Source organism: Chryseobacterium ginsenosidimutans (assembly GCF_039536845.1).
GTDB classification, from domain to species: Bacteria; Bacteroidota; Bacteroidia; order Flavobacteriales; family Weeksellaceae; genus Chryseobacterium; species Chryseobacterium ginsenosidimutans_B.
The window spans coordinates 965114-1076438 of the sequence record NZ_BAAAZJ010000003.1 but is presented as its reverse complement, the minus strand read 5'-3'; the positions used below and the strand labels follow the sequence as shown (position 1 = coordinate 1076438).

110 protein-coding genes (1 of these 110 only partly in view) are annotated in these 111325 nt (G+C 33.5%); 54 read left to right on the top strand and 56 right to left on the bottom strand.

Annotated features, from left to right (window positions below; genetic code table 11):
* Positions 1 to 465: 465 nt before the first annotated feature.
* The 5 genes from ABD745_RS05010 (at position 466) to ABD745_RS04990 (ending at position 6739) form a co-directional block, all read left to right on the top strand.
* Positions 466 to 1467, top strand: coding sequence for an EamA family transporter (locus tag ABD745_RS05010; RefSeq protein WP_344826163.1), 1002 nt, complete (start codon positions 466 to 468; stop codon positions 1465 to 1467).
* Positions 1468 to 1479: 12 nt separating this feature from the next.
* Complete coding sequence (locus ABD745_RS05005; protein WP_344826160.1) at positions 1480 to 2508, top strand: methionine ABC transporter ATP-binding protein; 1029 nt, start codon at positions 1480 to 1482, stop codon at positions 2506 to 2508.
* Positions 2501 to 3157 carry a methionine ABC transporter permease MetI gene (gene metI, locus ABD745_RS05000; RefSeq protein WP_344826158.1) on the top strand — a complete coding sequence of 219 codons (657 nt, stop codon included), beginning with the start codon at positions 2501 to 2503 and terminating at the stop codon, positions 3155 to 3157. Before ABD745_RS05005 ends, metI begins: the two co-directional genes overlap by 8 nt.
* Positions 3158 to 3381: 224 nt before the next feature.
* Positions 3382 to 4194, top strand: coding sequence for a methionine ABC transporter substrate-binding lipoprotein MetQ (metQ, locus tag ABD745_RS04995; RefSeq protein WP_344826155.1), 813 nt, complete (start codon positions 3382 to 3384; stop codon positions 4192 to 4194).
* 283 nt (positions 4195 to 4477) lie between these two features.
* Positions 4478 to 6739, top strand: a complete 2262-nt coding sequence (locus tag ABD745_RS04990) for a glycoside hydrolase family 3 C-terminal domain-containing protein (protein WP_344826152.1) — start codon at positions 4478 to 4480, stop codon at positions 6737 to 6739.
* Between the two features lie 63 nt (positions 6740 to 6802).
* Here the strand turns inward: ABD745_RS04990 and ABD745_RS04985 are convergent, their stop codons facing one another.
* The 4 genes from ABD745_RS04985 to ABD745_RS04970 form a co-directional block, all read right to left on the bottom strand.
* Positions 6803 to 7762, bottom strand: coding sequence for a Fic family protein (locus ABD745_RS04985; protein WP_344826149.1), 960 nt, complete (start codon positions 7760 to 7762; stop codon positions 6803 to 6805).
* A gap of 88 nt (positions 7763 to 7850) precedes the next feature.
* Positions 7851 to 8411 carry a DUF2652 domain-containing protein gene (locus ABD745_RS04980; RefSeq protein ID WP_344826146.1) on the bottom strand — a complete coding sequence of 187 codons (561 nt, stop codon included), beginning with the start codon at positions 8409 to 8411 and terminating at the stop codon, positions 7851 to 7853.
* Positions 8412 to 8489: 78 nt separating this feature from the next.
* Positions 8490 to 9236 carry a metallophosphoesterase gene (locus tag ABD745_RS04975; protein WP_344826144.1) on the bottom strand — a complete coding sequence of 249 codons (747 nt, stop codon included), beginning with the start codon at positions 9234 to 9236 and terminating at the stop codon, positions 8490 to 8492.
* A gap of 73 nt (positions 9237 to 9309) precedes the next feature.
* Positions 9310 to 10692 carry an MFS transporter gene (locus ABD745_RS04970; protein ID WP_344826141.1) on the bottom strand — a complete coding sequence of 461 codons (1383 nt, stop codon included), beginning with the start codon at positions 10690 to 10692 and terminating at the stop codon, positions 9310 to 9312.
* A gap of 143 nt (positions 10693 to 10835) precedes the next feature.
* Between ABD745_RS04970 and ABD745_RS04965 the strand changes: the two genes are divergently transcribed.
* Together ABD745_RS04965 and ABD745_RS04960 are read left to right on the top strand one after the other, a co-directional pair.
* Positions 10836 to 11306 carry an Lrp/AsnC family transcriptional regulator gene (locus ABD745_RS04965; protein WP_344826138.1) on the top strand — a complete coding sequence of 157 codons (471 nt, stop codon included), beginning with the start codon at positions 10836 to 10838 and terminating at the stop codon, positions 11304 to 11306.
* A 318-nt stretch (positions 11307 to 11624) separates the two neighbouring features.
* Complete coding sequence (locus tag ABD745_RS04960; RefSeq protein ID WP_344826135.1) at positions 11625 to 12392, top strand: methyltransferase domain-containing protein; 768 nt, start codon at positions 11625 to 11627, stop codon at positions 12390 to 12392.
* A 29-nt stretch (positions 12393 to 12421) separates the two neighbouring features.
* Here the strand turns inward: ABD745_RS04960 and ABD745_RS04955 are convergent, their stop codons facing one another.
* From ABD745_RS04955 to ABD745_RS04820, 28 genes are all read right to left on the bottom strand, one after another.
* Positions 12422 to 12787 (bottom strand): hypothetical protein, encoded by a 366-nt coding sequence (locus ABD745_RS04955; protein WP_344826132.1) that lies wholly within the window; start codon positions 12785 to 12787, stop codon positions 12422 to 12424.
* A 262-nt stretch (positions 12788 to 13049) separates the two neighbouring features.
* Positions 13050 to 13226, bottom strand: coding sequence for a hypothetical protein (locus tag ABD745_RS04950; protein ID WP_344826129.1), 177 nt, complete (start codon positions 13224 to 13226; stop codon positions 13050 to 13052).
* A 47-nt stretch (positions 13227 to 13273) separates the two neighbouring features.
* Complete coding sequence (locus ABD745_RS04945) at positions 13274 to 13699, bottom strand: hypothetical protein (protein ID WP_344826126.1); 426 nt, start codon at positions 13697 to 13699, stop codon at positions 13274 to 13276.
* A gap of 1 nt (position 13700) precedes the next feature.
* A complete protein-coding gene (locus ABD745_RS04940; protein ID WP_344826123.1) occupies positions 13701 to 15023 on the bottom strand; it encodes a hypothetical protein in 1323 nt (440 codons plus the stop codon).
* Positions 15023 to 15538 carry a hypothetical protein gene (locus ABD745_RS04935; RefSeq protein ID WP_425549781.1) on the bottom strand — a complete coding sequence of 172 codons (516 nt, stop codon included), beginning with the start codon at positions 15536 to 15538 and terminating at the stop codon, positions 15023 to 15025. Before ABD745_RS04935 ends, ABD745_RS04940 begins: the two co-directional genes overlap by 1 nt.
* 161 nt (positions 15539 to 15699) lie before the next feature.
* Positions 15700 to 16122, bottom strand: coding sequence for a toxin-antitoxin system YwqK family antitoxin (locus tag ABD745_RS04930; RefSeq protein ID WP_344826120.1), 423 nt, complete (start codon positions 16120 to 16122; stop codon positions 15700 to 15702).
* A 399-nt stretch (positions 16123 to 16521) separates the two neighbouring features.
* Positions 16522 to 17640, bottom strand: coding sequence for a polysaccharide deacetylase family protein (locus ABD745_RS04925; protein ID WP_344826118.1), 1119 nt, complete (start codon positions 17638 to 17640; stop codon positions 16522 to 16524).
* Positions 17641 to 17643: 3 nt separating this feature from the next.
* Entirely contained in the window at positions 17644 to 19536 is a 1893-nt protein-coding gene (locus tag ABD745_RS04920; protein ID WP_344826115.1) for a type VI secretion system Vgr family protein, read from the bottom strand.
* 78 nt (positions 19537 to 19614) lie between these two features.
* Positions 19615 to 20004, bottom strand: a complete 390-nt coding sequence (tssD, locus tag ABD745_RS04915; RefSeq protein ID WP_047400402.1) for a type VI secretion system tube protein TssD — start codon at positions 20002 to 20004, stop codon at positions 19615 to 19617.
* A 114-nt stretch (positions 20005 to 20118) separates the two neighbouring features.
* Entirely contained in the window at positions 20119 to 20505 is a 387-nt protein-coding gene (gene tssD, locus ABD745_RS04910) for a type VI secretion system tube protein TssD (protein ID WP_047400403.1), read from the bottom strand.
* A gap of 183 nt (positions 20506 to 20688) precedes the next feature.
* Positions 20689 to 21075 (bottom strand): type VI secretion system tube protein TssD, encoded by a 387-nt coding sequence (gene tssD / locus ABD745_RS04905; protein WP_344826110.1) that lies wholly within the window; start codon positions 21073 to 21075, stop codon positions 20689 to 20691.
* Positions 21076 to 21329: 254 nt separating this feature from the next.
* Entirely contained in the window at positions 21330 to 22724 is a 1395-nt protein-coding gene (locus ABD745_RS04900; protein ID WP_344826107.1) for a DUF5458 family protein, read from the bottom strand.
* A gap of 19 nt (positions 22725 to 22743) precedes the next feature.
* Positions 22744 to 23193, bottom strand: coding sequence for a hypothetical protein (locus ABD745_RS04895; RefSeq protein WP_344826104.1), 450 nt, complete (start codon positions 23191 to 23193; stop codon positions 22744 to 22746).
* Positions 23194 to 23349: 156 nt separating this feature from the next.
* The gene (locus ABD745_RS04890; protein ID WP_344826101.1) at positions 23350 to 25173 is read right to left on the bottom strand and encodes a type VI secretion system baseplate subunit TssF; all 1824 of its coding nucleotides are present in this window, start codon (positions 25171 to 25173) and stop codon (positions 23350 to 23352) included.
* Positions 25174 to 25180: 7 nt separating this feature from the next.
* Positions 25181 to 26248 (bottom strand): hypothetical protein, encoded by a 1068-nt coding sequence (locus ABD745_RS04885; protein ID WP_344826098.1) that lies wholly within the window; start codon positions 26246 to 26248, stop codon positions 25181 to 25183.
* A gap of 22 nt (positions 26249 to 26270) precedes the next feature.
* Positions 26271 to 27590 carry an SH3 domain-containing protein gene (locus tag ABD745_RS04880; RefSeq protein ID WP_344826095.1) on the bottom strand — a complete coding sequence of 440 codons (1320 nt, stop codon included), beginning with the start codon at positions 27588 to 27590 and terminating at the stop codon, positions 26271 to 26273.
* 71 nt (positions 27591 to 27661) lie between these two features.
* Positions 27662 to 30352 carry a glycoside hydrolase family 19 protein gene (locus tag ABD745_RS04875; RefSeq protein ID WP_344826092.1) on the bottom strand — a complete coding sequence of 897 codons (2691 nt, stop codon included), beginning with the start codon at positions 30350 to 30352 and terminating at the stop codon, positions 27662 to 27664.
* A gap of 18 nt (positions 30353 to 30370) precedes the next feature.
* Positions 30371 to 30850 (bottom strand): DUF4280 domain-containing protein, encoded by a 480-nt coding sequence (locus ABD745_RS04870; protein ID WP_344826090.1) that lies wholly within the window; start codon positions 30848 to 30850, stop codon positions 30371 to 30373.
* Between the two features lie 21 nt (positions 30851 to 30871).
* Positions 30872 to 31927 carry a LysM peptidoglycan-binding domain-containing protein gene (locus tag ABD745_RS04865; RefSeq protein ID WP_344826086.1) on the bottom strand — a complete coding sequence of 352 codons (1056 nt, stop codon included), beginning with the start codon at positions 31925 to 31927 and terminating at the stop codon, positions 30872 to 30874.
* Between the two features lie 18 nt (positions 31928 to 31945).
* Positions 31946 to 32371: a GPW/gp25 family protein gene (locus ABD745_RS04860; protein WP_344826083.1), complete on the bottom strand. Its 426-nt coding sequence runs from the start codon at positions 32369 to 32371 to the stop codon at positions 31946 to 31948.
* 54 nt (positions 32372 to 32425) lie between these two features.
* Positions 32426 to 33124, bottom strand: coding sequence for a hypothetical protein (locus tag ABD745_RS04855; RefSeq protein WP_344826080.1), 699 nt, complete (start codon positions 33122 to 33124; stop codon positions 32426 to 32428).
* Positions 33125 to 33136: 12 nt separating this feature from the next.
* The gene (locus ABD745_RS04850) at positions 33137 to 33721 is read right to left on the bottom strand and encodes a hypothetical protein (RefSeq protein ID WP_344826077.1); all 585 of its coding nucleotides are present in this window, start codon (positions 33719 to 33721) and stop codon (positions 33137 to 33139) included.
* 26 nt (positions 33722 to 33747) lie between these two features.
* The gene (gene tssO, locus ABD745_RS04845) at positions 33748 to 34260 is read right to left on the bottom strand and encodes a type VI secretion system TssO (protein WP_047400414.1); all 513 of its coding nucleotides are present in this window, start codon (positions 34258 to 34260) and stop codon (positions 33748 to 33750) included.
* Between the two features lie 77 nt (positions 34261 to 34337).
* The gene (locus ABD745_RS04840) at positions 34338 to 35498 is read right to left on the bottom strand and encodes a hypothetical protein (protein WP_344826073.1); all 1161 of its coding nucleotides are present in this window, start codon (positions 35496 to 35498) and stop codon (positions 34338 to 34340) included.
* Positions 35499 to 35510: 12 nt separating this feature from the next.
* Entirely contained in the window at positions 35511 to 36479 is a 969-nt protein-coding gene (locus tag ABD745_RS04835) for a TssN family type VI secretion system protein (RefSeq protein ID WP_344826070.1), read from the bottom strand.
* On the bottom strand, positions 36476 to 37414 hold the full coding sequence (locus ABD745_RS04830; RefSeq protein ID WP_344826067.1) for a hypothetical protein: 939 nt from the start codon (positions 37412 to 37414) through the stop codon (positions 36476 to 36478). The genes ABD745_RS04835 and ABD745_RS04830 overlap by 4 nt, the downstream gene beginning before the upstream one ends.
* Before the next feature lie 3 nt (positions 37415 to 37417).
* On the bottom strand, positions 37418 to 38065 hold the full coding sequence (locus ABD745_RS04825; protein ID WP_344826064.1) for a C40 family peptidase: 648 nt from the start codon (positions 38063 to 38065) through the stop codon (positions 37418 to 37420).
* Between the two features lie 241 nt (positions 38066 to 38306).
* Positions 38307 to 39371 carry a PKD domain-containing protein gene (locus tag ABD745_RS04820; RefSeq protein ID WP_344826061.1) on the bottom strand — a complete coding sequence of 355 codons (1065 nt, stop codon included), beginning with the start codon at positions 39369 to 39371 and terminating at the stop codon, positions 38307 to 38309.
* Between the two features lie 336 nt (positions 39372 to 39707).
* On the opposite strand from ABD745_RS04820, the gene ABD745_RS04815 reads away from it, so the two are divergent.
* From ABD745_RS04815 to ABD745_RS04785, 7 genes are all read left to right on the top strand, one after another.
* A complete protein-coding gene (locus ABD745_RS04815) occupies positions 39708 to 40406 on the top strand; it encodes a DUF1826 domain-containing protein (protein ID WP_344826058.1) in 699 nt (232 codons plus the stop codon).
* Between the two features lie 146 nt (positions 40407 to 40552).
* Positions 40553 to 40942: a hypothetical protein gene (locus ABD745_RS04810; RefSeq protein ID WP_344826054.1), complete on the top strand. Its 390-nt coding sequence runs from the start codon at positions 40553 to 40555 to the stop codon at positions 40940 to 40942.
* A 119-nt stretch (positions 40943 to 41061) separates the two neighbouring features.
* Positions 41062 to 41505, top strand: coding sequence for a thioredoxin family protein (locus tag ABD745_RS04805; protein WP_344826051.1), 444 nt, complete (start codon positions 41062 to 41064; stop codon positions 41503 to 41505).
* 10 nt (positions 41506 to 41515) lie between these two features.
* A complete protein-coding gene (locus tag ABD745_RS04800) occupies positions 41516 to 42442 on the top strand; it encodes an FAD:protein FMN transferase (RefSeq protein WP_344826048.1) in 927 nt (308 codons plus the stop codon).
* A 43-nt stretch (positions 42443 to 42485) separates the two neighbouring features.
* A complete protein-coding gene (locus ABD745_RS04795; protein WP_047443853.1) occupies positions 42486 to 42713 on the top strand; it encodes a DUF4266 domain-containing protein in 228 nt (75 codons plus the stop codon).
* A gap of 35 nt (positions 42714 to 42748) precedes the next feature.
* Entirely contained in the window at positions 42749 to 43918 is a 1170-nt protein-coding gene (locus ABD745_RS04790) for a DUF3570 domain-containing protein (RefSeq protein WP_344826039.1), read from the top strand.
* A 67-nt stretch (positions 43919 to 43985) separates the two neighbouring features.
* A complete protein-coding gene (locus ABD745_RS04785; protein ID WP_344826036.1) occupies positions 43986 to 44681 on the top strand; it encodes a VIT1/CCC1 transporter family protein in 696 nt (231 codons plus the stop codon).
* 94 nt (positions 44682 to 44775) lie between these two features.
* On the opposite strand, the gene ABD745_RS04780 is transcribed toward ABD745_RS04785, so the two are convergent.
* From ABD745_RS04780 to ABD745_RS04745, 8 genes are all read right to left on the bottom strand, one after another.
* Positions 44776 to 45462 carry a lycopene cyclase domain-containing protein gene (locus ABD745_RS04780; protein WP_344826033.1) on the bottom strand — a complete coding sequence of 229 codons (687 nt, stop codon included), beginning with the start codon at positions 45460 to 45462 and terminating at the stop codon, positions 44776 to 44778.
* A gap of 2 nt (positions 45463 to 45464) precedes the next feature.
* Positions 45465 to 45923, bottom strand: a complete 459-nt coding sequence (locus ABD745_RS04775) for a sterol desaturase family protein (RefSeq protein WP_344826030.1) — start codon at positions 45921 to 45923, stop codon at positions 45465 to 45467.
* Entirely contained in the window at positions 45920 to 46390 is a 471-nt protein-coding gene (locus ABD745_RS04770) for an SRPBCC family protein (RefSeq protein WP_344826027.1), read from the bottom strand. Before ABD745_RS04770 ends, ABD745_RS04775 begins: the two co-directional genes overlap by 4 nt.
* A 29-nt stretch (positions 46391 to 46419) precedes the next feature.
* Complete coding sequence (locus tag ABD745_RS04765) at positions 46420 to 47256, bottom strand: phytoene/squalene synthase family protein (protein WP_344826024.1); 837 nt, start codon at positions 47254 to 47256, stop codon at positions 46420 to 46422.
* 2 nt (positions 47257 to 47258) lie between these two features.
* Positions 47259 to 48731 (bottom strand): phytoene desaturase family protein, encoded by a 1473-nt coding sequence (locus ABD745_RS04760; protein WP_344826021.1) that lies wholly within the window; start codon positions 48729 to 48731, stop codon positions 47259 to 47261.
* A gap of 2 nt (positions 48732 to 48733) precedes the next feature.
* A complete protein-coding gene (locus tag ABD745_RS04755; RefSeq protein ID WP_344826018.1) occupies positions 48734 to 49408 on the bottom strand; it encodes a MarR family winged helix-turn-helix transcriptional regulator in 675 nt (224 codons plus the stop codon).
* Between the two features lie 419 nt (positions 49409 to 49827).
* Positions 49828 to 50589: a lipopolysaccharide kinase InaA family protein gene (locus tag ABD745_RS04750; protein WP_344826015.1), complete on the bottom strand. Its 762-nt coding sequence runs from the start codon at positions 50587 to 50589 to the stop codon at positions 49828 to 49830.
* Between the two features lie 18 nt (positions 50590 to 50607).
* Complete coding sequence (locus ABD745_RS04745; protein WP_344826012.1) at positions 50608 to 51612, bottom strand: glycosyltransferase family 9 protein; 1005 nt, start codon at positions 51610 to 51612, stop codon at positions 50608 to 50610.
* A gap of 531 nt (positions 51613 to 52143) precedes the next feature.
* On the opposite strand from ABD745_RS04745, the gene ABD745_RS04740 reads away from it, so the two are divergent.
* From ABD745_RS04740 to ABD745_RS04700, 9 genes are all read left to right on the top strand, one after another.
* Positions 52144 to 54540, top strand: coding sequence for a hypothetical protein (locus ABD745_RS04740; RefSeq protein WP_344826008.1), 2397 nt, complete (start codon positions 52144 to 52146; stop codon positions 54538 to 54540).
* A gap of 238 nt (positions 54541 to 54778) precedes the next feature.
* A complete protein-coding gene (locus tag ABD745_RS04735) occupies positions 54779 to 55537 on the top strand; it encodes an SDR family NAD(P)-dependent oxidoreductase (RefSeq protein ID WP_344826005.1) in 759 nt (252 codons plus the stop codon).
* A 65-nt stretch (positions 55538 to 55602) separates the two neighbouring features.
* The gene (locus ABD745_RS04730; protein WP_344826002.1) at positions 55603 to 56214 is read left to right on the top strand and encodes a TetR/AcrR family transcriptional regulator; all 612 of its coding nucleotides are present in this window, start codon (positions 55603 to 55605) and stop codon (positions 56212 to 56214) included.
* A 199-nt stretch (positions 56215 to 56413) separates the two neighbouring features.
* Positions 56414 to 57625, top strand: coding sequence for a TolC family protein (locus tag ABD745_RS04725; RefSeq protein ID WP_486303570.1), 1212 nt, complete (start codon positions 56414 to 56416; stop codon positions 57623 to 57625).
* Between the two features lie 6 nt (positions 57626 to 57631).
* Positions 57632 to 58678 carry an efflux RND transporter periplasmic adaptor subunit gene (locus tag ABD745_RS04720; RefSeq protein ID WP_344825996.1) on the top strand — a complete coding sequence of 349 codons (1047 nt, stop codon included), beginning with the start codon at positions 57632 to 57634 and terminating at the stop codon, positions 58676 to 58678.
* A gap of 2 nt (positions 58679 to 58680) precedes the next feature.
* Positions 58681 to 61731: an efflux RND transporter permease subunit gene (locus ABD745_RS04715; RefSeq protein WP_344825993.1), complete on the top strand. Its 3051-nt coding sequence runs from the start codon at positions 58681 to 58683 to the stop codon at positions 61729 to 61731.
* A 146-nt stretch (positions 61732 to 61877) separates the two neighbouring features.
* Positions 61878 to 62456, top strand: coding sequence for a Crp/Fnr family transcriptional regulator (locus tag ABD745_RS04710; RefSeq protein WP_344825989.1), 579 nt, complete (start codon positions 61878 to 61880; stop codon positions 62454 to 62456).
* Positions 62457 to 62531: 75 nt separating this feature from the next.
* The gene (locus ABD745_RS04705; RefSeq protein WP_344825986.1) at positions 62532 to 62876 is read left to right on the top strand and encodes a hypothetical protein; all 345 of its coding nucleotides are present in this window, start codon (positions 62532 to 62534) and stop codon (positions 62874 to 62876) included.
* A 75-nt stretch (positions 62877 to 62951) separates the two neighbouring features.
* A complete protein-coding gene (locus tag ABD745_RS04700; protein WP_344825983.1) occupies positions 62952 to 63182 on the top strand; it encodes a hypothetical protein in 231 nt (76 codons plus the stop codon).
* Positions 63183 to 63415: 233 nt separating this feature from the next.
* On the opposite strand, the gene ABD745_RS04695 is transcribed toward ABD745_RS04700, so the two are convergent.
* Positions 63416 to 63811 (bottom strand): winged helix-turn-helix transcriptional regulator, encoded by a 396-nt coding sequence (locus ABD745_RS04695; protein ID WP_344825980.1) that lies wholly within the window; start codon positions 63809 to 63811, stop codon positions 63416 to 63418.
* A 124-nt stretch (positions 63812 to 63935) separates the two neighbouring features.
* Between ABD745_RS04695 and ABD745_RS04690 the strand changes: the two genes are divergently transcribed.
* The 5 genes from ABD745_RS04690 (at position 63936) to ABD745_RS04670 (ending at position 68501) form a co-directional block, all read left to right on the top strand.
* A complete protein-coding gene (locus ABD745_RS04690; RefSeq protein ID WP_047400455.1) occupies positions 63936 to 64373 on the top strand; it encodes a nuclear transport factor 2 family protein in 438 nt (145 codons plus the stop codon).
* A 151-nt stretch (positions 64374 to 64524) separates the two neighbouring features.
* Positions 64525 to 65403 carry a helix-turn-helix domain-containing protein gene (locus ABD745_RS04685; RefSeq protein ID WP_344825975.1) on the top strand — a complete coding sequence of 293 codons (879 nt, stop codon included), beginning with the start codon at positions 64525 to 64527 and terminating at the stop codon, positions 65401 to 65403.
* Between the two features lie 85 nt (positions 65404 to 65488).
* Positions 65489 to 66097 carry a DapH/DapD/GlmU-related protein gene (locus tag ABD745_RS04680; RefSeq protein WP_344825973.1) on the top strand — a complete coding sequence of 203 codons (609 nt, stop codon included), beginning with the start codon at positions 65489 to 65491 and terminating at the stop codon, positions 66095 to 66097.
* A gap of 80 nt (positions 66098 to 66177) precedes the next feature.
* Complete coding sequence (locus tag ABD745_RS04675; RefSeq protein WP_344825970.1) at positions 66178 to 67245, top strand: alpha/beta hydrolase; 1068 nt, start codon at positions 66178 to 66180, stop codon at positions 67243 to 67245.
* 185 nt (positions 67246 to 67430) lie between these two features.
* Positions 67431 to 68501, top strand: coding sequence for a serine hydrolase domain-containing protein (locus tag ABD745_RS04670; RefSeq protein ID WP_344825967.1), 1071 nt, complete (start codon positions 67431 to 67433; stop codon positions 68499 to 68501).
* Positions 68502 to 68650: 149 nt separating this feature from the next.
* Here ABD745_RS04670 and ABD745_RS04665 read toward each other — a convergent pair whose 3' ends face one another.
* Entirely contained in the window at positions 68651 to 69373 is a 723-nt protein-coding gene (locus ABD745_RS04665) for a helix-turn-helix domain-containing protein (protein ID WP_344825964.1), read from the bottom strand.
* 13 nt (positions 69374 to 69386) lie between these two features.
* On the opposite strand from ABD745_RS04665, the gene ABD745_RS04660 reads away from it, so the two are divergent.
* Positions 69387 to 69791, top strand: a complete 405-nt coding sequence (locus tag ABD745_RS04660; RefSeq protein WP_344825961.1) for a putative quinol monooxygenase — start codon at positions 69387 to 69389, stop codon at positions 69789 to 69791.
* Between the two features lie 195 nt (positions 69792 to 69986).
* Here ABD745_RS04660 and mnmE read toward each other — a convergent pair whose 3' ends face one another.
* Positions 69987 to 71372 (bottom strand): tRNA uridine-5-carboxymethylaminomethyl(34) synthesis GTPase MnmE, encoded by a 1386-nt coding sequence (gene mnmE / locus ABD745_RS04655; protein WP_344825958.1) that lies wholly within the window; start codon positions 71370 to 71372, stop codon positions 69987 to 69989.
* A gap of 330 nt (positions 71373 to 71702) precedes the next feature.
* On the opposite strand from mnmE, the gene ABD745_RS04650 reads away from it, so the two are divergent.
* From ABD745_RS04650 to ABD745_RS04640, 3 genes are all read left to right on the top strand, one after another.
* Positions 71703 to 72239 (top strand): nucleotide exchange factor GrpE, encoded by a 537-nt coding sequence (locus tag ABD745_RS04650; protein ID WP_344825955.1) that lies wholly within the window; start codon positions 71703 to 71705, stop codon positions 72237 to 72239.
* Between the two features lie 78 nt (positions 72240 to 72317).
* On the top strand, positions 72318 to 73436 hold the full coding sequence (gene dnaJ, locus ABD745_RS04645; protein WP_344825952.1) for a molecular chaperone DnaJ: 1119 nt from the start codon (positions 72318 to 72320) through the stop codon (positions 73434 to 73436).
* Positions 73437 to 73542: 106 nt separating this feature from the next.
* Positions 73543 to 73893, top strand: coding sequence for a prevent-host-death protein (locus tag ABD745_RS04640; protein ID WP_344825949.1), 351 nt, complete (start codon positions 73543 to 73545; stop codon positions 73891 to 73893).
* 219 nt (positions 73894 to 74112) lie between these two features.
* Here the strand turns inward: ABD745_RS04640 and ABD745_RS04635 are convergent, their stop codons facing one another.
* Positions 74113 to 75012, bottom strand: a complete 900-nt coding sequence (locus tag ABD745_RS04635) for a DUF808 domain-containing protein (protein WP_344825947.1) — start codon at positions 75010 to 75012, stop codon at positions 74113 to 74115.
* A 186-nt stretch (positions 75013 to 75198) separates the two neighbouring features.
* On the opposite strand from ABD745_RS04635, the gene ABD745_RS04630 reads away from it, so the two are divergent.
* Positions 75199 to 76071 carry an alpha/beta fold hydrolase gene (locus ABD745_RS04630; RefSeq protein ID WP_344825945.1) on the top strand — a complete coding sequence of 291 codons (873 nt, stop codon included), beginning with the start codon at positions 75199 to 75201 and terminating at the stop codon, positions 76069 to 76071.
* 261 nt (positions 76072 to 76332) lie between these two features.
* Here the strand turns inward: ABD745_RS04630 and ABD745_RS04625 are convergent, their stop codons facing one another.
* The 4 genes from ABD745_RS04625 to ABD745_RS04610 all read right to left on the bottom strand — a co-directional run bounded on the left by ABD745_RS04625 (position 76333) and on the right by ABD745_RS04610 (position 80924).
* Positions 76333 to 77040, bottom strand: a complete 708-nt coding sequence (locus ABD745_RS04625; RefSeq protein WP_344825942.1) for a DedA family protein — start codon at positions 77038 to 77040, stop codon at positions 76333 to 76335.
* An 84-nt stretch (positions 77041 to 77124) separates the two neighbouring features.
* Positions 77125 to 78237, bottom strand: coding sequence for a peptide chain release factor 2 (prfB, locus tag ABD745_RS04620; RefSeq protein WP_344825939.1), 1113 nt, complete (start codon positions 78235 to 78237; stop codon positions 77125 to 77127).
* A 157-nt stretch (positions 78238 to 78394) separates the two neighbouring features.
* The gene (locus tag ABD745_RS04615; RefSeq protein WP_344825936.1) at positions 78395 to 79507 is read right to left on the bottom strand and encodes an NAD(P)/FAD-dependent oxidoreductase; all 1113 of its coding nucleotides are present in this window, start codon (positions 79505 to 79507) and stop codon (positions 78395 to 78397) included.
* 55 nt (positions 79508 to 79562) lie between these two features.
* The gene (locus ABD745_RS04610; RefSeq protein WP_344825933.1) at positions 79563 to 80924 is read right to left on the bottom strand and encodes an ATP-binding protein; all 1362 of its coding nucleotides are present in this window, start codon (positions 80922 to 80924) and stop codon (positions 79563 to 79565) included.
* A gap of 117 nt (positions 80925 to 81041) precedes the next feature.
* Here ABD745_RS04610 and ABD745_RS04605 point away from each other — a divergent pair, with 117 nt between their 5' ends.
* The 3 genes from ABD745_RS04605 (at position 81042) to ABD745_RS04595 (ending at position 83563) form a co-directional block, all read left to right on the top strand.
* Positions 81042 to 81944, top strand: a complete 903-nt coding sequence (locus ABD745_RS04605) for an ABC transporter ATP-binding protein (protein WP_344825929.1) — start codon at positions 81042 to 81044, stop codon at positions 81942 to 81944.
* Positions 81945 to 81946: 2 nt separating this feature from the next.
* Positions 81947 to 82792, top strand: coding sequence for an ABC transporter permease (locus tag ABD745_RS04600; protein ID WP_344825926.1), 846 nt, complete (start codon positions 81947 to 81949; stop codon positions 82790 to 82792).
* Between the two features lie 132 nt (positions 82793 to 82924).
* Complete coding sequence (locus ABD745_RS04595; RefSeq protein ID WP_344825923.1) at positions 82925 to 83563, top strand: hypothetical protein; 639 nt, start codon at positions 82925 to 82927, stop codon at positions 83561 to 83563.
* Between the two features lie 58 nt (positions 83564 to 83621).
* Here the strand turns inward: ABD745_RS04595 and msrB are convergent, their stop codons facing one another.
* From msrB to ABD745_RS04580, 3 genes are all read right to left on the bottom strand, one after another.
* Entirely contained in the window at positions 83622 to 84722 is a 1101-nt protein-coding gene (gene msrB, locus ABD745_RS04590; protein WP_344825920.1) for a peptide-methionine (R)-S-oxide reductase MsrB, read from the bottom strand.
* 392 nt (positions 84723 to 85114) lie between these two features.
* Positions 85115 to 85387, bottom strand: a complete 273-nt coding sequence (locus ABD745_RS04585) for a hypothetical protein (protein WP_344825917.1) — start codon at positions 85385 to 85387, stop codon at positions 85115 to 85117.
* A 12-nt stretch (positions 85388 to 85399) separates the two neighbouring features.
* Positions 85400 to 85951 carry a sigma-70 family RNA polymerase sigma factor gene (locus ABD745_RS04580; RefSeq protein WP_344825914.1) on the bottom strand — a complete coding sequence of 184 codons (552 nt, stop codon included), beginning with the start codon at positions 85949 to 85951 and terminating at the stop codon, positions 85400 to 85402.
* A gap of 501 nt (positions 85952 to 86452) precedes the next feature.
* On the opposite strand from ABD745_RS04580, the gene alaS reads away from it, so the two are divergent.
* The 7 genes from alaS to ABD745_RS04545 all read left to right on the top strand — a co-directional run bounded on the left by alaS (position 86453) and on the right by ABD745_RS04545 (position 96760).
* Complete coding sequence (alaS, locus tag ABD745_RS04575) at positions 86453 to 89056, top strand: alanine--tRNA ligase (protein WP_344825910.1); 2604 nt, start codon at positions 86453 to 86455, stop codon at positions 89054 to 89056.
* A gap of 147 nt (positions 89057 to 89203) precedes the next feature.
* Positions 89204 to 91657 carry a DUF5686 family protein gene (locus tag ABD745_RS04570; RefSeq protein WP_344825907.1) on the top strand — a complete coding sequence of 818 codons (2454 nt, stop codon included), beginning with the start codon at positions 89204 to 89206 and terminating at the stop codon, positions 91655 to 91657.
* A 159-nt stretch (positions 91658 to 91816) separates the two neighbouring features.
* Positions 91817 to 94021, top strand: a complete 2205-nt coding sequence (locus ABD745_RS04565) for a hypothetical protein (RefSeq protein WP_344825904.1) — start codon at positions 91817 to 91819, stop codon at positions 94019 to 94021.
* Positions 94022 to 94132: 111 nt separating this feature from the next.
* Entirely contained in the window at positions 94133 to 94369 is a 237-nt protein-coding gene (locus ABD745_RS04560; RefSeq protein WP_344825901.1) for a hypothetical protein, read from the top strand.
* A 469-nt stretch (positions 94370 to 94838) separates the two neighbouring features.
* Positions 94839 to 95045: a hypothetical protein gene (locus tag ABD745_RS04555; RefSeq protein ID WP_344825898.1), complete on the top strand. Its 207-nt coding sequence runs from the start codon at positions 94839 to 94841 to the stop codon at positions 95043 to 95045.
* Positions 95046 to 95093: 48 nt separating this feature from the next.
* The gene (locus ABD745_RS04550; protein ID WP_344825895.1) at positions 95094 to 95864 is read left to right on the top strand and encodes a GLPGLI family protein; all 771 of its coding nucleotides are present in this window, start codon (positions 95094 to 95096) and stop codon (positions 95862 to 95864) included.
* Positions 95865 to 95995: 131 nt separating this feature from the next.
* Complete coding sequence (locus ABD745_RS04545) at positions 95996 to 96760, top strand: GLPGLI family protein (RefSeq protein ID WP_344825893.1); 765 nt, start codon at positions 95996 to 95998, stop codon at positions 96758 to 96760.
* Positions 96761 to 96813: 53 nt separating this feature from the next.
* Here the strand turns inward: ABD745_RS04545 and ABD745_RS04540 are convergent, their stop codons facing one another.
* A complete protein-coding gene (locus tag ABD745_RS04540; RefSeq protein WP_344825890.1) occupies positions 96814 to 97155 on the bottom strand; it encodes a helix-turn-helix transcriptional regulator in 342 nt (113 codons plus the stop codon).
* Between the two features lie 66 nt (positions 97156 to 97221).
* A complete protein-coding gene (folP, locus tag ABD745_RS04535; RefSeq protein ID WP_344827202.1) occupies positions 97222 to 97992 on the bottom strand; it encodes a dihydropteroate synthase in 771 nt (256 codons plus the stop codon).
* 354 nt (positions 97993 to 98346) lie between these two features.
* On the opposite strand from folP, the gene ABD745_RS04530 reads away from it, so the two are divergent.
* The 4 genes from ABD745_RS04530 to tpiA all read left to right on the top strand — a co-directional run bounded on the left by ABD745_RS04530 (position 98347) and on the right by tpiA (position 101303).
* The gene (locus tag ABD745_RS04530; RefSeq protein ID WP_344825888.1) at positions 98347 to 98913 is read left to right on the top strand and encodes a DUF1599 domain-containing protein; all 567 of its coding nucleotides are present in this window, start codon (positions 98347 to 98349) and stop codon (positions 98911 to 98913) included.
* Between the two features lie 2 nt (positions 98914 to 98915).
* Positions 98916 to 100028, top strand: a complete 1113-nt coding sequence (locus ABD745_RS04525; RefSeq protein ID WP_344825885.1) for a BT_3928 family protein — start codon at positions 98916 to 98918, stop codon at positions 100026 to 100028.
* Between the two features lie 70 nt (positions 100029 to 100098).
* Positions 100099 to 100446, top strand: a complete 348-nt coding sequence (locus tag ABD745_RS04520) for a tellurite resistance TerB family protein (RefSeq protein ID WP_344825882.1) — start codon at positions 100099 to 100101, stop codon at positions 100444 to 100446.
* A 98-nt stretch (positions 100447 to 100544) separates the two neighbouring features.
* Entirely contained in the window at positions 100545 to 101303 is a 759-nt protein-coding gene (gene tpiA / locus ABD745_RS04515; protein WP_344825879.1) for a triose-phosphate isomerase, read from the top strand.
* A gap of 434 nt (positions 101304 to 101737) precedes the next feature.
* On the opposite strand, the gene ABD745_RS04510 is transcribed toward tpiA, so the two are convergent.
* The 3 genes from ABD745_RS04510 to dnaG form a co-directional block, all read right to left on the bottom strand.
* Entirely contained in the window at positions 101738 to 103000 is a 1263-nt protein-coding gene (locus ABD745_RS04510; RefSeq protein WP_344825876.1) for an esterase-like activity of phytase family protein, read from the bottom strand.
* A gap of 667 nt (positions 103001 to 103667) precedes the next feature.
* A complete protein-coding gene (clpP, locus tag ABD745_RS04505; protein ID WP_047400530.1) occupies positions 103668 to 104354 on the bottom strand; it encodes an ATP-dependent Clp endopeptidase proteolytic subunit ClpP in 687 nt (228 codons plus the stop codon).
* 84 nt (positions 104355 to 104438) lie between these two features.
* Entirely contained in the window at positions 104439 to 106424 is a 1986-nt protein-coding gene (gene dnaG / locus ABD745_RS04500; protein ID WP_344825873.1) for a DNA primase, read from the bottom strand.
* A gap of 140 nt (positions 106425 to 106564) precedes the next feature.
* Here dnaG and ABD745_RS04495 point away from each other — a divergent pair, with 140 nt between their 5' ends.
* The 7 genes from ABD745_RS04495 to ABD745_RS04465 all read left to right on the top strand — a co-directional run.
* On the top strand, positions 106565 to 107176 hold the full coding sequence (locus tag ABD745_RS04495) for a transglycosylase domain-containing protein (RefSeq protein WP_344825870.1): 612 nt from the start codon (positions 106565 to 106567) through the stop codon (positions 107174 to 107176).
* Between the two features lie 256 nt (positions 107177 to 107432).
* Complete coding sequence (gene tsaE, locus ABD745_RS04490; RefSeq protein ID WP_344825867.1) at positions 107433 to 107840, top strand: tRNA (adenosine(37)-N6)-threonylcarbamoyltransferase complex ATPase subunit type 1 TsaE; 408 nt, start codon at positions 107433 to 107435, stop codon at positions 107838 to 107840.
* A 70-nt stretch (positions 107841 to 107910) separates the two neighbouring features.
* On the top strand, positions 107911 to 109104 hold the full coding sequence (locus tag ABD745_RS04485) for an NAD(P)-dependent oxidoreductase (RefSeq protein ID WP_047400538.1): 1194 nt from the start codon (positions 107911 to 107913) through the stop codon (positions 109102 to 109104).
* On the top strand, positions 109104 to 109475 hold the full coding sequence (locus ABD745_RS04480) for a hypothetical protein (RefSeq protein ID WP_344825863.1): 372 nt from the start codon (positions 109104 to 109106) through the stop codon (positions 109473 to 109475). The genes ABD745_RS04485 and ABD745_RS04480 overlap by 1 nt, the downstream gene beginning before the upstream one ends.
* 267 nt (positions 109476 to 109742) lie before the next feature.
* Positions 109743 to 110513 carry a histidine kinase gene (locus ABD745_RS04475; RefSeq protein WP_344825859.1) on the top strand — a complete coding sequence of 257 codons (771 nt, stop codon included), beginning with the start codon at positions 109743 to 109745 and terminating at the stop codon, positions 110511 to 110513.
* Positions 110491 to 111201: a LytR/AlgR family response regulator transcription factor gene (locus ABD745_RS04470; RefSeq protein WP_344825857.1), complete on the top strand. Its 711-nt coding sequence runs from the start codon at positions 110491 to 110493 to the stop codon at positions 111199 to 111201. The genes ABD745_RS04475 and ABD745_RS04470 overlap by 23 nt, the downstream gene beginning before the upstream one ends.
* Before the next feature lie 110 nt (positions 111202 to 111311).
* On the top strand, positions 111312 to 111325 hold the 5' end (the start) of the coding sequence (locus ABD745_RS04465) for a hypothetical protein (protein ID WP_344825854.1). The gene runs 376 nt beyond the window's last position; the window shows 14 of its 390 coding nt (coding positions 1-14); the start codon lies at positions 111312 to 111314; its stop codon lies off the right edge, out of view.

Here is a 111325-nt window from a genome sequence, read left to right as displayed (position 1 = left end):
CTGCCGAAAACAAAAAATAGCGAGTGCGGAAAGCGGGAACAGCTTCAAAAGAAATTTAAAGAGAAATGATGGAAGTTTAATGAATAAATAGATTTTCCCTTCGTCAGAATGACAACCAACCCTACAATTACTTAATCAATCATTCTTACACTAATTTAAATAATTAAAAATCAAATAATTAAATATATTTTTAAAATTATTTTTCAAAAAGTCTACTTTTTTAGTGGACTAATAAAAAATTATGTTTTATATTTGCAAACGTAATCAGGATATAAAAATAAAATGAAAGCAGAATTCAAAAAAAGCTCAGTAAGAAAACACAACATTAATTTTATGATGATGTATTGCTGCATGCCTATGCTTCATTCCTGTTGTGGTTAACCTTACTTTTATATGACATATTTTTAAAGGCTTTACCACGTTGTAGAGCCTTTTTTATTTACAAAAAACAACATTAAAAATATCATGAATACTAATAAAAACAAATGGCTTATCCCCATAGCCTTTACCAATATTTATGTAATATGGGGAATTACTTTCCTCGCAATTTCCTTCGGATTAAACGGGTTTCCGCCTTTTATTCTATCGGGGTTCAGATTTTTAGGCGCAGGAATATTGATAATGGGATATTTACTCGTAAAGGGTGAAAAAGCAAATTCTGTCATCAACTGGAGAAAAAACGCTATAACAGGAATGCTAATCCTTACAGGTGGGACCGGACTTGTAGCTTGGGGTGAGCAATATGTAACCGCATCTGAAGCAGCCATCGCTATTGCAACCGGACCATTTTGGTTCATCGCGATTGATAAGAAAAACTGGAATTATTATTTCTCGGATAAATTCATTCCTTTAGGGTTAATTATCGGGTTTGTAGGGCTTATTTTATTTCTAAACGGAAGTGTAAGTTCATCTAATTCACATACAGAGACAGCGAATACATCAATCAGAATAACGGCATTTATCGTTTTGGCATTAAGTTCCGTTGCGTGGGTTTTGGGTTCTTTATATTCTAAAAAAAATCCGGCAGGTCATTCAACTTTCATGAATATTGCTCAACAACTTATTACTGCAGGTATTGCATCGTTTATTATTGCCTTTTTCAGAAATGAATGGACAGGATTTTCAATTATAAAAGTACCGCTAACAGCTTGGTTTGGCTTGTTTTTCCTTATTTTTTTCGGATCAATTATCGCCTATCTCTCGTACATATGGCTTTTGTCTGTAAAACCTGCAGCTTTAGTAAGTACTCACACTTACATCAACCCTATTATTACAGTGATTGCGGGCTGGATCGTTGCCGATCAGACCATTAATACCAATCAATTTTACGGATTGATCATCATACTTGCCGGAGTACTTTTAACCAATGTTACCAAATATTTTAAACTTTCAAAACGGTCGAAAGTAAAAATCAGAAGAGTGATAAGACATGTCAACAGAAATGCAAGACCTTATCAGCCAATATAAATTTTAAAGAAAATGATAGAGATAAAGAATATTTCAAAAACTTTTCATCAGAAGAAACAGTTTTTCAAAGCACTGGACGATGTAAGCCTGACTATTGAACAAGGTGATATTGTCGGAATCATCGGATTTTCAGGAGCCGGAAAAAGTACCTTAATCCGAACGGTGAATCTTCTTGAAAAACCCGATACCGGTGAAATTATTATTAATGGAAAAGATTTTACAAAATTAAATTCCAGACAATTAGCCAGCGAAAGAAAAAAAATCGGAATGATTTTCCAACATTTTAATCTGCTTTCTTCAAGGACAGTTTTTGAAAATATTGCGCTTCCATTAGAGTTGGATAATGTCAGCAAAACCGAAATCAATAAAAAAGTCAATGACCTTTTGAAAATCGTCGGTCTGGAAGATAAGGCAAATGATTACCCTAAAAGCCTTTCCGGTGGACAAAAACAAAGAGTTGCGATTGCAAGAGCCTTGGCTAATGATCCTTATCTCCTGCTTTGTGATGAAGCGACAAGTGCGCTCGATCCTGCAACTACTCAATCGATTTTACACTTATTGAGAGATATTAATCAAAGGTTAGGAATTACAATTTTGTTGATTACCCACGAAATGGAAGTTATCAAAACAGTCTGTAATCACGTTGCAGTGATCGACAAAGGAAAACTATTAATTAAAGGAACTTTAAGCGAAATTGTCTCCGATAAAGAGAATCCTATTATCAAACAATTTTTAAAATCTGGTGTTATGACTATACCACAAGAACTGAATAAAAAACTACAAAAAGAACCACAAAACGGATTATTTCCACTGGTTGAAGTTGAACTTAATGAACAGATCTCTGTTGAAGAATTACTTTCAATAGTGTATGATAAATATAAAATTCCTTACAAACTGTTGAAAGCCGATGTAGAATATTTGGGAGATTCCAACTTTGGAAAACTTTTGTTGCAGCTTCAGGGTGAAGAAGAAGAAAACCAGCAAGCTATCTATTATTTCAACCAGAATAAAATTCAAAATACGGTAAGAGGATATGCTTAGTGATACGGTGATTTCTCTTTTGTCGAAGGGAGTTTGGGAGACAGTTTATATGACCTTTGTGTCAGGATTTTTTGGATTTGTTTTAGGTTTACCTGTCGGGATTTTATTGTTTTTTACAAGAAAAGGACAGCTTTTGGAAAATGTAATTTATAACAGGATTTTATCTGTTTTGGTTAATATTTTCCGTTCCATTCCTTTCATTATTTTGATTGTCTGGATGATCCCTTTTACCAGAAGCCTGGTCGGAACATCCATTGGAATGAACGCCGCTTTAGTTCCGTTAAGCATTGGCGCAGCGCCATTTATTGCAAGATTAGTGGAGAACAGTTTATTGGAAGTTCCTTACGGATTGATTGAAACTGCAAGAGCTTTGGGAGCGAGTCCGTTTCAGATTATCCGAAAAGTTCTGTTGCCGGAAGCGCTTCCTTCTTTAATCAATAATGCAACAATTACTCTAATTACTTTGGTCGGATATTCTGCGATGGGAGGTGCTGTAGGAGCCGGTGGATTGGGACAAATCGGGTATCAATACGGCTATATCGGTTACGATGCGGTGATTATGAATCTGGTGTTGGGATTATTGGTTGCAATAGTTTTTATCATTCAGTTTTCGGGTGACAGATTAGCGAAAAGATTTGATCATCGTTGAGTTTTATGTTGAGGGTTTGAGAGTTGGAGGGTTGTGGAATTTTAGTGTGAGAGTGCTTTAAAAATATAATGTGAATGTGAAGTAGTATGATGGTTTTGAAAATTCAGCCATCGATTGGCGAAAAAAATTAGCAAAAAGGGGTAAAGCCATATTTTATTTATTTAAAGAATTTTAAAATTTAACCTTTTTGCTTTTTCGCCTTTTAAAAAAAAAAATAATTTACAATGAAAAAAATAAAGATTTTAGGTTTATTAACGGCAGGTTTGCTGGTGTTCACGGCTTGTAATTCGTCAAAAAAAGAAAACCCGAATTACATTAAAGTCGGAATCACTTCCGGACCTGAACAGGAAATTGCAGAAACTGCTAAAAAAGTGGCGAAAGATAAGTACAATCTGGATGTTGAGCTGGTTTCTTTCAATGATTATGTAGTTCCCAATGAAGCTTTGAATAATGGAGATATAGATGCCAATGCTTTCCAGCACGTTCCGTATTTAAACGAACAGTCAAAACAAAGAGGCTACAAACTGGCGGTTGTCGGAAATACTTTTGTCTACCCGATTGTTGCCTATTCAAAAAAAATCAAAAACATTAAAGAACTTCAAAACGGAAGCACAATTGTAATTCCAAATGATCCGACAAACGGTGGACGTTCCTTACTTCTTTTACAGAAAAACGGTTTATTACAATTAAAAGACGGCATCGGATTATTACCAAAAGTGACTGACATTGTCGGCAATCCTAAACAATTAAAAATCCTGGAAATTGAAGCGCCGCAATTGCCAAGAGTATTGGATGATAAGGAAGTGGTAATCGCCATTATTAACAATAATTTTGCAGCACAAGCCGGATTGGATGCCGACAAACAGGGAATATTTAAAGAAGATAAAGATTCACCTTATGTAAATGTTGTGGTTTCAAGAGAAGATAATAAAAATGACGAAAAAGTGAAAAACTTTGTGAAAGCCTATGAATCTGAAGAGGTTTTGAAAAAAGCGGAAGAGATTTTCAAAGGTGGCGCCATCAAAGGCTGGAACTAAATTTTAAAAATTTTGAATTTTTTCATCATGATGAAAACTGACTGTTCACAACTCATTATTGACATTTAAAAAGATTCTATTATTATATATTTAGACATTGTTTCATTATTATTTGAAATAATGTCTTTTGTTTTTATTCCAATTTATAGATTTTTTTCTTAAACTTACATTTTTCTAAATAACATCTGGTCATTAATAACCAATTATTTAAAATAATCATTTTCTCAATTTGAGATAATAATTATTTTTGCTATTTTTGTTACCAATCAATAAAAAGGCTTTTATGTTAAAGAAAACTGCCATTGTAAGTTTATTCACTCTTATTTCTGTTTCTTATATGGCTCAAAATACTACTCTACCCGTTTATTTAGACGATACAAAACCCGTCGAGCAACGAGTTCAGGATGCACTTTCCAGAATGACTCTGGAGGAAAAAGTGGCAATGCTTCATGCACAGTCTAAATTCAGTTCTCCGGGTGTTCCAAGATTGGGAATTCCTGAATTCTGGACCACAGACGGTCCTCACGGAGTTCGCCCTGAAGTAATGTGGGACGAATGGAACCAAGCTGGCTGGACGAACGACTCCATTATTGCTTATCCTGCATTGACGGCTCTTTCCGCAACATGGAACAAAAAAATGTCATGGAATTACGGTAAAGCACTTGGAGAAGAAGCCCGTTACAGAAAAAAAGATATTCTTCTAGGACCCGGAGTGAATATTTACAGAACTCCATTGAACGGAAGAAATTTCGAATATATGGGTGAAGATCCTTATTTGACATCAAAAATGGTCGTTCCTTACATCAAAGGTGTACAATCAAATGGTGTAGCAACTTCTGTAAAGCATTTCGCTTTAAATAATCAGGAAATGTTCCGTAATACAAGCAATGTAAAAGTTGATGACAGAACCTTGTATGAAATTTATCTTCCAGCCTTCAAAGCGGCAGTGACAGAAGGAGATTCATGGACGATTATGGGAGCTTATGATATGTACAAAGGTCAATATTCAAGCCAGAACCAATACCTTTTGAATGATATTCTGAAAGGTGAATGGAAATACAAAGGTGTGGTTGTTTCCGACTGGGGTGCTGTAAACAATACCGACCAAGCCATCCACAACGGGCTGGATCTTGAATTCGGAAGCTGGACAAACGGACTTTCAGCAGGCACAAAAAATGCTTATGACAATTATTATTTAGCAAAACCTTATTTAGATTTGATTAAATCAGGAAAAGTGGGAACAAAAGAGCTTGACGACAAAGTTTCAAGACTTTTAAACCTTGCTTATAAAACAACGATGAACAGAAACAAGCCTTTCGGAAACATCGCTTCCGAAGAGCATAAAGCTGTTGCCAAAGAAATCGGTGAAGAAGGAATTGTTTTGCTGAAAAATCAGGGAAATGTACTTCCGATTGATATTAATAAAGCTAAAAAAATTGCCGTTATCGGTGAAAATGCTATCAAAATCATGACTGTCGGCGGTGGTTCTTCTTCATTAAAAGTGAAATATGAAACGCTTCCTTTAGACGGAATTAAAACAAGATTCGGGAAACAGTCTGATGTACAATACGCAAGAGGTTATGTGGGAGATATCGGTGGTGAATATAACGGGGTAAAATCCGGACAAGACCTAAAAGATACCCGTTCTGAAGCCGAATTATTAAATGAAGCTGTTGAATTAGCAAAAAAATCTGATTACGTGATTTTCGTCGGTGGTTTAAATAAAGCTGATTTCCAGGACAGTGAAGGAAATGACAGAAAAAGCTACGGATTGCCTTACAATCAGGATAATCTGATTGCTGCATTGGCAAAAGCGAATAAAAATCTTGCAGTCGTTCTGGTTTCAGGAAATGCGGTTGCAATGCCTTGGATCAAAGAAGTTCCGACGGTTTTACAATCCTGGTATTTGGGTTCCGAGGCCGGAAATTCTCTCGCTTCTGTTTTAGCAGGTGATGCGAATCCATCAGGAAAATTGCCGTTCTCTTTCCCCGTGAAGCTGGAAGATAATTCTGCACACAAATTGGGAGAATATCCCGGACAAAAAGATGAACTGGCTGCAGGAAAAGGAAAAGACCAGAAAAACCCGATCAACATTACGTATAACGAAGGAATTTTTGTAGGCTACCGTTGGTATGACACGAAAAAAATTAAAACATTATTCAGTTTTGGTCATGGTCTGAGTTATACCACTTTTGAATTCGGGAAAGCTAAAGCCGATAAAACAACAATTTCTCAGGACGACACCATTACGTTCACCGTTTCTGTTAAAAATACAGGGAAAAAAGCAGGAGCTGAAGTTGCACAATTATACATTTCCGATTTAAAATCATCTGTTGAAAGACCAACCAAAGAATTGAAAGGTTTTGAAAAAGTATTTTTAAATCCCGGAGAAGAAAAAGAAGTGACTTTTACTATCGATAAAACTGCTTTAAGTTTCTTCGACGCTCAAAAACACGAATGGGTCGCTGAACCGGGAGATTTTGAAGCACAAATCGGAAATTCTTCTGATGCTATTAAAACTAAGGTGAAGTTTACTTTAAAGTAATTTTACTTATTTATATTTCTAAAGCGAGAATGCCCGAATTTGATTCGGGCATTTTTTATTTTACTATTCTCTAAACTGATATTCCGTCAATCTCTGTTCACCAGACTTTATCAAAATATTTTCTTCAACAGCCCATTTCAAATCTCTGCTCGCTGTTGGCGCTGAAATATTTTTAAAATTCTGCAAATAATCTTTTCTGCTGAATTTTTTTTCTCCAATCTTCTCTTTGAATAAAAATATTCTGTCATTTGCGCTCAGATTAGTATTTTGAGATTGCAGAACCTGTTTCAAAGACTTTAATAGTATTGCGAGCATAAATTCAATAAAAGGAGTCGACTGCCCTATTTTATCAGATTCAGAAAGTTTGTTGTAATATTCTTTTTGATTTTCTTTAATGAGACTTTCTACTGGTAAATACTCAAAAACAGGATATTGCTGCATGAGAATCAATGTCTGCCACAGCCTTCCCATTCTACCATTTCCATCTACGAAAGGATGTATAAATTCAAACTCATAGTGAAAGACACAGCTTTTAATTAAAATTAGTTCCTTATCATTTTTTAAATAGTTAAAAAGATCATTCATTAATCCTTTTACCATTGTTCCACCCGGAGCAAGATGTTCAACCTTGGAACCTTTAACAATTCCCACATTAGTTGTTCTGAACTTACCTGCATTTTCAATTAAACCTTTTATTAAAATGGAATGAGCAACTTCCAGATCTTTAATTTTATTCGGATTAAAACGCTTCAAATCATTATAGACTTCAATAGCATTCTGCACTTCAAGAATATCTTTTGCAGGAGCAGTAATTCTTTTATTTTCCAGTAAAGCAGTTATCTGTTCTTCTGTAAGTGTATTTCCTTCAATCTCTAATGAAGACTGAATAGTTTTAATACGATTTTTCTTCCGCAGTTCTGTGGTAGGTTTATAAAGATGATTCGCATTAATTTCCCCTATTTTTTCGGAAATAGAAGCAACCAATTCTAAAACTTTATCTGTAATTATATAAGGCGGTTTCAAAATATGATACTATCAAATGATACTATCAAAGATAAAGATTTAATTTAAAAACACTTTTATTGAGGTCAGGAAAATATTTTATTTTTCATCAAACATGTTCTTTTAATTTCTCAAAATACTGAATAACACCCACATCAGGAAGATATAACTGACCATTCAAATCATTTTCAAAATCATTTGTGTTATCAAGAAAGGAATTGCTGAATAAAGCATAAGAAGGCTGTTCAGCAAAATCATTTTTAAGCAATTGATGGGCTTCAACTACTGTTGTTCCGTACAATTTTCTAAAGTTTCCGATTTTATATTGCGAAAACTTACCGTAAGTAACAATAAATTTTAAAGATAAATCTATGGAAGTATTTAAAATATCACTCAGTTCTTTTACTTTTTCATTAAAAGCGTTTTGCATATTACGAAGAAGTTTAGAAATTTTCTGATAGGAAGGATTAGCATCATATCGGTAAAATAAAATGGCATCACCTTCAATTTCGGATATTTCAAAATAGTCGCGGTTTGCTTCGATAAGAGTAGAAAGTAGTTGTGTTACAATATATTGTCCTGTATAAAGTTTAGTATTAAAGACAAATTCTGTAAATCCGTTAAAATCCGGAATGAGTATGATACCATTGTGTATATTTATATTTTTCATAATGATATTAGATTAAAACTTGTTGTAAAATAGAAGACGCAGCAAGTTTCATTTTACTTTAATATCAACCATAAAAATTTAAACCTCCACAATCAGCTCTTTTTTATATCCATTATATTTTTCATCAATATATCCATGAGGATTACAAATAACCTCCGTCTCCCCTATTTTATATCTTAAAGGCGTATGAATATGCCCATGAATCCAATATAAAGGTTGATGTTCCAAGATAAAATCTTCAAGATTGGAAGCATATGCTGAAGTGACAGGATCGTCTTTATATTTTCCCGGAACAGATAAAATACTTGGTGCATGATGTGTAACAACAATATTTTTCGACCCTTTAGAATTCTCTAAACTTTCCTGCAACCATGCTTTTGAGAACTGATGAATTTTAAATGTATCAATTGTCCTTAATTTTGAATAAGAAGGATCACGGGTAATTTTTTTATAATCATTCATCACAGATTGACAGGTCATTCCATAATATCTCGGATCTCCGAAAATTGAAAAATCGGTCCATAACGTTGCTCCGTGAAAACGAATTCCATCAATATCTACAAAAGAATCTTCCAGTACAAAAACATTGGAGTTTTGTGCAGCTTCTTTTATTTTGTTTAAAGTTTTCGGATAAGAACCTTTGTAATATTCATGATTTCCAAGAACATAAATTACAGGTTTATCAGGAATTTTAGTTTTAATCCATTCAATTCCCTTTGTTCCCAAATTCACATCTCCTGCCAGAATAACGAGATCCGCATTATCAAAAGATAAATCGGTAACTCCAAATTCCTGATGCAGGTCGCTGATGATTTGTATTTTCATTTTGCTAAAATAAAAAAGAACCGACAATTAGCTATCGATTCTTTTCATATAATTTAGTTTGAAAGAATATCTATTAAGAAACAGCAATTTCAACCTGTTTTATTTTAAGATTTTTAATGATGAAAAAAGACAGCATTCCCAAAGCAAAAACTGCGTATCCTATCAGTATGATTAAACTTAAATTTCCAACTGCCATTTTGGAAGGAAAAATCTGACTCATTAAAGTCATAAAAGACAATCCGATTCCTGCTCCTAAAAAGTAACTTGTAGAACCTAAACTTGACGCCACGCCATAACTTGAAGGCTGTACATCCTGAATTCCCAAAACGGATAAGGCTGTAAAACAAAACGTCATTCCCACTCCCGAAATACAGGCTGCACCGATTAAAACCAACGTCAACGGATGACCAAAATAAACGGAAATCAATAAAAATAAAGCTCCCATTAACATAAAACTCCATCCGAAAATTCCCATTTGAGCAGAATTCAATCTTTTTGAAATATGTGGTAAAACAAACTTTGCTACCAATGCAGACATTACACTGAACGGAACCAGCATTAATCCCGCAGAAGCCGCATTATAATTCATATCTTTCTGAAGCATTAAAGAAATTAAGAATAAAAATCCTATAAAAAACGCTCCCAATGCAACGAATGCAAGATTGGAAATCATTAAGGATTTATGCTTAAATAATATCAGGTTAATCAAGGGTTGTGAAACCGTTTTTAAGCGATAAAATACCAAAGCCAGCAATAAAACAGCCAAAATAAGAGCGCTTACAATCTCGAAAGTCTGCTCTTTAATGTGGATCAATTCATGGGTTCCGTAGGTTAAGCTTAATAATCCCAAAACTAATAAAATTCCCGATGTAACATCCGTTTTCTGAGATTTCCCTCTTCCATCTTTTGGAAGATATTGATAGGCAAAAATTAATGTGATTAAAAGAACCGGAACATTAATAAGAAAAACCCAATGCCAACTTAGATACGTGCTGATAATTCCCCCCAATGAAAGCCCGCTTCCTGAACCGATTGCCGCAAACGAACTGAAAATCCCGATCGCACGGTTTCTTTCCTGATCTCCCTTGAAAGTATTAGTAACGATCGACATCGCGGAAGGCATAATAAAAGCCGCTCCAAGACCTTGTAAAGCACGGAAAACAGCTAATGTTTCAAAGTTTGTAGACAAACCCGCACCTAAAGAAGTCAACATAAAGATCAATGATCCCAAAAGGAATATTTTCTTACTTCCGATCTGATCTGAAAGCTTTCCGCCAATGATCAGAAAACCTCCAAAAAACAACACATATAAAGTCTGCAGCCACTGAACGGTTTCTGCTCCGATGCCGAACTGCTCCTGAATAGAAGGAATCGTAAGATTAATAATGGCAATATCCAAAGCCTCCACAAACGTTCCCACCGATGCTAAAATTAATATTAAATTCTTTCTTTCCATATAGTTCAATTATACTGCAAAATTAAAATTAATAGAACGTATGTAAAAATTATCATTTAAATTTGGAACATATTTTAAATTAATACAATATAAAAAGAACAAATACTCTTTTATTTAAAAATTAACCTTAAAAAACAGAACAAATGGCAACGGAAAATTATATCCCCGACGAAAAAGATCTTTCCATTCTAAGAATTTTACAAAAAGACGCAAAATTAAGTGTTCGAGACATTGCGACAAGAATTAATCTTAGCCCTACTCCAACTCATGAACGTATCAAAAGAATGGAAAAAACAGGAATTATCAAAGAATACACAACAGTGGTTGACCGCAAAAAAGTGAATAAAGGCATGATGGTGATCTGTATGATCGCGCTGAATGTTCATAATAAAAAAATGGCAGGACAGTTCATTGAAGAAGTTGGAAAACTGAAAGAGGTTGTGGAGTTTTATAACATCAGCGGAGATTTTGATTTTATGCTAAAAATTCTCGCCCCGAATATGGATGAATTTCATGAATTTTTTGTGAATAAATTATCCGAAATTGAAGGAATCGGACAGACCAAAAGCATTTTTGTGATGAACAGTATTAAGGAAAGCTTGCAGATTCTTTGATTTTTATTTGATTTGAATTACATTTTAACGCAATAACCGCTAAGATTTTATTTATCTATTGTGAATATTCTTCCTTCGCAAGGACTTTTCATTCTCCAATGCCAGTAGTTTTACATAAAGTTTGTCATCCTGAAAGGATTCAAACATAGTAAATAGCATGGAAAGATTCGTACCTAGATCCCTTCGGGATGACAAACGGACTGGCTATTCCTAAATATTATTAATTGAAGTATTAATATTTTAAGTCTTTTTTAATACGTTGATTTATTATTTTAAGTTTAAAAACAGTAAATTGAATTAATATTAAATCTACAAATTATGCCCTGGAATCCCGAAGTTTACAATCAATTTAAAAATATCCGTTTTAAACCTTTCTTTGATCTTGCAGACCTAATTGCTGATGAAAAAGAAATGAAAGCCATCGATTTAGGCTGCGGAACGGGCGAACAAACTGCAATTCTGGCAGAAAAATTTTCTGAAGCCACGTTTATCGGCATTGATTCTTCTTTCGAAATGCTTGAAAAATCAAAAAGCCTTGAAAATGAACATCTTCATTTCAGGCAAGCGACAACAGAAGAAATTTTGGAAAGTAATGAAAACTGGGATCTTATTTTCAGTAATGCAGCATTGCAATGGTCTGATAATCATAACAAGTTATTTCCAAAACTGATTTCAAAATTGAACCATAACGGACAACTTGCGATCCAAATGCCTTACCAATCCGGAAATATTTTGAATCAGATTTTGTTTGAGATGGCGGGTGAAGAACCTTTCAAAACACAATTAAATAACTGGAACCGCCCTTCTGCAGTGCTCACAATTGATGAATACGCACAGATTTTATTTGATAATGGTATTGAAGATCTGAATTTATCACAGAAAGTTTATCCGATTATTGCCGAAGATCACGAGACTTTATTCAATTTTATTTCGGGATCGGCTTTGATTCCGTATCTGGAAAAACTGGATGATGAGCAACAGAAAGTTTTTACCACAGAATTTAAACAAAGAATCACAAAGAGTTTTCGGAAACTTCCTGCTATTTATTCGTTTAAGAGGGTTTTGATGTATGGCAGGAAAAAGTGAAAAACGTTATTAAAGGTGTAAATTATAATCTAATCTTGGAACTTATTCATTCCGACACTTGTCGTCATATTCTGTCCCACATTAATATTTAGATTCTCCCCTGCCGTAAAAGTCATGTTCTTTGGTGCATTCACATTAATATTTCCCGCTCCATCCATCAAATAAGTATTTCCGCTCGGATCTTCTATAAAAATACTTCCTTCTGCATCATTCAAAATAATCTTAGTACCGCTTCTCGTATGAATCACTTTTTTATCATTTCCTGAAGTATGGTAAGAACTCGTTTCACTACCATTGTAATGCGTTCCCATCACAAAAGGTTTTTGTATATCCAAAAAAGAATTGATAAAACTAAAAATACAGGATAGTAAATTAGCAATTGTGGGTTTTTCCATTCTTTACAAGTGCAAATAACCAAAATAAGTATTGCCAAATTATTTATAATAAAAATATGTTTATCATTCAGACGAAATGCATAATGAAGTATAATATAACTGATAACTGATATTAAAAATAATGCGCTAAAAAAAAATATTCGAACTTCAAATTCAAGAATGTCGGCTTGATTTCCAATTTTAAATTGACTTTCAGTATAGATTATACTCGAAATTATTATTCCAAGTATGAATATTGATATTGAGGATATTAATGCAAGTTTCATTTTTTTTCAAATTTAATTATAAAATAATCTTCATCATAATTAGAATAATCAAATGGATCATACCAATCTCCTGTATTATGAAATTTTACTCTTCCATGATGTACTTTTTGTCCTTCGTTCAAAATAATGGTATTATCTTGTTTTATGTATTCTTTATTATTTTCTATTACCACTTGTACTGTTTGCAACTAGCATTCTTAGGTCTTTTTTTAAATCAAAATTATTTTTTTAAAAATTGCAAATAATAAGTAAGAATAAATAATGGGAAAAACGATATGAATAACCGAATAGCAATTCCTAATTTGAATTGCACAAACGCATTAGGATCTACAAAAAAGAATTCAAATAATAATATGATTAAAAAAACAATTGTTGGAAAAACAAAGTATATTTTCTTTTTATCTTTAAATAAATAAATAAATAATATAGAAACATTTAATAAAATATAAAAAGAAGCTATCAAAAAAATGGATAGGGCACCTATTTTTCCTTCAAATCCTAAAAAGTCTAGATTTGAAAGAAAAATTAAAATTATACCACCAATAAAAAAATTGCCTTTATACTGTATTTTATATGTGAACCAAATATAAAATACAACTGCTGCGAATATTATTGAAATTATAATTTGAAATATATTTATTTCCATTTTATTTAAATTTTATTATAAAATAATCCTCATCATATATTTCATATTGATACCAGTCTCCATTTGGTTTTTTATGGATTTTTGTATTTCCATGATGTGCTTCCTGCCCATTATTAGTAGTTGTACCAAGATTTTCTGTAATATATTTTTTTGTATTTTCTACAACAGCTTTTGCATTACCAAGATAGTCAGTATTGTAAACGGCATCCGCCGATGCTAAAATCCTTCCAGGCTTAGAATAAAATACAGGAATATATACTTCTTGTTTTTTTCTAAATTTTGCGATTTCAAAATCTATGATTCCTTTCATAGAACATTTGTTTTCTTTTGCAAATTTTACCATTTTTTCAAATAAAGTAATATTCAATTTATTATGATCCAATTTAAATCTAACTGAAATAATCCAAGCCAAGTTTTTCACATAACATAAGTACCAATCTGGTCTCATATAAATTAAGTCGGGATATCCAGCATCTGTTTGCATATGATCTAATGTAAAATAACCTTCTGTTCCATACATGATAAATTTATCTTCACCGGGTTTATTAAAATAGATTTCTTTTAAATATTGTTTTAAAGTACGTCCATACATGGATTTCTTTTGATAATCTTCATTTGTTAAGAATGTATACCCATATTTATCTATATAATAATTTATAAATTTAATCCAAGGCTCTACATCATCACTCAATTTTTTTCCTCCTTGTCCTTTCCAACTTTCTATTGCTTTTTCAGCATTTTCAGGTTTGTGTTTCAAATCGTAGAAAATTAAATCAGCTGGCTTTATATTATCAAATTTGGTATGAGCATAAGTGTCACCGAATCTGTGTAATAGTTCACCTAATTTATTTGTAGTTTCTTTTGGTGTCTTTTCTTTTATGTATAAAAATTTTAATGCAGTCAAAAGCTCTTCCGTCCCATGAAAGCCTCCTGTTAATGAATGTATTTCTTTTTGATCAGAAGGATACCCCCAAGTTTGGTCAATTTCAAAGTCAGTTTCACTATGTACATCTGTATCTGGGTTTTCTGTTGCAATTGCCAATTCTTCTGCACCTGCTTCATCCATTCCTAGCATTAAACAAACCAAATATACTGTACTGTAATGCCCGTCTGTTTCATAAAAAAACACGTTTTCTTTGTAAGGTTCTTCTTCTTTTTTATCAGTAACCTTATAATTCTTCATAGAGACTCCATCTTTACCATCAATAGTATTTTTTTTGTTACCCGTTACTGTTAGATGTTCTTTCTTAGAATCTAACTTTATACTCTCAGCATTTAAATTAAATTTTTTACTGATTTCTGTAAAATTACCATTATTACCCATTAATGTAAATTTGAATTCTCTCCAGAATTAACCTGAATCGTTTTAGCTGATTTGATTTGAACATTTTCTTTTGAAGCGTATAATTCTATTTTTTCAGCATGCTTTGTATAATCTTTAGCTTCTTTGGTGATTTTATCACTTGCTATGTTTGTAATATTCGAAGCCATTAAAGAATAATCTGCAACCGCATTCTGCATCATCATTGCTCCTGCAAAGCTGCTGTGATTCATTCCTGCAGTTTCAGAAATATTTGCCCCCGCTGAAGATGTAATATTCATACCTGCTGTTATAGTTACATTTTCCCCAGCAGTAAAACTCATATTCTTCGGAGCATTCACATTAATATTTCCCGCTCCATCCATCAAATAAGTATTTCCGCTCGGATCTTCTATAAAAACACTTCCTTCTGCATCATTCAAAATAATCTTAGTACCACTTCTTGTATGAATCGCTTTTTTATCATTTCCTGAAGTATGATAAGAACTTGTCTCACTTCCATTGTAATGCGTTCCCATCACAAAAGGTTTTTCGGCATTTCCGGATTCAAAACCTACTAAAACTTCTTCACCAATTTCCGGAATAAAATGAAAGCCTTTTCCAAATAGGAAAGATTTTTATTTTTTTAGAATACAAAAAGTATTACTCTTCTATCTCAAAAAATAACAATTTCAGAATTCTATTTATATTCTTTTCTGTAAATCAATTTTCCATTATCCCATTTTTCTTTTTTAATAACCTTCCTATTTTTATCATAATATTTCCATATACAGTTATATTTTCCTTCTAAGAATTCTCCTTCTGCATGTAAACAGCTTATCACAGAAGCATTGTCTCCATCTGAAGCATCACATATTGTATATATCGTTGTCTTGCCATCAATTATACTACATTCACCATCAGTTTCCCAACAATACAGACTATCTTCATTTTGTTTTAATTGTCCAAAATTTAATACAAGATGTCCTTTTTGTATTTGATAAGTGGGTTTTATATCTTTTAAGTCATTTTTATTAAACTTTGGTGGTTTTTCATATTTCTGTTGTGCACAAGAATTAAAAAAAAAATATACACTAAAAATTAGGGAAATAAATATTTTCATAATTTTATTTATTTTCAGTTACAGATCCATAGTATAATTTTACATCATTTTGCATTATTCTCCATTGCCACTGATTGTAGCTTTTTGTTTTAATGGAATAATCCATAATATTTTTTGTAGTTTGTGCTTTGTAATTAATAATATTATTTACATTTTATTTCTTTAATACCCATATATTCCAAGAATCCCCCAACTTTTTGATATATATATATATCGCCACCAAAATATGTATTCCCACCAGATTCAGCGTCATACTCATAATTGTAAACACTGAATTTATACCAACAAATAGGAGATTCTCCACACATTTTATGTGTGGGTATAGGGATAAAATATATTATAACACAGCAAATAAATATAAAAGTAAAAGCTATTATATAGTATTTCTTGTTTCGCATTTTAGTATTTGTCTAGCGTTTTAAATTCTGCCTTTATTTTTTGAAAATAGTCTATTAATTTCTCTAATTTATTTATTTCATCTTTACTCGTTATATCTACATTACCATTGATTAATTTACCATTTCTAAAAGCTCTTTCATGCATTAATAGAACAACTTTACCATTAGTTTTACCAACTTTATCCAGCCCTCCACCATAATAAACATTTTCTAATAAATCATCACGAACAGTTTCCCAAGAATCTTTCAACCTATCTTTTTCAATATATTCTTTTGAGTACATATCATAATATGGGTGAGCTTCTTCATCTTTTGAAAAATCCATCCTTTTATTATCAACCTTTTTTTTAACTGATTTAACTGATAAATCCTTAAAGTCCCAACTTTTAATATGCCATTCACAATCCCACCCATAAATTTGATACTTTTTTTTATCATATAGTTCTTTGGCTTCATCTTTTGTATCACTTTTCATATCTTTAATTCTATCAGTGTACCAAGTGTTTCTACCTGGAAAACGAGCTAGTGGAACTGTTTGATTTTTGGCTAATGGCAGATTTCTATTTGTTATTTTATTTTTGCCATATACTTCATCCAAATAATACAATATTTGCTCTTTACATTTTATAAAGTCTGTAAAAACAGGTCTTTTATCTTCTTCTTTAGTCCCATCACCTTTATATTTAACACCTCCTTTTGAATAAAAATTTTCGTAAAAATCATTAGCATGAGAGTAGCTATGATTACCAATAGCGTGATTTTCATAAATATCTTTTAATACATTTAATGCTTTTTTTCGGTCCTTGTTTTTCTCAATAAAATAGTATAGATGTATTCCTGTCAAGAAAAAAGTTCCTTTAATTCCTTTTCTTTTTAATAATTCTAAAACCTCTTCTGTCCCTGCTTGTATTCCATCATCAAAAGTCAGATAAATTTCTCTCGTTACTTTATTTTCTTTACTAATAACAGGAGCTTTTGGAGAGTCATGACTTACACCAACTTCACCATTATAAATAATCTGTTTTCCTGAGCTAAGTTCATAACTATCTTGTGTATAAATCTTATAACTTCCTCCTATTTCTTCAATTAAATCTCCACCTATAAAAGTTTCTTTACTCATAACTTAATGACTTTTAGATTTTTCTCCCGAATTATGCTGTATTTCTTTTTGAGAATGTACTTCATGATTTTCAGTAACTTGTATAGAACCTTTTCCGTTTATTATTGTTTGTTTATCTTTTTCTATTTTACTTTCTTTATTTCCCTGAATAAATTCAACAACTTTTCCTACAACATTTGTCATAAAATCATTTCCTACAGTAAGATTTTTCATCATTCCTACACTTTGCATACTATTCATAGCAACACTTTCAGATTTATTCATACCGACAGTTGTATTCATATTTTTACCTGCACTGATATTAATATCTTCTCTCGCTGTAAAAGTCATATTCTTAGGTGCATTCACATTAATATTCCCCGCCCCATCCATCAAATAAGTATTTCCGCTCGGATCTTCTATAAAAACAGAACCTTCTGCATCATTCAGAATGATTTTGGTTCCGCTTCTCGTATGAATCACTTTTTTATCATTTCCTGAAGTATGATAAGAACTTGTCTCACTTCCATTGTAATGCGTTCCCATCACAAAAGGCTTTTCCGCATTTCCAGATTCGAAACCTACTAAAACTTCTTCACCTATTTCCGGAATAAAATGAAAGCCTTTTCCACTTCCCGAGTGGGGCTGTATCAGTCTTATCCAAGGTGTAACTTCATTTTTTTCTTCCTGCCACGGAAACTGCACCCTTACTCTGCCCATTCCCATCGGATCATTGTTGTCCGTTACTCTGGCGGGTTGCTCTTCGCCTTTAGGCACGGCTTCGATGTCAATATAAGGTGCTGCATTGAATAAATCCGGAATTCCCACAAACTCATTGTAATAATTTTCTCCGTCATAGCAATGTTTAATTTCTATGATACGGTAGGTTTCCATTGCCTTTGAATTGATATCCGAGATTTCTGCTCTTCCGCCTATTTTAAGATCAGGATCTTTACTCTTTCCCCGTACATGCATCAGGTTTTCCCTGCTTTCTTTTTCTCTTCTCACCGCTTCTTCCAGTTCTTTATCCGAACTTTCACTGATGCCGGTATGATTGAAATGCATTTTCGGTTTTTTCTTGAAAACATTTCGTGAAACATTTACAGCAATACTTTGAAAAGGATTTTCTTTAAATTCTGATTTTAAACCGCCGCTGTTTTTTTCAATCTTTGAACCGCTTTGTGCTTCATAAGACATATAACTGAAATCCTGAGCCTGCATTTTCATCTCGAATTCAATATCAATTAAATCAATATTTTCTGCAAGCTTAATCATCGGTTGTACTGCTGTTCCGAAAATAAGATTCTCCCCATTATAATAGAAAAATTCTCCATAACGGATTGCCAATCTCCTGATAAACTGATAATCAGATTCTTTATATTGAACAGTATAAGGAAGTGTATATTGGGTATTGGGCAGGTCAACTTTTACCTTGGCTTCCTGCGGATAACCCTCCGTTATTTTCGAAAGAATATCTTCAAGCGTTTTATTTTCAAAACTCTGACAATCTTTCCCGTTCTCCAACAAAATACTTGGAGCATACCCTGTAATATACAAATCTCCATAACCTCCTCCTTCATCTTTTTTGTTGCGAATACCTCCGATAATTCCGGCAAAAGTCTGTCTTGGTTTTCCAAAACGCCAATAGGTAATAATCAGCTCTTTGCCAAGAAGATTTTTAGAACTTTCCATCACATAGCCTTCAAAACTATCTAAGGCATCATCAGGAACAGTTATGCAAAATGTATCGTGATCTGCCGTTTTTTGAGTAAGTTCTACAGTATAGCTGTCTTTTGCTAAAAAATCTTTTCCGTCCAGAGTCAGAAGACAATAAACCAACGGATTAGTCGGGTCATGAAGCCATTCTTTAAACGAACGGGACGTACCGAATATATTTGAAAAGTCTTGGTTTTCCATACTATTTTAAGATTGTTGGTTGTCAGTTGATAATTTTTTGATTGTTTAATAAGTTTTTTCTTACGCTACATTTTACATTTATTCTCTCCATTGCTTTTCGTGTACAGCTCCGTTCACATTGAATTTTTTAGCAACCAGATGCATTTCAATCTGTAACGGCTGATTGTCAACAGCATTGAAATATTCAGTAAAATTAACACAGAAAGCTTTCTCAAAAATTAATTCCTGCAATTTGCTCATGGCATCCCTGCGATAAAAGATGATCTTCCCGTTTTTCACCTGATTATGATCCAGCATCCAGTTTAAGAGCTCGGGGTTTCCGGTACTTTCTATCTTAATAATGATTTCTCCGCCCTTGGGCATTCCTTTGGGTTTTCCCGTTCCGTCCACAGGCTGAACGAAGTTGTATTTACACTCTAATATATTATAGGTGTTCCCGTCTAATTCTAATTTGGATAAAAAGGACATACGTTTTTATTTGAAATTTAATATTTGGGTAATGCGGCAATGTGAAAATCACACTTCCCTGAAAGCAAAAAATGGGTAATAATTAACTACTACCCATTTCTTATTTTTATAGGGTTATACCCACTCGTTTTTATATTCTCCGTCTCCCATTGATATACTTCTGGCAGAAATAGTAAATTGTTCTGTAAGTGGATTATCACCCGTAGAATCAAATTTTTCTTTATGCTTTACCAAATAGGCTTCCGTGAATTTTAATTCTTTCAATGTAGCTTCACTGTCTCTTTTGAAGAATACCACGCTTCCGTCTTTCCTTTCAAACGAATTGGTCATCCATTCAAAAAGATCCGTACCTCCCGTTCCTTCTACGACTACATCTATTTTACCTCCTCTCGTTATTGTAGAAGGTCTTCCCGTTGCATCAGTTTCCTGAAATAAGCCATAACTTACATTAAGGACATTATATACTTTTCCTGCTACTTTTAGCTGTGCTTTAAATGACATAATTAATTGATTTTAATTGTTAATTGTAATTAAATCTCTTTTTTTAAAAGATAATGCTTTCCCTTAAAAGCCCATATTCCGAACTTTTATAGCATAATTGAATTTGAAAATTGGAGAATTTGTGTTTTTAATTTTTTTATTCAGAAAAGAAGTTATAGACAAACTGCCTATTAGGGATGGTTTTTAAACCCACTCATTAATGTGTTTTGCACTTCCCAACTCTATTTCTTTTGCCGAAAGTACAAATGATTCCGTTAATGGATTGTCTCCCGTAGAATTGAAGTCTTCTTTGTACTTAACGATATAGGCTTCTTTGAACTTTAATTCTTTCAAAGTAGCATCACTATCTCTTTTTATAAAGACAATACTTCCGTCTTTTCTCTCGAATGAATTGGTCATCCACTCAAAAAGATCTGTTTCACCGGTTCCTTCTACTGTTAAATGAATTTTACCTCCTCTCGTTACAGAAGACGGTCTTCCTGTAGGGTCGGTTTCCTGTAGCATTCCGAATTCTACATCTAAGATGTTGCGCTCTTTTCCGGCAACTTTAAATTTTGCTTTAAATGACATACTTAATATATTTTAAGGTTAAATAATTAATAATACCAATAATGGAAATATACCCTTCGTTTTTGAAATATACTGTTTAAAATGACCAACTAGGGAATATATTATTTATCAAATGTATAAATTATTTTTAATCGTACAAGCATTTTTTTGGATTTTTTTATTATGTTAAACGATTGAAAATAAAATACTTAAAATCAAAGCACAGAACGAAAATTTTTCCGTGCTTTGATGATATCAGTGTAAAAAATTAACTATTATTTCTGTTGTTCGTATTCCGTATCCCATTCGTTTCCGTCATCTCCTTTATGACCATCCATTTTGATAAGGAAATTTTTTGCAGGGAAATAAGGTTTCATATGAATATCTAAATGAATCCTGTCTTTTTGTAAGGGATCCTGTTCAAATTTTCTGATTTCAAAATTTTCAATCAGTTTTCCGGGACCTGTAATGGCATCCAAGAAACGGACAATCTGATTCATAATTTCTTTTCTTGTAACTGCCGTGAAATTCTCAAATGCTCTTCTGTTTAAGAAATCCATCAATACTTTAGTTACATAATCAAATACTCTTACCACAGAATACGTCTGCAAGCCTAAATTATCCCCGTTAAATAATGTTTTTCCTGAGAAAGCCATTACTTTTCCGTATTCATTTACCATAGGAATTAATCCTAAATTCTCAAGATTGGCAATTTCGCTTTTCTTAAGATCAAATTTTACCCCTTCTATCTCATTAATTCCACCGAATTTTTTTCCTGCCGTAACCTGAGACATCAACGTTTTATACACTTTCCCAGCCAAAGCTCCTGAAGGCGGAATAAACAAATCATCAATCTCATCAATCTCCTCGAATCTTCCTCTTCCTACCAACCAGTTGCAAGTCATCAATACATTGGATCTGTAGATTTCTCCACCTGTCAGATAAGCCTGATCGAACATTTCCATCACATCATCCGGTTCATCTAAATGTTCAAAGTCCGTTACAAGCATTACTTTATTTTCGTGTGCAATTTTTGCCCATTTTTCCACAACTTTACTCGAACCCAGATATCCCGGAATCACCAATAATCCGTAATTATTCTTCAGATCCAATCTGTCATAATTATCAGAAAGTTCTGCATGAATCGTATCAATAAAACGAGTATTATCAAGATCTTTCAGCTGTTCAAGATCCGCATTTACTACCGTCACATTTTTTACCTTATCTGATTCTGTATTTTTATAGAACATCGCAACTGTTCTGTAATTACCTTCCAGTTCTCTGGTAGCCTCCACTGCTTTTGAAAGGTTTTTAGATAAAAGCACCTCTGCAGATTTTCTCTGCTCTTCACAATGAGTAACCATATCACTTAAAGAATCACTTTTGCTGATTACACTTGCCCAAAGTTCAAGCGTCTTCTTTAAAGTTTCCCTTTCTTTTTCTTTCCCTTTTTCAGTAAGGAAAATCTTTCTTCTCGCCCTTCTGTCAGGATTAATATTCTGAACATTCTCAATTGAAGTTTCCAAAAGATCAAAACTTCCGTAACGCGCCAGTTTTTCAATTAATTTTTCTAAACTAACTTGTCCCTGTGTTTTTCTCTGCTCCAAAACCGGAGCTTCTACTGAAGCAACCTGTGGTTGTGCTTCCTGCTTGTTATTGTTGTTTGACATAAATATTTGTGTTTTTAGATTATTTGTTTTCTTCCAATTCTTTTATTAATAGCTGTAAAGTTTCGTACAATGCTTTTTTAGCTTCCGGATCTTCCAGAGCTGCCTTCAAAATCTTATTTGTTCTCAGCTGCTTTATAATTTTCTGATACTGGTCTTTTTCCGTTTCCATTCCGGTAAGAAAGTTACTTTGTCTGGTAATTCCTTTAGTTCCGAAGTCTCCAAGATTTTTAAATCTGAGGCTCTCCATTTTGATTGCTCCGTTTGCGTCTTCGAAATCAACTTTAACTTCAGGTTTGTAATGTTCAAATACTTTTTCTACGGTCGTAAGTCCTTCCACCAGTTCCGGTCTTACGGGATCTTCAGCTGTAAGCTTTTGCGCGATAATTGTTCTGTTCTGAGGGATTTCCGAAATAGCCTCATTTGCATCCAATGGTATTTCATTACCACCGATTCCTTTGTTTGATAGCATAATAATATGTTTTTAAATTAACTTGATAATTCTGTTTCTTTTTAAACAACTTCACAGTTATCTAAATATATACCTAATCATATAAAAATATGTTTATAAGAATTATAATGATTTTATTAATATTTTTTGTTTTTATTTAAAATAATCATGTTATTTTTATTTTTCAAATAATCTATACGGATAAATATTTGCAGAAGCATCCTTCAGTTTTAATAAAAAACTTTCACATAAATATTCCCATTCAGAATGGTTGATATTGTCCATCCGTTCTTTGTTCTTTATCAGTGATATATCTATCGTCCTGCTAAAACCTCCTTTTAATGACACTTCTTTTTTTGTTCCTTTCTGTACTTCTATTCCAAGAACCAAACTCTTGAAATGATTCATTCCGAATGCTTTGATATCGGCAACTGTTACGATTCTTCCTCTTGTCAAAAGTGCATTTCTGTACTCTAAAATTTTATCCTGAGAAGAGAGCTTTTTTCTTCCTCCAACAGAAGTCTGAATCATTACCGTTGTATTATTTAATACACCATCTCCACTATGTAAGGTTAATATTGTGGATGGCTTTAAGCTATTGGCTTCTTCAGCTGCAGTCGACCAGTACGAAATAGTATTCTGGATATCTGTATCCGGATTTCCGGAAGAAATAATTAAATATGGATTATTCGTTTGCGTGAAATTCTTTTTCTTAGCAATCTGATGCAGTGATGCCACATTCTGATTAATCTGCTTCAGTACTTCAGTAGCCGAATTTCCACCCATTCCTGCAAAAGCTGCCGTTTCATCTTTGATAAGTTCCAAAAGATACTGAAGAAGTTCAGACGCATTTCTACGGTCAAAACGGGAAACGCCGCCTTTTCTCAGCAATGCGGTCATTCCTTCACTTTCAGCTTCATAATTTTTAATATCAAGCCTTTTTCCTCTTTCATCAGAAACATAATCCAGATCTAAAAAATGATCTTCCTCGTCAATAGGAATAATGTTCAGCCTTCCTTTTATTCTTCGGCTTATGCTATTATTTTTAATATTAAGAACAGGAATGCAGTTCAGCGCAAAGCGCACATTTTGTAGTATATCAGGAACAATAGCTTCTGAAAATTGAAATTTCAGCCAAACGATACTGTCTTCCTCACTAATTTTATGATTTGGAAAATAGTGGGTAAATAACTTTTCCTCCTGTGGTTTATCCTTAAACTCTATTTTTCCTTTGAGCGTAAAAAAGTGAGACTTATAATATTGATTAACTTCATTATAAACCTGCTCCAGATCAGAATAGTTTTTGGTGATGATATTTTCCAGATTCAGACCGTCATTTTCAATGTTGTAGCCTTCCTGCAAAATGTATTCTTTATCTCCAAAATAAACTTTTACCTGTTTCAGATAATAAAAGAATAATTCTTTCTGATAGGTATTATTAATATCAATAAAAAACATCAGATCTTCCAAATTTTCTTTATTAGGAGCATGAATTCCCAACCAAAGCTCTCCTGAAGGAAGGTGTTTTTCTGCCTTACCCGTAACGTCATCAAAGAAAAAACTCTCAATGTGATGCAAGGTTTCATTGTAAGCAAAATATTTTACTTTCGCTGCAGTCAACTTTGCTTCTATGGAAGGACTGAAATATATTTCTTTAACAGTATTTTCCGTAGGATTATAAATATTATGCTTTCGTATTGATGTTTTAAAACTATTGTATAGCGAAACCTTTGCATTGTTTTCCAATGGGCTAACCTGTAAAAGTGCTCTTGCGGGAATTACTCCCGAAACTTCTTCCGGAAACATTACTTCCAACACTCTTTCGATAATTCTTGAACGCGAACTTTCCAGCTCGAAACCTAATTTTTCGAGTTCTGCTGCACAAGCTGAAAGCAATAAACCAACAATAGGATCAAATGAAGTTTCTGCTTCCAACTCATTATACCCCCACATTCTGGCAGCTCTCCTTAGTATCCGGTCTTTAATACGTTCTTGATTCATCTTTAGTTTAATTATTTATCTTTTCCAAAATTGTATTTGAATTAAAATCTGAAAATTTAATCAATTCAAGATTTTTGGATTTATAATTCACCTTGTCAGTTTTACCATCTGACCAATCTATTATTTCTGAATATCCGTGTAATACAATATTCTCAGTATTATATTTAAAAGTGATGTATTTGTTTGAAATGTAGCTATCTGGAACTTCATTTGATAATTCGATCGTAAAAAATTGATTTTTGATAACCAATCTTTTAAAAGCATCTCCAAAATTATTTGGGTAAATATTTTCGTTTGTTAAAATTTTATATTTCTTATTTTGTTTATTTAATAAAATTAAAATAGGGGCTATTCTGGTTTCAGGATCTTGTGGATCAATATCATTATTATTACCTAAAACAACGATCTTATCTATAAATTTATCATTATTTAAATCACAATCTTTTTCTTCTACTAAAAAGTATTTATTTCCTGCAATAGAATCTATAATTCTTTTTGAATTATTACAATTTTCATTTTTAAGTTTATTTTGAATCTGTCTAGATATAATACTCTCCCGCCAAACTTGTTCTTTTTGATTTTGATTTTCATCAGGTATTTTTATTGAACCTATAAAAATCCACCTATGACATTTATCATCATATACATATGCTTTTTGTTCATATACGGATTTATGATAATACATAGAATCACCAGATTTATTATAATTAAGATATTTTTTATCAATTAAAAAAAGAATTATTTTGAATTCCCTTTTATACTCCTCAATAGATAAACCGTCAACTCTATTGTTTTCATTCTCTATCTGTTCGTCTGCAATTTCTGATTTCTTTTTAGGTAGTAAATAAATAATAATATTACCATAGTTATTCCCATTTTGATTATAAGTACAACCATAATCAGCGGTTACGAAATAATCTTCATCGTATGAATAATCACTACATTTTAAAACGTTATCAAAATTTATTTCTTTTTGATTTACCGCTTTTTGTACATTATTTTTTTGTGCTTTATCTTTACAGTTGAATAAAAAAACAAGATTAATGAAAAGAATTATTTTACTTAGTTTATTCATTATTATATTACTTTAAAGAAATCTAACTGCTAAACAAATTATCCCAAAACCCCTTTTTCTTCTCAGGTTTAATATGTTCTTCATCCGCAAGAAAACTGAATTTCTTTTTCTCCTCTTTCTGCAATTCTTCTTTTTTTTCTTTTGTTGGTAAATAACCTGTCATATCATTTACTTTTACAAAGTTCCAACCTAAGTTTTGGTGAACAATTTCTATCTCACCTTTTGCCAATACTTCTTTGGAGAAGCTTGAAAAGTCGGGACGATCGTAAAGCAAAAACGAAGTTGAATGGTTATTTGAATTACCCGATTTTACTCTGCTTTTGTGTACATATCCTGTTTTACCTTCTTTGGTTTTTACTTGCCACCAATCTCCCGAATTATCCAATACCTCAATATGTTCTCCTGATTTTATCTTTTGTAAAACTTCGGAAGATGAGTTTTTTTCTTCGCGCAGATTGGTATAGCCGTCGGGGTCTTGGATAAATGATCCATTTTCATCAGTAAATGATTCTGGATTAGGTTCGTAAATAATATCACCATATTCTTTTAATTTTTGAAAGCCGAAATAGTTATTCTTCTTTAGCATCGTTAAATATTCCGGATGTTCATTAAAGTAAGATTGTGCTTGCCCATAAACACCATAGGCACTAATATATTCTCCTTTAGAATTATATTCCTGATTTATTTGTGAATTAAAAATATACGCTAATGCTTTATTTTTTTCATTGGGCTCCAATTTGTATTTTTCAAAATTGTCTGTCAATATATATGCAAGTAAATCGGGTTTTAATTGTTCTACTTTTTTTAACATATCATATCTGAAAGGACCATGAGGAATTATTGTTGAATTTTGGGTTAGTCCTACTAATAAATTTTCTAATGCTGTATTTTTATTTTTAGAAGATAATATTTGATTAAAAATCATCTCTAAAAATTTATCGTTCCCTGTATAGCCAGTTCCTGCAATGTAAGTATATAGGTTACAATTCTGATCATCATTTTCTAAATCCATGACTCCAAAAACATCATCATAAAGTACCATTTTATTGTAATTTATAAGATGCTTTATGAAAATATCATATTCATTTTTATCCGAAGGTATTTCTAAATCCAAGGGAATAATCAATCTCTCTGATGTTAATGTAATGGCATTAGTAAAATATTTTCCAAAATCATTATCTTCATATTTACTTGAGTAGATGTCTATATTACTCACTTTCATAATCCTATCTCTGTACACATCTTTATTAGGAATTATATATCCTTTTTTAATAACTAATTCAATAATATTGGGTATTACAGCTTCTAATTCCTTATCTTGATATTCCTTATTATTTTTCATTGTCTTATCTTTATGTTGTGAATCGCAACTTATACAAAGTATAAGTAAGAATAATAAAATAACTTTTCTCATTATTGATGTTTTTGTTTATTTCTTCCTTTTATTGTAGGCTCTTTGGGATCCCTTTTCATATCATAATATTTATATACTTCAAATATATCTTCGACCTCTTCCACATAAACTTTTATTTTCTTGTCTGAATTATTGAGATATAAGTCTACAAGTTTTTCAATATCCTCATTATAAACCCTTAGACAACCGTAAGTAACCATTAAATAGCCTTTGTCCGAATATTGTTTACCATGCTCACCTACTGTATGTCCCGCATGTATAGCGATTCCTTCTCTACCATTTTGAGTTGCTGTTAGTGCATCTCCATCTATTCCGGAAATATGTATAAGTCCATGTGCTCCATAACTCGCCTCACCTATATGGGTTTTAGTATACCAACTACTCCATAAGCCATTTGGTATTGGTCCCTTCCCTTCGGGTTTTAGCTTATCCCCTCCGGTTCCATAGCCCAAAGTATAACATTTATGCAGAATCTCTGTTTCATTAAAAAATACTAATAAGCCTTGATATTTTCTATCCGTTGGTAAAATAGCATCAATATATATTACTTTTTTACTAGCCTTATACTTGCCATCGTAGGTACTTAAAACATCTGTTTGTACTTTTGTCTTCCCTTTTGGTTTACATTTTTCAACTTGCAAAACTTCAACTGCTTTTTTAAAATATCGTTTTCTTTCATCTAGTCCCTCATTATTTTTATTGATTATATGTGTGACATTTAGAACACTTGTATCAGATATTTCGGTAGCAACTGCATTAATATTATTTTTGCCCCAAAAAGCAAGAGCCGATGTAATAGCGTCTTCAGGATTATTCTTTAATTTGTAAGGATTATTACCATTTGTCCAAATATAATTGGTCCCAAAAGTTTTATTGGCATATTTCTCTAATTCTTCATAATTACCTTTCCAAGTAATTTGTTTAAATCCTTTACCACTATATCTCCAACCATCATTTGGATCTGTATGTTTTTTTCCGTTCGGATGAGTTTTGCCATAAATAGCGTTGGCAACCTGTTCCCAATTCTGCTTATTTAACGACAATTCTGACAATCGTTCAGCTTCTTTCATTCTATTTTTGCCAAATTGTTTAAAATATGAATCAAATATTCCATTCATACGACTTGCACTGGAATATTTAAATCTTTCTTGTAAATCATAAAATTTACTTTCTTGAGAAATTTGGGCTAAAAAATGAGCTTTTCTAATGCATGTGTTTATTCCTACTTTTTTTCTATATTTATTCAAAAAGGGAAGAGCTGCTTTTATCATTTTATCATCTTCAATTAGGCATTTTTCTATTCCTTTCTTATTTTTTTTATCAACACATATAGCTTTAATTTCACTTAATGTTATATCCTTTTCACAATTCGGACATTTCCCATTCGTCTCCTGTTCTCTCTTTTCTGCCCTCACCATCACCATACTTTTCCCTGTCTCCATTTTTATTTTAGGGCTAGAATTATTTACGTTCACTACTTCAGAATCTATGCTTTGCCCCGCATATTCAATCTCCAGAAAATACTCCTGCTCACTGCCTTCTTTCCAATCGTCGCCTTTCTTACGCATGTCTTCCGTAAGAGAAATAATGGCTTCGCTTATATCGTCTCGAAGCACATAATTTTTTTCAAAAACCAACTGATTAGAAATATCATCTTCCCATATTCTCAGCTTTATGGTTTTGCCTTTCATGTTTTGAGTCACTATTTTTGCTTTCGCCTGTGTCCCGAATTTCATACTTTTATAAGGCTTTCCTAGAAAATCTACAAATTCTACACTAATTACCTTTCCTTGTGGATCTGCAGCTTTGGTTTTAGCACCTTGCGTCACCGGAATTTTGTAAGTTTCCTTTTTAGGTGATGGTTTTGGCAGTTCAGGTTTTTTATTAGGCTGTTTTACTGTCGTCGCCGATTTTGCAGGAGTATTTTTAACCTGATCTGCAACCTTTGCTTTTTTCTGTTCTGTATTCTGATGAGTGTTATAATCCGGGTTTTTCAGATTTACATTATTACTGGCTTCTAATTTTCCGTAATATTCTGCTGTCACATAATACTCATGGGTCTTTCCTTCATTCTTATCTCCTTTAGCAACCTGCATATTGGATATATGGGAAGCCATGGTATATTGTGCCATATTAAAACGAACCTGCGCAATACCTTTTTTTACAGTTGCTCTCTGCGGAATAGGATTTATTTTGTTTACTTGATTTATTATATTATGCCCTTCTCTTTTGGCATCATCTTCCCAAAGGGTAAAATGCAGGGACTCGCCTTCCATATCTGTACAATGCGCTTTTGCTATTAAAGTATCTGCATAATTAAGAGGTACCGTTACTTTATGACCGTTAATATCCAAAAGGTCAATTTTATTTATCTTCGGTTTTTTTGCCGGTTTGGTTCGGATGCTAAGTTCTGCTTTTTCATTTCCTTTTGTAGCAACGAGTTTTATCCCTTTTCTTATAAGACTTTTTTGGTTAAAGGTATAGCTTACCTGTTCTCCTGTTTTGGCATTTCCATCCGTTTTTCTCCAATTTCCTCTTTCCAGCACATAAATTTCCCAATGTACCGTATGTTGTGATGTTCCAAAAACAGGAGACTGGATTGAGGAAAACTCAAATGCCTTAAACACACTGTATTGCTGCAGTGTTCCTATCTCCGGATTAGGGTTTCCTATAATACTTATTTTTCCCATTATGCAATATTGTGTTTATTAAGAATAAAAATCGTCTCCTTCCAATTCGTCCAAAAATTCATCCAGATCTACCAACGGATTTATCTGGTTGTGGATGGTTGCACTGCCATTTTTAAAATTTTGCTTACTGAGCTCTGCCTTTTGCCCATGTTCCATCACTTTTATTTTTCCTCCCACACTACACTGCAGCTCCGAAATTTCCGTAACACAGCTTTTATCCAAAATTGTTACTTTATTATAGGTTTTCTTCCATTTTCCCGCTGCTGCAAAACTGCAGGGCTGGTTATTTTTAAGCGCACAATTGCCAAATGGTACAGTGGGAGGATTAAACTGTACATCATCCTCAGTAACAGCAAGATAATCTGCATTGCCTTTCTCATCATTCCAATAATGTTTTTGATGGCTTGTTACCTTAAAATTCGGAAACTTAGTACCTTTATCACAAATAGCTTTTCCTTTTTGGATGACAAAGTGTTTATTTTCGTGTTCTTGGGACATCGTATTTGAGTGTTTTTTTAATTAATTTATTTCATCAATTTCTATTTCTATTATTTCTTCCCGGTCATAAAATAAAGTGCTTATTTTAATTTTAGCATTTGTTAGCGTTTTATTCTTTTTATTTAAATGATAAATACCTGTAATGTCTGATTCTATCAATTCACTATGATCTTCATGCAGATTATCATCCGGATAATATTTTGCAAGAATCTGCTGCGGTGTTCGGGTATCAATACAATAAGCTTTTTGGTTTATTTCTATAACATCTTCCAGAATCTCCATTTTCATAGTGTCTTGATAAGCAATTCTATAAGTGTGAAAATGTTTTTCTCTTAAAGATTGCCCTTCTCTAAACTCGGCATAAGGCGCAAATAAAAACTGAATGAAAAAATCGTTTATAAAATATCTATTAACTCCTTCCCTCACAGATTCATCTATTATTTTTACATAATGGGAAGAAACTGAATCTTCATAAATTGCATGAAGCTGTTTTTTTCTCTCATTCCATCTGGATTTTATATCCTTTATGTTGGTTATTCTGTGAGGTTTAACTGTCGCAGGATCTAAAGAAAATTCTACAGGATATAAAAATCCTGTTCCGAATAATGCCAGATCATACAATTTTGAGTCTGATTTTTCATTATTAATTAAAAAGTCTTGTTTTGTATATTGCAAAACAGGGAAATTGTCTTCTCCTACACCGCAATATTTAATATGAGTTTCAAAATCTAATTGTTCTGCCTTTTCTAAATTATTTGCATGACCAGATCTTATTTTCACTTTATAATGTTGTTTTACAGCATAAAGATTTGGGAGTAACAATCTGTTTTTCAAAGAGTCGTACTGTAACACCTCTCTTTCTTTTTGTTCTGAAATAATTTTTGACATATCATTTTTTTCGGGAATGAAAATTTCCTGTCCCGCAAACACAATCGAGCCAATATGATTACCATCTTTTGGTGAATTTTGGTTATGAAAATACCGTAACATTTCTACATCAGGAATATTATATTCTGAAACAATATCTTCCAATGTTTCACCCTTTTTTACGATATGTGTTTTTATATAAAATGACATTAATGCATCTTTATTTAGTTAATAAGAAAGCGGTCCGACAAAAAATGAATTATTAAATGTAAAAGCCCGGTTGGTTTCCAATATCAATCCCTTAACAGCGATTGACACTTTCTTTTTCATTCTTTTTTTTCCTAGTGTTCCTAAATTATAATCATTGACAAAAACCTCAACATCTTCTACTAAAAGCCTTTTTTCATACATGGAAATAGATTTTTTCAACGTTCCTGCAATAAGCTCTTTAAGCTTGTTGTCGGTTTTCATTAAGTCAAAATCCATTTCCCAGATTTCGGTGCCGTACGTTTCATCAAACTTGCATTCACCTAAAGCTGTTGTAGCCAAAAGAAACAAATGTTGACTGACAGAAGTATCTAAGGAAATTTTATCAGCATCATTTTTCTCTATAAGACTCTCAAAATCAAATGGTATTTTATAGTAAGCTTTCATTTTGGGCAGTTAGTTTTATCTTCTATTCTTGTTATTTTTAGCTTTTTTAATTTTTTACAGGTAAATCAACTTTTTGATGTTCCCTTTATCATCATATTCAAAGTTTTTGGGAACCTTTTTTCTTTTAATTACCTGTAGTTCTACTTTTGGTGTGAGCTTCAGAAATTTCTCGCGATAAAGAATATCCCCAATAAAGCTTCTTCCATTATTGTTATCAACTACAACAAAATATTGTTCTGTATTTTCAGGTTTTTGAAATCCGTTGATATCTCCTGCATACAATAAAATCCTTTTACCATTTCCTTGAAGTTCATAGGTAAGAATATCATCTGAAAGCTTTCTGTATCTCGAAATATCGAATTTTTCCAAACTTTCCAAATGAGGTTCAAAAGCAATATTTTCGTATAAAAAAGAGGTTTTATCAAAGCGTTTAAATCCGAAAAAAGAAAGAAAACTTTTCTTGGTTTTACTTTTCACAAAATTCAGTGTATCTCGTGTTACCTGATAAGATTTTGTTTCCTCTGTTTTATCATCTGTTATTGTCAATTTATAAGTAGGAATTTCTACTTCCTTTTCTCTTATTTTCAAATTTATCTTTCCTGTCTCCTGATCGGATATAAGTAACGTGATAGTATATTTTCTTAATCCGGAATCTGTCCGCACCACAACCCCTTCTCCATTTTCTCCGTCAAGCGAAGAAGCAGGATTATCAGTTATTCCTAAATTGAGATTAAGTTCCGGTAATGGGCTCATTTGTGATAGTTATTAATTATTATCCTGGTTATTAACTTTTGGATCTTTCTTTTTTTTAATTTTAACCTCATCGGATTTTTTCACTTTATATCTTGATAAGCAATCTATATAATGGAGAATATCCTGATTCTGTACCTCACTTACATACATCTCGTAATTCTTTTTATAAGTGTAAATTTTAATCATCGTGATTTCATTCTCTCTTAATTTTTGCAGTTCTTTTTTCTTCAATTGTCTGGCGAAAAAAGCTTCACAATTCAGTGGATATTCATTTTTTAAAGTAATAACCTCTCCCGATTTAAAGTAAACATCTACATTTTTATCTTTTTTAATACAAACATTATCAGCTAGAATTTTTAGATACAGATACATTTTGTTCTTTCTCTTCCCAAGCTGAAAAGTGGTATAAATAAATTCCTCATTATTCACCCTCAGTGTAATTGACGGAGTGCTGGCAAAAAAACGTTTGTCCAGTTTTTGTTTGGTTTGAATAATTCCACAATCAAAATGAGCATATTCCGAAGAATCTGACGGCACATTCTGGGCATTCATCAAAACTGTCAAAAATAACAGACTGAATAAGAGAAGTTTTTTCATTCGTTCCATAAATTCATGCTGACTTATTATTGCGCCTGATACAATTGTCTGCACACTGCAAGATCGGTCTTCATTTTGTCGTATTCTGCTTTCAGACTTACATTAATAGTACTCAAACTATCCATTAAAACCTGATTTCCTGAAAGTTGCTTGATTTGCTTTTTAGCATCAATCAAATCTTTATAGGTCATAATGGTATTATTATACATATTCTTATTCTTCAGAGTATCCTTTGGAAGCTGTTTGTACATATCAGCAAGTATCGATAACGCCAATTTTTCGTTAAAAAAATCGTTTTGCTTAGGCGCTCCAATTGAATCTACCGCCAGTTTTACTTTTTCCAGCTGAAACGAAAACTTATCCTGGGTTTCCATCTCTTTTCTCATTCTGGCGTTTTCATTTTTCAACAGACTATTCTCTTTAAAAGGGAAGTAAGCATTAAAGAAAACAGCCGTAACAAGTACTGAAACCGTAAGGAGAAAAAACAAAACAAAAAACCAATAAGCACTTCTCCTCTGATTTTTATTTAAAACTTCCATATTTGCATTTTATAAATTTTTAGATTTCAAATTATTTTTCATCCACAGACTTTAAATAATAAATTCTTTCTTAATTATTAGTCTGCCAAAAAGGTTCTGCTTCTTTTAGCATGAATCACAGCCTCTCTTTCATCTGTATTTTCGGAAACGAAGATACTTCCATCACGTTTTTTACCTATGTAGTCAAGTCTGCTCAACACAGAATATAAATCTTCAAGCGTTTTCATAAATCTTCTGATTTTGATGATTGTTTTATCCATCTGATTATGATTATAATCGCTGTTAATCGTTTCGGAAAAAATCACTTCAAAATCTCCCTGACTTACATTACACCATTCTGCAAAATAGTTCAGCAACTCTTCTTTCCCCGCTCCGGAGCGCGAGTCGATGAAATTCTTTAAAAGTCTTGCCAAAGCCACTACAGAAACAAGCATTTCTGCCGGTGGTGTATGTGGGGACATCCAACGGAATTTATTAATCTCGATTCCTAAATAATTCAGGGTTTTCTCGGACATCATTTCCATCATCAATGCTAATTCATTGCTTTGCTTCTTGGCATGAATTTTTTGTGCAATCTGTACAGCATACAATTCTATCTGTCCATAAAAATGATCGATTTCAACAAACAATTCCTGAAGTTTTTTATGACTAGAAACACTCACAGAAGGAGGAATATAGTTTTCATCGATTCTGGATTCCCCGGAACTAACCAGGATTTTTCCTATCGTAAGATAATGGGTTCCAAATCCTATGGTATTTTTCAATTCATCTTCCGGAATAAGATTAAGTGTATATTCAGGGAAACTATAAGGATATCTCGGCGGATTTTCCTCAGGGTCTGGCTCTCCATAAGGAGTTCTTTTAAAAGGATTAACAGAAATACAGGCTAATAATACTGAATTTTCATCTTCTTTTAATTCCCTGGCTGCTTCTGGATAAGGAATAGAAAGACTAAGGCTTTCGGATACACCTCCTCCTATTTCTATTCTGGAACCATTGGGAGTTATCGCATGACATTCTTCTACTTTTATTCTTAATAATTTATGATTATCAATAATTAAGTTTATTTTGATAGGATCTTGTACAGGTAACAACCCATAGCTGATCATTGAGGTATGAACCCCCACAGAATCTCTTACAGAGTCACTTACAAAATTCTGAACATCTGTAAAATGGGTTTTATTAATCTTCATCCCGTCGATCCAGTTTACGGGAAAGTGGTTTAATTTTTCTATCATTGTAGTTAGTTTTTAAGCATGTAATTCACGTTGTTCATCTTCTTTTTCACGGTTGAATTCAAAATCAGTTTTTATTGCATTTTTATTTTCTCCTAACATCTGATCCGCTCTCATACAGAAAACAACACTGTTTTCTTCAATTCCATTCATATAAAGAGTGAGTTTTGGGTCTATATATTTGGTAGCTTCGTACCATTTGGGCTGAAGAAAGAACACCCAGCTGAAAAGACCATTTTCATCCTCAATCTGGATTTCTTCTCCCGGATGTCTTTGATTATAATCTACTATAAAATTGTAAAACAATCTTCCAAAATCTATCCTGGTTGGTCCTTTAGCACGATAAATACTATACTTAACAGCATCTTGATCCCTATCCATAATATAAGTAAACACCACCATATCCCGCCATTCTTCATCACTGAGACCAATTGTTTCTTTATAGTTTTCAGGGAACTTCCAGGTCACATATACTTTCGGAGGTATGTTCATTGCCCGGTTAAAAGTATCATTTAAGAAAGTCGGGATAAAAAACACAATGAAATGTCCTAACATGAGATAAACAAGGTCTGCTCCATTTAAAAATGTATAGATCAACATAAACGGAACAGAAGCATAGCAAGCCGACAAAAATGCAAACAAATATTCATTACCTATTTTTTTCGACCCAAACTTCTCAAAATATTCTCTATACCCATAACAATGAATAATTCCTATTAAGAGTGAACATATCTGGTAAAAGATAAACTCATACAAGTTGTTATTCTGAAAAAGTTTATTGTATCCCAATAAAGCAATAATGGCATAAACAAAAGCCAGCGAAAAAATATAAATGTAAAATTTTGATCTGTACTTTTGTTTGAATTCCGTTGTCTTCTGCGAAAAAATCATAGTAAGGATAACACACACAGCAATCACCACTACAACAATCATCAGCAGTTGAGGATCGAATAAATTGGAAAAATATTTTTTAATTTTGTTCATATGCTCGTGTTATATCCTAAAACAGGGGCTTCTATATCATTATTAAATTCAAATTTCTGTTTATCTTCGGGAAGCAGTATAATGGTATTTATTTCTACTTCTAATGGAAAAAAATGTTCATAAAACATATCTGCAAATTTTTTCTTTCCTCCTTCATGAATAAAATCCGTGAATAGAGATTTTTTTAAAGGCCCAATCTTAATATCTAAATGTCTGGAATAATCGTCGTAACATGTTCCCGTAATCGAATCCAGTCCTAGCCTCGTCTCTCCCAATGATATTCCCTGACTTTCATCACTGTATTCCTGATATTCGCGATCACTTACTTTTACCTCTTCCTCAAGCAGTACAGAAAGTATATGACAAGCCTGCTGAATGTTTCCCACAATTTTATAGGAAAAAGGAAGCAATCTTATAAATTTAGACACCAGAATCGAAGGAAAACTTCTGTCTATATCCCAAAAATCATAGAACATATCCGGAGCCTCACTGCCATTAAAATCAAATAAAAACTGACTTTCAAAACGCTCTGTTTCCACTCCATAACGGAAAATTTCGTTTTCAAAAGGCTGAAAGAATAATCTTGCAGCTTTCTGTTGCTTTTTCTGTTCGTAATATTCCTTAATCATTGAATCAACACCCTTTCCCAAAGACTCGTTTTTTGAGGCATGAGAAATTCCTTCCGGTAAAATATCATAGATGCTGTCTCTGGAAAGATTCAGCTTAAGCATCTGTGTACTGTCATAGTCGTAATCAATCATTTGAGCATCAAGTACATCAAAACGATACGCTCTGGAAAACTGTCCTTCTTTATAAATTACATATTCTCCTTCTTTTATATCTTTATGCTCCAAAAGATCATTAATAATGACTTCTGCCCTAATATCATGCTTTAGGGTTCTTACAAGCCCGGCAATGTTTTCCAAATGCTCCATACCCTATTTTTTTTCTTTTAACCTTCCAGCCGCAACATAACGCAGCTGAAAGTATTCATCATTAAAATTGTAAATATTTAATCCCCTAGCTGAACACGCCAAAATACGATCATTATGCAGATAAATTCCTACATCAGAAATCGGATGAAACTTGTCATATCTGAAAAAAATAATATCTCCTTCTTTTAAAAATGTTCTTCCTGTAAATAATTGAAGAGTTTTGGAACGGAAAATCCCGTCCGGAGTCTTGGAAAAAGTTTCATTATATACATCACTGAAAAGTGCCTGTACAAAATAAGAAGCATCCACGCCTTTTTGTTTTTCCAAAGATTGTTTTTTATAAGGTGTTCCAAGCCATTCATCTATATAAGAGTACAATTTGTAATCCTGTATTTCTTTAGGCATAACCTCCATTATGATAGAATACTTTTCTTTAATCTTCAAGGTATCATCATTCAATCCCTGCGCATTGTCATCCACAACAGAATACTGGGCGTCACTCTCCTGCTTGTTTTCCTGAACTTTTTTAGAAAATTCTTCTGAAGTATAATTATATGGAATCTCTTTGATATATCTTTTACCACCGCATGAGGATATAGTAAAGGAAGATAATAGACAGAGAACAATATAAAGGAATCTATGTTGTTTCATCAAAATGCGTTTTAACAAATGTATATAAATTATTTCAAATTAAACAAACGGAAATAAAAAAAATAACAATTTTATAATAAAATCGAAATAAAACCTACTAATAATTAAACATAACACATTATCAAATCTCAAGTATAATCAATTATCAACAGCATCAAATTAACATTATAGAACTACAACTTTATTTTTAATAATAATAACTGATATTTTCTAAAAAATATTCAAAACATCAAATATGAATTTATTCTTTAATCCACATCATCCATTTTTTCACTTTATACTGGATATTGATGTTTTGAATACAGTTTCTAGAATTTTTATTTAATCTCAAAGCAGAAATTTTGATTTTTTTGCCAGTAATAATCTGACAAAACTGATCAAAAGGAACAAGCTTTTCATCATTTACGACCACCGGAATATCAAATTTACCGCACAGATATTCTTTAAAATCATCTTTAGTTTTTACCTGTAGTGCTACCTGATTCAGAAGAATCTGAAACTGTTCGTTAGAAATTTCAGGTATTTTTTTGTCCGCAGTTAAAGAATCTTTTTTTGATTTTGTTTTCGGAGAAACCGGAATATACTGCAGCATATCTACCAACGGATCTTTTTGTGCCTCGCCTTGAGGCAGTGAAAAAGCAGAATGTGGTTTTTCGAATTCGTAAGATTCAATATCTATCTTTTGTTTAGCCTTAATAGTTTTAGGAGCTACGTAAATGGTCTTCACAGCTGTATGTTCGACATCTCCGTTTACAATTAGAGTAATTTTTTTATCACCTACTTTCTTAAACCTGTAAACGGGCGATTTGGCTAAAGCATCAGTCGACGCGTTTTCACCAAAACTCCATTCCCAGGATTCACCCCCCTCTTTTTCGGCACTGAACTGAACAGGATCACCAACAAAAGCTACATCTGGAGCCATAATAACAGGAAGATAACCCGTTTGCTGACTTATACTGGTAATTGTTACCAATTTTTCGTGGGTGCAATTTCCGTTGATTGTTAACTTTACAATATATTCTCCCGGTCTTTTATAGTAATGAATAGTTCTTTGTCTGTTATCAATGGCTGTACTGTCTCCGAAATCCCATTTCCAGGACTTTGCGCCATCAGTATTGTCATTGAATTCAATTACCCGATTTACAACGTATTCGTCTGCATGAATGTAATAATTTGCATTTTCACAATCGACATGACGGAAAAATTGATATAATAGAAATAGGAAACTTAGCAATAGAACGATGCCAAAAATCACATATATCTTAGGGTCGATATTGGACAGAAAATTGAATTTCTTTTTTTTCATTGAAGTATTTGTGTTTTTACAAATATATTCAGCATTTTAATTTTAACCAAATTTTTTTTGAAATAAAACCATATATTTTTGATTTTAATTAATATATAAAATAAAATCGTCACCTGAATAAGCTGGGAATTGGTTTTAGATTCCAAATATTCATATTTATTTTTATATTACCGGTTTTTGAATAACTTATTTGTTAGATGATCTCAATAACATAAAATTCGAATTTTTTCTTACAGGATTTCATACTCATGTGAATTTGATTGTTTTTTTGGCATTAAAAAATATTTTTGTTTATTATTTTTGCATAGATTTAATTTAATAGACATCTTCCCAAACATGAGCAATACATTCTCTGACAATGATCAAATTGGGGTAGTTTCCTCTTTTTCTGAACTTGTAAATACCAATTTTCAGGGAACTATGAATGCGATTTCCTGGTACAGGAATTTGAATGGAGATTTTAAAGAAATTGTGTCTAAACTACAATTAAAGGAAAATATTACAGAAGTTTTAACCGAAGATCTTTTAGCCCTCCAACTATCAGAAAAAGGCATTATGGCAAGGGAAATTATTTTAAATGATTTAAAGTTATTAACAGATTTTGGAGCATCACCTTCACTCAATTTACTCAAATGTTACGAACGAGATGAAGAGTTAGATTTTATTTCAACAGATGTATATTCTTTTCATGTAGATCGTTCGCCTATTGGTACTGATACTTTTTTATGCACTTATCATGGTGCTGCAAGTGATATTATTCCCAATGATCAGGTTGAACAGAAAATTTTGATTCCAGAAATCAGAGAAAAGCTTAAAGAATTGCATGATGGTCCAGAAGCAGAATTTGAAACCTTCTTAAAAGATTATTTCTTCGACTTGCATTATCAACCTAAACCCAATGCAAAACCTATCAATTTAGAATCAGGACATCTTTGGCGCTTGGCAGTAGATCATCCTGAACAAAAAGTTTTACCCTGTGTTCATAGAGCTCCTGTAGAAAACGATGGTGAATATCGATTACTTTTGATTTGCTGACTAATCCGAAATTGCCGCTGCAGTTTACATTTTTCTTCTTCTGATATTATCCTTAATTAAAATTTAAAACTCTTAAAAAAACTTACTTTCCTAAGAGTTATTAATTTAAAATGATTCTTAACGAAACAATTCATAATTTTGATTAGGTGAAAAAGCTGATTTCAATATTGCTGTTATTTCTGTATTTGGTTTCTACAACCGAACTGAATCAGCTTTTGAAAATTCCTGATCTGATAGAGCACTATTGTGAACACAAAGCTCTGAATCCGGAAATGTCTCTCACCGCATTTCTGAAAACACACTACGATCATCCGGTAAAAGACGGAGATTACGGTAAAGATCAAAAATTACCTTTTATTATTCATTCTGCACCTCTTGCATTGTTTTTTACTATTGAACAGGGATTTCGTTTTGAAATTAAAAATGACAGTTTCAAACAGATCCGCTCTCACAAAATACCTTCCTATAACGAAAACTTTTGCTTTAAAGGTTTTATAAATTCAGTTTGGGAGCCGCCAAGACATTTTCAGAGCTAAATTTTATCTTAACTTGGTTATTTATATAATCAAATTAAAACTTCTATAATAAAGTTCATGTTTAAGCTTTATTAATATTCTATGCATAATTAAAAAAGATCATTATAAAATCTTAAATAATGAAAACAATAATTTCAGCCTTGATAATGGCAGTTTTTTCAATTGGCATTCAGGCTCAGAACCGTATGGATAATGTCAAAAAACAGGCTACAGAAAATAAAGAGCTTATTTTGCTCAATTTTTCCGGTTCCGACTGGTGTATTCCATGCATTAAACTTCATAAAAACATTATCGAAACAGAAGATTTCAAAAAGCTGGAAACCGAAAATGTGATTGTCTACATCAATGCAGATTTTCCACGAAATAAGAAGAATCAGCTTTCTCCTGAATTGAAAAAAGAAAACGCTTCACTTGCGGATCATTATAATTCGAAAGGGCTTTTTCCTTACACACTTTTACTGAATTCCGAAGGAAAAGTACTGAAAAGCTGGGAAGGCCTGCCTTCTGAAAATGCTTTGGCTTTCAGCAAAGAGATAAGAGAAATCAAAGAAAATCAAAAATAGCACGAGAATTATGTTAAGAGAATTCAAAAGACCTCAGAAATTAATGGGGAACGCTTTTGAAATTACCGTTGTTACCGATGATGAAAAGACAGCGCAACATCATATTGGTGCTGCTATCGAAGAAATCCGGAGAATTGAAAAATTGCTGACAACTTTTGATGAAGAAAGCCAGACTAACCTCATTAACCAAAATGCAGGAATACAGCCTGTGAAAGTTGATTGGGAAGTTTTTGACCTTATCGAAAGAAGCTTGAGAATCAGCAATATCACAGACGGATATTTTGATATTTCATATGGCGGTATCGATAAAAGTTTCTGGAATTTTGACCGGGAAATGAAACAGCTTCCTGATCCTGAATTGATTAAAAAGCATTTAAAATTAGTCAATTATAAGAATATCCTGCTGAATCGCGAAAACCAGACCGTATTTCTGAAAGAAAAAGGAATGAGAATCGGGTTCGGAGGAATCGGAAAAGGTTATGCAGCGGAAATGACAAAAAGACTTCTCCAGAAAAGAGGTGTTATATCGGGAATTGTAAATGCTTCCGGTGACCTGACAACTTGGGGAAATCAGGCTGACGGAAAACCCTGGACTATCGGAATTGCCGATCCGGAAAATGCAAAACAGCCATTTTCTTATATGAATATCACAGATATGGCCATTGCAACTTCAGGAAATTATGAAAAGTTTGTTGTCATCAACGGTAAAAAATATTCTCATACCATCAACCCGAAAACCGGAATACCGGTTTCGGGCGTAAAAAGTGTTACCATTTTTTGTCCTAACGCAGAAATTGCTGATGCAATGGCAACTCCCGTAAGTATTATGGGAATTGATTCTGCCCTCAATATGGTGAATCAGATCAACCATCTGGAATGTATCATCATTGATGATCAGGACAAAATTTATTCATCTCAAAACATTAATCTAAAATGAAATCGAAGATTCCATTTGTCCTTAAAAAACAAACCCAATTCAAATGAAAAATTTCATAAAAATAACAACAGCAATTTGCTTTTTAGTAACAATTGCTTCTGTACAATCCTGTACAACAGTAAAAGAATACGAAAAAAATAAATTAAACGATGCTGAAATGGTTCTCGGAAACAGAACAATAGAAAAAACAGAACTGAGCTTCCAGTCTTACAGGGAAGGCTCTTCGGGAGCCAATGCAGGAAAAGTGGGCGGCGGTTGCGGATGCAATTAAAAAAGAGTAATTGTAGAATTTAATTGTGATCTAAAATGAAAAAATTGATAATAAGCATCGTTGCTCTTTTCGGAATTTTTAATATAAAAGCGCAGGAAAACACAAGCAGCGAACAGCCGAAAAAACTGACTTTTGATGAAGCCAATTTAGTTTCCAGCTATTATAAACAGGACGGAAACAATTCGGCGGTAACAGGAGGAACAGGCTCTGAAAAACTGACCGACGTTTCCAATACCATTGATGTAACAATGGTGAAATATGATAAAAAAGACAGAAAAAATAAATTCAACTTCAGTGTCGGGATCGATCATTATACATCGGCATCTTCCGATATGATTGATCTAAAAGCCAATTCATCAGCTTCTCATGCAGATAACAGAATTTATCCTGCATTAAGCTGGAGTCGTGAAAATGAAACCAAAGGCAGTACATTGATGGCAGGAGTTTCATTCTCCACAGAATTCGATTATCAGTCTTATGGGGCAAATATTGGCTTTTCTCAAAAAACAGCCAACAAAATGGGAGAATTTACAGCAAAGTTCCAGGCTTATCTGGATCAGGTAAAATTGATTGCTCCGATAGAATTGCGTACTGCAGATAATGAAGGTACAAGTGGCAGGAATACATTTGCACTTTCTCTCTCCTATTCTCAGATCATCAATCAGAATTTCCAAATAGAATTTTTAGCGGATGGTATTCAGCAGACGGGATATTTGAGTTTACCTTTCCATCGTGTTTACTTTACGGATCATTCGGTTCATCAGGAAGCGTTGCCGGATAAGCGTTTTAAAATTCCTTTGGGAGTAAGAGCGAATTATTTTCTTGGTGATAAAGTAATTTTAAGAGCATATTACCGCTATTATACTGATGATTGGGGATTAAAATCAAATACATTCAGTCTGGAAACTCCGGTGAAAATCTCACCTTTTGTTTCGGTGAGTCCTTTTTACAGGTATTATTCTCAGACTGCTGCTAAATATTTTGCGCCTTATCAGGAGCATACGGCTTTTGATGATTTTTACACAAGTAATTATGATCTTTCAAAATTCGACAGTCATTTTTACGGAGCAGGAATCCGATTCAGTCCAAAGAACGGTTTATTTGGTATCGAACGTCTCAATATGCTGGAAATCAGATATGGCCATTATACAAAATCTGTGGGCATGAAATCTGATATCATTTCGTTAAATTTAAGATTTAAATAAAATTATTTTAATTTTGACTTGTCAGATTCTATTGGCAAGTCAATTTTTTTTAATCAAAAAAACATCTATGCATCATCAATTAGAAAAACATTACGTGAATAGAGTCGGCTGGCTTCGTGCGGCAGTTTTGGGTGCGAATGACGGATTATTGTCTACTACAAGCATTGTAATTGGGGTTGCTGCGGCGACGCCGGATAGAAATACAATTATTCTCGCCGCTTTAGCAGGAATGATTGCAGGTGCAATGTCTATGGCTGCAGGTGAATATGTTTCGGTGAGCTCTCAGGAAGATACTGAAAAAGCTGATCTCTTTCGGGAGAAAAAAGAACTTGAAGAAATGCCTGAAGTAGAACTGAGAGAACTTGCAAAAATCTATGAAAGACGAGGTGTAAGCAAAGAGACCGCTTTACAGGTCGCAACAGAACTTACAGAACATGATGCATTGGCAGCACATGCACATGATGAATTAGGAATTAATGAGATTACCCAAGCAAAACCTTTTCAGGCTGCTATTGCTTCCTTTGGCTCGTTTGCTTTGGGTGCTTTATTGCCTTTTGCAGTTTCAATGTTGGCTCCGATTAAAGAAATGGTATATTTTCAATATGGATTTTCTATCATTTTTCTAATGGTTCTGGGAGCAATCTCTGCAAAAACAGGAGGTTCAAAAATAGGAATTGCTATTGTAAGAATATGTTTCTGGGGAACGGTGGCAATGGGTGTAACTGCTTTGATAGGACATTTATTTGGCGTAAATGTAAACTAACAATCCTAATATATAATTATTGGTTATTTATTATCTCAAGCTTAAGAAATATGATTAACTTTTTTACCCATTTCTGAAACAGAAAATATTATTTTTATTCTTTTCTTTTAAATTTTTGAAATAAATAAATATTCCATAGAATCATTTCATATCCATAAACCGTATCTTCTATAGGAATGGTAAGTATCCTTATTCCCATAAAATCCTGAGGATTGTAGTTCACAACAGGAGATTCCAAACCTGTACCGGTAAGTATCCCGTTTACAGCCAGAAACCCGGGCATAAGAATAAGATAGATGAATGAAGCTTTGCCAATCCATCTTGTTTTTAATATAAAATAAAGCATGAACATACTTATGGCTGTCGATAGGAAGGTAATCAAAGTGTAGATCTTATCATGAAAATAAACAGCTATCCCTAATGCAAAAATAATAGAGACAATCACAAATACTTTTTCCGGCAGCGTTTTCCAATCCAGCCTAAAAAATGTATCGAGACAGAAATATGTAAAAATACACGAAAACGGAATACAGAAAAAAAACAGTACTTCTTCAACCGGAAGATTGTAAAGACGGATTCCTAAAAGATAGATATCATTGAACCACCATACTCCTTTTTTGGTAAACCAAATATCCCAAAGAATAAATACGAAAGCCACCATAAATGCTGCCTTAAAAAAAGCAATAAAGTGTCTGTTGAATTTTATTTTAGGATGAAATGAAAAAACAAAACAGATGACTACCGTAAAGAAATTAATCAAAAGATAAGTATAGTGCAGCATTTTCAGGCTTTATGTTTATTAAAATACATTCTGAAATATTTTATGGGAACCCACAAAAAACCAAAGCATTCTCCTTTTTCTTTTCCGGTATGCTTATGGTGCTGTTTATGAGCTCTTCGTATAGCAAGCAAATAGGGATTTTCTGTATTGCGCAGGATTTTAAGCCTTTGATGTATAAATATGTCGTGGACAAAAAAATAAGCCATTCCGTATAAAGCTATTCCGATGGCAATATAAAACCAATGGTTAAAATTCTGTGTTGTTCCGTAATACATCAAAAGTATAGTGGGTAAAGCAAAAATGACAAAGAAATAATCGTTTTTCTCCATAGCGCCTTCATTACTGTGGTCGTGATGATCTTTATGAAGCATCCAGAGAAAACCATGCATTATATACTTATGAATAAGCCATGTCATTCCTTCCATGATAAAAAAAGTACATACTACAATCAGGAAATTCATGACTTTGTTTTTTTATTAAAGAGTTCTTCTAAAACTTTATACCTGTAGCCGAAAACATGTTCAAGTTTTTTCTTGACAAAGATTTTATGGGCAATTTCACCTAAAAATCCTAAAGGAAGTTCATAATCTACCGAGTCTTTCATTAAAACTCCTTTTTCATTAATTATAAATTCGTGATGGTGATTCCAGAGTTTATAAGGTCCTTTTTTCTGAAAATCTGTAAAACTTTTTTGAAAATCAACCTGAGTAATTTCTGTTTTCCATTTCATTTTTATTCCCAGTACAGGCGAAACAAAATAATCAATAATCATTCCTTCATAAATTTCATCATCATCCATTTTCGTAAGCACAATGAAGTTCATATCCTTCGGTGTGATTTCAGAAAGGTTATTGGCAGAAGAAAAAAAATCCCATGCTGTTTTTATATCGCAGTTTAGTTGCTGTTCCCTATAAATTCTATGTATCATTAGATTGTGTACTATTAAATTTTATTGAGCTATAAAAGAGATGTTTTATACTGCACGTAGCTGCTCATCATTAAAGATAATTTTTTACCATTAGATATTCTTATTCTTTGATTGATAATCTTACTGGCAGAAGTTTTTTTAATTTTCCTGAAAAGTGAAGTATAATAGCGGTAAGCCAGATAAACCCCGAATCTTGAAGAGCGGGGCAGTTTTTTGATCCCTTCCAAGGCGGTTTTAAACTCTTCTTCAATCTCCTTTTCAATATGTGCTTTCACTGTATTGTCAAAATAAGAAATATCAACATTAGGGAAATAGCAGCGTCCTAAAATCTGGTAGTCATCTTTCATATCCCGAAGAAAATTAACTTTCTGAAACGCAGAACCCAATATCATGGCATAAGGTTTCAGTCTCTCAAATTCTGTAGTATTTCCTTCTGTAAATATATGAAGGCACATAAGCCCCACTACTTCCGCAGACCCTACAATATATTCTTTATACAAATCTGAGTTATAATCTATTTTCTGGAGATCCATTTCCATACTTTTCAGAAACTGACGAATAAGACTGTAATCAATCCTGTATTTGTGTACCGTTTCCTGAAACGACTGCAAAATTGGGTTCAGGGAAATTTTTTCTTCCAGAGCTTCAAAAGTCTCTGCTTTGTACCTTAATAAAAGTTTCTGCTTATCATAACTATGAAAGCTGTCTACAATTTCATCTGCAAGACGCACATATCCGTAAACAGCATATACAGGATTTCTGATTTTCGGGGAAAGTGCCATGATTCCCAGAGAAAAACTGGTACTGTACTGTTTAGTCGTTTCTCTGCTCATTTTGTAAGAAAGGTCGTCAAACAATTTTTTCATAATTAATTTATTTTACTGGCTTCGCTGGCTGCTATTTTTCCGGAAATAATCGATGGCGGAACTCCGGGTCCCGGAACAGTAAGCTGCCCCGTATAGAGAAGGTTTTTTATCTTTTTATTTCGGATAGAAGGCTTTAAAACAGCCGTTTGTGATAATGTATTGGCAAGACCGTAAGCGTTACCTTTATATGCATTATAATCTTCTTTAAAATCATTAATACAGTAACTTCTTTTATAATCTATTTTTGAAAGCAGATCTGAAATTCCGGTATGTTTTTCTAATCTTCCTGTCATCTCGTTAAAATACTTTTCCCGCATTTCTTCAGAATCTTCTATTCCGGGCGCAACAGGCATTAACAGAAATACATTTTCACAGTTCTCAGGTGCAGTGCTTTTGTCTGTTTTGGATGGGCAGCAGGCATAAAATAAAGGCTTTGTAGGCCATTTTTTATCTTCATAAATTTCATGGGTATGAAGTTCAAGATCATTTTCAAAGAAAAGCGTATGATGCTTTAGATTAGGAATTTTTGATTTGATGCCCAAATAGTAAATAAGACACGACGGAGCGAATGTTTTTTTCTCCCAATATGACGGTTTGTAGTTTCTATACTCCTCAGAAAGCAGTTGATTTTCTGTATGATGATAATCAGAAGATGCGATGATAATATCAAACTGCTTTTCTTCTCCATTTACCATAATTGAAACAGCCTCGCTATTCTCAATATTGATTTTTTCTACATTTGAATTAAAATAAAAATTTGCACCCTGTTCTACTGCAATCTGCATCATAGCATCAGTAACTTTTGAAAAACCACCCATTGGATACCATGTTCCCAGTTTGTATCCTCCATAATTCATCAGACTGTATAATGCAGGAATATTTTTCGGTGCAGCTCCCAGAAAGATTACAGGAAATTCCATCAACATAATCAGCTTAGGATGACTGAAATATTTTCTTACAAATTGACTGAAGTTGGTAAGCAAATCTAATTTCAGCGCATTCTTTGCCATCTTAGGAGAAATAAACTCGAACCAAGAATGGCAGGGTTTATTTACAAAATCTTTCATTCCGATTTCATATTTGATCTGTGCATCTTTCATGAAATCGTCAAGTTTCTTTCCTGCTCCTTTTTCTATGCTTTCAAATAGAACAGTCATCTCTTCATAACTGTCCGGAATATTCATGACACCATCCGAAAATACCATTTCAAACTGAGGATCAAGTGGAATCAGCTCATAAAAATCAGATGATTTTCTTCCAAAATCCCCGAAAAATGATTCTATTATATCAGGCATCCAATACCAGCTTGGTCCCATGTCAAAAGTATAGCCCTCACCGGTACAAAATTTTCTTGCTCTACCTCCTACCTCATTATTTTTTTCAAATACATCCACTTCATTTCCTTCCTTTGCTAAATAGGAAGCTGCTGATAAGCCCGAAAAACCAGACCCTATAATGGCTATTTTCTTGCTCATGATTAATTTTTTATGAATGAATATTCTTTACTGACAACATCAATAAGATTCTTTGATTCTATATTTCTGCTGAATATCGGATTATGAAATTTTTCTAATTTATCCAAAATCCGTATGAGTTCCATTTTTTCAGAATAACTAAGATCTCCGGCTACAATATTGGTTGCTGTTCTTATCTTTTGCATTTGATTTTCTAAAGATATAATTCCGGAATTTGTAATATTTATGACTTTTGTTCTTTTATCAGTCTCCGAATCTGCCTGTTCAATCCAGCCAAGTTTTATCAGCCTGTTAATGATTAACATTCCTACAGGTTTTTCATGGACATTCTTTTTGATAAGTTCCATTTTGGTCATTGCTCCAAATGCTTTAAGATTAATGAGATAAATAAAATCTTCCTGTGTTGCAAAGCCGGACTCGAAAATGGCTGATTTTGAGTAAGATTTGGCATATCTGTTAAGATGAACCAGAGAAGTGCTTATTACACTTTCAGGACTTCTTCCCGCTTCTTTACCTTCCCAATAAGGTTCTTCACCGGTATTTTTTTGTTTATAGGATTCTTTTTCGCACAACCATGCTTTAAAGCCCTCAACATCTGAAGTGTAAGAATTTCTTTTATTCTCTTCATCAAATTCTTCAAGTAATTTGATAATATCTTTTACAATTGTATAATTCATTGGATGAATTTAGTATACAAATATACTAAATTAAAATAATTAAAGTAAATAAATAAACTAATTTCATCCATTAAAATTTAAAATAGAAGTAAAATCCCAAAACTGAAACTTCTACTTATAACCATCAAGTTATATCGCAGGAGCTCCCAACAATGGATATTGAAAAATATTATATACAGGAGGGAATAGTAGAAGGTACCAACTGAGAAGTTCTGTAATTATTAATGGTCTTACAATTTTAAGACAAATTTATCTTCTCGTCATGCCGCTTTTGTTACATTACAAGTACGAAAAATTTTGCAGGTCAGCAATGACTGCAAGACTTATTTTTCAAAACAAGACTGGGAAGAACTTTTTACACTCTAGAATGTATGCAAAATTAAAGCATCTATTTTACCCAGTATTTAGGGAAAATGAATTTAAATTTTTATGAAATATTTATAAAATTTAAGTACTTTCTTTATCCGGCGTTTAATTAAGAGTTTATTAACTGCCTGAAAAATTTTATTAAAACAAAATTCTGAAGATGTTCCTGATAACGAACCATATTCTTCCGCAATTATTTTTATGATTTCTTTATTATCTGTTAATCTTGCAAAATTTTTGAGACGTTTATCTATTTCGATATTGTCGTAAAAATTCATTCTATTTAGATCGACCAGATAAATACTGTAATTATCATTTTCCTTTTTTATTAAAAAATTATTAGAAGAATTATCAATAAATTGTATTCCATTATTGTGTAAACGAAACATCATCGATGTATATTCCTTAATGATTCTTTCTCTGTCAGGAAAAGAAATATCCGCGAAAACATCAGTTAAAGTAAATGAATTTTCAAGTTGCTCGCTTATATAATAACTCGATGTTAAGCCAATCAAATCATGATTTTCAACGTAAGCAACAGGTTTTGGAGTGTGAAAATTTTTGTCTATTAACATGTGTGCATATTCAAAAGATCGCCTTGCCTTGGATTTGCGATAGAATTTATATACATGCCTGTTAATAATATTATGTTGTTTAAATGATTTAAAATTTAAGACTGTTCCATTGACATCGAAAAATTTAATAACATTTCTGCTACCATTGCCAATTAGTTTACCATCATTTTTAAATTTTTTTAAAATACCAATTATTTCCTCTTCGTATTGAGAAAAATTTTCATCAAAAATCAATTTCATAATAATTTATTTTAAAAATTAAGAATGGTTCAAAGTTTTCCTTATTAAATCTATAATATTTTCATTATCTACATTTCCTGTATTAATAGAAAAGCTCTTATCATTATAAGGTCCGTAGGCATTCTCATCCGTCACTGAAAACAAGCCGATGGTAGGCGTTCCCGAAGCGCTGGCTAAGTGCATTACCCCATTATCGGCAGCTATAAACAGTGTGGTATTTGCGATAAATGCACCCATTTCGCGAATATCTGTACTGTAAAAAGAAGGAAGCTTAAAATTTAATTTCGAGATGTTTTCAACAGGTAGAAGTTCGATAATGTTATAATCGGGAAAAGCTTGTGCCAGTTTATCATAAAATTCAGTCCACCAACTTTCAGAATAACACTTATCTCCTGTAGCATTTGTAAACAGACAGATTGTTTTCTTATCATTTTTTACGAGGTCAAGTAATTTTTCCTTGCCTTCTTTTATCTCATTTTCATCCAACTTAAGATCGAGAGGTGGTACTTTGCCTGTGTTCTCAGATATTCCCAGTTGTTTTAAATAGTGCCTTAGATTGTAAACACCATTTTTGGCAGAATGTCCATAATCTGAATATTTTAATGAACAGCTTTCGTCAAAATCTCCAAACAGCCTGTATTTTGAATTGGCAAAAAGAGTGGATAACCTACCGGATGATGATCCAAAACTAGCATTAATCACCAAATCATATCTTTTCGTTTTTATTGAAGTCCAGCCTTTTATATATTTGAACAGATTACTAAACGGTCTCTTTGGAAGTTGGGTAATTCTATCAATATTTGTATAATTTTTATAAATTACAGGGGTTACTCCACCTTTTACAAATAAATCAATTTTACTGTCCGGAAAAGTGGCAATAACTTCCTGAACCAAAGGTGTAAGTAGTAATAAATTACCTAATCTGTGATTAGGTCTGGAAATTAGTATTTTCTTTATTACTACATCTTTTTCATGATCTATATCTAAATTTGATTTTCCGATGTTTTTAGTCAAATTTCGCATGACAGACCTTCGAATGCGATTTATACTTTTAGAGATTTTCATAAACAAAAATGTTAACAACATTTAGCGTACTAAATTATAAAAAAATACTCTAAAACAGTAGGATTTTGGTTAAATTTTCCATTACAATTAGCAGTATAGTAACCATGCTCCGATAATCCATAATTCATTGAAAATCTGATCAATACACATTAACTACCCGGAAAAATGTAAATTTACTATAGTTTACAGCTTATGAATAACAACCGAATAAGGGCAAGTTGGTATATAAACTTAATCTAAAGCGGGATTTCAAATTAAAAAAACAACAAATATTAGCTTGGCAATAATTATTTTCTAAAACTTTGTTTTTGACGAAATACATAATTTCCTGAAGACTTATTTTGAAGATTAAAAAAGAGATTTATAGAAATGAAAAGCTGTTTTAAAGAATTAAAATATCCTTAAATTTAAAATTAGAAGATAAATATCAGTTTTCGAAATCTTTAAATGAGTAATTTAGCCCTGGATTAAAAATGCGCTAAGATTTCTATGAAAAATATATCCTTTTTATTGCTTATTTCAATTGTACAACCTCTATTCTCACAAACTAAACTGGAAAAAGCAATTACAAATCTTGAGAATAATTATGAACAAGAAAAAGTATATCTGCTTACCGACAAATCACAATATGTAGCGGGTGATCAAATCTGGTTCAAAAGCTTTGTATTTGATGGTTATAATCGCTCTACATTGTCCACCACTCTATTTGTAGAATTGTACAATTCTGATAAAAAATTAATAGACTGGAAAACCATACTTCTTACCAATGGTGAAGGCAGCGGAGATTTTAAGCTCAAAGAAGAACTTCCGGAGCAAATCTATTTTGTAAGAGCCTATACTCCTTACATGACCAATTTTAATGAAGATTTTCAGATTGTTAAAACAATTCCCATTTACAATCCAGATTCTCCCGAAACATTAGAGATTTCTAAAAATTCCGATTGGTCTGCTAAAGCTTTTCCGGAAGGAGGAACTTTCATTAACGGCATGTCTACGAAATTTGCAGTAAGATTATCAGGCAATACTTCTTTGCCGGAAAACTGGACCGGAAAAGTAATAGACACACAAAATCCAACTATACCCGTTACTACCTTTACATCTTTCGATAAGAATGTTGCATCTTTTAAAATAACTCCGGTTTTAGGAAAAAAATATCAGGTTATCATTCAGGATAATACAGGAAAAAACCAAACAATAGATCTCCCACAAGTTGCAGGCAGTGGCGTCAATCTAGAAGTTTCAAGCTCTAAAGATGGTATTAAATACAGCTTAAAGGGAGTCAACTTAACCCAACAGCTTCAAAATTACAAAATCGTCGGAACCATCAATAATCATCTTGCATATAAGGCAAGCATCAGTAATTTAACTAATGAAGCTTCAAGTATTATTCCTACAAAAATCAGCAATGGAAACAACGGTGTTTTACAATTAGCAGTTTTTGATGATCAGGAAAATCTGGTTACACAAAGACTCTGCTTTATAAAACCCAATAATTTAAAAATTGAGAAAGCCGAAATTATCGGCCAGAATCTAAAACAAACACCAAGATCATTCAACAGTATTGATCTTTCTCCTGAGTCAGTTTTCAAAAATTATACTGTTTTAGTAAGTGATGATAACAGCAACGATCCGGAAGAAGAAAATATATTAAGTAGTCTTTGGTTAACAGGAGATTTTACCACAAAAATAGATGCACCGGCACAATATTTCTCTAAAAATGCCAATAGTGAGGCATTGGACGCTCTTCTTATTTCCGAAAACTGGAAAAGATTTGACTGGAATTCCGTACTTAGCGGATCTGTACCTGCCATTAAAACCAATTCTAAAAAATTTCTTTCTTACAGGGTAAAACCTCTGAAAAACAATGCCATGCTGAAGGATACTAATGTAAATTTAGTATTAAAATTAGGTAAAAATGAGCCGATTATTAACCCATTCAGAACCGATCAAAATGGGTACATTTATTTAGACAACCTCAGCTTCAATGAACCTTTGAATGTTTCATTATTTATAAATTCAGAAAATAATAAAGAAGCAAGTACTGATAATTTATACGTTACGGTAGAGCCTCTGGTAAATCCCACACAATTTAAAGGTAATTTCCCAAGTACAAAATACAAATTGGTGAAAGCCCCTGAAAGTAAAAAACTTTCTCCAGCAATTTCCAGAGCCGTCAACACTCAGAAAAACATTAAAAAAGCAGAGAACGTTGATGTACAAATTGAAGAAGTAAAATTAGCCGGAAAAAAGAAGGATCCAAAAGAAGAACTAGACAAGCAACTGTCCAGCGGGATGTTTAGTTCTATTAACTCTACTATATTTGATTTTGTAAATGAAGATCAACATGCCATCGGATCAAGCAATATATTCGACTGGCTACAGGGAAGAGCTGCCGGTTTAACATTTCAAAGAGATAATTCAGGGGTTAATGTTCCCTACATTCGTGGTAAACAGGCCAAATTATATTTAGATGAAGTACCTACTGACCCCACAATGATTACAAGTCTTCCTATAAGCAATATTGCTATGGTGAAAATTATTAAAGAATCAGGATTAATAGGCAATGCAGTAGCAATCTATACCATGAAAGGTAATATGAAATCTAAAAATAATGAAAAAGAAACGCAAAATAACAACTCATCTACACTAAAAGGTTATGATAAACCTTCAGAATTTCTTATTGAAATGTTAGATGATGATTCTCCAGCGAAAATCGAAAATGATACCCGAGAAACATTGTATTGGAATCCTAATTTGTTTGATAGTGATTATGTCCCTCCGAGAATTAAATTTTATAATAATGATACCGCAAAACAATATAAAGTACTTATCATAAGTTTTGATGAAGACGACAATCTCCTTTATGATAAAGAAATCTTAAAATAATATTTCTCTAAATAAAAAAAGCCTTTCAACTCTATTGAAAGGCTTTTTTTATTTAAAATTTATCCTAATTAAAAGCAAAAAATTTTAATGCTAAAGCCGAAATACACATCAAAAACTAAATTAATACATCCAGCCGCATAATAATTATCGATTTTATTTATTAAAATAAATAAAAAAATATTTTGTTCATTGAACACTGTTCAATAAATTTGCATCATAAATTTTTAATCGTTTAAATATGAAAAGAGCATTAATCACCGGTGCAAGCGGCGGCATTGGTTTTGAAGTAGCAGAGAGGCTTTCTCAACTAGACTATCAATTGACATTAGTCGCACGGAATGAACAAAATCTTAAAGCTGTTCAAAAGCTGTTAGGAAGTGGGCACGATATACTCGTTGCCGATCTCACCAATAAAGAAGATCTTCAAAAAGTAAGCGAGCACTTATCTGAGAATAAATATGATGTACTGGTCAATAATGCAGGGACAGGATTATATGGAGAATTTACTAAATTACCGCTGGATGAGCAATTAAGCATTATGAATCTGAATATGGATGCACTAGTCACTTTATCACATGCCTATTTACAGAATGCAACATCGGGAGACGCTTTAATTAATATTGGTTCCCTTCTGGCTCACTCTTCATTTCCAGGCGGTGCCGTCTATGCAGGGACAAAAAGTTTTGTTGCTAATTTTTCAGAGTCCCTGTGGTATGAATTTAAAAACAAAGGTGTATTTGTAGCAGGATTTAATCCGGGGGCGGCAGATTCAGATTTTCATAGAAATGCGGGAAAAAATACCCATGCATTTCCAAAATTTGTTGTTTCGAATGTCGGAGATGTAGCTGATGAACTAGTTGCAGCTCTTAAAAAAAGACAAAAACCAAGAATAGTTCAAGGATTTAAAAACAGGCTGATGATGTTTGGTTTTAAATTTCTGAGCAGGAAAATGGCTGTAAATATAATGGGTATGATCAGTCCTGGAATATCACATTAATTTGACCAACGGTTATGGCTTAATTTAAAAATCCATTTCTTAATTTTACATCTTATATTATTAGTATGAGTATTATTGAAAGAAAACATAAAGAAAAGCAGGATATGCGCAAGCGTATTTTAGATGCAGCACGTAAAATTTTTCTTGAAAAAGGATACGAGAATACAAGCATGCGAAATATTGCCAGCGAAATTAACTATAGTCCGGGAACGATCTATTTTCACTTCAAAGATAAAAGTGAAATTTTTCACGAACTTCACAAAGAAGGTTTCCGCCTTTTGCTGGTCCAACTCAGAATTTTGGATAGTGTAGCCGATCCTTTTGAGCGCCTGAAAGCTGTCGGAAGAATATTTATCAAATTCGCACAGGATAATAAAGATTACTATAATCTGATGTTTCTGGTAGAAGAATCATCTTCAGATACTTCCGCAGAAGGAGGTTTTCAAATTGCAAAAGAAGCTATCAATCACCTTTTAGAATTGGTTAAAGAATGTCAGAAGGCTGGAAAATTTCAAAATATGGATACAGAATATTTTGCTTTTATGTTACTTTCGTCCATACATGGTATCTGTGCTCTGTTTTGCAAAGACCGCACAGTAAGTTTTGAAAATAAAACTGACGAGGATCTGATGACGAATGGATACAACTGCTTTGTATCACTTCTGGAAAAAGGGTAACCTTTTTTTAACTATTAATTGAACACTGTTTAAATTTAATACAATGATTAATAAATATCAAAAAAAATTACTTCTGTGCTGTTGCTTGGGTATTTTTTCAATTTTTTCAACAGAACGAGTTAAGGCTCAAAGCAGGCTTGACACTTACATCCAACAAGGCATTGAATCAAATCAAAGCATAAAGCAGCAGTCCTTTATTTTGGAAAAAAGTGTCTATGCGCTGGGTGAAGCAAAAAGCCTGTTTTTACCCAATGTGAGTTTTTCCACAACTTATACCAAAGCAGAAGGAGGTCGAACGGTAGACTTTCCCGCCGGCGATCTTTTAAACGGGGTCTACTCTACTTTGAATCAGCTGACAGGAAGCAATGCATTTCCGCAGCTTCAAAACCAGAGTATTCTTCTGAATCCCGATAATTTTTACGATGCAAAATTCCGTATAACACAGCCTATTTTAAATGCTGAACTAGGATATAATAAGAAGATCAAAACAAAACAGATTGACCTTCAGAAAACGGAAATACTTCTTTACAAAAGGGAATTGGTAAAAGAGATAAAGACGGCTTATTATAATTATATTAAAGCTACTAATGCAACCAAAATCTACCAGTCTTATCTGAAACTTGTAAGCGAAGGTGAGAGAGTCAATAAAAAGCTATTCGATAATGGAAAAATTAATCGGACTGCAGTAATCAGAAGTCAAAATGAAGTATCAAAGATTAATGCTTCCATACTTGCATCTCAAAAAACCGAAGAATCAGCTCAGTTTTACTTTAATTTCCTTCTGAATCGCCCCCTGACTGACAGTATAATCGTTGATGAAATCAATACATTACCTGAAGAAGCACAGCTTTTAAGTGACAACATCGGCAATCGGGAGGAGCTGACAAAGCTTAAAATTGCCAGCGATATCAATAATGATCTCACCGGTCTTGCCAAGTCATATCTCATTCCGAAAATCGGTGCCAGTCTCGATTTAGGTTCACAGGCATTTGACTGGAAGTTCAATCAAAAAAGCAGATACTATCTCTTTGGTGTTTCTCTGGAGTGGAATCTTTTCTCTTTTGGTAAGGATACCTACCGTATAAAGCAGTCAATCTCGGAACAGCAATCGATAACTTCCCAAACTGACTACGTTCAGCAGCAACTTCTTAAAGAGCTAAAAGTAAGAAAAGCAAATCTTGAAAGTGCAGTCGCACAATATGAAGCAGCTCAATCACAATTAAAGACGAGCCAAACCTATTATGGTGATATGTCAAAACTTTATAAGGAAGGAATGAGCATATACATTGAGCTTTTAGATGCTCAGAATCAGTGGGTCGATGCACAGCTAAAATCTAACATTACATTATTTGATACGTGGATAGCTTTTACAGCAATTGAGCGCGCAAATGCAAGTTTTAATATTCAATAATATACTATGAAAAAAATTCAATCAACACTCATTATTTTGTCGGTCATTTTATTCTCCTGTAGTGAGAAGCACTCCGAAAAAAATCTACTTGGAGCACCAGACATCATCTCTGTAAAAGTAACATCATTAGATTCTCAGGAAATATCAAATTCTATAACGGCAACCGGACTTGTAAGCACAGAAGATCAGGCTAATTATTCATTTAAAATTGGCGGTGTCATTAGCAGAATATTTGTCAATGAAGGACAGTTTTTCCGTAAAGGACAGCTGCTTGCCACTTTGAATACTACAGAGATTGCAGCGGGGCTGGCTCAGGCAGATCTTAATGTTGCCAAAGCACAGCGTGATTATAACAGGGCCAATAATCTTTATAAGGACAGTGTTTTTTCTTTAGAGCAATTACAGAATACAAGAACATCGTTGGAAGTGGCTCAGAGAGCAAAACAAGCCACAGCATTTAATGAGAGATATGCTAAAATCTATGCTGTTTCGGATGGATTCGTTTCAAAAAAGATAGCAAATGAAGGTGAAATAGTTAGCGGTGGAATGCCGGTCTTTCTAACCAACTCAACACAAAAAAATAACAGTTATTTATTGAAAGTAGGTGTTACAGATCGCGAATGGGCTGCAATTAAAATGGGCAACTCTGCAAAAGTTGCACTGGACGGCTTTCCCGATCAAACATTTGATGCTACTGTTTTCAGAAAACTGCAGGCAGCTGACAGGGAAATAGGATCTTTTCAAATAGAATTAAAATTGAAACTTGATCAGGTTATCCCTGCTGTAGGAATGTTTGGAAAAGCCGAGATCAAAACCGACCAGACCGAAAAATCATTTGTAATCCCTTACAATTCTTTGGTAGAAGCAGATGGAAAACAAGGATTTATATTTTCCCCGACCGGAAAAAACAGAGTCAAAAAAATCCCTGTTAATATCTTAAAGTTCGACAATAATAAGGTGTACCTAAAAGAAAAACCTGTTGGAATCGACAACATCGTTATTTCCAATAGCGCATACCTTAATGAACAGTCCATCATTAAAATCATCAAGTAATTATGAAGATCACAAATTTTGCCGTTAAAAATTATCAGTTTACTTTGATCATTTTTTTACTTGTTGCGGTAGTAGGTGTCCTTACACTTTTAACAATGCCCCGATCAGAAGACCCTACCACTCATCCGCCTCAATATCTGGTAACAGTAATATATCCCGGCACCAGTCCGAAGGATATGGAAGAACAGGTGGTAAAACCTATTGAAAACAGGATATATGGTCTTGAGAATATTGATAAAATCCTAACAACTGTTGAGGACGGCGTTGCTGCAATACAGATCAAGTTTAAATATGGGGTTGATGTAGACAATAAATATCAGGAAATCTCAACAGAGATCAATGCGCTGAAAAACAGCGAACTTCCCAAAGAGATCTATCAGATCAAGACTGAAAAAATATCATCATCGGATGTAAAAATTATTCAGATAGCATTAATTTCAAACACTGCATCTTCCAAAACTTTGCGGGATAATGCAGACATTCTGAAAAGCAAACTTGAAAAGATCACCAATCTTAGGGAAGTTAAATATACAGGGATGCCCGAACAGGAAATCCGTATTGATATGCAATTAGACAAACTGGCACAGCTTCACATTCCTTTGAATTTAGTAATGGGAAGCTTGCAGAGTGAGGCAGCAGACATACCCGGCGGAAGTATCAATCTCGACAGCAAAGTTTTCAATGTGAAAACCAGTGGAAAGTTCAAGGATGTAGGAGATGTAGCCAATACGGTTATTTATAATGCAAACGGCAAGATCATTTACCTTAAAGATGTCGCTGATGTAAGCTACAAAGATGGCATCGTCAATCACATTACCCGTATTAACGGACAAAGATGCATCCTAGTGACTGCAGCAATGAAGGATAATGTGGATATCAGCCAGGTTAAAAAAGAATACATACCCGTCTTGGAAGAATTCAACAGCAATCTGCCTGAGAATATTAAAATGATCAAAAGCTTTGATCAGGCGGATATGGTTTCCAAGAGATTAGGACATCTTGGATTTGATTTTGGATTAGCTATATTTCTTGTTATTATAACACTATTACCGTTAGGCACAAGAGCCTCGGTTATTGTGATGATCTCCATTCCTCTTTCATTGGCATTAGGTCTTATAGTAATGAATATGTTAGGATATTCGCTGAACCAATTAAGTATTGTCGGACTTGTTGTAGCATTGGGATTATTGGTCGATGACAGTATCGTAGTTGTTGAGAATATTGAAAGATGGCTGAGAGAAGGACATACTAAAAAAGATGCAGTACTCAAAGGAACCAGACAGATCGGTGTTGCTGTGGTAGGTTGTACAGCGACTCTAGTAATTGCATTCTTACCTTTGGCATTTCTTCCTGATATAGCAGGAGAGTTTATCCGCAGTTTACCTATGGCGATAATGACGAGTGTATTAGCATCGATGATCGTAGCCCTTACTCTAGTACCATTTGTAGGAAGTAAAATCCTGAAAACGCACAGCCACGGTGAAGGTAATTTCTTCCTTCAAAAGTTGCAAAAATTCCTTACATTTTCTTATAAAGGTATTATGCCATTAGCTTTAAAATGGCCGAAAATAACGATAGGTATTTCACTTGGATTGAGTGCGCTTGCATTTTTTCTATTTTCACTGGCTGGATTCAAGCTTTTCCCAACCTCTGAAAAACCGATGTTTTTAGTCAATATCAAAATGCCTCTGCAGGCAGACATACCGGAAAGTGACAGAGTGACCCGCTTGATAGAAAATGAATTGAAAACCCACAAGGATATTATCTATTATACTTCCAATGTCGGCAAAGGAAATCCGCAGATCTATTATAATGTACACCAACAGGACATTAAGCCTGATTTTGCTCAGGTTTTTGTACAGATGGATGAAGAAACAGATCCGAATGAGAAAACGGAACTGATCAGGAAACTGAGAAATAAATTCAGCAACTTCCCATATGCTAAAATTGAAGTCAAGGACTTCGAGCAGGGAACACCTATCGAGGCAAATATAGTGGTAAGAGTGTTTGGTGATAATCAGGATACTTTAAGATCATTATCCTTTCAGGTTGAAAACATATTGCGTAAACATCCCGGGACATTCTTTATCAATAACGAACTCAATACCTACAAATCTGATATAAAAATAAAAATTGACAAAGAGAAAGCTCGTTCACTGGGTGTTTTAACCAGCGACATAGACAAAGTGATCAGGATGGCTGTGGCAGGGTTAAATGTTGGTGATTACATTGATGACAGAGGAGATTCCAGAAATGTTGTTCTTACACTCCCGAGAGAAAAATTTTCAAACCTTAACGTTTTAAAGAACCTTTATGTAAACAATATACAAGGATCTCCCATTCAAGTCGATCAGATTGCAACCATTGGATTTGAAACCTCTCCTACCGCCATTAATCATTTTAACAAATCCAGATTTGCCAAGGTGACCTCTTTAACGCAAGATCATGTTTTGGCAAACGATATTTTGAAAGATATTGTTCCACAGCTCGATCAATTAAAAATGCCGAAAGGTTACTATTACAAATTATCAGGAGAGGCTGAGTCTGAGGGAGATGCATTGGGAGGAAACTTCCTTGCAGTAATTATTTTAAGTACATTCCTTTTTGTTGGGGTTTTGCTACTCCAGTTTAAGACATTCAAGGGAATCATCATTGTTTTATCAATCATTCCGCTAGGTGTTCTGGGAGGTGTTATTTTCCTTCTTATCACCGGAAATCCAATGTCTCTGGTTTCTATCATAGGATTTATCGGATTATCCGGAATACAGGTGAAGAATTCACTTTTATTGGTAGATTTTACCAATCAGCTCCGTCTGGAAGGAAAAAGCATTGATGAAGCAATTCATATTGCTGGTGAAACACGTTTCCTTCCGGTCGTTCTGACTTCCATTACTGCAATTTGTGGACTTATTCCTATTGCAATGAATCCCAATCCACAAATAGCACCACTAGCAATAGTATTGATTGGAGGACTGATAAGTTCTACTATTCTTTCAAGAATCGTAACACCGGTAATGTATAAGCTGATACCTCCCAATTTGGAACAGGAATAAGAATAATTATTAAAATACGTGATAATATAACAGGGCAGGATTTATATCCTGCTTTTTTTGTAAATTCTTTCAGAAATATAACAGAAAAAACTAAGATTCAATGTAATTTTAATGATATTTTGTCATCGCATAAACGTAAAAATAAAATGCAGGAAAAAGAATTTTTGAAAACAATTTTCTCGGAAAATGATTTTAGAGATGAGGAGCTTTCAACGATACTTCCAAAATTCAAGAAGGTAAAATTTTCAAAAAATGAATACTTACTTCAAGAAGGAAAAACCGAAAATCATTATTGGTTTTTAGAAAGCGGTTTTGCCAGATCGTTTGTTAATGATATCAACGGCAACGATATTACGACAAACTTTTACAGTTCGGAAGACATTGTGATTGATTATTCTTCATTTTTTCTTCGTACGCCGACCAGAGAAAATATCCAGGCATTAACTAACTGCGTTTGTTGGCAGATTGATTTCGAAAATTTTCAACAGCTTTTTCATGGTATAGAAACGTTCCGGGAACATGGCCGGACGATATTGGTAAGTTCATATTTTGTGCTGAAAAATAACAGGGTATCGATTATTGCAGACCAGGCCAAAGAAAGATACATACAGCTTTTGAAAGACAAACCACAGATTGTTCAAAATGTAGCATTGCAGTATATTGCAACTTTTTTAGGAATTACCAAGTCATCTTTAAGCCGAATAAGAAAGGAAATTTCTTTGTAGTCTTTTTTGCCATAGGATAACTTTTCGAAATGCAGAGTCCGATACTTTTGTTCCATAATTAAGAACTGAGAGGAAATGGGAAACTTAAAAGAGTTTGTATTGCTATTCAGATTACCGCAAGACTATCAAATTGAGGGTGAGCAATCTGCTATGATGGCACAACAGTGGAAAAAATTCATTGCATTAATTGCATCACAGGTAAAACTAAATAGTATTTCACAATTAAATTTCGATGGCGTGATCATCAAAAATGACTTTTCAATCGAGCATAAGAATTTTCGCGAAGAGGGTCTTTTCGTAAATGGTACTTTAACAATGAAATCTGAAACCATTGAAGATGTCATTTTAGTAGCTAAAAAATGCCCAGTACTATTGGCAGGCGGTACAGTCGAAATAAGGCAAACTATTCTAATAAGCTAACTGATATAGTTCAAAGCTATCAACACCATCTGCTTCGAAGATAAAAAATAAAAGAATGTTGCAGGCGTAATATTGGTGGATAGTCAATGTCCTGATGATAAAAAATATCTATCACCGGAACTGTTCAAAATGGTCAATCAGGGGTTGTCAGGTGGTTTTTTGAAGTTTGCCAATACTTTTGGGCTTGCCAGATTAATGTTTAAAGGTATGTTTCCCACTGAAAAACGATATAAATATCAAAATTCCATCATGCCCGCTTTGCTTTACAAAAGATGCGGTGTTGGAAGAACAGGAAATGATGGGTAAAGTATCAAACTATAAATAGTTTTACCGTTAAAGGATATTTCTGTAATCTGTATTAAAAACCAATAATGAAAATCCCCGGTAATCATTGATTTTACGGAAGTTGATTCAATTGGGAAAATCCTGAAACTCACAATACACTATTGTGATAATTTCAAAACTACAAATGCATAATAAAGAAAAGAAACTTCTACAAAAAATTAGAATCTTATGAATATTTTAATTATTTTAAGATCCTATTTCCCTGATTTATCGGATGTCATTTCAGCTTTAATCTTCTCCCGGTGCTGCATTCCCCATTTGGTCATAGCTCCTACAACTTCTTCTAATGTATGGCTGTAGGGAAGCAATTCATATTCAATGGTCACAGGGTAGCCATTTTCTACTTTTTTAATAATAAAACCATTCATCTCCAGTTCTTTTAATTCACTTGAAAGAACACGAGCAGAAATTCCGGTGACCTGTCTCTGGATCTCAGTGAATCTTTTATTTCCTCTCGCCATTGCGATGATAATCATTAATTTCCACTTTCCACCGATCGCGTATAAAGCATCGGACATAGCCATTAAAACTTTATGACACTCTTCCGTAAATGCCTTATTATCTACTTGATTTTCTTTTGATTCTGCCATAACTTTGGTTTTGATTAGCCCATAACCTTTAGGTAACGACTAATAAATTGTAAGCAAATATAATATAATTTTGTCCACAATAATTACAGAAAGTAATTTTCAATATTTATTAAATAACAAAATTATGACATTAGAAATTTTAAAGACAAAGGAAGACCTCAGAAACCTGATCGACAATTACGCTTACCTAAGTGACGAGTGGAAAATCTCCGAGGTTATGGATTTATTCACGTCCGATGTTACCTATAAGGTCCATATGAATGGTGCTTTGGTAGCTGACGTTTCGGGAAGGGAAAATATGGAAAGGGATTTCAATAGTCACGCTTCACAGGTGAAAACATATTTCACCCTGAACGGACAGCATACTGTTAAAATTGATGGGGATACTGCTACCGGTATTTCCTTCGCTCAGATCAAAATGATCAGAGAGGTTGAAGGAAAAGATGTTTTGACCGATTACAGTGTAAAATATGATGATTACTATGTGAAACAAAATGAAAATTGGTTAATCAAAGACCGGGTAGCCTATTTCCTGATCATTGAATCAAGGTCTCTTTCTTGATCTTCTATTCGCATTTAAACCGTAAGGCCTTGCAACATATTTTGTTGCAGGGCTTTGCGCTGGTATATAATTATAAAGATTTAAGAATTGTCCATATCGGAAGTGGTTATTATTTAAAATCAGATATATTTGAATTTCTTAACTTTGTAAAATGAAAGAAAAGGTAACGAGAGTAATTTCAGAGTTTAATAATGAACTGAAGCTTCAGGGTTTTAAGGCATTTCAAATAGAACAGGACGGCGCCGAGACCCGGACTTACAGCAGAAAAGAATTCTATAAGATCTGCCTTACAACAGGTGAAAGCAAGATTCATTATTCGGACAAAACCTATGAGCAGGAAGGAACGATTCTCTTTTTTGGCAACCCGCATATCCCATATTCCTGGGAGACGATCTCTACAACCTATGTAGGTTACACTATTCTTTTCTCGGAAGAATTCTTTAAAAATTCCGAACGTTCTGAGAGTTTGCAGCAATCTTCTTTTTTTAAGATCGGAGGCACTCCTGTTCTAAAAATCACAGAAGAACAAAGAGGCTTTCTCAACACCATATTTCAGAAGATGATCGCTGAGCAGGAAAGTGATTATGTGTTTAAAGATGAACTGATCCGAAATTACATCAGCCTTATCATTCACGAATCTTTAAAGATGGAGCCTTCTGAAAATTACGAACACAACAAAAATGCATCTTCCAGATTAACATCCGTTTTCATGGAATTACTCGAAAGGCAATTTCCGATTGAGACCACTGCAAATCCACTCAAATTAAAAACAGCGCAACATTATGCCCAACACCTTAATGTACACATTAATTACCTGAACCGTGCGATAAAAGAGGTAACAGGAAAATCCACAACATCGCATATTACCGAGCGGATCGTCACTGAAGCAAAAGCACTTTTGCAGCATACCGACTGGAGCATTTCAGAGATCGCCTATGCACTCGGATTCGAATATCCAACTTATTTTAATAATTTCTTTAAAAAACAAACAGGAACCAATCCTACATCTTTTCGACTGACTGAAGTTTGATTTTCTTAATCTTTGGTTTGATAATCTTTAACGACATAGTTCTAAGTCACGATACCTTTGTATCTGGTTATCAAATTCAATTAAAATGTCAGATTCACGAAATAATATACTTTCTAATCAACTCGGAAAAAACATTTTTGAGAGATTGAGATCGGGTGAGATCGTTCATACGACCGATCCTGAATATTTCAAGATCAATGAGGTCGTTACCCGGACTTTAAAGCTGTCTCAACAGTTGAATTCTTCTGATAATACAGAGGACGTGCGGTTGATTTTAGGCAATATTATCGGAACGGAAATTGATAGTAGCACAACGGTTTTTCCCCCTTTTTATACCAACTTCGGAAAGTTTTTAAGCATCGGGAAAAATGTTTTCATCAACCACGCCTGTTCTTTTCTGGATATGGGCGGAATTACCATTGAAGATGAAGTCCTCATCGGGCCAAAAGTCAATCTTATCACGGAAAATCACCCTGTAAGTCCAAACGAAAGAAGAGCATTAATCACAAAGCCAATCATTATCAAAAGAAAAGCCTGGATTGGTGCTGGTGCTACTATTTTACCGGGAGTGACCATCAGAGAAAATGCAATAGTTGCTGCAGGAGCTGTGGTCTCTAAAGATGTACCAAATAATACCATTGTGGGTGGTATTCCTGCAAAGATCATTAAAAAAATAGAGAATGAGCCCGTTTGAACTGAGTAATAAACAGTGTTGCTATTCTGCATTTTGACAGCAGTAACTCTATTATGTAACAATAAAAATTTAGAAAAAAAATGAAGAAAATATCATTGATCATTGCCGCATCTTTACTAACCTTAGGTCAGCTGACGGCACAGAAAAAACAAAATTCATTACTTAAAAATTCAACTAAAATGAATACAACAGAACAAGCAGAACATTATACATTCAAACTCAGCGATAAAGTGACCCGTCAGAAGGTCAGTTTTAAAAACCGTTACGGGATCGTTTTAAGTGGTGATCTGTATCTTCCGAAAAATTCAGTAAATGAAAAATTACCTGCATTGGCAATCAGTGGACCTTTTGGAGCTGTGAAAGAGCAATCCTCCGGACTTTACGCCAATCAAATGGCGGAGAGAGGCTTTGCAGCCATTGCATTTGACCCTTCTTACACCGGAGAAAGCAGTGGAGAGCCGCGTAATATCGCTTCTTCTGATATTAATACAGAAGATTTTAGTGCAGCAGTAGATTTCTTAGGACTTCAGAAAAATGTAGACAGAAACAAAATCGGAATCATCGGAATCTGTGGATTTGGTGGTTTTGCGTTGAATGCAACAGCAATTGACAAACGTGTAAAAGCGGTTGCTACCACAAGTATGTACGATATTCCTCGTGTTGCATCCAAAGGATATTATGATAAAATAACTTTGGATGAACGTACAAAAATTCTTGAGCAAATGAGTCTGCAGCGTTGGACAGATGCAGAAAAAAGAAATCCTGAATATGGAAACTGCCCAAATCCTGATACACTGAATGGTAATGAACCACAATTTGTAAAAGATTATTTTGATTATTACAAAACACCAAGAGGTTTTCACGAACGTTCCATCAATTCTAATGCGGGATGGACAAAGACAAACGGCTTTTCTTTAATGAACATTCCGATTTTGGCTTACATCAAAGAAATCTCACCAAGACCAATGCTTTTAATCGCAGGTGAAAATGCACACTCAAGATATTTCAGTGAAGATATCTACAAAATAGCTGCAGAACCTAAAGAACTGATGATCATCCCAAATGCTGTTCACGTAGATCTCTATGATAAAGTAGATGTGATCCCTTTTGATAAATTGGAGAGATTTTTCAAAGCCAACCTGAAATAATAGTGATCACAACTTAATTATTGAAAAATCAGGGAACAGAGATGTTCCCTTTTTTATTGATTTAAATTAAAAAATAAGATGCTGAAAAAGTTATCATTTAAAAGATTAAATTAATTTAAAATTTTACTACTTTGTATTACATAGTATTAATAAATAAATATATCTTTGCATAAAATCACACCACTATGCAAAGATTATTTTTATTATTCTTTATTGTTTTGTTTTCGGTTGTTTCGAATGCTCAAGATCTGAATCGAAAAATCGACAGCCTGATCCAGTCTGAATTGAAAGAAACCAATGGACCGGGCGGCGTTTTCCTTATCGCGAAAAAAGGAAAACCTATTTATGAAAAAGCTTTCGGAATGGCCAATCTTGAATTGGACTCCAAACTGAATACGAACAGTGTATTTCAGATCGGTTCCATGACCAAACAGTTTACAGCCATTGCTATTCTGATGCTTGAGGAGCAAGGAAAATTAAAAGTAAGTGATCCTGTTTCCAACTATATTCCTTCCTATCCCAACGGAGATAAGATCACCATTCATCATCTTTTGACCCATACTTCCGGCATTAAGGATTTTACGAAAATGAAAGCCTTACAAGACATTGCTCAAAAGGAAATGACACCTGAACAAATGGTTGATTTCTTTAAGAATGAGCCTGCGGATTTTGCTCCGGGAGAAAAATTTGAATATAATAATTCAGGATATGTCGTTTTGGGATATATTATTGAGTTGGTATCAGGGGGAACGTATGAAGATTTTATCAAGAAGAATATATTTGATAAGGCTGGAATGACTAATTCTTATTATGCCAGTGACAGAAAGATCATCAAGAACAGGGCATTTGGTTACCACAAAAAAAGTTCTGGCTACGTTAATAAAACAGCCATTAATTTCAGCGTTCCATTTTCTTCAGGTTCATTGATGTCTACTTTGGACGATATGCTTAAATGGCAGAATGCTTTAAATCAAAACTTATTATTAACCCAAAAAAATGCAATGAAAGCTTTTACAAAGTACAAGCTTAGCAGTGGTCAGGAAATAGAATATGGTTACGGGTGGCATTTGAAAAATATCAACGGAATCCCGACCCGTGAACATGGAGGAAGCATTTTCGGATTTAAATCAATGGCAGTTTATATTCCAAGTGAGGACATTTATATAGTAGGATTCAGTAATTGCGACTGTAACTCTCCTACTCAGCTCGTGAAAGATATTGCCAAACTAACTGTTGAAGATCTTCACAACAGATAGATCTATGTTAAACAATCCAATTTTTTAGAAGTGGTCTCAGCTTGACATTTAAAACATTTATTTTATGAAAAATTTTAAACAAAATTTTTACTACCTGTCTTCTGGCAACAAAAGTCTTGTAATGATTTTGGCTTCATTTATAACTTTAATTATGCATTGATACGGTATTGCAACGGGGTAAGTCCTGTCTTCTGCTTAAATAACCGGGTAAAATGCTGCTGATATTTAAAACCTAATTCATCAGCAATATCACTTACAGATTTTTTGTGGTCAAACAATATTGTTTTTGCCTCATCAATTAATTTTGACTGAATGTAATCTAAAGCTGTATTTCCTGTTTCCTTTTTTATCAGGTCTCCGAAATAATTAGCAGAGAGAAATAGTTGTTCAGCACAATAAGTAACTGTAGGAAGTCCTAAATTTTTCGATTTACCAGAAGTAAAGTAATCCTTCAGAAGATTTTCAAAACGAATCAGGATATTTTTATTAACATGAGTTCTGGTGATAAACTGCCTGTCATAATACCGCATGCAATAATTCAATAAAAGCTCGATATTAGAAACAATAAGTATTTTGCTGTGTTTGTCTATATTTTGGTCAATTTCAGTCATTATTTTTTCAAAACAATCGTTGATGGTTTGCCTCTCTTTTTTAGATAAATGCAATGCTTCGTTGACTTCATACGAGAAAAAAGAATAATCCTTAATTTGTCTGGCGAGACTCGTTCCGGCAAGCAGATCAGGATGAAAAACCAGCGCTTTGCCCCACGGTTTGATAATATCGTTCCTGCCATCAATTCCGTAAATCTGACCGAGTGAAATGAAAACCAGTGTACCGTCTTCATAGTCATAAGTCTGGCATCCGTAGCGCATATCGCCGCATTTGATGTATTTCAGAAAAACACAGGCCAATGTTTTAAGAAACACTATTGGTCAGCCTGCTGCACCAATTATTGAACCTGATATGCTGGTAAGAATTTCTGAAATCGAAATTGTTCCGGAATATCTGGAAGAATACAAAACCATTCTTCAAAAAGAATCTTCAGAATCCGTAAAATTGGAACCCGGAGTCATTGTAATTTATCTTATATTTCAAAAAGAAGATCCTTTACAGATTAGGATATTAGAAGTATATGCTGATCAAAAAGCTTATAAATCACATTTGCAGACCTCTCATTTTCAGCATTATAAAACAGCCACTTTAAAAATGATAAAATCATTAAAATTAGTAGATATGACCGCCTTAGACCCAAACACAATGCCTCTTATTTTCGATAAGATTGAAAAGTAATTTTAATACGAAAACACCAATTGATTCAACTGATTTCAAAACATTTAAGATTGAAAATCCGGATACTTACACACCCTCTGTTGGCAGAAAATATTTATACCAAAGTAGAGGTTAAGCTTCCATAATTATTAACAGAATTTACTTTTTCTCCTGTTTTTTTTCAAAGTAATCAAAAGAAAGTAAAGAAAAATACATTTACTTTCCGATACAGAATTTAGAAAAAATATTTCCCAATACTTCATCATTCGTTACTTCGCCTGATATTTCACCAAGATGTTCCAGAGCATTTCTCAATTCATAAGCTAACAACTCCGTGGAAATTTGAAAACTAATAGCCTCCTTTACCTTATTTACAGCATCCAAAGACTTTCCTAAAGCTTCAAAATGACGCTGATTGGTGATTACAACATTATTTTCTGCAGATTTTAATTGCTCGACATAAGAAGACAATTCATTCTTAAGATCCTGAATATTCTGATTTTCGACGGCTGAAATTTTAATAAAATCAAACTCCTGAGATATTGAATTTCTGAAAATATCTTCCACTTTTTCATATTGGGTGGGTACAACCTCATCAATTTTTGTAGCACAGATAATTAACTTCAAATCATCTCTTTGCAAAGATATAATCATCTCAATATCTTCTGAAAAATCTTCTGTTGCAGCATCAGCCAAATACACCAGAATATTGGCATTTTCAACCTTTTCTTTGGCTTTTTTCACCCCAATTGCCTCGATTTCATCAACCGTTTCACGCAACCCTGCCGTGTCGATCAAACGGAAAGCGTGACCTTTAATATGCAAAATTTCTTCAATCGTATCTCTTGTCGTTCCTGCAATATTGCTGACAATCGCTCTTTCCTCCTTTAACAAAGCATTCAACAAAGTCGATTTTCCGGCGTTCGGTTTTCCGATGATGGCAACCGCAGTTCCATTTTTGATAGCATTTCCGTATTGAAAGCTTTCAATCAAGGAATTTAATTTTACTTCAATTTTATTTAATAATCCAACCAAAGCCGATCTGTCTGCAAATTCTACATCTTCTTCTGCAAAGTCTAATTCTAATTCAATTAATGAAACAAAATTTAATAAGTCAGTTCTTAAAAACGAAATCTCATTGGTAATTCCACCTTTCAGCTGATTTATAGCCACTTTTCTCGAAGCTTCATTTTCAGACGCAATTACATCTGCAATTGCCTCAGCCTGAGAAAGATCGATCCTACCATTAATAAAAGCCCGAAGTGTAAATTCTCCGGCTTTTGCCATTCTTGCCCCATTTTTAATTAAAGTTTCAAGAATACGTTTTCCAATGTGCGGAGAACCGTGAAAAGCAATTTCCACAGAATTTTCCGTCGTAAAACTTTTAGGTGCCAAAAATATCGAAAGCATTACCTCATCAATCGCCTCTTCTCCATCCACAAAATATCCGTAATGAATCGTATGAGACTTCTGTTTCTCCAGTTTTTTTGCAGGAAAAGATTTTTGAACGACAGATAAAGCTTCGTTACCCGAAACTCTGATAATTCCTAAAGCACCTACTCCATTGGCAGTAGCCAGCGCACAAATGGTATCGTTATTCATGGCGCAAATTTACGGTTTTTAATCACAAAGAACCATATGGTTTATCTATTGTAATTATTTTTTGCCTCTTCATATTATTTAACATCTAATGATTAATCCCTACACTTAAATCTCTAAAGATTTGCAGCATTTTTTATTTTTCAGAAGCTATTTCCCGCTATCCGCTCATACTCCTCGTAAGCCAGCCTGTCCTGAGCCTGCCGAAGGGCTTGCTGTGGGGTAACCGCTACTATCGGGGCTAAAAACTACAATTCACTTTTCTGCCGAAATGTCACGGTTTTTTTCTTTGGCAGAATCTTTGTCAATAAAAAGGAAAATAAAGATTGAAATATGGAAAATCAGGATATCAACGAAGAAAGCATCAATAATCAACAAGATACGAATATTCAGAACGAAGCAATAATTGAAGAAAATGTGACAGCCCAACCTACTGCTGAGGAACTTTTGGCAGAAGAGAAAGACCGTTACATCAGATTGTACGCTGAGTTCGAAAACTATAAAAAAAGAACTTCAAAAGAAAAAATGGAATTCTTCCAGTATGCTAATCAGGATATGATGGTTTCTATGCTTGGTGTTTTGGACGATTTCGAAAGAGCGATTAAAGAGATTGCTAAAAACGGAAATCCTGCCGACCTTCAAGGTGTTGAATTAATTTACAACAAATTCAAAAATAAACTGACTGAAAAAGGCTTGAAACCAATGGAAGTAAGAGCCGGAGACGGTTTTAATGTAGATTTCCACGAAGCTATCACCCAAATTCCTGCTCCATCAGAAGATCTGAAAGGAAAAATTGTAGATGTAATAGAAACAGGATATACTTTAGGTGATAAAGTGATTCGTTTTGCAAAAGTAGTTACCGGTAATTAATATTAATAAATGATAAATGCTGTGAGCAATAGCTTTAGGCAATAAGCTTCATTTATCAATAATCAATTATAAAAAGACATGTCAAAAAGAGATTATTACGAGGTTCTTGAGATCAGCAAATCTGCCTCAGCCGACGAAATAAAGAAAGCATACCGTAAAATGGCTATCAAATTTCACCCGGATAAAAACCCGGGTGATAAAGAAGCTGAGGAAAGTTTTAAAGAAGCTGCAGAGGCATATGAAGTATTAAGTGACGAACAGAAACGTGCAAGATACGATCAGTTCGGTCACGCAGGAGTTGGCGGAAACGGCGGCTTTGGCGGCGGTGGTTTCGGCGGCGGAATGAACATGGAAGATATTTTCAGCCAGTTTGGAGATATTTTCGGCGGTGGCGGTTTCGGAGGATTTGGTGGCGGCGGTGGTCGTCAGCAGGTGAAAGGTTCTAATTTAAGAATCAGAATCAAGCTGAACCTTGAAGAAATGGTCAATGGTACTCAAAAAACCATCAAAGTAAAAAAAATGAAGATGGCGGAAGGTGCCACTTCAAAAACTTGCCCTACTTGCGGCGGTTCAGGTGTTCAAATGAAAGTGATGAACACGATGTTCGGTCAAATGCAGACTCAGACAACTTGTGGAACTTGTCAGGGAATCGGGAAAGTTGCAGATAAAATTCCGGCTGGAGCGAATGCTCAAGGTTTGGTAAAAGATGAAGAAGAAATCACCATTAATATTCCTGCAGGTGCAAGAGACGGAATCCAGCTCAATGTAAGAGGAAAAGGTAACGATGCTCCTTTTGGCGGAATTCCGGGCGATCTATTGGTAATTGTAGAGGAAGAAGTAGACAAAGTAATTAAAAGAGAAGGTGATAATCTTCACCAGGAATTATATATTTCATACGCAGAAGCTGCTTTAGGAACGAAAAAAGAAGTTCCGACAGTTGGTGGAAAAGTAAAAATCACTGTTGACGCGGGAACTCAATCCGGCAAAATCTTAAGATTGGCAGGAAAAGGTCTTCCAAGTATCGACAGTTATGGAAAAGGTGACATGTTTATCCACATCAACGTTTGGACACCACAAAAGCTTACGAAAGAACAAAAAGATTTCTTCGAAAAGCAGATGTCCAGCGGAGAAATGGTTGCAGAACCTTCCGGAAAGGAAAAGACCTTCTTCGATAAAGTGAAAGATTTATTCAACTAAAATATCGTAAAAGAGGCTTTTTTTAAAGTCTCTTTTTTTAACTTAAGAAGAAACCCTATTTTTTAAAATTTGAATATCTTTATTGCACCTATTGTAAAAATTTCACATGAACTATAAGCTTCAACTCCATACACCAGAATCTACCGCTAATCTTATTTTTAATACAATTTATTTTGATGCCTTCAAAGTTAATATTGTAGAAAGATATTATGGCCTTATGCCAAAATCATGCGAAGTTGTATTTAAAGTAAGAACTTTAGACGACCAGATTGTACAAAGAAAAGACGGTAATGTTAAAATCAAAGTTAAAGACGGTGATCTTGACATCTATAAGAGATTATTAAAAACTTTGCAGTCTTACGAATATAAAAATCATCTCATCAACAGGAATGATGCAGAGCAGGATTTTGTTCATTTTATTTTAAGGCTGGTGATTATGAATTATCAATTAAATTAAAAATCTCTGTCTTCGTAAGTAATAATTACGAGAATTCGTTCCAGGAAAAAATTCATGATCTTTTTTAAATCGGTTATGCACAAGAAAATCCGAAATATTTATTTGACGATTTAGCCAGTGAATGAAAAAGATTAATTTTTTTAAACTTTACATTTAAAATCAAAAAAGCTCAGTTTCAATTCCTGAAACCGAGCTTTTTAATTATTATTTATTAATCTTCTATTTACGTTTAGCTAAAGAAACAGCACCCTTACCTATTGTGAAAAGAGCAACCACAATCAATCCTCCTGCAAGTCCAAGAATAATTTCCTTTACAATAACAAGAATTTCATTTGAAGACCAAGATGGCAAAAAATGGTGAAGATATTCTACTCTATGTGCAAAAATCCCTCCGGCTACCATGATCAAAGCAATCGTCCCAATTACTCCCAAAGCTTTAATAACGATTGGCAAAGCCTTCACCAATAAATGTCCGAGCTTTCCGAAGAACCCTTTATCATTACTTTTTTTGATTAATTTAAATCCCGCATCATCCATTCTTACAATAAGCGCAACGATTCCGTAAACGCCCACAGTGGCAATAAATGCAACCAGGCTCGTCACTAAAATCTGCGTAATGAAAGGATGGCTTTCTTCTAATACCGTTCCCAAAGCAATGATTACAATCTCAATCGATAAAATAAAATCTGTGGTAATTGCCGATTTTACCTTTGCTTTTTCTATTTCTTCAGCACTTTTTTCGTCTTCTATAATTTCTTCTACCACTTCATGACCTTCTTTATCACGGTGAAAAAGAAACTCTATAATTTTTTCAACCCCTTCAAAAGCCAGATACAATCCTCCCAGAATCAATACATAATTAATTGCCGGAGCATACAGCCAGTTAAGCAAAAATACGACAGGCAGAATGATTAATTTGTTGATGAAAGATCCTTTTGTGATCGCCCACAACACAGGAATTTCCCTTGAAGAAAGGAAACCGGTTGCTTTTTCAGCATTTACAGCTAAGTCGTCTCCAAGAATTCCTGCCGTTTTTTGAGTTGCTATTTTACTCGTAACCGCCACATCATCCATTAAAGCCGCAATATCATCCAAAATCGCAAAAAAACCAGATGCCATAAGATTTTAATATTTTTTTAATAATTGTTAATGAGCAAAAATAATTATTTAATTCGACTTATTGTATGATTATAAAAGGTTTTACAAGAAATTAAAGTTGCTTCAATAAATCAGAATTGCAGTTGTCATGCCGAAAATCATATTCCAAAATATAGTTTTAAACCTAATTTTCTGTACATTTATTCTATGAAAAAGCTGATTCTTAAGTACCATTTCTTTATTTTAGGGTTAATTGGCTTGGTTCTAAACTCATGTAATACCCGAAAATTTAAAGTTTGGGTAGGAACGGACAATGAACAGAAAATCTACAATCTAAAATACGGCGAACACAAGAGACAAAAAATGGATGTTTTTCTTCCGTCTGATTATCCTGAAAACTCTCCGGTTGTATTGATTGTTCACGGCGGAGCATGGACTTTAGGAAAAAAAGAACATATGATCCAGATTCAGAAAATGCTTTTTAAGAATAATATTCCGAGCATTAATATGAATTACCGGCTGGTTTCAAAATCAAAAAAAATCACGTACAGAGAGCAATTGGAAGACATTAATTCTGTCATTACAAAATTCAATGAACTGGCTGGAAAAGCCGAACTTCAACCTAATAATTATATTCTTTTGGGAGAAAGTGCAGGTGGACATCTTGCTTTATTGTACGGTTATCAGCATCCTGAGCATATCAAAAAAATTATTTCTCTGAGCGGTCCTACAGATTTTTATTCTCCTGAATATTTAAATTCATTTTATTCAAAATATTCTTCATCAACGATTCAAAAAGTTGTTGGAGCAAAATTTCATCGTCAGAATTTGTCTGAGGAATTTAAAAAAGCAAGCCCGATTGCTAATGTTTCTAATGTTCCGACTTTGCTATTTCAGGGAAATCAGGACTTTTTGGTTAATCCAAAACAAGGTTTAGCCTTAGATTCTGCTTTAAATGCCCAAAACATTCCCCATAAATTCATTTTTATGAAAAATACAGGTCATGCACCCAGATTTTTCAACAAAAAGAAAAGAGACAGCATTATCTATCCGAATATTCTGGAATGGATTAAGAATTAATTAGAAGTTAGATTTTAGAGGTTAGTTCTTCACGATTCTGTCATTCTGACGAAGGAAGAATCTTATATTTTGATGCTCATAATTGAGATACTTCGACTGCTTCGCGCTCAGCATGACATTTCCAATACTAAGTGCTTTTATTAGCAATTAATTTGTAGCGATGTTATGCTGAGCTTTTCGAAGCATCTCTGTTTAGAATAACAATACAAAAAAATAACCTGCTTCAAAAAGCAGGTTATAAGTATAATTTATTGAATTGTTCTATTTATTTTCTTCGTCAAAATCATGATTTTCATACTTGGAAAAGTCTTCTTTTTTCCCAAATAAAAACTTGATAATTACCGGCACTGTCGTTATTAAAACAATAACAATGATAATCAATTCCAGTTTCTTTTTAAGATCAATACCGAACTGATCCATAAATAATTTGTCAAGGTAGTGTCCCGCAAAAATTAATAAGAATGACCATAAAACGGCTCCGATAATATTATCTCTTAAGAATTCTTTTTTATCCATCCTTACAATTCCTGCAACGATCGGTGTAAAAGTTCTTACAACAGGTAAAAATCTCGCCATAATAATTGCCAAAGCCCCATTTTTTTCAAAGAAATCATGAGCCTGATAAAGATACTTTTTCTTGAAAAGCATAGAATCTTTCCTTTTATATAAAGCAGGACCTGTTTTACGTCCGAAATAATACCCGACTTCATTACCAATAATTGCAGCAATTGCAACACAAGAAGCCAATATAGTAGTATCTAAGAAATCGCTTCCTGTAGATCCGAAAGTTTCTGAAATAATTTTTACGGCATAAATTCCTGATACGAAAAGAAGTGAATCTCCCGGAAGAAAAAAGCCTACAAATAAACCTGTTTCGGCAAAAATAATGAATAAAATCAACCAGAATCCACCATTATCGATATAAAATTCTGGGTTTAATAAATCTTTCCAGCTATTGAAATCTTCCATACATTTTGATAAGTAACAAAAATAGGATTAATAAACGTCAATCCGAAATTTATTATACGATTTTAACGAAATTTTAAAGTTGACTTATAACTCCATATCATCATCAGAAACTGCTGTTCCATCCGCCATCAGAAAAGCTTTAAGGAATGGTGTAAGATTTCCGTTCATCACGGCATCCACATCAGAAGTTTCGTGTCCTGAGCGTACATCTTTTACCAATTTATAAGGGTGCATTACGTAATTTCTTATCTGGCTTCCCCACTCGATTTTCATTTTGTTGGCTTCAATTTCGTTACGTGCTTTCAGACGCTCTTCCAATTCCATTTCATATAATCGGGAACGAAGCAACTGCATCGCTTTTTCTTTATTCTGAAGCTGTGAACGCGATTCTGAGTTTTCAATGATAATTCCTGTCGGTGCGTGACGAAGACGAACAGCGGTTTCTACCTTGTTTACGTTCTGACCTCCCGCCCCGGAAGACCTCATCGTTTCAAATGAAATATCGGCAGGATTAATATTAATTTCAATTGTATCATCCACCAACGGATAAACATAGACTGAAACGAAACTTGTATGTCGTTTTGCATTAGAATCAAAAGGTGAAATTCTTACCAATCTGTGAACCCCGTTTTCCCCTCTCAGATATCCGAAAGCAAATTCTCCGTCGATTTCCAATGTAACGGTTTTCACACCTGCAACTTCACCTTCCTGAAAGTTCAGTTCACGGATTTTATAGCCTTGTTTTTCAGACCACATCGTGTACATTCTCATCAGCATTGCAGCCCAGTCACAACTTTCTGTACCTCCTGCTCCTGCAGTGATTTGAAGAACAGCAGAAAGCTCGTCACCTTCATTGGAAAGCATGTTTTTAAACTCAAGATCTTCGATTTTTTCGACTAATTGAGGGAAACTTGTATCGAGTTCTTTTTCAGAATCCGGATCTTCTTTGGCAAATTCCATTAAAACCTGTAAATCTTCAAACTGAGTGTTGATTTCCTCATAAGCTTCCACCCATTTTTTCTTGGAACGAAGCACTTTCAGAAATGCTTCAGCCTCTTTTGGATTATCCCAAAATTCAGGAGCGGCTGTTTTTTCATCATCATTGGATATTTCTATCTTCTTTTTATCAATCTGAAGATATTTATGAAGGTCCTCAATTCTGGACTGAATGTCTTTTATATGGTCGTTGTTGATCACGAATGTTTATTTTTTGCAAAAATACGGATATTTGTTTTGATAGCAATAAAACCGATTTTCACTGATTGTGGATTTCGTTCAAAAAAAAATTAAATCAAAGAAAAAATAATGTTCTAATTCTTTTGGTTTAGCAAAAAACCACTTTAATTAAAAATCATTAAAATATAATCATTTCCGCAACAATTTCACCGATTTTCGGAGCCAGCGCAACGCCCATTCCCGAAAGTCGAACTGCACAGAATTGTCTTTCTGAAAGCTGTTTTACAATCGGAATTTTTTCGGAACCCATTGCCATGATTCCCGACCAACGAAGAAAAATTTCAACATTTTGATTGGGTAAAATTACTTCTTTTAAAAAAATTTCCAGATGATTCTGCAAAAATTCCGTTGTTTCAAAAGCTGTCGTTTCTTCTGTTTTAAAATCCTGATTTCTTCCTCCACCTAATAAAATTCTGTTTCCAAGATTTCGGAAATAGTAAAAACCTTCGTCATAATGAAAAGTTCCTTTTAATTTTAAATCTTCAATCGGTTCGGTTAAGATGATTTGTCCGCGAGCCGGAATAATTTCTTCTCCTTTTAAAAATTTTGAAGCAAAAGCATTGGTGCAATGAACAATTTTATCTGATTTAATTGAAGGATTTTCTGACAGCTGAACTTCAATTTCGTTTGAATTTTCAACAATATTTTTCACTTCTGTTCCGAAGAGAAATTCAACTTTTAATTCATGGCATTTTTCTAATAACTTTTGCATTAATTTCCCGGAATGCAAACTTCCTTCACATGGATTTTCAACTAAATATTCAGATTTTCCAAGTCCGAATTCTTTGATTTTATTTTGATTTAAAAAATATGTTTTTTCAATTCCGGTGATTGATTTCAGTTTTTCATTAACCTCATCAATTCTTTGTAAAGGTTTATCATTATTGAGAATCTCAAAACCTCCGTTTAATTCAAAATCGATTTCCGAATTTTTAAAATATGCTTGAATTTTCTGTAATCCGTCAAACCTCATCTTCACCAATTCCACCGTTTTTTCCCAGCCCATTTTTTCAGTATCGGCAACAATTTCCGTCAGGCTTCCGAAACATCCAAAACCGGCATTTCTGGTCGAAGCTCCCAACGGAATCGAATTTCTTTCAATAATCAAAACTGATTTTTCAGGATGCTTCTCTTTAATCGAAATTGCCGTCCAAAGCCCTGTAAAACCGGCTCCGACAATGATAATATCACGTTTTCTGAAAAATGTTTCAAGCTCCCAAACGCTGACCATAAATAATAAGTAATTGGTAATGAATAATAATTGATGAGTTTTGAGTTATACCTTTTTATCCCTGGTTTTTTCCATTTTCTTCTTCATTATGGTGAAACCCAATTTCTCTTCTGGGTTCTTCAACAACTTTATAAGAATCCAATTCAGTTTTTAAACTTTGAATTCTGTATTGAAACTGATCAAAATTGTTAATAATAGCATCACCCAAAAATCTTGCAACCTGATCCAAATATTCTTCAGTCAGTTTTCCTTTAGCATCTCTTAAAGCTCCATTTAAAAGGGTTTGATCAATTTTAAGATTTTCATTTTTTGTTCTTTGATACAGATTTTTGATTCTCTTTTTCAGACTTTGGGTAAAATCGATCAGCATCGTGTTGCTGAAAACCTTCATTTGTGAGGAAACTTCATGCCAGAAAGGAATTTTATCAGCTTTATTGTTCTTTAAAATTTTAAATAGAAGAGAATCTTTTTCAAGGTTTCTGGTCATTGAATACAATATAATTTCTGATCTTTCTGCAAAATTCGGAGGAAAAACAGGAACCATCACATCGAATCTTCCGGGAGCCAGAATTTCTTCATCAATTTCTGCGACAGAATTAGCTGAACCGACCATTAGCAAATCTTCCTGTTCGAATTTTGAAATATAATGAAGAATAATTTCCTGAGTTTCAAGATTGCATGAAGCAACATTGTTTTCCGCTTTTCTCTCCATCATGATTTCATCAAAATCTTCCAAAAACATCAGAACTTTGTTCTCCTTCATTATTGATACCAGAAAATCATTGAAATTAGTCTGATTTCCGTCCACAAAAGATGTTCCGAGAGAGTGTTTTTTAACTTCTTTAAACTTATACCCTATAATTTCCGCAATTTTATTTGCCCAGAAAATTTTCCCGCTTCCCGGCGGTCCGTACAAAATAATTCCCGCAGGTTTATTAATTCCCCAATCTTTAATCTGCTGTGGGTTTAAAAACGGTTCCAACACACTTGAAATATAGAAAAATAAGTCTCTGTAACCAATGAAATCTCTCTTTTGAAGGCTTGTTTTATGTCCAAAATAATCGTAGACAAACTGATAATTACCCCCTAGCTTATTATCAATCCCATAACTTGAAATGGAAGATTTAAATAATCCGTTATCAAAAATATTCGGGGTTGTTTCTTTAATGGTTTTTTCTATCTTTTCTTTAGGCTGATTGATCGTTTCAGCGATTTGTTCGAGCGTTTTTGTTTTATCTAAATCTTTTTCATAAACCTTTAAAAAATCAATATTTTCGCGGATAAATTTTTCAAAATCTTTTTTTACATCGAAATTCAGACTCACACATTCAACCAGTTCAAGGTCGAAATCCTGAATGAATTGTTTTATAGCTTCGGCAGAAACATTAAGTTCTTTTGCCAGATCAATTAACTTCATAATTACCGATTAATTCTATCAAATTTAATATTTTTAAACATTAAAATTTGTTGATTTATAATATTATTTGTAACATTTTTTAAGTTATATAGACTACTACTATGTAAAACAAATTACATGGAAAAAGTTTTGTCAGTAAAGAATTTGACTAAAAAATTCAAGAGAACCGTAGTAGATAATATCTCCTTTGATGTAGAAAGAGGTAATGTTTACGGACTTTTGGGACCCAACGGAAGTGGAAAATCCACTACTTTCGGAATGTTGCTTTCAACAATTAATCCTACAAGTGGTGAATGGTATTGGTTTGGAAAAAAAGGCACCGATCCCGATACATTGAAAAAAATCGGGGCAATTATCGAACAGCCGAATTTTTACCCTTATTTAAATGCAGAAACGAATCTGAAAATCGTTGCAGAAATTAAAGGAACTCCTTATTCGAGAATCGATGAAGTGTTGAAAACCGTTAATCTTCTGGAAAGAAAAAAGGATCCGTTCCGAACCTATTCTCTGGGAATGAAGCAACGTCTTGCGATCGCTTCTGCCATGCTGAACAATCCTGAAGTTTTAATTCTTGATGAACCGACAAACGGTCTTGATCCGGAAGGTATTATCCAGATCCGTGAAATCATTAATAATATTGCAAAACAAGGTATTACGATCATTATTGCAAGCCACCTGCTGGATGAGATTGAGAAAATATGCAGCCACGTAATTGTTTTGAAAGAAGGAAGCTCACTGTACTGTGGAAGAGTGGACGAAATAACTGCAAATAATGGTTATTTTGAACTAAAATCAGACAACAACAATCTGCTTCTAAAAGCTTTGGAGGAACTTCAATGGTTTACTGCGATAAAACAAGATGGTGACATTCTGAAAGCTCAGATTCGTGATGACGCTTCGATTTCGGCTTCAGCTCTGAATCAGAAACTGGCTGAAAAAGGGATTTTCTTATCTCATTTAATGAAGAAAAAACTGTCTTTAGAATCTCAATTCCTTGAACTTGTAAAAAACACGAAATAATCATGATAAAATTATTAAAACTAGAATATTACAAAAACCTGAATTATACACCATTCAAGGTTTTCACAATACTTTATTTTGCGATTCTTATTGCATTGCTTTTCATTGGATTAATTGATTTTGATCTTTTCGGAGGAAAGATCAATCTTAAAGAAGAAGGTATTTACAATTTCCCGGAAATCTGGAATTTCACAACATGGATTGTTGCTTTACTGAAAATTTTCTTAGGATTAATCATCGTTTTCTCGATTTCGCAGGAATTCAGCAACCGAATGTTTAAGCAAAATACGATTGACGGATTAAGCCGAAAAGAATTCATCACTTCAAAACTGTTGACGATAAGCATTTTCACTATTGTTTCTACAGTAATTGTATTTGGAATCACGATGTTTCTGGGATATCAATATTCTAAAGTGACTGATTCTGCAAAGGTTTTTGAAGAGGTTTTCTTCATCGGAAATTACTTTGTAAAACTATTTACATTCTTCTGTTTCCTGATGTTCCTTTCTATTTTGTTGAGAAAATCGGTTTTTGTTTTTCTTGCTTTGTTTGTGTTATGGCTCGGAGAATGGATTATCGGTCTAGTTGAAACTTTGTCTAAAGTAAGCGGAATGCAAGGTCCTCAAAGAAATGAAATTCTTCAGAATGATTTTTTCATCTCGCACCTTTTACCTTTAGAAAGTATGTCGAGCCTTATTCCCAACCCGATGATGAGATTGAATATGGCAAAAATGATGGGTTTAAAATATGAATTTCATTACCCTACGGAAAGCATGATTGCCTGTCTGGTTTGGTGTGCGATTTTTATCCTCGGATCATATTGGATCTTGAGAAAAAGAGACTGGTAATTATTTCTCAATTAAAATTAAACATTACAAACACTAAAATATTCAGATTATTTTTTGAAGTGGTTCGGTTTCGGATCACTTTTTTTATTTTTTGGCTTAAAATTTTCATTCCGTTCTGATAAAATTATAACCATGAAGAAAATTTTCTATGTTCCCGGGTTAATCAGTACTGTACTGATTCCGGTTTTGTTTTGGTATTATGGAAATCAGAGAGTTCATCCGCAATATACTGTGATGGATTTAGGACTTCCGGCAAAACATAAATACAATGATACTTTTGATAATACATTTGAATCATATAGAAATTGGAATTATAAAAAAATCGTTGTAAAGCCCAACACGGCTCTACAGAACCAGAAATATTATGTTTCGGAATTGAAAAAACTTCAGGTAAGAAATGAAAAAAAATCTGGAATTGAGTTTGTGATTGGTGATAAAAACAATTATCAGGATTTTGTCGCATTAATGGATGCTATGGAATTGGCAGATCAGGATAATTTTGGAGTTGATGTCGAAAAAACGAATCACTTTTTCGCCATTCACGAATATAAAAATCCTAATGAAATTAAAAGAGAATACACTTCTATTTGCGGAGGTGTTATCAGAGAGGAATATTATATAGAAAAAAATACTTTAAATTTAATTAAACCTGAAACTTTTATTGATCATGTTCCAAAACAAACCTATTATATCATTTTCGGATTTTTATTATTTTTAAATATTTCGATGCTGAGTATTAAAGAAAGATTTCAATTACAAAAACTTCATTAAAACAAAAAAGACTGCCTTTCGACAGTCCTTTCAATCACCCCACTTAATAATACACTTATTATTTTTTATCCAGTAGAGAAATATATTCTCCGTACCCTTCTTTTTGCATTTCAGCCTTTGGAACAAACTTCAATGAAGCACTGTTGATACAGTAACGAAGTCCACCTTTATCTGCAGGTCCGTCATTGAAAACGTGCCCCAAATGTGCATCTCCGGTTTTACTTCTTACTTCTACTCTAGTCATTCCTGCTGTTTTGTCTAATTTTTCTTCAATTAATTTTTTAGTAATTGGTTTAGAAAAACTTGGCCATCCACAACCAGATTCAAATTTATCAGTTGAAATAAATAATGGTTCTCCCGTTGTGATATCTACATAGATTCCTTCACGTGTTTCATCCCAATATTCGTTTTTAAAAGGCATTTCTGTACCGTTTTCCTGAGTAACATTATATTGTTCTGCAGTCAATTTTTCTTTTAAAACTTTTTTATCCTGTTTTTGATATTTTGTTTCGCTTTTCTTTGGAAGCGGATTCGCATTTCTTGCCATTTCAAAAAGTCCCGGCTCGATGTGACAGTAACCTCCCGGATTTTTATCCAGATAATCCTGATGATAATCTTCGGCTTTGTAGAAATTTTTCAAAGGAATTGTTTCTACCAAAACTGGCTTGTCGTAATTTTTAGCCAATTTCTGGACTTCTTCTTTTATAATCGCTTCTGTAGCTTTATCTGTAGAATAAATTCCTGTTCTATATTGATCTCCACGGTCATTTCCTTGTTGGTTTAAACTTGTCGGATCAATTGTTTTAAAATATAAATCAATTAAGAGTTTTAAATCTACTTGTTCAGGATCATACTTCACTTTTACGGTTTCTGCAAAACCTGTTGCATGACTTACAACTTCTTCATAAGTAGGATTTGTTTTGTTTCCGTTGGCGTAACCAACTTCTGTTCCTACAACTCCACGAATTTGTTGAAAAAAGTGCTCAGTTCCCCAAAAACATCCTCCTGCAAAATAAACTTCTCTTACATTTTTATTGTCCATAATGATCTCATTTTCTTTTTTAGTTTCTGTGGATTTCAGTTTTTTCGAATCTCCACAACTTGTTGCAAATACTCCTATTCCCAGAATCATTCCGAGTAATATTAATATGTTTTTCATTTTTATCTTTTTATTCATTTTAATTCTTTTTCTCGATTAAAAATCTGCAAATTCTTATTGCAAATTTCGAACTAAATATCATACCTGCTCAGTGATACTTTCTATCTGAATGATCGGGTAATTATTTATGATTTATCCACATAAATATATACGAAAGATATGGGAAAGTGGATTTAATTTTATCAGATTTTGATCCGTTGAATTTAAAGTTTCTGATCAAAGCGGCATCGTTTTAATTCCAAATAATGAAATATAACGATTTGTTTCTCGTTTCGTTTTTTTTTGAATTGATTTTTGAAATAGTTCCGTTCATTTTTAGTGATTTTAAATTAATACTTTCTTATTTTCAAAAGTATAGTCGGAACAAGTTCAAAATCCTGACAAAGTTTTATTCAAATATCTAAATTTTTAATCACTTTATCTTTAAAACCCTGAATTTCAGAATTATTAATTTTAATATTTTCTTCCTGAGCAAGTTTTCTTTTTAAAATATCATCTAAAATTTCAAGCTTCTCTTTATAAGCTCTGCACCATTTACATATCTTTAAATGCAGAGAAAGTTTCCACTTCTCTTTTGGAGAAATGTTTTCTTCATTGCGTTTTTCCATGAGTAAAGACGCTTCACTGCATGGTAAAAAGATCATATGTATAATTTTAGCTAACATTTTAATTCATTACTATTTTGCAAACCAGTTAAGTTCTAAACACTCTCTGAGCTGCATTCGACTCCTTTGGAGAATCTTCCAAAGATTAGTCGTAGAAATATTTAATTCCTGACTCACTTCCGGTGCTTTTTTTTCCTGAAGATAATACATTTTCATGGGAATTTTCCATCTGGAGGGCAAATCTTCAATACAATCTTCCAACGTTTTATTGAAATTTTCATCATCCAAAAGTTCCGTTTCTTTGTCGGAAACATCCCAATCATTCAATATACCTTTATCTTTCCATGATCCGTTTTCATCAAAAAAATGATCAAGCCTGATTTCCGGTTCAGATTTATATTTTTTTCTATAAAAATCAGAAACCTTATAATTGAGAATCGTGTAAAGCCATGTTAAAGGTTTACTTTTTCCTTCAAAAGATTCATACGACGAAAAAGCAGCAATAAAAACCTCCTGTACAACATCTTCCGCCTCTGTTTTATCCGAAAGTAAATAGACAGCTCTTCTCAGCAATGGCTCGGAGTATTGTTCTATCCAACTTTTCAGTGTTTCATTTTTCGTCATATCAAAACTTTATCTTTTCAGATAGTAACGAAGATAATAAGTTAAAAGGAAAAGTGCAAAGTTTTGTTTACCATAATCTATAAGCACTCTGTTTGTCATCATGAAAAGGATCTCAGCAATAGTATTAGAAAACGAATGTTCTAGTTTTAAGATTTTAAAACACACATTCTCATTATTCACAAAGTTTGTCATTCCGTAGGAATCTAACAATGATTTTCACAATCCAATCTCTACAAAATTAGTTTAGATTCCTACGGAATGACAAAGTGAGTGGTTATGTCATACCGTTGAAATACCTGCAAAAACCCTAGCCCCGATTGAAGTGAAAATCCTTTTTTGAAGAAAAAGATTGCAACGGAAAGCGGGAAATAGCTCCTAAAAAATATATTAAATATTTGATATTATATTTTCAAATATCAAATATTTGATACTAAATCACCTAAAAATAGTAAATTTGCATCTTATCAAAAAATTGTAAAAAGCAAAGCAACATATATCATTATGACATCACAAGAGATACGTCAAAAATTTTTAGATTATTTTAAAAGTAAAGGTCACCTTATCGTTCCTTCGGCTCCAATTGTGCTGAAAGACGACCCTACTCTAATGTTTTCCAACTCTGGAATGACGCAGTTCAAGGATTTTTTCTTAGGCTATAAAACACCTACTGCCCCAAGAATTGCCGATACACAGAAGTGTTTGAGGGTTTCAGGGAAGCATAATGACCTGGATGATGTAGGTAGAGATACTTATCACCACACCATGTTTGAGATGTTGGGGAACTGGTCTTTTGGTGATTATTTCAAAAAAGATGCTATTGCTTTTGCCTGGGAATTATTGACGGAAGTTTACGGAATTCCGAAAGAAAATTTATACGTAACGATTTTTGAGGGTGATGCTTCTGAGAATCTTGACAGAGATCAGGATGCTTATGATTTCTGGAAATCTCACATTTCTGAAGACCGAATTATCAACGGAAACAAAAAAGATAATTTCTGGGAAATGGGCGCAAGCGGACCATGCGGACCTTGTTCTGAAATTCATGTTGACTTGAGAACTCCGGAAGAAAAAGCTAAAATTTCCGGTCTTGAATTGGTGAACAATGACCATCCTCAAGTGGTGGAAGTCTGGAATCTCGTTTTTATGGAATTCAACAGAAAAGCTGATGGTTCTTTGGAAAAACTTCCTGCACAACATGTTGATACAGGAATGGGGTTCGAACGTCTTTGCATGGCGCTTCAAGGGAAATCTTCCAATTATGATACAGACGTTTTCACGCCTTTGATTGCTAAAGTTGAAGAACTTTCCGGTAAAAAATATACCGGAGTTTTAGAAGACGAAAAAGATATTGCGATCCGTGTTGTGGTAGATCACATCAGAGCAGTTTCGTTTGCAATTGCAGACGGACAGTTACCTTCAAACGGAGGTGCCGGTTATGTTATCAGAAGAATTTTAAGAAGAGGAATTTCTTATTCTTACAGATTCCTGGATATGAAAGAGCCTTTCCTTTACAAATTAGTTGCTGTTCTTCAGGAACAAATGGGAGCATTTTTCCCTGAGCTTGAAAAACAAGGAAATTTGGTAACAGAAGTTATCAAAAGCGAGGAAGAGTCTTTTCTTAATAAGATCGAAAATGGGTTAATTAGAATTAGCAACATCATTAAAGATACCCAAAGCAAAGGAGAAACCATTGTTCCTGGAAATTTGATTTTTGAATTATATGACACACACGGATTTCCTGCAGATTTATCACGAATCATTGCTGAAGAAAAAGGATTGACGATTGATGAACAAGGTTTTGATGAAGAAATGGCAAAGCAAAAAGAACGTTCTAGAGGTGATTCTGAACAAAAAGTATACGACTGGGTAACCTTAGAAGAAAGAGACGAAAACTTCGTTGGTTACGACCAAATCGAAGCCGAAACATACATTACAAGATACAGAAAAGTAGAAAATAAAGACGGCGAATTTTACCAGGTTGTGTTGAGCAATTCCCCTTTCTACCCAGAAGGTGGTGGACAGGTTGGTGATAAAGGCGTTCTTGAAAATGCTACTGAAAGTTTCGAGGTATTAGAAACTAAAAAGGAAAACGGATTAATCATTTCTTTAATTAATGGTCTTCCGAAAGATGCAGGTGCTGTTTTTTATGCTAAAGTAAATGCAACCGACAGAAAAAATTCTCAGGCAAACCACTCGGTAACTCACCTTTTACACGAGGCTTTAAGAGAAGTTTTAGGAACTCACGTTGAACAAAAAGGTTCTTACGTCGGTCCTGATTATCTGCGTTTTGACTTCTCCCATTTCAATAAAATGACGGAGGAAGAATTGGCTTTGGTTGAAGAAAAAGTGAATCACAAAATCAAAGAGAGTATTGCTTTACAGGAATTTAGAAATATCCCGATCCAGGAAGCAATTGACAAAGGTGCAATGGCTTTGTTTGGTGAAAAATATGGTGACAGCGTGAGAATGATCCAGTTTGGAAGTTCAAAAGAACTTTGTGGGGGAACTCACGTGAAAAATACGAGTGAAATCGGTCATTTTAAAATCACTTCTGAAAGTTCTGCAGCAGCGGGAATCAGAAGGATTGAAGCTATTTCCGGAGATAAATCTGATGAATATTTCAAAAATTTAGAAAAACAGGTTATTGAGCTTTCTCAATTATTGAAATCTAAAGATGTTGTAAGATCTATCGAAAAATTAATCGAAGAAAACACTTCTTTAAAATCAGAAATAGAAGCTTTTAAAAAAGAAAAAGCAAAAGGCGAAATCGGCGACTGGAAAAACGCTTACGAACAAAAAGGTGACAAGCAGCTTTTAGTTAAGAAAACCTCTTTGGACGCTGGCTCTGTAAAAGATTTAGTATTTCAGTTGAAGAAAGAAATTCCGACTTCTGTGACAATTATTCTTTCCAACGCAGACGACAAACCCATGATTACGGTTGGTGTTTCTGACGATTTGGCAGCAAGTTACCAAGCCGGAGCTATCGTTAAAGATCTAGCTAAAGAAATTCAAGGCGGTGGCGGTGGAAATCCAGGTTTCGCGACTGCAGGTGGTAAAAATCTTGACGGCTTGGAAAATGCTTATCAGAAAGCTTTGAATATTTAATTAGAAAAAAGACTTAAAAAATCTTAAATAAAAATCAGCTGTATTAGATAAAAATACAGCTGATTTTATTTTTAACAAAAGATTATATTTTCCCATATAGTTTTGTAACTTTCTTATCAATAGTTTTGTCTTATCTATAAAAAACTAATGACAAAACTTTTATCTCCATTATTTTTATTTTTTACAGTGTTATTTTTCAGTCAGACCCAACTGAAAGTAATCAATAAATCCAATAAAGAGCCGATTCATAATGCAGCGGTGTATTGTGATGACGAACTTCTCGGAAAAACAGATTTTAGCGGCAATTTATCTTTCAAAACTAAATGCAAAAAAGTAGAAATTCTTGCCAGTAATTTTGAAGATGTTCTGGTCGATGTAAAAAAATCAATGGAAGTATCGATGAAGCCTTCATCCGAAAAAATAGGCAATATTGATAAAGTTATCATTAACGATAAAAGTGACTTGCGAGCATTGAAAATCTTGGATGAAGTAAACAAAAGAGCCAAAGAAAACTCTCCCAAATCTTTAGATACTTATAACTTTAAGTCTTACAGTAAGTTTTCTATTGACGTAGACAAAGATTCTATTGACACTTTTAAAAATTTCTTGGCTACGAGAAAAGATTCACTTTCAAAAGTGGATCAGAAAGGTTTTAAACAAAAAGAAAAGGACAAAAAAGATTCGTTGACTGCTGAAGATTTCCTTAGTGCAACGGAGCAAAGCCAGATGTTTCTTTGGGAAAAAGCAACAGAATATAAATTTTCTCAGAAGTTTGGTGAAAAGACCAACATTATCGACAACAGAATGTCCGGCTTCAAAAACCCTATTTATGAAGCATTGGCGATTAATATTTCCAATCTCGACAGAACTCCGAGACAGCTGAGACCGGAAAACAGAAAATTGTTTAACTTCTATCTTTCCGATACTTTACAGCTTGACGGCAGGAAAACTTACGTTATTAAATTCAAAGAAATTACAGATAAGAAGAAGCAAAATCCCAGAAAATTCAACGGAAAAATCTATATTGATTCTGAAACTTATGCTCTGAAAAAGTTTGAAAGTGTCAACAAAAAACAAAACGAAGGCGATATTGTTTCAGTCTGGAAACTTATTAATGGTAAGTGGTTTTTAGATTATGAAGACATCAAATTAAAGATGGGAAGCCAAACCTTTGATATTTCAAAAAAAGACAGTTTAAAACCTGGAGAAAAAACAAAATACAATAAAAAGAAGTTCGGAAATTATTTATATGTAAAAAACCGTTTCTTCGATTTTGAGATCAATGAGCCGCAAAAAGCATCCGACTTCAAAGGTTATTCTCTTGAAATGAAAAGTTCCGACGGAAGCCTTTTGGATAAATACAGAACCGATAGTCTTACCACAAGAGAAAGCGCCACTTATACAAAAATCGACAGCTTTGTACAAAAGCATGATTTTGAAAAGAAACTGAACTTTTTAACACAGTTAATGAGAGGAAATCTACGCTATAAAATGATTGATTTCGATCTTACTAAATTTTTCAGCTATGACAAATACCAAGGTTTACGTTTGGGTACAGGTGTAAAACTCAACGAAAGATTCAGTAATACTTTTTCTCCCGACGGTTATTTCGGATATGGATTTAAAGATCATACATGGAAATACGGTTTAGGTTTGGATGTAAAATTATCTGATAAAAGAACGTCTGTTTTCCGGATTGATTATGTAGACGATGTCTTTGCAGCAGGAAGATTCAGCAATAATATGTGGGATAAGATGATGAAAGTTTCGGATATTAATCTGGATCTTCATAATGCAACTTTCTACAAAAATCAAAAATGGGGAGCTTCATTCCTTTATGATATTTCTAATTCATTAAGCATGAAAATTGCGGTGAATAAAGAAAAACAGCAGGCTCTTTTCGATTATCAGTATAAAAATTCAGGCAACAGTTTCGACAATACAAGCGCAACATTATCTTTAAAATTTGCTCCGAATGACAAAAATATCATGACTCCAAGCGGAAAATATACCTACGAAAAAGGCTATCCTCAGATTCTTATAAATTATGAAAAAGGATTTGAAACTTTAGGCGGAGACCTGAATTATCACCGATTGGATGCATTAATTATTCATCAGTTCAGATCGAAATTAGGTTCTACTAATATCAAACTTTTCGGGGGAATTTCTTCGGGAACCGCTCCGATCTGGAAGAACTTTGAAATTGCAGGTCAGAGAGATCAAAATTCTGACAACTGGTCTTCCGCGATCAATACTCCAACCAATTTAGGATTTACGACAATGCCTTCGGGAGCTTTCTTTACGGATAAATTTGTAGGATTTAAGATTTCGCAATATTTACCGTTCAGATTTAAAACTTTTGGGACAAAATATTCCAACATCGAACTCGAATATCAATCAGCAATAGGAGGTTTTAAAAACAGAGCAGATCATCAGTTTGAATTCCAGGTACTCGATCATTATTATCAGGAAGTCGGATTTATGTGGAACAGATTTTTGGGCAGAAGCTTTGGCGTAGGACTATCATACAGATTAGGATATTACCAGACGTCACAGTTTAAAGACAACTTTGGTATAAAAATCAGATTAAATGTACTTTAAAAATCTTTTATTATTGTAAATATATACATAGAGCTTCCGGAAATTTCGGGAGTTTTTTCTTTTATTCTGAAAGATAATTCCAATTAAAAATGATATTAATATCAATTAACAAAACTTTCCTAAGACAATAAATATCATTAATTTTACCAAGTTTTTCACATGAAAAGGGTTTTAGTATTTATATTTTTCTGGATGTATGTTTTTGGTTATTCACAATCGAAAGTTACTTCTATTGAAGGCGTTGTGATAGAAGATAAAAGCGATCCCAGAGCCCTTGAAATATTAAAGAAAGTCAACCAATTATTTCATGAAAATTCTCCGAAAACGTTAGATTCTTACGCCTACAAATCCTACGAAAAAATCTCTTTGGATATTGATGAAGACAGTATAACTCAGTTCAACCAATTCTTCGAAGAAACCGGAATGTTTAAAAAGAAGAGAGAAAAAGATTCATTAAACAATATTTCCGCCCGAAAAATATTTTCAAAGAGCAAATTGTTCCTTTGGGAAAGAGCTCAGGAATTTTTATACTCAAAAAAATACGGTGAAAAAATCAATATTCTCGACAACAGAATTTCCGGACTGAAGCAGCCGATTTACGAGATGATTGCCCTTCAGCAAAGCAACAGAGATAAGCTTCCTGCTCAGCTGAAACAGGAAAACCGAGGACTTTACCGTTTCTTTTTAACCGACACGATCGAAATGGACGGAAGAAAAAACTTTGTCATCCGTTTCAGAGAAGTTAATTATAAAAAACCTGATAAAAAAAGAAAATACAACGGAGCAATTTATATTGATACCGAAACTTACGGAATCAAAAAAATCGAAAATTTCAGTAAAAATAAAAACGACGGAATTATTACAAGTACCTGGATTTTCTTCAATAATAAATGGTTTTTGGCTTATGAAACAGTAAAACTGAAGATGAGCAATATGGCGATGGAAGAAGATGACAAGGAACATCCCGAAGAAAAGCATGAGAAAAAAAAGAAACAGAGTTTCGGGACCTACGCTTTCCTGATTTCAAAATATTTTGATTATAAATCGCCGATTGAAAATGACCAGAAAGATTTTAAAGGATATACTTTTTCAGTAAAAAATACTGACGGAAAAACATTGGATCGATACCGGACCGATCCTTTATCTGAAAGAGAAAGAAATACTTACACCACCATCGACAGCCTTGGTAAAATCTATAATATTGATACCAAAGCAAGAGTTTTAACCGGTTTATTGAACGGACAAATCCGAGTGGGTGTCGTTGATTTCGCGGTAGATGAAATTGCGAATTTCAACTCATACGAAGGCTTCAGATTGGGTTTAAAAGCCAAACTTAACGAAACTTTTAACCCCTATTTTTCACCTGACTATTATTTTGCTTACGGTTTTAAAGATGATAAACTGAAATACGGAATCGGTCTTGATATTAAAACAACGCTCGACAAAAATTCATTTTTCAGGCTTGATTATATTGATGATGTGACGGCTTCCGGAGAATTTTACAGAAGACTCTGGAACTTCAAAATGAGAATGGCGAACTTTGGAAACAACTTGAATAATGACAGATATTATCACTTCAAAAGTGTTTCTGCGTCTTATTTAAATGATGTGACGAACGGTTTGACACTGGTTTTTGCAGCGAGAAGAAATGTTGAGGAAGCTATGTTTGATTATTCTTTCAGAGACAGAGGTCATACTTTTGATAATTTCAACACATTATTTACCCTGAAATATTCTCCGAATTCTACAAATATCATGACACCGCAAGGAAAATCTCTGATCGATCAGAAATATCCTGAACTGTATTTTAATTACGAACAGAGCTACAAAATATTGGGTGGAGATTTCAATTACACGCGATTTGATGCGCTTTTCGTTCATAATTTCAAAACGAGATTCGGAACTACAGGTTTCAGGTTATACGGAGGAATGGTTTTCGGAGATGCCCCGATCTGGAAAAACTTTACAATGAACGGATTAGCCTCGACAAGAAGAGATTTTAATTTTAACCTTACTTCATTCCTCGGATTCGCGACTTTGGAAGGCGGAAAATATTATAACGATAAGTTCGTAGCATATTATTTCACACACAAAGTTCCTTTTTATTTCAGGAGTTTTGGGCAGAATATTTCAAGTTTCGACTTTGTTTTGAGAGGAACCATCGGAAATATGGATCATCCGGAATATCATCAGTTCAGATTCCGGCCGTTGAATCATCTTTATCAGGAAGTTGGCTTGGAATGGAACAATTTCCTGTCGTCTTACTTTAATTTAGGATTATTTTACAGAGTCGGATATTATACAACTCCGAATTTTATGCAGAACTTTGCAGTTCAGTTTAAATTAAAACTATTGGAATTCTAAAATTATCCACGCTTAAAATTCCCCTCCTCTGGAGGGGTGGCAAAAATTCGTTGAATTTTTGACGGGGTGGTTAAAATACAAATAATGAGCAATTAAATAACAAATAAAACAATGCAGAAAATCGAAATAAAAGCAGAACAATTTTTCGAATTATTAAAACTGAAGGACACTTCCATGTGGGAAATTTTTGCCCAAATGATTGATGGAAATGAAAAAGAAATCATCTTTTTAGACAATGAAGACAAGATTCTTTTCAATTATGTTCTTCCTTCGGAAAAAGAGAAAATGGAAGAAGACAGAAAAGAATTTTCAAAACAGTTTGCCGATAAATTATCGAATCTGAATTAATATAAAGTTGAGTTTTTGCTCAACTTTTTTGTTTGTGATTAATAATGTTTCGAGAACCTCAGCATGACAGCGCTACAAATGTTCTGTTGAATAAGATTGTTTTTTTACCCACCTTTTGGTTCTTATAATGAATAATGCTTCGAGAACCTCAGCATGACAGCGCTGTAAATATTCTCTTAAATCAGCATGACAACGCTCAAAAATATGCTTTAATAAGAACAGTTAGTATTAGAAATGTCATCCTGAGGCTCTCGAAGCATCCAAAAACTAAAAAAGTTTTTCGTTAAAATCGACTTTCTTATTTATTTTTTTAACCAAAAAGACAAAATCAATTAATAATTTGATTTACAATTACTTAATATGATTAAATGTATAGAAAATTCAACAAAATTTGTATAATTTTCTATACTTTAGTTTTCTGATTCGCTTACTATGTTTGTAAAAGTTTAATCAATTAAATTTTTTACAAATGAAAAAGAAAATTTTATTTTGTGCTATGATGGGAATTTCAGTTATGGTATTTGCTAGGGTTCAAGCGGTTTGGACATCTACTTGTGGAGTGAAACATTATACGTCATTCCCAGAAAACTGGACATACAATCAAATGTCTGATTGGATAGAATCTGCAAATCAAGTAGAATGCGGAGTGAGACCAGATGTGACTATAAACCCTTAAATCTAATTAGAAAGGCAGATTTTCTGCCTTTCTTTATCTAATATAAGTATGAAAAAAGCTATTTTATTTTTGCTGACATTATTTTTTGTAACAAGTTTTGGTCAAAAAATTCAATTTAAAACAACTTTAAAAGTGACTTATAATGCCTCTCTTCAACTAGGTGAAAAGTTTAGGAGAGAACAACAGTTTGTTTTAATAGGAAATTCACGAGATTATTATTTTTCCGGCTATCATAACTATTTATCAGATACCGATCAAGACGGAAAGCAAACAAAAAAAAGCGGTGTAAGTCTTTCAATCGCAGATTATTTAGAAGAAAGAATTTTAAAATCAGACGGTATTACGAATATTTTTGGCAAATATGGAGATAGCAAATTCAGATATGAAGAAAATACGGATGTAAGATGGGTTTTATATAGTGATACCAAAGTTATCAATGGAGTAAAGTGTCAAATGGCTGCAACCAATAAATATGGCAGAAGGTGGATTGCCTATTTTTCCAAAGAATATTCACAATCTTTGGGACCTTATAAATTTAATGGTTTACCTGGCTTAATTTTCGAATTATATGATACAAGAGATGATTATCATTTTACTGTAGCAAAAGTAGAAAAAGATGAAAATAATTATGAATTTAATTTAAAAGGATATAAAAAACTTAGTAAAAAAGATTTTTTCAAAGCTACTTATAATCTTGAGTATACACTTGCTGCCTTTCCTCCGATAGACGATTCAGATTTTAGAAAACAAACTCAAGAAATTCTTGATAAAAAGAAAATAATGAATAATAATCCTTTGGAATTAAAACCATTTGAATAAAATATCCTCACAAAAAATGTGAGGATATTTTATTCAAATGGTTTTAAATGGAATTTGGTATAAATCACATGTAACAATTAATCGTTAAATCAGTAAGGGAGAGTATTTCTCCGCCTTTTTTAATCACAATTATGACAAAAATATATTTATTTACAATCTTTCTTTCTCTACAAACATTTGCTCAAAAAATAGATTTTGAGCCAACAATAAAAGTAAGTTATGATGCTTCCTTAAACTTAGGAGAAAGAAATCAGCATTTTCAAAAATTTGTATTAATTGGAAATTCTCAGGATTATTATTTTGCTGCGGCACAAAATTATCTAAATGATACAGGTCAATACAAAGCTAAGGCAAATGTAGATACACAAATTGTAAGTGATTATTTTCAGGAAAGATTAATAAGAAAAAACGGAACTACAAATATCTTTTTTAAATACGGTGATGGAAAAATAAGATATAATGAGAATGTTTCTTTAAAGTGGGTTCTTTATGGAGAAACAAAAATAATTAATGGAGTAAAGTGTCAAATGGCAGCAATCAATAAATTTGGAAGAAGATGGATTGCCTATTTTTCTAAAGAATATACTCAATCTTTAGGACCTTACAAATTCAATGGTCTACCTGGATTAATCTTTGAGCTGTATGACACAAAAGAAGATTATCATTTTACATTAACAAAAATTGAAAAATATGATAGAGATTTTGAATTCAATCTAAATGAATTTAAAATCTATTCTAAAGATAAATATCTAAAAGCAAAATTTAATATGGAATGTACATTATCTGCATTTACGGGTTTAGAAATTGGTGCGGAGGAAATCAAATATTATGAATCACTTTTAGAAAAGAGAAAGAAAATGGAAAATAATCCTTTAGAATTAAAACCATTTGAATAAAATATCCTCACAAAAAATGTGAGGATATTTTATTCAAATGAAAATTTATAAAATTATTTTTTAAGACTCTTAATAAGCTCCTGAATCTGCTCGCCAAATAATTTGGCCGTTTCTGCATCAGAAATATTGAATATTATTGTTTGCTGTCCTGCAGCATTGGAAGTATCAGAATTTTCAAAATTATTAATCTGAATTGATTGCTCGCCATCAAAAAGATCTTGAATTTTCACTCCAAAAATATCTGCAAGTTTAGGAATATAACCTGATTTTACTTCTGTCGTTTCATTTTCCCAGTTAATATAAGTAAGTCTGTCAATATTCAGCATATCTGCAATATCCTGTTGAGAATATTTGGTTTTGCTTCGTAATTTTTTAAGATTTGTTCCTACACTCATACCTTTGTTTTAGACAAGTTTATATATTTGTTTTGAAAGTTAATAAAAATTATTCGAATTTTCGAATTACACCGTTCCCAAAAACTCATCAACTGTTTTCTTCGCTTCTGCAACATCGTGAACTCTCAGAATTTTTGCTCCCTGCTGCAAAACTTTCAGATGTAATTTCTGAGTTTCTTCATTGATATCCAAAGCTGATTTTCCAAGTGGTTTATAAATGAAAGATTTTCTTGAAATCCCAATTAATAAAGGAAATTTTCCAAATCCTAAATATTCCACCTCATCGATCATTTTCATCTGATCTTCCACTGTTTTTCCGAAACCAAAACCGGGATCCAAAATAATGTCATTAACTCCTTTTTCTAATAATTCAGTTGTTTTTTCAGAAAAATACTGATTCTCAGAAAGGGTAATATCAGCAAATTTTATTTTATCATGCATCGTTTCATACGAAGGATTTACATGCATCAGAATATAAGGAAGTTTCGTTTCTACGGCTGTATCAAACATTTTATCATCAAAATTCCCTCCCGAAATATCATTAATAATATCAATCCCTTCATTGAAGCCAAATTTCACAGTTTCAGCATAAAAAGTGTCCAGAGAAATCAGGGCTTCCGGAAATTCTTTTTTAATTAAAGAAATTACATTTCCAATTCTCTTAATTTCTTCTTCACTACTCAAAAATTCTGCATTCGGACGGGTCGATTGTGGTCCGATATCAATAATTTCGGCTCCATCTTTCAATAATTTTTCAGCATGTTCCAATGCAGATTTTTCATTATTGAATTGTCCGCCGTCGGAAAAAGAATCCGGAGTAAGATTCAGAATTCCCATTATTTTCGGAATTGATAAATCGACAAGTTTTCCGTTGCAGTTGATTGAGTGATAATGGTTTATATTTGGAGAGTTTAAGAGTGTCGGAGTTGGAGAATTTGAAGAGATATGAGTTTTTTTTGATGAGCTTTTATTGGACATTTTTCGGAATTATGAATTGTAATTTATTTTACAAAATTAAAACAAAAAAGAATTGTAAAATTTAAAGTTCGAAAATGTATTTATTTAAAAACACAAAATTAAAACTCCATTCACCCGAACACTCCCACTCTCAGAGACTCCAACCCAAAAACTCTGCGACCCAAAAACCTCTCAAACACAAAATTTCGTATATTTGAAAGATTAAGAGAATTTATGTCAAAAACATCAGTACAGTTCGAGAAAATTATTGGTCAGTGCCGTGAGCTTTTCAGTAAAAAATTACAGGATTACGGTGCAGCATGGAGGGTTTTGAGACCGAGTTCAATTACGGATCAGATTTATATTAAAGTCAACAGAATCCGTACGTTACAGATGACCGACAAAAAAATGGTGGACGAAAGTGAAGAAGACGAATTTATCGCCATTGTTAACTACTCTATCATCGGACTGATTCAGCTTGAAAAAGGTTTTTCCAACGATTTTAACGAAAATAAAGAGGAGATTTTAAGTCTTTACGATAAATATTCCAACGAAACGAAAGCTTTAATGGAAAGAAAAAATCATGATTACGGTGAAGCGTGGAGAGATATGAGAATTTCTTCGATTACTGATTTAATTTATCAAAAAGTTTTAAGAACAAAACAAATTGAAGATAATCAAGGAGTTACGATCATTTCTGAAGGTTTAGATGCCAATTATTTTGATATGCTGAATTATGCCGTTTTCTGCTTAATCAAATTCTCCGAAAAAGAAAACAACGTCGAATCCAAAACTACTTAACTATGATAAAAGGTTTATTACGTTTCCTAATTGCTGTTATTTTCATTCTTTCCGGCTTTGTAAAAGCGGTAGACTTGGTTGGTTTTTCCTTTAAAATGGAAGAATACTTCGCTCCCAATGTTTTCAATATGCCGTTTTTTGAAAAGTTTGCACTTCCACTTTCTGTAATTGTAGTGGTTTTGGAACTTTTTCTTGGGTTTATGCTTTTATTAAAATTAAAACTTAAATTCACCCTTTCAGCATTGATTGCGCTTTGTATTTTCTTTGGTTTTCTGACATTTTATTCGGCATATTTCAATGTAGTGACGGATTGCGGATGTTTCGGAGATGCGATTAAATTTACGCCTTGGCAGAGTTTCATTAAAGATATTGTGCTTTTGGCAGGATTAATTTTCGTATTTATTCTATACAGAAAAGACTTTAAGAAAAAAGATGCGTACAGTTACAGTTCTAAAAAAGAATCCGGAAATAAATTTAAATATCTTCTTTTGGCGGTATTTTCAATCGGAATGATCTTAGTAGGAGCTCATGGAATTGTTCACGAACCACTGATCGATTTCCGTGATTATAAAATCGGGACCGATCTGAAAGCCGAGAAAGCAAAAATTAACAAAAATCCATCTGAATACAAGACTTTTTATTCTCTTAAAAACTCAAAAACCGGAGAAGTTTTAAAGGTAAACCAGGATGATTATATTAAGAAAACAGAATATTGGGCAGAAAATTCGCCATGGAAAATCGAGGAAGGAAAAAATGAATCTGTTTTGATAAAAGAAGGTTACAAATCTGAAATCGTAAAATTCAAAATCGAAGACCCGACAGGATTAGAATTGACCGAAGAAATTATCAATGCTCCAAAAGCCATTGTAGTTTTCTCCTATCATCCCCAAGATGTTTCACCGGAATTATTGAAACAGGTTGAAGCAAAAGTTAAAACGCAAGGTGCAAATGTTGTGTACGGAGTTTCAACGTTGCCGAATACTTTCAAAACCATCAAAAATGCAATGATGGACGGAACTGCTATCAAAACTATTGCAAGAAGCAACCCATTTGTTTTAATTTTACAAAACGGAAAAATTATAGACAAACAGCCTGCAAAAGATTATGTAAAATAGATTTCGATCTAAGACTTGCAAGGTTGAATATTTAATTAAAAAAGACAACACTAAACTTAAACATACCTTAATGCAAAAATCAAATAAATCGATCGCCGGTTACCATTTATTAATGATCCTTTCCTCTGTAGACGGAGAATTTGCTCCTGAAGAAGGAATGCTTGTTCAGCAATATTTAGCCGATGAATTTCCTTTTAAAGTGGATTTGGATAATGAACTGGAAGTGATCGCTTTGCTTCAGCCTGAAGAATGGAAAGGTCATTTTGAATTCCATGCGCGTTGTTTCTTCGACGATTCTACGGAAAAAGAGCGTCTGAATTTCATTCAATTTGCGAAAACATTAATTAAAGCTGATAATAAAGTAACGGACGAAGAACATACTTTCTACACGCTTTTGAAAAACCTTTGGAATATTTAATTAATTGAGAAATTAGATATTAGAAGTTAGGAATTAGTATAAAAATACGCCACTTTCTCACTTCTAATATCTACCTCTAACTTCTAAAATAAAAATCTATGAGAAGAAAAATAGTTGCAGGAAACTGGAAAATGAACAAAAATGTAATTGACGCTCAACAATTAATGGTTCAATTACTTAGCTATAAAAATAATAATGCAACCAACTGTGAAGTTTGGATCGCTCCTCCGTCTTTATATCTAATGATGGCAAAAGATATCTTCGAAAAAGACGAAATCGGAGTATTTTCTCAGGATATGAGTGAGCACGAAAGCGGAGCTTATACAGGAGAAATTTCTGCAGATATGCTGGAATCAATCGACGCAACAGGTTCATTGATCGGACATTCCGAAAGAAGACAATATCATGGTGAAACAGATTCTCACTGCAACAGAAAAATAAAACTGGCTTTAGATAAAGGCTTAATTCCTGTTTACTGTAATGGTGAAACTTTGGAGCAAAGAAAAGCAGGACAGCATTTTGAAGTGGTAAAAAACCAGACTGAAGTTGCTCTTTTCACGCTTTCCGCAGAAGAAATCAAAAAGGTAGTAATCGCTTACGAACCGGTTTGGGCAATCGGAACAGGTGAAACGGCAAGTCCTGAACAGGCTCAGGAAATCCACGCTCATATCAGAAGCATCATCGCAGCAAAATACGGACAGGAAGTTGCTGACGAAATTTCTATCCTTTACGGAGGTTCTGTAAAACCGGATAACGCAAAAGAAATTTTCTCTCAACCCGATATCGACGGTGGTCTGATCGGTGGAGCTGCTTTGAAGCTTGAAGATTTTTCTAAAATTATTGAGGGTTTTAATTAATCCTAATTAAAATATTTTATATAGAGATCGTCGTTTTGGCGGTCTTTTTTTATTTTCTCCCACAGACAACACGGATTTGCACAGATGTTTGTGTTTTATTCGTGAAAATATTCGTGTCAATGTGTTTGAATATATTCTCGTAGATTTTCTTTAACGCAAAGTTTTAATGTAGTTATAATCAATCTTAAGTGAGCTAAGAATAATCAACAAGTTGATTTGATGAAGCTATATTTTCAAGTTTTACGTAACAAATTTATTTGCCTTTTGAAAACTAAAAATTATAGATTAAATAATAAAATCTTTGCGTTTAATTAATTTTAAAATTCAAAAATAAAACACAAAAATCTGTGCAAATCCGTGTAATCTGTGGGAATAAAAAGCATAAAAACAAAAGCGGCGGCATCTTTGATGCCACCGCTTTTTACAAAATCTAATTATTGAATATCGACTATATACATAGTTCCTTTGTCCTGCTTCCCGGTTTTAGGAAGAATTTTCGTCTTTGGATTTCCGTTTCCATCGTCTGCAACACCAAAGTCATCATCATTGAAAACTGCCAGTTTATTATTTCCTAAATAAACAATTCCTTCGAATTTATCGTGCTCGTAACCAATTTTTGCAACCAAATCAACTGCTAATGTTTTTGGAACAGGCATTAATCCCGCCGCACTCAATTCAGCCCAGGTTGATTGTTCAAGCGTTTTTCCGTTAATTTTCATTCCGTCAACAGCTGTTAAATCAGTTCCTGAAACATCAGTTGCTCCTGCCAGACTGATTCTGTATACTTTTTTAAGTCCGCCAACAGATCCGAAATTTCCGTCTCTTTCGATAACTAAAAATTCAGTATTGCTGATTGGTGTGATGTCACAAACAGAATCTGAAGCTCCGCCGTCCTGTTTATATAAATATTGTTTCGTCTGTCCTGTTGCCAGATCGAACGTTACAATTCTTGTCAAAGTCGTATTCGTTGCCAAAGCTTTTGAAGGAACATACATGGTCGACTGCATTGTACCGACCAGCATTTTTCCGTCCGGAGTCATACACATCCCTTCCATTCCTCGGTTTGGTCTTCTTTTCGCAAAAACGGCAGGAAGTTTTCTTGTTCCCGTATTTACACCAATCGGGCTTATTCTTTCCAATTCCACTCCTTCTGCACTGTAATGAACAATGTGAGGACCATATTCATCAGAAACCCAAAAAGTTCCGTCTGCTGCTGCCACAATACTTTCGCTGTCTAACCCGTAATTATCTGTTCCTAAAACACTTCCGTCTGCTGCATAAGCTGTTTCTCCTGTACTTCCCATTCCTGCCGGATTTGGAAGACCTGTGATTGGCTGTCCTGAAGGATTTTTAAGCTTGATATATTTGATTACCTCAATATTTCCGTCTGCATTAATTTTGAAGTGCATGATTGTAGGCGTAAAATTTGGCACCAAGATTTTAATTCCGTTAGAATACGCTACATTCGGACCACGGTCTGTGATCACATAAAATTCTCCTTTTCTGGTTGGGTGTGCTGTTGCTCCCGAACCGAAACCTCCGTTAATAATATTCACTCCATTCAGAGTTGTTAGAGTAGAAAAAGGAAATTCCTGCGGAAGTTTAGAATAATCGATATCCTGATTGGATGTATTATCATCATTATTACATGCCGTCAAAGAAATGAAAGCAAGTATAGGTAACAAGATTTTTTTCATGTTTACTTTTATTGGTTGCGAAAGTAGCTATTGATTGTAAACTTATCTTGAATGCAATGATAATTGTATTTTAATTTTTACTCAGTTTTTTTTGAAGCTGTTTCCGGCTTTCCGCTATATCTTTTTCTCCACCGCTTTTTTCAAGCCATCGCAAAAAAAGGATGTCGCTGCAATCCGGGCTATGGTTTTTGTCGTTTTTTCAACGATACTACAAGATCACTTACTTTGTCATTCCGTAGGAATCTAGGTTGATTTTGTAGAGATTGAATGGTAAAAATCATTGTCTGGATTCCTACGGAATGACAAACTTTGTGATTAATCGATACCTTATTATTTGAATTCTTAATGAGATTGCTTCGTTGCTTCGCTCCTCGCAATGACAAAGGGTGGCATTTTTTTGACGGAGTGGTTTTCAACAGCATGAATTTCCTAGCCCCGATAGAAACGGTTACCCCACAGCAAGCCATTCGACAGGCTCAGGACAGGCTGGCTTGCGAGGAGTATGAGTGGATAGCGGGAAATAGCTCCTGAAAAATTATAAATTATTAATGATTTGGATTTCTCTGTCGAAATGACATGTTACTATTCTGATTATTTTTTCAATTTTTTTCACAAAAAAACGCACCAAAATAAATTGATGCGCTTTGTAATTATTCTTTAAAGAAAATTATTTTTTCTCTTTTGATCTCTGTAAAACCTCGTCTACCATTCCAAATTCTTTCGCTTCGGTAGAAGTCATCCAATAATCTCTGTCTGACGCTTTTTCAACCCATTCGTAAGTCTGACCAGAATGATCTGAAATAATGTCATACAATTCTTTTTTAAGCTTCAACATCTCTCTTAAATTGATTTCCATGTCAGAAGCAACTCCTTGAGCACCTCCTGAAGGCTGGTGAATCATTACTCTTGAATGCTTAAGCGCAGAACGCTTACCTTTCTCACCTGCAACCAATAAAACAGCACCCATTGAAGCTGCAATACCTGTACAGATTGTCGCAACATCAGGCTTAATGATCTGCATCGTGTCATAAATTCCTAAACCAGCGTAAACGCTTCCACCAGGAGAGTTGATATAAATTTGGATGTCTTTTGAAGGATCTGCACTTTCTAAGAATAAAAGCTGTGCCGTCACAATATTAGCAACCTGATCGTCGATTCCTGTTCCCAGAAAAATGATTCTGTCCATCATCAAACGAGAGAAAACGTCCATCTGAGCTACGTTTAATCTTCTTTCTTCCATGATATATGGAGTAAGATTTGTTGGACCATACATTCCCATATACTGATCGGTAACCAAACCGTTATTTCCTAAATGCTTTACAGAGAAATCTCTGAATTCTTTTTTAATGTCCATATTTCTATTGTGTATTATTACATTTTACGAAGTTTAATTTACAACTTTTATTCCTAAAATTTTATAGGACTTTTTGTCATAGAATTATTTTCTTCTGTTGACATAGATTCCTTTGATAGGAGAATATTCAATGATATTGCTCAACCGGATAGAAGCCTGTTTCAATAAGCTGATTTTCTGTATCAGCTCAAAATATTTCACCTGATCGGAATCACTGTATTTATCCAGTTCGTTGGCTGTTTCTTTTATTAGATAATCAATATATCTGTATTTATGCAGCAAGACATCGCCTTTTACCTGATCGGCAATTTTATCTCCGTAATTTGGAGGAAATATATTTCTTGAAGCCCAGTTTTCAAGATCATCCAAAGGAAGTAAGGCATCCACGACTTTCGTTGTAATTTCTTCATCCATAAAAGTTACAAAAAAGTTCCCGCTTCGAAGCTCATCATTCTGAATTCCTTCTTTTACCTGATTGATGATTATTTCATTTCCTTTTACCAAAAACTGGTACTGCTCTTCGTCGAAATGATGGAGAATTTCTTCAATAACGGTAATTTGGTATTCCCCATTATTTTCATCTGTTCTTTTTAAAACAATGTCACCAAACATCAACATGTGATCGACCAATTTATTCTCCATAAACAAGACTTCAAACAAAAACGGATCGGCTTTTTCTTCATCCAAAGGTACAATCTCCATTTTTGCAGGAGCCGCATTTTCCTTTTGCTGCTGAACGTGTTGTGTCTGATTTTGTGTTACCTGTCTCTGAACATCCAGCTCATTGAATAAACTCTGCTCCGACAATCCGAATTTATTGGAAACTTCTTTAAGATAAACTTCCCTTTTTAAAGCATTCTGAACAAAGCCAACCGATTTTACAATATCCCGGATCGCTTCAGCTTTTTTTATCGGATCGTTTCCTACTTCTTTTAAAAGAATTTCTGCTTTAAAATCGATAAAATCCATCGCCTCATTTTCGATGAATTTTTCAACATATTCCCGCGGATGCTTTCTGGCAAAAGAATCGGGATCGTCGCCGTCCGGAAACAAAAGAACACGAATGTTCATTCCTTCCGTCAACAGCATATCGATACTTCGGAAACTGGCTTTAATTCCAGCATTATCACCGTCGAAAAGAATGGTAACGTTCTCCGTTAATCTTTTTATTAACTTAATTTGCTCCGTTGTTAAAGAAGTTCCGGAACTCGCCACCACGTTCTCAATTCCGGACATATGAAGCGAAATCACATCCATATAACCCTCCACCAAAAGACAGACATTTTTCCTTGAAATTGACTGTTTGCTTTGGTTTAATCCGTAAAGGACATTGGATTTGTGGTAAATTTCGGTTTCCGGCGAATTGAGATATTTTGCCGTTTTGACATTATTTTTAAGAATTCTCGCTCCAAAACCAAGAACTCGACCCGAAAAACTATGAATCGGGAACATTACTCTTTCCCGGAACCGATCAATTCCGTTAGGAGCATTTTCCGGGAAAATTGATAATCCGGATTTTTCTAATATTTCTTTTGAATATCCTTTTTCAATAGCAAATTCGGTAAAAGAATTTTTCTTCTCCGGAGAATATCCTAGCTGAAATTTTTTGATGATATCATCCCGAAGTTCACGCTCTTTAAAATAGGATAATCCAATCGATTTTCCTTCTTCGACTTCCCAAAGAAAGTTTTGAAAATAATCATTGGCAATTTCATGGATCTTATATAACAAATCTCTTTCAGACTGTGCATTTTTTGCTTCTTCTGAAAATTCCCGCTGATCTTCTTCAATTTCAATCCCATACTTTTTCGCTGCATGACGAAGTGCTTCAGGATACGTGAAATTTTCAATTTCCATTAAGAAAGAAATTGCCGTTCCTCCTTTTCCCGTCGAGAAATCTTTCCAGATCTGTTTACTTGGTGAAACCACAAAACTTGGTGATTTCTCATCATGAAACGGACTGAGTCCTTTAAAATTAGACCCTGCCCTTTTCAACTGCACATACTCACCGACAATCTCTTCTACACGGATTGTTGAGAATATTTTATCTATGGTCTGCTTAGAAATCATGTTGCAAAAATATACAATTAAAAATTGTATGTACAAAATCTGAAATGAAAAGTCATACTTCGGATTCAGTAAAATTTTGATTATAAATGACTTTAATTTAATTATTTTTAAAAATAAATTATAACCATTACCTTTTGAATATGAAATATTTCAGACGAATTTTCATTGCAGCCGTTACAGCTTTAACTTTATTCATTTTGTATCTTGAGTTTGGAGGAAAATTTATTCTTAATGATTATGACAAAAGAATAATAACATTTAACATAAGAGCCAGTAAAAAACTTCCGGAAAATTTCACCTATTTTTATAACACGGTTTATCCAAACTCTTTATCTTCCAATTCTTGGAATTATGTGTTTAATGCTTTATCAAAATCTCAATCTCCAAAAAAAGAATGCCCATGTAACCAAATGGCTTACAGACTTTTTCCAATTTTAGAGATCAAACATAAAAAAGAAATCGATCAATTTATTTTGGCAAGATTTTTAGAAAACAATTACAGTCAGAAAGATTGTTTAGAATTTAATTTCAATCATTTTGATTTTTTAGAAGACAGAAAAGGATCAGTAAAGATTTCCCAATCATTATTTAATAAAGAAGTTAAAGATCTGCAACCTTTAGAAATGGGAGAAATTTTAGCGCTCTATGAAAATCCTGTAAAGTATAATCGAAACAGAAATCCTGAAAAAGCAAAAACAAGAGCCTATCATTTTTATAATCTGTATCTGAAAAATTTAAATAACCACAATTAATTTTTTACGAAAATAAGGATTAAGTATATTTTAATCACCATGGCTTTTACTTTAATTATTATTCATAAACACTAATAAACAGAAAATAATGCCTTTGATGGTTGATTTAAATTACTCATTTACTTTTTAACTCTGATTAAAAAATAATGAGGTTACCCTTTAAATATATCTATTAAGCATGATTTTAAATCAATAAGATTACTTGATATAATTTACTCACGAATTTTTTAATGCAAATAATTATCTTTGCTTAAAAATGCAGTTCACAATTCATCATATTGAAGACTGGCAAAATATAGCCGAGACAGTCATTTCGCAATTACAACACAATATTCTTTTATTAAAGGGAAATCTTGGCGCAGGAAAAACCACTTTTACCCAGTTTTTGCTTAAAAATTTAGAAAGTCAGGATGAAGTGAATTCTCCGACTTATTCTATTGTTAATGAATACAATACACCAAAAGGAAAAATATATCATTTTGATCTTTACCGCTTAAAAAACCTCGAAGAAGTCTATGATATCGGCATTGAAGAGTATCTTGACAATGCTTTTCTCTGCATTATCGAATGGCCGGAAGTATATGAAGAGGAGCTTTACGGGCTTAAGTTCCACGAAATGAATATCATCAATACCGGAGATAACAGAGAAATCACTTTCGACTAAATATTATGTATCTTTGCTCTTGAATTCGATTGTAAAATAACTATCTGTAAGAATCTAATTAATTTAAAGGATGAGTACGACAAATATTTTTACTCCTTTTACCGAAGAGGAACTGATGCCGAAAGAAGAAAAACTGGAGATCATCAAAAAAGGAAAACAATTCAGCATAGGAGTACCAAAGGAAACCTGTCTGAATGAGAGAAGAGCTTGTATCACACCCGATGCAGTACAGGTTTTGGTAGAGCATGGTCATGAAATCATCATAGAATCAGGAGCCGGGCAAGGTTCATTCTTTTCAGATTTGTTGTATTCTGAATCTGGTGCGAAAATTACGAACGATCCGAAAGAAGCTTTCGCGCAGGATTTAATTTTAAAAATAAACCCTCCTACAGAAGAAGAAATCGACTACATGAAACCGAATACTTATCTGGTTTCGGCGCTTCAGATTAACTTAAGAGATAAAGATTATTTTTTAAAACTGGCAGAGAAGAAAGTCAATGCCATTGCATTCGAATTCATTGTTGATCAATATAAACAACTGGCTTTAGTAAGATTAATCGGTGAAATTGCAGGAACAGTTTCTGTTTTATACGCTTCTGAATTATTAGCCTTATCAAATGGTTTAATGTTGGGCGGAATCACAGGAGTAAGACCAGCAGAAGTTGTGATTTTAGGGGCAGGAATCGTTGGCGAATTTGCGACAAAAGCAGCCATCGGTCTGGGAGCAAGTGTAAGAGTTTTCGACAATTCACTTTCAAAATTGAGAAGACTTCACACCTTGGTTGACAGCAGAGTTCCTACATCGATTATCGATCCAAAAGAATTAAGCAAAGCTTTGAGACGTGCAGACGTAGTAATCGGAGCACTTCCAAGATTAAATATGACACCGATCGTAACTGAAGAAATGGTTATGAAAATGAAAAAAGGCAGCGTCATCATCGATATCACCATCGACAACGGAAAAGTAATCGAAACTTCGGAACTTACAACCATGGAAGATCCATACATTATCAAACACGGTGTAATCCATTGCGGACTTCCGAATCTTACCTCAAGAATGCCGAGAACGACAACAAAAGCCATCTCTAATTTCTTTTTATCCTACATTTTAAACTACGACGAAGAAGGCGGTTTCGAAAACATGCTGGTTCGCAAAAATGAAATGAAACAGAGTCTTTACATGTACAAAGGACGACATACAAAAAAAATTATCTGCGACCGTTTCGGACTTACTTATCATGATATCAATCTTTTAATTTTCTAATGAAAAAAATCAAATTCTTTTTAATTGGACTTATTCCGGGACTTGCTATTGTATTTTTTGTATTAAATAAAAAAGGAGCTAGCTGCAGTGGTTACCTTCCAAACAGCCGTGTTATTGCCGAAACACTTTCCAAAGATTTTAAGTATTCTGAAAATTTCAAAACAGAAATGAATACATTGAAAATCAATGAAAAATTCTTGAAAGACAGTATTATTACAAAAGGAAAAATAGATTTCGACAGAAGTCACGCGCAGAAAAAGCCTTGCCCTGATTATCTTTTAACATACCCGGAAAACAATCCTACTTACGAAATCACATACGAAAAGTGTGAGGAAAATGTAACATTGAATTCTTTGAAAAAATTGAAATAAAATAAGAATAACTATTTATTTTTATTTTAAACATTAAGAAGTTTAGATATTACTTAAAAGAATAATTAAGAGTTTCACTTTGTCAATTAAAGAGCAAGACACGTTATAAAATATCTTAGATATTTTTCTTAATTAATAACTTAAATATTCTTAATGGTTAAAATTAAATAAGGTTAAGTATAAAATTACTGAGACGCTTCGACAAGCTCAGCATGACATCGCTAATACTAAACGTTTAAAAAGAAAGAATAAAAACATTTTAAACCAATGGAAGGCAATTACTATATGATTCAAGATTATCTGATATTCATTGGAGTATTTGCTATTTTCTTCTTTTTAACGGTAAGCATTTATTTATTCAGCCAAAATCAGAAATTTAAGATAAAAAATGCTAAACTTTCCGAAGCTAACAAAATCATCCAGCAAAGATTAAATGAAGTTCAGCTAGAACATATCGGGACAAAATTGAATCCGCATTTATTTAAAAATATTTTGAATTCTGTTCAGTCTCACGCTTATCAGACGTATATGTCGCTTGATAAACTGGCAAATGTTCTGGATTATATTTTATACGAAAGCAACAACAAATTCGTAAGTCCAAAAGAAGAATTGAATTTCGCTTTAAGCTTAATTGAAATTAATAAAATCAAGGTCAACCCGCTTTTTGATTTCAGAATCAAATCTAAAATTAATAAGTCAGACGAAATTTTCGAAGAGAAAGTTTTTGCTCCTTTAATTTCTGTTGATCTCATTGAAAATGCCTTTAAACACACAGATTTTCTGGCACAGGATTCGTTTATTTCCATCCAGATGGAACTTGAAGGAGGTGTATTTTCGATGAAAGTAAGCAACAAAGCTTCCTTGAAAAATATGTTGGAAAAAGAGAAAAGCGGTTTCGGAAGTCAGTCGCTGGATCAAAGACTGAAAATGATTTACAATAACTTTTATTCGCTTCAAAAAAGTTCAAAAAACGGTATCTTCACGGCAGAATTAACAATCAATTTAGGAGAATTCTATGATAAAATGCGTTATTCTTGATGACGAATTACTGGCAATCAGCTATTTAAAACTTCTATGCGAACAAATTGACAATGTAGAAGTTGTAAAAGCATTCAACGATCCTAAAATATTTTTAAGCGAAATTGAAAATATTGATTGTAATGTCTGTATTTTGGATATCGAAATGCCCGGAATGAACGGTTTACAGGTTGCTGAATTAATTTCCGGTTCAAAGAAAATCATCTTCACAACCGCTTACAAAGAATATGCGGCCGAAGCATTCGACTTAAATGTAGTCGATTATGTAAGAAAACCTATCAAAAAAGAAAGACTGACTCAGGCATTCGAAAAAGCAGCGGAATTACTTCAGACTCCACAGAAAAAAGACATCATCGAATGGAACACAAACATTGGTAAAACCATTATTTTTACAGATCAGATTGCTTACATCAAAACCTCAGAAATCGATAGCCGTGATAAAGATATTATCCTAAATGACGGAACAAATATCGTTCTGAAAAATTTAAATTTTAAAAATCTCCTGGAAATGCTTCCGTCAAAAGATTTTGCGCAGGTCAATAAAAAAGAGATTATTGCTTTATCTTCCATCAAAGTTTTTTCAACCAACGAAATTATTACTACAATCTCCACAGAAAACGAGAATTTTTTGAAGCTGCACATCGGAGAGTCTTATAAGAACTCATTAATGGAGAGGTTTGGAAAATAGATTTTTCAAACATTAATCCTTTTACTGCAGAATTCAGCAGTTTCATTACATCCATCTTTTTAAAGCTATTTTGTCGACGTACTTTTGCGCCCGATTAAATTGTTTTATAAATGAAAAAACTTCT

Coding starts and splice junctions, on each gene's coding strand:
- ABD745_RS05010 (WP_344826163.1), top strand. CDS start 466: ATGAATACTAATAAAAACAAATGGCTTATCCCCATAGCCTTTACCAAT.
- ABD745_RS05005 (WP_344826160.1), top strand. CDS start 1,480: ATGATAGAGATAAAGAATATTTCAAAAACTTTTCATCAGAAGAAACAG.
- metI (WP_344826158.1), top strand. CDS start 2,501: ATGCTTAGTGATACGGTGATTTCTCTTTTGTCGAAGGGAGTTTGGGAG.
- metQ (WP_344826155.1), top strand. CDS start 3,382: ATGAAAAAAATAAAGATTTTAGGTTTATTAACGGCAGGTTTGCTGGTG.
- ABD745_RS04990 (WP_344826152.1), top strand. CDS start 4,478: ATGTTAAAGAAAACTGCCATTGTAAGTTTATTCACTCTTATTTCTGTT.
- ABD745_RS04980 (WP_344826146.1), bottom strand. CDS start 8,411: ATGAAAAATATAAATATACACAATGGTATCATACTCATTCCGGATTTT.
- ABD745_RS04975 (WP_344826144.1), bottom strand. CDS start 9,236: ATGAAAATACAAATCATCAGCGACCTGCATCAGGAATTTGGAGTTACC.
- ABD745_RS04970 (WP_344826141.1), bottom strand. CDS start 10,692: ATGGAAAGAAAGAATTTAATATTAATTTTAGCATCGGTGGGAACGTTT.
- ABD745_RS04965 (WP_344826138.1), top strand. CDS start 10,836: ATGGCAACGGAAAATTATATCCCCGACGAAAAAGATCTTTCCATTCTA.
- ABD745_RS04960 (WP_344826135.1), top strand. CDS start 11,625: ATGCCCTGGAATCCCGAAGTTTACAATCAATTTAAAAATATCCGTTTT.
- ABD745_RS04955 (WP_344826132.1), bottom strand. CDS start 12,787: ATGGAAAAACCCACAATTGCTAATTTACTATCCTGTATTTTTAGTTTT.
- ABD745_RS04945 (WP_344826126.1), bottom strand. CDS start 13,699: ATGGAAATAAATATATTTCAAATTATAATTTCAATAATATTCGCAGCA.
- ABD745_RS04940 (WP_344826123.1), bottom strand. CDS start 15,023: ATGGGTAATAATGGTAATTTTACAGAAATCAGTAAAAAATTTAATTTA.
- ABD745_RS04935 (WP_425549781.1), bottom strand. CDS start 15,538: ATGGGAACGCATTACAATGGAAGTGAGACAAGTTCTTATCATACTTCA.
- ABD745_RS04930 (WP_344826120.1), bottom strand. CDS start 16,122: ATGAAAATATTTATTTCCCTAATTTTTAGTGTATATTTTTTTTTTAAT.
- ABD745_RS04925 (WP_344826118.1), bottom strand. CDS start 17,640: ATGAGTAAAGAAACTTTTATAGGTGGAGATTTAATTGAAGAAATAGGA.
- ABD745_RS04920 (WP_344826115.1), bottom strand. CDS start 19,536: ATGGAAAACCAAGACTTTTCAAATATATTCGGTACGTCCCGTTCGTTT.
- tssD (WP_047400402.1), bottom strand. CDS start 20,004: ATGTCCTTTTTATCCAAATTAGAATTAGACGGGAACACCTATAATATA.
- tssD (WP_047400403.1), bottom strand. CDS start 20,505: ATGTCATTTAAAGCACAGCTAAAAGTAGCAGGAAAAGTATATAATGTC.
- tssD (WP_344826110.1), bottom strand. CDS start 21,075: ATGTCATTTAAAGCAAAATTTAAAGTTGCCGGAAAAGAGCGCAACATC.
- ABD745_RS04900 (WP_344826107.1), bottom strand. CDS start 22,724: ATGTCAAACAACAATAACAAGCAGGAAGCACAACCACAGGTTGCTTCA.
- ABD745_RS04895 (WP_344826104.1), bottom strand. CDS start 23,193: ATGCTATCAAACAAAGGAATCGGTGGTAATGAAATACCATTGGATGCA.
- ABD745_RS04890 (WP_344826101.1), bottom strand. CDS start 25,173: ATGAATCAAGAACGTATTAAAGACCGGATACTAAGGAGAGCTGCCAGA.
- ABD745_RS04885 (WP_344826098.1), bottom strand. CDS start 26,248: ATGAATAAACTAAGTAAAATAATTCTTTTCATTAATCTTGTTTTTTTA.
- ABD745_RS04880 (WP_344826095.1), bottom strand. CDS start 27,590: ATGAAAAATAATAAGGAATATCAAGATAAGGAATTAGAAGCTGTAATA.
- ABD745_RS04875 (WP_344826092.1), bottom strand. CDS start 30,352: ATGGGAAAAATAAGTATTATAGGAAACCCTAATCCGGAGATAGGAACA.
- ABD745_RS04870 (WP_344826090.1), bottom strand. CDS start 30,850: ATGTCCCAAGAACACGAAAATAAACACTTTGTCATCCAAAAAGGAAAA.
- ABD745_RS04865 (WP_344826086.1), bottom strand. CDS start 31,927: ATGTCATTTTATATAAAAACACATATCGTAAAAAAGGGTGAAACATTG.
- ABD745_RS04860 (WP_344826083.1), bottom strand. CDS start 32,371: ATGAAAGCTTACTATAAAATACCATTTGATTTTGAGAGTCTTATAGAG.
- ABD745_RS04855 (WP_344826080.1), bottom strand. CDS start 33,124: ATGAGCCCATTACCGGAACTTAATCTCAATTTAGGAATAACTGATAAT.
- ABD745_RS04850 (WP_344826077.1), bottom strand. CDS start 33,721: ATGAAAAAACTTCTCTTATTCAGTCTGTTATTTTTGACAGTTTTGATG.
- tssO (WP_047400414.1), bottom strand. CDS start 34,260: ATGGAAGTTTTAAATAAAAATCAGAGGAGAAGTGCTTATTGGTTTTTT.
- ABD745_RS04840 (WP_344826073.1), bottom strand. CDS start 35,498: ATGATAGAAAAATTAAACCACTTTCCCGTAAACTGGATCGACGGGATG.
- ABD745_RS04835 (WP_344826070.1), bottom strand. CDS start 36,479: ATGAACAAAATTAAAAAATATTTTTCCAATTTATTCGATCCTCAACTG.
- ABD745_RS04830 (WP_344826067.1), bottom strand. CDS start 37,414: ATGGAGCATTTGGAAAACATTGCCGGGCTTGTAAGAACCCTAAAGCAT.
- ABD745_RS04825 (WP_344826064.1), bottom strand. CDS start 38,065: ATGAAACAACATAGATTCCTTTATATTGTTCTCTGTCTATTATCTTCC.
- ABD745_RS04820 (WP_344826061.1), bottom strand. CDS start 39,371: ATGAAAAAAAAGAAATTCAATTTTCTGTCCAATATCGACCCTAAGATA.
- ABD745_RS04815 (WP_344826058.1), top strand. CDS start 39,708: ATGAGCAATACATTCTCTGACAATGATCAAATTGGGGTAGTTTCCTCT.
- ABD745_RS04805 (WP_344826051.1), top strand. CDS start 41,062: ATGAAAACAATAATTTCAGCCTTGATAATGGCAGTTTTTTCAATTGGC.
- ABD745_RS04800 (WP_344826048.1), top strand. CDS start 41,516: ATGTTAAGAGAATTCAAAAGACCTCAGAAATTAATGGGGAACGCTTTT.
- ABD745_RS04795 (WP_047443853.1), top strand. CDS start 42,486: ATGAAAAATTTCATAAAAATAACAACAGCAATTTGCTTTTTAGTAACA.
- ABD745_RS04790 (WP_344826039.1), top strand. CDS start 42,749: ATGAAAAAATTGATAATAAGCATCGTTGCTCTTTTCGGAATTTTTAAT.
- ABD745_RS04785 (WP_344826036.1), top strand. CDS start 43,986: ATGCATCATCAATTAGAAAAACATTACGTGAATAGAGTCGGCTGGCTT.
- ABD745_RS04780 (WP_344826033.1), bottom strand. CDS start 45,462: ATGCTGCACTATACTTATCTTTTGATTAATTTCTTTACGGTAGTCATC.
- ABD745_RS04775 (WP_344826030.1), bottom strand. CDS start 45,923: ATGAATTTCCTGATTGTAGTATGTACTTTTTTTATCATGGAAGGAATG.
- ABD745_RS04770 (WP_344826027.1), bottom strand. CDS start 46,390: ATGATACATAGAATTTATAGGGAACAGCAACTAAACTGCGATATAAAA.
- ABD745_RS04765 (WP_344826024.1), bottom strand. CDS start 47,256: ATGAAAAAATTGTTTGACGACCTTTCTTACAAAATGAGCAGAGAAACG.
- ABD745_RS04760 (WP_344826021.1), bottom strand. CDS start 48,731: ATGAGCAAGAAAATAGCCATTATAGGGTCTGGTTTTTCGGGCTTATCA.
- ABD745_RS04755 (WP_344826018.1), bottom strand. CDS start 49,408: ATGAATTATACAATTGTAAAAGATATTATCAAATTACTTGAAGAATTT.
- ABD745_RS04750 (WP_344826015.1), bottom strand. CDS start 50,589: ATGAAATTGATTTTTGATGAAAATTTTTCTCAATACGAAGAGGAAATA.
- ABD745_RS04745 (WP_344826012.1), bottom strand. CDS start 51,612: ATGCGAAATTTGACTAAAAACATCGGAAAATCAAATTTAGATATAGAT.
- ABD745_RS04740 (WP_344826008.1), top strand. CDS start 52,144: ATGAAAAATATATCCTTTTTATTGCTTATTTCAATTGTACAACCTCTA.
- ABD745_RS04735 (WP_344826005.1), top strand. CDS start 54,779: ATGAAAAGAGCATTAATCACCGGTGCAAGCGGCGGCATTGGTTTTGAA.
- ABD745_RS04730 (WP_344826002.1), top strand. CDS start 55,603: ATGAGTATTATTGAAAGAAAACATAAAGAAAAGCAGGATATGCGCAAG.
- ABD745_RS04720 (WP_344825996.1), top strand. CDS start 57,632: ATGAAAAAAATTCAATCAACACTCATTATTTTGTCGGTCATTTTATTC.
- ABD745_RS04715 (WP_344825993.1), top strand. CDS start 58,681: ATGAAGATCACAAATTTTGCCGTTAAAAATTATCAGTTTACTTTGATC.
- ABD745_RS04710 (WP_344825989.1), top strand. CDS start 61,878: ATGCAGGAAAAAGAATTTTTGAAAACAATTTTCTCGGAAAATGATTTT.
- ABD745_RS04705 (WP_344825986.1), top strand. CDS start 62,532: ATGGGAAACTTAAAAGAGTTTGTATTGCTATTCAGATTACCGCAAGAC.
- ABD745_RS04695 (WP_344825980.1), bottom strand. CDS start 63,811: ATGGCAGAATCAAAAGAAAATCAAGTAGATAATAAGGCATTTACGGAA.
- ABD745_RS04690 (WP_047400455.1), top strand. CDS start 63,936: ATGACATTAGAAATTTTAAAGACAAAGGAAGACCTCAGAAACCTGATC.
- ABD745_RS04685 (WP_344825975.1), top strand. CDS start 64,525: ATGAAAGAAAAGGTAACGAGAGTAATTTCAGAGTTTAATAATGAACTG.
- ABD745_RS04680 (WP_344825973.1), top strand. CDS start 65,489: ATGTCAGATTCACGAAATAATATACTTTCTAATCAACTCGGAAAAAAC.
- ABD745_RS04675 (WP_344825970.1), top strand. CDS start 66,178: ATGAAGAAAATATCATTGATCATTGCCGCATCTTTACTAACCTTAGGT.
- ABD745_RS04670 (WP_344825967.1), top strand. CDS start 67,431: ATGCAAAGATTATTTTTATTATTCTTTATTGTTTTGTTTTCGGTTGTT.
- ABD745_RS04665 (WP_344825964.1), bottom strand. CDS start 69,373: ATGCGCTACGGATGCCAGACTTATGACTATGAAGACGGTACACTGGTT.
- ABD745_RS04660 (WP_344825961.1), top strand. CDS start 69,387: ATGTATTTCAGAAAAACACAGGCCAATGTTTTAAGAAACACTATTGGT.
- mnmE (WP_344825958.1), bottom strand. CDS start 71,372: ATGAATAACGATACCATTTGTGCGCTGGCTACTGCCAATGGAGTAGGT.
- ABD745_RS04650 (WP_344825955.1), top strand. CDS start 71,703: ATGGAAAATCAGGATATCAACGAAGAAAGCATCAATAATCAACAAGAT.
- dnaJ (WP_344825952.1), top strand. CDS start 72,318: ATGTCAAAAAGAGATTATTACGAGGTTCTTGAGATCAGCAAATCTGCC.
- ABD745_RS04640 (WP_344825949.1), top strand. CDS start 73,543: ATGAACTATAAGCTTCAACTCCATACACCAGAATCTACCGCTAATCTT.
- ABD745_RS04635 (WP_344825947.1), bottom strand. CDS start 75,012: ATGGCATCTGGTTTTTTTGCGATTTTGGATGATATTGCGGCTTTAATG.
- ABD745_RS04630 (WP_344825945.1), top strand. CDS start 75,199: ATGAAAAAGCTGATTCTTAAGTACCATTTCTTTATTTTAGGGTTAATT.
- ABD745_RS04625 (WP_344825942.1), bottom strand. CDS start 77,040: ATGGAAGATTTCAATAGCTGGAAAGATTTATTAAACCCAGAATTTTAT.
- ABD745_RS04615 (WP_344825936.1), bottom strand. CDS start 79,507: ATGGTCAGCGTTTGGGAGCTTGAAACATTTTTCAGAAAACGTGATATT.
- ABD745_RS04610 (WP_344825933.1), bottom strand. CDS start 80,924: ATGAAGTTAATTGATCTGGCAAAAGAACTTAATGTTTCTGCCGAAGCT.
- ABD745_RS04605 (WP_344825929.1), top strand. CDS start 81,042: ATGGAAAAAGTTTTGTCAGTAAAGAATTTGACTAAAAAATTCAAGAGA.
- ABD745_RS04600 (WP_344825926.1), top strand. CDS start 81,947: ATGATAAAATTATTAAAACTAGAATATTACAAAAACCTGAATTATACA.
- ABD745_RS04595 (WP_344825923.1), top strand. CDS start 82,925: ATGAAGAAAATTTTCTATGTTCCCGGGTTAATCAGTACTGTACTGATT.
- msrB (WP_344825920.1), bottom strand. CDS start 84,722: ATGAAAAACATATTAATATTACTCGGAATGATTCTGGGAATAGGAGTA.
- ABD745_RS04585 (WP_344825917.1), bottom strand. CDS start 85,387: ATGTTAGCTAAAATTATACATATGATCTTTTTACCATGCAGTGAAGCG.
- ABD745_RS04580 (WP_344825914.1), bottom strand. CDS start 85,951: ATGACGAAAAATGAAACACTGAAAAGTTGGATAGAACAATACTCCGAG.
- alaS (WP_344825910.1), top strand. CDS start 86,453: ATGACATCACAAGAGATACGTCAAAAATTTTTAGATTATTTTAAAAGT.
- ABD745_RS04570 (WP_344825907.1), top strand. CDS start 89,204: ATGACAAAACTTTTATCTCCATTATTTTTATTTTTTACAGTGTTATTT.
- ABD745_RS04565 (WP_344825904.1), top strand. CDS start 91,817: ATGAAAAGGGTTTTAGTATTTATATTTTTCTGGATGTATGTTTTTGGT.
- ABD745_RS04560 (WP_344825901.1), top strand. CDS start 94,133: ATGCAGAAAATCGAAATAAAAGCAGAACAATTTTTCGAATTATTAAAA.
- ABD745_RS04555 (WP_344825898.1), top strand. CDS start 94,839: ATGAAAAAGAAAATTTTATTTTGTGCTATGATGGGAATTTCAGTTATG.
- ABD745_RS04550 (WP_344825895.1), top strand. CDS start 95,094: ATGAAAAAAGCTATTTTATTTTTGCTGACATTATTTTTTGTAACAAGT.
- ABD745_RS04545 (WP_344825893.1), top strand. CDS start 95,996: ATGACAAAAATATATTTATTTACAATCTTTCTTTCTCTACAAACATTT.
- ABD745_RS04540 (WP_344825890.1), bottom strand. CDS start 97,155: ATGAGTGTAGGAACAAATCTTAAAAAATTACGAAGCAAAACCAAATAT.
- folP (WP_344827202.1), bottom strand. CDS start 97,992: ATGGGAATTCTGAATCTTACTCCGGATTCTTTTTCCGACGGCGGACAA.
- ABD745_RS04530 (WP_344825888.1), top strand. CDS start 98,347: ATGTCAAAAACATCAGTACAGTTCGAGAAAATTATTGGTCAGTGCCGT.
- ABD745_RS04525 (WP_344825885.1), top strand. CDS start 98,916: ATGATAAAAGGTTTATTACGTTTCCTAATTGCTGTTATTTTCATTCTT.
- ABD745_RS04520 (WP_344825882.1), top strand. CDS start 100,099: ATGCAAAAATCAAATAAATCGATCGCCGGTTACCATTTATTAATGATC.
- tpiA (WP_344825879.1), top strand. CDS start 100,545: ATGAGAAGAAAAATAGTTGCAGGAAACTGGAAAATGAACAAAAATGTA.
- ABD745_RS04510 (WP_344825876.1), bottom strand. CDS start 103,000: ATGAAAAAAATCTTGTTACCTATACTTGCTTTCATTTCTTTGACGGCA.
- clpP (WP_047400530.1), bottom strand. CDS start 104,354: ATGGACATTAAAAAAGAATTCAGAGATTTCTCTGTAAAGCATTTAGGA.
- dnaG (WP_344825873.1), bottom strand. CDS start 106,424: ATGATTTCTAAGCAGACCATAGATAAAATATTCTCAACAATCCGTGTA.
- ABD745_RS04495 (WP_344825870.1), top strand. CDS start 106,565: ATGAAATATTTCAGACGAATTTTCATTGCAGCCGTTACAGCTTTAACT.
- tsaE (WP_344825867.1), top strand. CDS start 107,433: ATGCAGTTCACAATTCATCATATTGAAGACTGGCAAAATATAGCCGAG.
- ABD745_RS04485 (WP_047400538.1), top strand. CDS start 107,911: ATGAGTACGACAAATATTTTTACTCCTTTTACCGAAGAGGAACTGATG.
- ABD745_RS04480 (WP_344825863.1), top strand. CDS start 109,104: ATGAAAAAAATCAAATTCTTTTTAATTGGACTTATTCCGGGACTTGCT.
- ABD745_RS04475 (WP_344825859.1), top strand. CDS start 109,743: ATGGAAGGCAATTACTATATGATTCAAGATTATCTGATATTCATTGGA.
- ABD745_RS04470 (WP_344825857.1), top strand. CDS start 110,491: ATGATAAAATGCGTTATTCTTGATGACGAATTACTGGCAATCAGCTAT.